This window comes from Paenibacillus tritici (assembly GCF_013204885.1).
Classification (GTDB): domain Bacteria; phylum Bacillota; class Bacilli; order Paenibacillales; family Paenibacillaceae; genus Paenibacillus_AQ; species Paenibacillus_AQ tritici.
This window is the reverse complement of record NZ_JABMKX010000009.1, coordinates 230,685-346,027: the sequence shown is the minus strand read 5'-3', so window position 1 is coordinate 346,027 and position 115,343 is coordinate 230,685. Positions and strand designations below refer to the sequence as shown.

The window sequence follows — 115,343 nt, the reverse complement described above, 5'->3', positions numbered from 1 at the left end:
GCCATATTAAGCATATTCAAATGTAAAGATGGCAATAACATTAGGAAAAATAATGGAGATTTCGCCAATTATGAAGATAAAGAGAATTCAGAAATACAGTCGGCTTCTTCTTTTTTGCAAGCAAAAGAATAATAAAGTGGGGGAGGATTTCATTTACATTCTTTCAAAATAAAAAAGCCGTCTATACTAGACGACTTTTCTACATTATGATCTATCTTACCTTCAAAGTATTAATAATTTAATATCAATTTTAAGATAACTCATTAAGCTACAATTTGTGATTTTAGATAACTGTAATATTTTTTTAGATATCTCCCACTAATCGGGATTATTAATGGTGAAACCAAGGAGATTACAAAAACACAGATGAAATAAATTGGTTTATAATTCAAACTAATATCCGATAGCACTTTAGATTTTTTACAAATATCAAGAAACATATAGTGGTATAAAAAAATATATAGCGAGTTTTGTCCTAAATAATTTATAAATCCAATAATTCTCTTAAGTATCATATTCTTCAAACTTATTAAATTACTCAATGAAAAAATCAGGCCTAAAACAACAAGCATATAAACAATAGTAAACTTATTAGGAGGGTTAGCCCAAGATCTGTCAATTAAACCGAACCACTCAACAACAAAAAGCAATAAAAGAGAGATCGCTAATATACTAAAATTAGCACGCCTCGAATTCAATTTCTCCAAGTGAGTATAAATAATTATCCCCATACAAAAAACAAAAAAGTAACTTCCACCGAATAAATAAATTGCTCCTCCATAAAAATCACCTATTAGTGTATTGTGCAAAAATAAGAGAGAAAGAATGTATGCTAGAAATAAAAACACTGCTTGTAAATAGATATTATTTTGTTGCTTTTTAAAAATAATAAATAGAAATGGGGCAACAACTACTAATTGAATAAAAAACACGATAAAATAAAATTGTCCAGATGCTGAGAAATATAATAGTCTATTATAAAATATTCTATAATCAAAAACAAAATTATTATAATAAGTAATTATAATAGCTGTAGCAAAGAAGTATGGGACCAAGATTCTGCTCAGTCTTTTCATAATGATTTGTTTGTTGATTTTTGGATTTCTGTTGATCGCAATGCTCGAAGTGATGCCTGACAATAAAACGAACAAGGTTACAGAAAATACAGTGTGTAATTGAAATGTTTGGCTTGTGTACAATAACCCAAATGAATGGTCCAAAATCACAGCCATAATAGCTATCGCTTTTGCAAAGTCAATCCAACCATAACGGTGATGACTCAGCATCTTTATATCCCCCATAAAAGACCCCTTCTAGTCTAACGTAATTTCACAAAATAACTAAAACATACGCAATACTATTGTATATTATAAAAAACAGCAATAAATCAAATGGTTCACAGCACCTAATTGTAGTGTTTCAGATTTGATATATTATTAAATATTGAGCATTTAATTTTGCCGTTAAACAAAAAACAATACCCCAACTATAAAACGCTCATGCTTATTCAATTCTCAACTTTTTAACAATACTTTCTAAAAAAGCTTTAGAATTTACTTAAGGATCACATTATTTCCTGGTAAAACCCAACCAAGCACTCCTCTTCATGCCATTTTAAAATCCTCATTAATCTTCCTCCAAAGATTAATGAGGATTCACAGATCTACATAGACCACCCACTGACAGTTTAGATCGGCTAGCACTTTAACTCAATTCCAATAGAAAGTCTCTCAGTCCTTCACGCCATGGACGGATATCCTGGAATCCGTTGGTACGGATCGCCAGATGCTCCATCACAGAGTTGCGCGGTCGCGGCGCCGGACGGGGAAATTGCTCCGTAGCACAAGGCTCAAGCTTCGCCGTAAATTTTAGACCTAGTAATTCTTCAGCTTCAGCGAAGATCGCCTGAGTGAATTCATACCATGTGCAGGAATCACTGTTTGAAGCATGGTATACTCCATACTTTTCCGTCTGGATCAGCTCCAGCAGGAATCTGGCTAAGTCCACAGTATAGGTGGGCGAGCCTTTTTGGTCGTCAACAACCTGTAGCAGCGGCTTTTCCTGCCCCAGCTTCAGCATGGTTTTGACAAAATTATTGCCGTATTTGCCGTAGACCCATGAGGTGCGTACGATGAAATACTTGGAGGATAACGACTGAACTAATACCTCTCCAGCACGCTTGGACTTCCCATAGATACTCTTGGGATCGGTATTATCATATTCATGGTAAGGCTGTTCACCCATACCACCGAACACATAATCCGTGCTGATATAGACCAGCTTAGCCCCTACCTTCTCAGCAGCGAGCGCCACATTCCGGCTTCCTGTAGCATTAATCAGGTACGCTGCATCCACATCAGTCTCAGCTGCATCCACTGCCGTATGAGCCGCACAATGAATGACCGCATCGGGAGCAAACGCACCAATAGTCTGTTGGCACTGGCCCAGATCGGTAATATCCATCTCCTGACGGTCACAACCCAGCACCTCATACCCCTGCCCTTGAAGCAAAAGCATAAGATCCTGCCCCAGTTGCCCGCCAGAGCCTGTGACAAACACCTTCATCTTCGCCATTACAGGGAGTCTCCCAGGCGGGTACCGTACTGGAGTGCGGCATATTTCTGGTATTCGCCAGACTGAATGCGGGTCCACCATTCCTTGTTATTCAGATACCACTGAATAGTTTCTTTAATGCCGGTTTCGAACGTGTGCTTAGGCTTCCAGCCCAGTTCATTCGTAATCTTCGTTGGATCAATGCCATAACGGCGGTCATGCCCGGGACGGTCCTGAACATACGTAATCAGCGAATCCGGTTTGCCGAGCTCCTGAAGCACAGTATTCACGATATGCACATTCGTCCGCTCATTGTTGCCGCCGATGTTGTACACTTCACCATTCACACCTTCATGAATAACCAGATCAATTGCGCTGCAATGATCCTCAACATACAACCAATCACGTATATTCATTCCGTCTCCATACACAGGCAAAGCCTGATCTGCCAGCGCACGCGAGATCATCAGAGGAATCAGCTTCTCCGGGAACTGATAAGGACCATAGTTATTCGAGCAACGGGTAATGTTCACTGGCAACCCAAAGGTTTCATGATAAGCACGCACCAGCAAGTCGCCGCCTGCTTTACTTGCAGAATACGGGCTGTTCGGCGTCAGCGGAGTCTCTTCCGTGAACAGACCTGTAGCACCAAGCGATCCATAGACCTCATCCGTGGACACTTGAACGAACTTAGTCACACTATATTTCTTAGCCGCATCCAGCAGCACTTGAGTACCCAGCACATTAGTCTTCACAAACACTTCCGGCTCCAAAATACTCCGGTCCACGTGCGACTCAGCAGCGAAGTTAACCACCACGTCTACACCGTCACTAATCAGTGCATCCATCGCCGCTACATCGGTAATATCCGCCTTCACAAACGTATAGTTCGGATGATTCTCAACAGATTTCAAGTTCTCCAGATTACCTGCATACGTCAACGCATCCACATTGACGATCTGATAACCAGGGTGTTGCTGCAGCATGTAGATTACGAAGTTGCTGCCGATGAAGCCGGCTCCGCCGGTGATGAGGAGTTTCATTTGTTGACCACCTTTATAATCATTGGATATTTTTAACCTTACCTACTTTTATAATATGCTGAAAGCTCAAATAAAGGAATATTATAAATCCAACTTGCTGAAATCTAATAAATCAAGTGCAAGTTCATTCTTATATTTCATTTATCAAATGCTACATAATTATATTAGATATTATATTATTAACAAGTAACTTTTTTTGCAATTTTTCCTTACCACTTTACCTCTTTACTTGATTTCCCTCAATAAAACAAGCTATAATTTTCATTTAATTCTTTAAGCACTCAAATTAATTACTCGTCTGAGTAAAACTTACATGTTATAATTACTTTCGTTTAGAGTAAAATCGTTGTAAATTTCAAAGAAACTTTGTAAAACCTTTAGTTGATAATAGCGTGGTTGAGTTTGCAATTTCAGGGGGAGAAAAACAGATGAGCAAAAAATCTTTTGCAAGTTTAAGGTTGTGGGGCTTTTTAATTGGAGGAATGATAATATTATATTGTGGATTATCTTATATAATATCCGGTCGGATTGTAGTTGAGGCACCGTCATTGAGTAATCAAATTAGTATATCTAAGAATCAACTATATTCCGGATTAAAAGACTTTGAGCGCCACGGGGACATTCTCACTTCTAAATCATCAGACCCATGGATAACAGTTGAACTTACAAGAATGAAAACCATAAAAGAAGTAAAAATCGAATTAACAAGCTTGAGTAAGGAAAATACAAACGCACAAATATATTATGCTACTGGGAAAGATAACTTCTCTGGAGAACAGCATTATAATATGACACTCAAAAATGGAGAGAACTCAGTTGTTTTCACAAAAGAGTTAAGACTTAAATCTTTAAGGTTGGATTTAACTGACGCCCCAGGAGTATCAGCCGTAATAGCAAATGTAAAGATTGTATTCCATAACGATGTGTTATGGTTTTGGATTACATTCTTTTTTGTTGCAGTTGTGTATCTCATAACCGTTTTCCGATCATATTTTCTTAATAATGAAATGAATAGAGAGACCGTCAAGAATAGTTCAGGATTGTATGAGAAAACAATCGCTTTTTTCGACCGAAAAGAACTTATACTCTTAATAAGTAGTTTCTTAATTGCAATATTATATTACTTACCTTATATAACAAATACTTTATATTCCATTGATGACTACTATCTAAATCAACTTTATAGTATCAATATAGATACCCTTGGTTATAACTTCCATTCTACTGGAAGATATTTAGAAGCTGTTTTAGCACAGATTTTTTATTATATGAATATCCAACCATTAACTAAACCATTAGGACCGATAATATTCATTGGTTCGATGTCAATACTGGGTGTTTTTTTCACCCGTATGCTCAAAATAGAGTCATTTATAGTTTCACTATCTTTTGTATTAATATTCACAACTAACCCATTCATTTCTGAAATTTTCCATTACAGTATTATACCAGCATACAGCGCCTTTGCAATAATTGCATTAACACTAGGTGTGATTTTCGGAGAAAAATATGTTAGACAACCAAATCCATATTTCCTCATACTTTCTATAATTGGTTATGTGTGTTCTTTGACTATTTATCAAATTTTTTTCCCAATTGTTTTTTTGGTATTTATCTATAAATTGTTAGTACCAGTAGATCCCGATAAAAATATTTTGGGGAATTCCAAACGTAATTTTTTCAAACTTTGCCCCCTTATAATTTACTTTTTATCTTTTATTGTGTATACGGTAGGATTGAAAATCAGTTTCTATATTTGGCCACCAACACTTGCCTATAGCGGAAATAACATCGGAGAACTTATACAAAATATTTTCACTTCCGAATACTGGAATAAGATTTTCAATAATCTTAGTATTTATATATTTAATGATAACCCCTTTAATTCCGGCAAAATTAATATTGTACTTTTAATCATTTTCCTAAGTACACTTATACTGTATGTTGTAAAAAAAGGGGCATCTAATCAAGTTCCAGCAAAAGAGCTAATACTAGTTTTTTTCAGTTTTATTTTGATACCTTTTCTAGGATTATTCGCAAATTTGGGTTTCTCTTTACTTCGCCCAGTTGAGATCTCCTCACGGTCCTTTACCTCTTTTGGAATATTTCAAGGCATCTTAGTATTACTAAGTTTTGATATACTAAAAAAAACAACAAAACAATTAACTTTCAGAAGAATAGTAATATCTTTTTTAGTTTCACTTGTACTATTTAGTAATATGGGACGTATTGGACGTGTAGCATTGGATCAGTACCGATTAAATACTCTCGAAAGGAGTCTTGTTACCAGAATAGTATCTCGTATAGAAATTAATAAAAACTTTTCTCAAACTGCAAAATTAATTATTGTAGGAAGCCCAGCGATTGGGAATTTGGAAAACACCACTTGGGCAGATTATAATATTCCTGCAATCCGCCAGTTCTCAAAAATTTTCTTATTTAATGAAGTAACAGGTTATAATTTCCAAATTCCTTCTACTGAAGATGTAGAAAAAGCCTCTTCTTACCTAGAAAGTATGGAAGCTTGGCCCAGCTACAATTCAATTAAATTCATTGATGGGAGTTTCGTCATCAAATTGCCTTAAACACTTAATACATTATAAAAGGAATAAATATGAAAACAGATATGAATACAAAAATACTTATACAATTTTTAAAGTTTGGAATTGTTGGAGGAATTAACACCATTTTCTCACTACTGATCTATTATTTATTACTTTACTTTAAATGGAATTATATGTTTGCCAACATCATTGGATATTTTATAAGTTCCATTTTAGGATATGTACTCAATAAATTTTGGGTTTTTAAATTTAAAGAAGCTAAGGCCGGAAGTTCGATTTTGAAGTATTATGTTATATACGGATCTTCTTTTTCACTAAATGTTATTGCGATGTATCTTTGGGTAAGTTTTTTTAATGTCTCAGAAACTTTAGCGCCTATTTTAACCGTCCTCATCACTCTTCCTTACAATTTCGTTCTTAATAAAGTGTGGACTTTTAAAGAAATAAAAAAATAAGATTTATTATTTGAAAGGATGCTGACATGAAAATCTTACCGAATCGACTTGATAGAGGTTTCTTGGCGTATCAAAAAGAATTCGAAGAAAAGGCATTAGAAGTGTTGCGTTCTGGATGGTACGTCCTAGGTCATGAAGTTAAATCATTTGAAGAAGAGTTTGCGCAATACACAGGTGGGGACTACTGTGTAGGACTTGCTAATGGTTTAGATGCACTATGGATTGCTTTTCGAGTTTTAAATATAGGAAAAGGTGATGAAGTAATCGTACAGGGCAATACTTATATCGCAAGTGTTATGGGGATTACAATAAATGGTGCAACTCCTATCTTTGTTGAGCCAGATCTCTATAATAATATAGACGCTTCAAAGATTGAGGAAAAGATCAATTCTAAAACTAAAGCCATTTTAGTTGTTCATTTATATGGGCAAGCATCCAATATGGATAAGATCATGGGAATTGCAAAGAAGCATAATCTTCGTGTTGTTGAGGATTGTGCCCAATCACATGGAGCTTACTTTAATCAAAAAATGACAGGCACTTTTGGAGATATAGGTTGTTTCTCATTTTATCCGTCAAAGAACCTTGGGGCTTTTGGTGATGGTGGAGCTATCGTAACTAATAACAATAAAATTGCGGAAGATTTTAGAACTTTCAGAAACTATGGAAGTGAAAAACGGTATTTCAATAAGGTAGTAGGAACCAATTCTAGACTTGATGAAATTCAGGCCGGGTTATTAAGAGTACGTCTATCCCACATACAGGAATTGAATGATGAGAGAAAAAAGATATGTGAAAGATATTTAAACGAAATTAATGTTCCAAATATTGAACTTCCACGAATAAGAAACAATGCAACAACTGTATGGCACCAATTCGCTATACGGGTAAAATGTCGTGCAGAACTAATCGAGTATCTAGAGAAAAATGGCATTGGCACGATTATCCACTATCCAATTCCTCCGCATTTATCAGAAGCTTATAACTATTTGAATGTAAAAAGAGGAGATTTACCTATTACAGAACAATATGCAAATGAGATTTTATCTCTTCCTCTCTTTAATGGAATGACCAACGAAGAACAATCTTATATAATAAATATAATAAATAAATACAGGGAATGCATATGAAAATTAGATCTCTTCAATCAAAGGATGCCGCCTTCATTTTAGAATGGATGAGGGACCCATCAGTCAATATTTTTTTTCGGATGAATCCAAATACAGCCAATATTAATTCAATTCATTCTTTCATTGAGAAAAGTAATAAGGATAAAGTTAATAAACACTTAGCTATAGTTGATGAATCCGATGAATACTTGGGCACAGTAAGTCTTAAAAATATCGATGTAGAAGCTGGAACCGGAGAATATGCTATAGTATTACGCTCAAGTAGTCAAGGAATAGGCGCTGGGAGATTTGGTACCGAGAGTATTCTTAGTATCGGTTTTAAAGAGCTTAAACTCAACAGAATTTATTTAAATGTATTATCTGAAAATCATAATGCCATAGGTTTTTATGATCGAATTGGGTTTGTCTTCGAAGGTGAATTTATAAACCATATTAAAGTTAATGGGAATTTGAAAAATCTAAAATGGTATAGGATGATGAGGTGTGAGTATGATAACAGAAAATTACAAAATGATCACATTTAAAGAAAATGGAGATGATAGAGGAAAGCTTGTCATTGTTGAGGGTAATAACGATATCCCTTTTGATATAAAACGTGTTTTTTATATTTATGGCTCTGATCCTAATGTAATAAGAGGACAACATGCAAATAGAGAAACTGAATTTGTATTAATAAATGTATGTGGCTCTTCAAAAATCAAAATATCTGACGGTAGAAATGAAGCTATCTTTGTTTTGGACAAGCCTCATACAGGAGTTTATCTCCCAAAGATGATTTGGAAAGATATGTACGATTTTTCCTCTGATTCTATTCTATTAGTATTAGCAAGTGAACATTATAATGGTTCGGAGTATATAAGAGATTTCAATGATTTTGTAAAGGAAACAAAGAGAAATGTATAAATTATCAATCATAATTCCTGTATATTACAATGAGGACAGTTTAGAGTTGCTTTATAGTGATTTGAAAGAAAAAGTCCTCACTAAAATAGATGCTTATGAGATCGTAATGGTGGATGACGGATCTGGTGATAACTCATGGGAAATAATGAACAAACTTGCTAAATTGGATAATCACATAAAAATACTTAAGCTTTCGCGAAATTTCGGCTCACACGCAGCTTGTCTTGCTGGTTTTTCCTTATGTACAGGTGATTGTGCCACCATTAAGGCAGCCGATTTACAAGAACCATCTGAGCTCATCCTGGAAATGTTTGAAAGTTGGAAAAATGGTAATAAAGTTGTCCTTGCCGTGCGCTCAGATAGAGAAGAGAGTTTTTCTCAAAAGCTATTTGCTAACACCTATTATATGCTAATAAGAAAATTAGCTATGATGTCAATGCCTAAAGGGGGATTTGATTGTTATTTAATTGACCGTAAGGTAATTGAAGTATTAAAGTTGCTTGATGAAAAGAATTCCGCATTAACACTTCAAGTTCTTTGGGCAGGTTTTAAAACTGATATGATTTATTACACTCGCAAAAAACGTGAAATAGGTAAATCTAGGTGGACCTTAGCTAAAAAGATTAAACTAATTGTTGATTCGCTTGTAAGTTTTTCATTTGTTCCTATAAGATTTATGTCAACTGTTGGAGCTTTGTTCTTTGGATTCTCTTTTATATGGGGCATTTTAGTATTTATATTGAAAATATTTGGTGGCATAAATGTAGAAGGTTGGACAACATTGATGATCATCACATTATTCTCATTTGGGCTTATTATGCTAACCTTTGGAATACTTGGAGAATATATTTGGCGTACAATGGATGCTGCAAGAAAAAGACCAGTATATATTATTGATGAGACAAATGAGAAGAGCAAAACTATTAATTAATTCTAAAACAATAACTATACAAAAGGGGCTGTCCCAAAAGTGGATTTTCTACGGCGGAAGACCGTTCTCTTCATTCTTAATGCCACAAAAGTGAGCAGAGCAGCGATTCTCCCGTTATTGGAGGATCGCTGCTCTGCGTTTTTGGTCATTGGCGGCTTGCTTCAGCAAATTATGAGCAAGGGAAAGCCATCCGACCTCAAGCGTCACTTTCTCCATGCCGCGAAGCAGAAATCGCCGGAAGCCCCGGTTATTCTTCAGTTGTCCAAATACACTTTCCGGTTCCGTCATTCGGCGTACGGCCAAGGTGTAACCTTCTTCACTCTGTAGAATTTCACGCGCCTGTTTCTGGTATCGCAGCCGTTCCAGGTTGACGACCACTTCCCGATTTCCTGCCGCTTTCGTGCAACGCTCCTTTAGGGGGCAGCCTTCACAGGAGCTCTTCGGTAATGCCGTCTGCGAATTTCATAGCCACTCTCTAGGGTCTCCTTGCTTTCCCTGTGGAAATGCAGCCTGTTCCCAGCTGGGCACGTCCAATGATCCTCGGCTGTATCGTATGTCCAGTTTTCGATTTTACCCACATTCGCTTTCCAGACTTTAGTCTTTTCCTTGTGGTAGCTGCCGTACTTCACCACCGCCTGTATCTCTTTCTTTTCCAGATAGGCGTAGTTTTCTTCACTGCCATAACCTGCGTCTGCAATGACTGTCTTTGGCCATTTCCCGAGGATTTGTTGGGCTTTTTCCAGATGCGGCTCTAAACAGCGGGTGTCGGTCGGTCTTTGATGTATACTGTAGGTTAAAATAAATTGGTTTTCGGTCCCGATTTGCACATTGTATCCCGGTTTCAGTTGGCCATTTCGCATGTGATCTTCTTTCATCCGCATAAACGTTGCCTCTGGATCGGTCTTGCTAAAACTGTTCCGGTCCCCAAGCAGCTTTTGATATTGTTCGTACTTCTGCAGTCGAGGGAGCAAATCCTTACGCAACTTCCGAACCGTCTTTTTTTGGGGCTTGTCTTTCGGTTTTTCGGCAAGCTGAGCTTCAAGCTTTTGCACGGCTTGTTCGAGTTTCTCACTGTTCATTTCCGAACCCGTGCTGAGTTCAGCCAGATCTTTGCCCGGGTTCTCTTGTTCTTCCTGCTCTTCCGCTGCCTCAATGTCAGCGAATAGGGCCTGTACCTTATCTTGCAGTTTCGCTTTGTGTTTGCTGACCGCTTTGCTCCAGACAAAGGTGTAGCGATTGGCATTCGCTTCGATCTTAGTTCCGTCCACAAAATAATGCTCCAGAGAAACGTATTTTTCGTCCGCCAAAAACTGAAGCACGGCGGTAAATACCGTTTCAAGGACATCCTTCATCCGCTGGGAACGGAAGCGATTCAGCGTGCGGAAGTCGGGTCGCTGCCGTCCGGCCAGCCACATGAAGGGAATGTTCTCCCGGACCGCTTTGGCGATTTGGCGAGATGAATAGATTCGCTGAGTGTAAGCGTAGATGATGACTTTGGTGAGCATTTTAGGATGGTAGCTGTCACGGCCGCCGCCGGGATAGGCCGCGTCAAAAATGGCGTTGTCCAGCCGATTGGCGGCGGCATTCACGACGCGAACGAGGTGATTTTCCGGGATATCTTCCTCCAGATCCATTGGCAAGCAAAGTTGGTCCATGGTATATTGAATGTACAAAGAAACCTCTCCTTTGAAATGGTTGTGTGGTAACTCCATTTTAACAAAAGAGAGGTTTCTTTTTTTGCGTTTTTATAAATATTGTCGTCCATTTTCCGCTTAAACAGCGGAGAGAACGGAACGATTGTGTAAAAGCGATAGCGGTCGCCTTGGTCTCCGGATTTTCACCGCTAAGGGGAATGAAAAAAATCTGGAGAGCACAGCGATTTGAACAACGGTCCGTTCGCGCAGCGTCCACCCAATTGCTCACGTTGATTCTACTTCAAAACAAAGGGCTGTCTCAAGCAGCCATTTCATGGCTTTTGGGACAGCCCCTTTTAATTCTGCTTATTATGTCTTTCTGATTTATTTGTTATTGATAATAACAGTTCATATATGTTTTATAAAGGATCCTCTTCAGTTAAATAGAAACATCCGCAAGTTTAGTTCTACCGTATAATACTAAAATTCTTGTACTATGATAAAATAAAATTTTTAGCATAAGCAGTGATTTTATCTGTTAACTTCACAATTTACAAGTAAAGGAGTTACTAGCATTAGAACAAAGCAATTAATAATAAATAAGCAGTAGGTCTCAGTTTGAGTAATCATCTTCCCTATAAACCTAATCAATAACTGTTCAGTAATCACATGATGAACTAAAAATATTACATAGTGATTACCTACTTATTATTTTGAAAAACTTCTGACCGACAAACAAAGCTGAAAAAGTATAACATTTACTTAGGAGTGAAAAGATCAAGTAAAATATAATATTGCAGCACAAGAACCATTCCCCAATTAAATAATAATTAGGACCAGATTAATTAAAATAGCCATCCATTCCTATGACACTTAAAAAACGTCCTTATAGGCGCAGGGTTTAAAGAATAATATATATTACTTTAGCAAACGCAATCCAAAACATAGACTCCGATCCTTCCAATACTTTGCAATTCATTTTCGCCTTCCATAATCACTTCTAAATATATCCACTTAATATCAAGAATTTCAATATAGCATTTTCGAGAAATGAGTGCCTATACAGTCCACTCTTTTTCATATACCTGATTCGAGAGATATATGTTATTCTCGGTGAACAGAAACATAATATTTTATTATATTCCTCAGCTGACATACTATCTCCAAAACAAGTCATAAATTCCTTTGCTTGATAGTAGAGATGGCGGCTACTTCTGTTAGTTGAATAACTTCGCCACTTTCTCCGAAAGAAATCCAACCAGCCTCTGTCCCCACCTACTAAATTATTTTGATGCTGGCGATATAATACAGAAGGTTCCTTATCATAAAGAACCTTTCCAAAAACTGATATACACAAATAAGCCCACCAATCATGCATAATTACATATTGATAATCTGGATTTCTGGATAACAGCACATCCCTTGCCTTATTATTAAAAGCAGCAGTTGTTCCTACTACTACATTATCTACAAGAGCATTATTAAAAGATGGGCGTAAATTTGAATACCGTGGCCAAATCTTATGTGGTTCTAAATTAAAATCGGTTAGCATCGTAGATGTAAAATATAACAGTGGAAGATTATCATCTTCATTTTCCATAGCCGATACTGCCCTTAATATTTTGTGTTCCAACCAAACATCATCTTGATCACAGAACGAGTAGTATAAGCACATAGGATCAGAATGTCGCAGAAGTTCAAAAAAACTTGCTTTTGCACCAATATTTCTCCCGGTAAAAAAAATAATTTTCCCAGGATACTTTTCCAAGCATTTTTCAATATAGGGAACTGTATTGTCTTCTGACCCATCGTCTCGAATCAGCAATTTAAAATCACTAAAAGACTGGCTCATTATACTATCGATCTGCTCTTCTATGTATTGCTCTCCATTGTACGTCGATAGAAGAATCTGCATATCCACCTTCCATCGCCTCCTGATATGGTCTAGAAATGCTTTAAAGTCAAACTCACTTAACTAATACACATATAGTTTATAGTGTACCTCATAATACTTGGGGTCACAATCCTTAGATAATACTTAAACTTCCCAAAATTATATAATTGTTAAATGATACAGTTGCTTGCGAGAATAATATCTTAGTGATACCATTGATCTAGTTTCGCTTAATGGGTTAATTTTTGCTTTTCTAATACAAAAACCCAAAAACAAGCGGCTTTTATTATAAGATTTCAGGAGGTTTAAAGAATATAATGGAATATACAGGTGAAAGATTTATTCCTGAAAATGATGGTGTAGAAATTGAAGCTGAACATGTTCATCGTTACAAATCAATTACTAATGGCTTGAAGAATTTAAAAGTTTTAGATGCGGGTTGTGGCACTGGTTATGGATCTTTCTTCATGTCTCAGTTTGCTAAAGAAGTTACCGGTATTGACATCTCTGAAGAGACTATTGAGTGGTGTAAAGAACACTATACAGATCAAGGAAATTTAAATTTTAAACAAGCATCCCTTGAATCATTACCATTCGAAGATGCTGAATTTGATTGTATAGTTAATTTTGAAGTTATTGAGCATGTTGATGCCAATATTCAGAACTTATTCTTGAAAGAAGCCAAACGTGTACTGAAATCAGATGGGATATTAATCATGTCAACTCCTAATAAATTGATTTATACAGATAAAAGCGGATATCGTAACCCTTTTCATTTATCCGAATTCTATCCTGAAGACTTTAAACTATTCTTGAAACAAGAGTTCGAAAATGTAAAAATATTCAACCAATCTTTACATGTAGTTTCCAATATCCGAGATGAGTCACAAAACGAAAAAAGAGTAAGAGTTATTCAGAATGAAAGCATCGATAATGAAGGAAAGTACATGATAGCGTTATGTTCCAATGAACGTGGAGTAAGTTCTCCTTTTGATTTAAGTTCCGTTTATAAGTATGACTCTGTTGCAGGAATAAATCTAGCCTCTTTGTACGTCAGTGACATTGATAATTTTTATTCACAGGAACATAAGCAAAGTGCAGCACTCATCACTGATACAGGAAATAATTTCTCTCTTTCCTTTGATATTTCTCAAATTCAAAATAAAAATAAATTCAGATTTGATCCTGTGGAAAATTGCTTTTGCGTCTGCAATATTGAAGCTATACTAACGGATGGTACTATTGATTCTATCATTCCGCTTAATGCACTTAAGTATTATAAAAAGGGGTTCTTATTCATGAATATTGACCCTCAATTCGAGATAAAAGGGGATTTTGATAGTGCAACATACTTTACGATTAAAGGATACTTTAAAATCTTGACTCAAATTGAAATTAGTGAGGTTGTTGACGATCTCTATAAGCAATTGATGGAAGCTGTTAACAAGTAAGGTTTGTTTAAAATATACGTAATTAATCTTATACTCTTAATGGTGGTGCAAAATGCAGATTAGTATAATTATAGCAGTATTTAACAGAGCGGCTTTATTACCCGATCTACTAAATCATTGGAGAAACGTAGACGAACATACTAAGTATGAGTACGAACTCATATTTTCAGATGACGAATCTCATGATAACTCTGTAGACATTCTCATGGATTGTGAAGATCTCCCAATAAGAGTTCTTAAGAATAGGCATGGCGGAGCTGCGCAAGCGCGAAACCATGCTTACCAGTATGCCAATGGAGAAATCATTATTTTTACAGGTGATGATATCTTTCCAACTCCAAATTTTATCAATGAGCATTACGAATCTTACCTTAAACTTGGAAATGATTATGCAACACTTGGCTGTATTGAATGGCGTGAGGGAATAAAAATGAATCATCTTATGAAGCATATTACCGATATTGGGTGTGAGCAATTTGGCTTTGTGGGTATGAAACCATTTGAGGTTATAGACTTTAGACACTTCTATACTTCAAATATAAGCGTTTCACGCGAACAACTTCTGAAATTGGATAATTTGTTTGACCATTCCTTTAAGAAATATGGTTTTGAAGACGTTGATCTCGGTTATCGGTTGCATAAACTTGGTGTTCAAATTGTATATAATCCAAATGCTTTGGGTTATCATGATCATATTTATGATAGTGTGGAGAAATTTTGTAGGAGACAGAAATCCGCTGGTGAAGAGTTAAATACTTTTAAAAGTTTACACCCTGACTTAAGCGCAGATGAAATCAAAGTAGACATTAATGAATTCCATACTAAATTCTACTCTTATGCTTCAAGAAATAGCCACGTAGATTTCGTTGGAGATATCGGACGAATTTTAATTTCATTCATGATGAGTTGTACAAAAATCTTTGAAAAAATATTAACAAAACGAGATTCAAGCAAATTAAAACAATTGTGTTCAAAATTTTATGCTGCTATCTTTAGTTATTATATGTATTTAGGACTTGCTGAAGGTTATATTGATTTCAAGCCAAAAAAAAGCAACGCTGCTAAAAGGTTTGTTTTTCGTTATTTGTTTTTTGGAAGATCACAGATATTTTATGATTTAGACAATAATTTTTCCGAAAATAACTCGTATACCTTTAGAACAGCAGGTGAAAAATACAATTATATTAATGTGATAATCCCAAGCGAATTTTTGGGGAGATTGCGCTTTGACCCATTGGATCAATACTGCAAGTTAAAATTGATGGATGCACATGTGTGTTTAGAAGATGGTACTAAAACACCTTTAAATTTTTGCTTTAATAATGCAAAGGTTGTGCACGGGAATTTTTATGATTTCTCCAACCAAACAGACCCTATACTTATAAGTGACCCACTGCCTAGTACCACAGCATCAGTAGAAATAAGGTTTGCGATTAATTATCTGTTACGGAAAAAGATATCATATTATATCAAACAAACTTTACGTGCATTAAAAAAAGGTTCCAAAAAAGCTATTAAATTATATAAAACTAAAGGCAAAAACCAGAACATACCCTCAGTACATCAATTACAAATTAACAAGCAGGTTAGCGATAAAAAGAAACTTTGGATTACCATTAAAGGTCCTGCAGAAAAGGATGTTGCCTCCTTGGTGGAATCTTACCAAAAAGCTTGTTTATTTTTAAGAAATGTTCACTTTGACTCCTCCTCATGTTCATCAGAGGATTCTTTAGAATATATTTATGAATTCACCAATATTGATCATTCTATGGAAGCTAGCCAAATGCTCAATAGTCTTTTTTGTTTAGTTCAATATCACTATGATTTTGTTATTGTATCAGACAGCCTAAAGGAATTCCCCATAATTAACGGATTTTCTCTAAAAGACTCAACAATTTTGGCAAAAAGTCTAGCTCCTTATGACACTTTTATAAAGGAATCACCTTCTTCTACTGGTAGACATTTAAGGATTCCTGGAAGCAAACAAATCAGTAATGAAATAAATTTAACTTTGCCCATTCCTAATATAAAACTATTAGGAGACTCAGAACTGTATGTAAATCAAGCGCAGGAATTATTATGGAATGATCATTTTGTTATAAGTGAAATGAAAAAGACTAAACCCCTTGTTCTTGTTTTGCCAGTGTTTATGGCTGTTGGGGGAGTTGAACGAAATACAATTGATATTATGGAACGTTTGAAAGCAACATATGATTTCATAGTAGTGACTTTTGAACGCCATCGAACAGAACAAGGAAGCCTTTTTTATCAGGTTGCTGACATGGGAATAGATTACTATGATTTAGCGGAGATTTCATCCTTTAATCACTATCTTAAACTACTTGAAATATTAAAGTCATCATACAAACCAGATCTTCTTTGGATTTGTAACAGTTCACCTTGGATGATGGAAAATAATAATAAAATTAGAAGGATTTTTAATGATGCAGGAATTATTGTCCAAGATGTTTATGACTATGAATATGGCTGGATTCAGTACTACAATCAACCGGCAATTCATTCATATGACCGATTCATAGCCATCAATCAAAAAATTCGCAATAAATTTATCAATACTTACGGCATCAGTGACAAAGATATTGACTTGGTCTATCCTGCTGTAGATAATTATAAAATTCTCCAAATGTCCAGGGGATCCTATTCTCGAGAAGACGAATTGATCAAATTCAATCTTGATCCTAATAGACACTATTTTACTTTTATAGGTCGATTTACTGAGCAAAAACAACCACTAAAAGTCCTAGCCCTGGCAAAACATATAGTTGAGACTTACGAGAATGTAGATTTTATAATGGTTGGAGATGGGGAATTATCATCAAAAGTTTCAGAAGCTATCAGTAAATCACAAAATTTAAAAAAACGCATCCATCGTATCAGTTATATCTCTGACGTTCCAGGCTTTATAAGAGCAACTGACGGGCTAATTATTGCGTCAATTTATGAGGGGCTACCTATTGTTACGATTGAAGCCATGTGCGTCGGAACACCCGTATTTTCTACTGATGTAGGAGATATATCTTTATTCGTTAAAGATCAGCAAATTGGTTTAGTTTCGGAAAGTCAAGAAATCAATATGCTAGTAAACTCTTTTGATGAATTTTATAATAACTTGGATTTTTATAAAAATAATTTAGCAACGAAATCTGCTGATCTTATTGATTTCTTTTCTTCTGAAAGAGCAGCTGAATTAATGAATCAGTCTTTTCAAAAAGCTTTAGATAAATATATCTCAAAGATATAAAAATAAAGGAGAGATTCACATTTTTAATTCAGTTCGTGGCATTTGGAGAAGCAGACAATTACTTTACAATATGTCCAAAAGCGATTTTAAAAGTAGATTTTCCGGATCTTATTTCGGTGTTGTCTGGGCTGTAATTCAGCCCTTAATGACAATATTAATTTTTTGGTTTGTTTTTCAAGTTGGCTTTCGGGCGCAGCCTGTTTCAAATGTCCCTTTTATATTATGGTTAATTGCAGCAATGATTCCTTGGAATTTCTTTGCTGACGCGATTATCAATTCAACCAGTGCATTTACAAGCTATTCTTTTGTTGTTAAAAAGATGGTTTTCAAAATTGGTTTATTACCTCTTGTAAAAGTAACAGCTTCATTTTTTTTGAATATTGCTTTTAATGTCTTACTTATTTTGATTTATACCGCTTATGGTCATTTCCCAGGAGTTCAGCTAATTAGTATTTTGTATTTCAATATTTGTCTTTTTGCCTTTGTTACTGTGATTGCATATTTAATTTCGACAGTCAACGTATTTTTTAGAGACACCACTCAAATTGTAGGTATATTACTGCAGTTTGGAATATGGCTCACTCCTATAATGTGGCAGGAGTCTACAATTCCTGAAAAGTTTAGATGGCTAATAAAACTCAATCCTATTTATTATATTATCAATGGATACCGTGAAGCTTTAATTAATCACACTTGGTTTTTTGCTCATCCAAGACAGACACTTTATTTCTGGACCTTAATTATTGTCATCGGAATCATTGGAATTAGTTTTTATAAACGAATGAAATCTCATTTTGCAGATGTACTTTGATAAAACAAATATTAATCCGGTTAATGCAAGGAGTTGAATATTTTGGACCGTCTTATTAATGTAGAGAATATATCAAAAGTATATAAACTTTATAATCAGCCCATAGATCGCATAAAAGAAGTTTTAAATCCAACTAAAAAAAAATATCACCAAAAATTTCATGCAGTAAATCAGGTGTCTTTTAGTGTTAATCGTGGAGAAACCGTTGGGATTATTGGAAAAAATGGATCTGGTAAGTCTACTCTTTTAAAAATGATAACTGGAGTACTCACACCTTCTTCAGGACAAATTGAAGTAAACGGTAATATATCTGCACTCCTTGAACTAGGAGCTGGCTTCAATGGAGATTTATCTGGATTTGAGAACATCTATTTAAACGCTACATTACTGGGATATAGCAAGGAATACGTTAATGACAGCCTGGCGAATATACTCGAATTCGCTGATATCGGTGAGTTTATCCACCAACCTGTTAAAACCTACTCAAGCGGGATGTTTGTTCGCCTCGCATTCGCAGTGGCTATAAATATTAATCCAGAAATATTAATTGTTGATGAAGCTTTAAGTGTTGGCGATATGAGATTTCAGCAAAAATGTTATCGCAAAATTAGAGAAATTAAAAAGACAGGAACGGTCTTGATGGTTAGCCATGATACAGGGGCTCTAGCCAGTTTCTGTGATCGTATCATTTGGATGGACGGGGGGCGTATCTTTAAAGAAGGGAGACCAGATAAAATACTAGATGAATACCAGGCTTTCATGAGTTATGACATTAAAGAGATGCAGTCAGTCACTTCATATAATGTGAAGAGTGAGGAAACAGTAGAAGTTAATCAAACAAACGCTCAGGCCTTTGGCAATGGTGACGGTTTCTTTGAGACTCTTCAACTTATTAATCTTGATACTGGTAGAGAGTCTGTTACTGTTAAAGGCGGAGATGTAGTAGGTATTGACTTCACGATAAAAATCAAAAATGAAATTGATATGCCCATTCTGGGCTTCACTCTTAAAGATGCCCTTGGAAATTCAGTGATTGTAACCAACACTCATTTTGAAAAAGTATTACTTGAACCTTTAAAAAAAGGCCAAACCTATCATTATCAATTCATAATGGAATTTCCCCACTTGCGTAATGGTAAATATTCGCTTGATATTGCATTAGCAAACGGAACTTATCAAGCTCATGAACAAATTCAATGGATTAATGATGCGTTAATCATTGTTGTTAGAGACGAACGACCTTATCAAGAAGGACGCGGATATTTGGTCCCAACTGGAATTGAACTTAAGAAAATCTAACTGGGGGAATTTTTTATGTTCTTCAAAAAAAAATCAAGTATTAGTGAGGAATTAAAAATTTCAGTAGTCATTCCTCTTTATAACCATGAGAAATTTATAAAAGAAGCTATTCAAAGTGTCTTGAATCAGACTTATAAAAACTTAGAATTAATTATTATTGACGATGGCTCCCACGACAATTCCTTTAATATCGCTCAAAACTTTAACGATGAACGTTTAAAAGTGATTTCACAAGAGAATAGAGGCGCGCATAATACTATTAATCGTGGACTTGACCTCGCCACAGGAGAATTTTTAACAATTCTAAATTCAGATGATGTGTATGAGAAAGATCGACTAAAACAATGTATTGCTTATCTTCTTCAAAATTCTAATACCCACTTAGTAAGCACGTATATCAAAGTTATAAATGAAACAGGGAAACATCAAGGTACAAAAAAAGGTTGGAAAAACATGGAACCTTGGAGTGTCCCAAATAAAGCAAAATCTTTTGCTAAAGACAATAATTTTGTAAAAAATCTACTTATGTCTAATTTCATTTCTACAACAAGTAATATGGTATTTACCAGGGAGCTTTATAACGCGATTGGCGGAATGAGAAATCTACGTTTTGCACATGACTGGGATTTCGCACTTAGAGCTGCAGAATATGGGAAATGCGCTCTTATTGAGAAAGCCTTAATGGGCTATCGCATCCATGGGAACAATACAATTAGCTCTAATAGAAAACATATGCTTTTTGAAATATGCTGGATTTATGCAGCTAATCTTCACCGTTTTGAATCTACTCATATCTTCAAAGGGAATTCTATACTGGAATTAGAAGAACTCAGTGAATCAATTAATTTACAAGGAAATGATAAGTTACTTTGGATTTTACGTTCATATTTTGAAGCGGGTAAGAAGCGCGGAGAGGAGAATCCAGAGTTAGAAATTTTAGATAATACAGAACTTCGGGAGTCCTTGTTTAAATATATTATTGAATAATAACGATAGTGAGACAACAGTGTCCCCATAAACATCTTTAAGAGATGCAGGAGCAGCAAATCACCACGCAGCTTCCACATCTCTTTTTTAGAGTTTATATTTAAGTTTTAGTTAGCTAAGCTTAAAGCATTAGTCCGGCTTTATGTCTGCAGACCGATTTGCACCACACAATCTAGAGTACAATAGCATTGGGTGAGATAACCTGTAAGTAATACATCAATTAAGAAGTCAATATTCATTTTGCAATACGCGAGTAACACAAATTATCAAGTAAGTCCGTATCGTATATTAAAATTCGAAGCTACTATCGACGCTTAACAGGTGGTCTGATAATTATGGATATGTTAAAATATCCAAGTACCTAAAGAAAAAGGAGCTCATAACGTGTCGAAACCAGTATACGGTAAAAATGCGGTTCAGTCGAGAAATGTTGAAAAGATATCCAGTTACATATGGGCTTTGGTGATTGGGTTCATTGTTTTTTTAGTCTGGACCCCGTTTCAAGTGGGATTATTTAATGGGCAGCAGATTGACTTTGAGAAGCCAATTTATATGTCCTCGCTGCTTAGCAGCCTGTTGTTGCTGTTGTGGATAGGCCTATACTTCACCAAGTTCAGGCTAGAGGGACAGCGTGATGCGCTGGCTGTGACCTCGCTGCTGTTGCCTGCAACCTACGCGTTGTCGCTTATTGGCGCTGCTTCGCATTATATGGCGATGAACCTGCTGTTTGTTCAGAGCATGTATGTCGCAATATTCATTATAGCGTTATATTTGCTCCAGCAAAAGCAACTAAATGTTGTCATTCAAAATGCTATTCTGGCGATTGCTTATTTCATCGTCGGTTTCGGTCTGTTAAACTGGCTTGGCAGTTGGAAATTCGCGGGTGGGCTGGTAGGCTGGTTCTCGAATACGGTGCGTGGTGATAAATATTTGGATGCTGTCATGACGGACTCTAACGGGCTGCGTCTGACCTCTATTTTCCAGTATGCCAATACTTATGCCGCCTTCCTCATGGCCTTCCTGTTCGTGGCGGTGTATGCCTTGGTCCGCTCCAAAAAGTGGTACGGCATGCTGACCCACAGCTTCATGCTGGTTCCGATTATTGTATCTCTGCTGCTGACCTTGTCCCGTGGGGGACTTGTTATGCTGCCGGTAGTGTTCATCCTGCTCCTGCTGTTCTTGAAGCCTGCACAGCAGATTCTCTGGATTATTCATCTGGCGATATCCGGCCTTGCGGCTCTGCTGGTTACCAACCCGCTAACTACACTTGGCACAGAGTTAAATACGGCTTATACCTCATCAGCTGCACTTAAGGCCTGGGCCTATCTGATTGGCGCCTCGGCAGTTGTTGCCGTACTAGGATGGTTGATTCAACGTTATATTGCACCATGGCTGTATGGGAAGCTGGGGAGCTCAGAATCCCGCAAATTCACCGGAATGTGGATTCCGCTCGGCTCAGTCGTAGCTGTGGCTATCGTTGCTTTCCTGCTTATCGGAACAGGCTTGAAAAGTGTTTTACCGGATAATATCGAGACACGGCTGGAGAACATTAACTTTAAACAGCATAGTGTACTCGAACGGTTCACTTTCTACAAAGATGCCATGAAGGTTGTGAAGGATTATCCGATTCTCGGATCAGGCGGCGGCGGTTGGGCTTCCTTATATGAAGAGTACCAGAACAACCCTTATATAAGCCGTCAGGTTCATAACTTCTTCCTACAGTATTTGATCGAAGTCGGGATTGTCGGGTTCATTGTTTTTATGGGCTTTATCGGATATATTTTCTACAAATACATTCGTGCCTACCTGAAACGTGACAAAGATGAGTTCAATAACGGATTCTTCTTCTACATTATTGCGCTGTCTATCCTTGTACACAGTCTGCTGGACTTTAATATGAGTTACGCATTCATGGGTATTCTGGTCTTCATCGGTTTGGCTGGTATGGGCGCTGTAATGGATAACAAACCGTTCCGCCAGAGCTGGAACAAAACAGGGATTCGGATGGGTTACATGGCTGTCCTGACCATCGGGACGGTATTTCTGCTGTTCCTGTCGATCAGTTATATTGGGTCCAGCAATGCGGCGCTGAAAGGCAAAAATTTAGTTTCGGTTAGTACTTCCTACGAGGAGATCAAGACACCTCTGGTTAAAGCATTAGATGCCCGTCCATACCATCCGGAAGCAGCATTATACCTATCTACTCTTGACATGCAGGTATTCAAGCAAACCCAAGACGAACAATATCTGGCTGAAGCGTCCAATGTATTGACTCGCGCTTTGAAAGATGAGCCTTACAACAAAAATCTGTTGGCTCAATTGGCCAGCTATTACGATCTAAAGGGCCAGCCTGATATGGCATTGGCAGTATATAGTGACAATGCCTACAAGTTCAACTGGGATATTACATGGTATGAGTCATTGATTAACCGTGCTCAGACGCTTGCTGCGGCAGCTAATGAGCAGAAGGATGAGGCCAAGAAACAGGAATACCTCGCCGCTGGACTGGATGCGTACAAGCATGTTTTGGATGGCATAGAGCATTTGAAAACATTGCCGCCTGAGCAGTTGCAGGGCCGTCCGTTCTCGGTTACACCTACGATGGCATTGAACGCTGGCAGACTCCAGTTACTAGCAGGCGATGATGAGGCTGCAGCCGCTGCCTTGAAAATGGGCTTCAATGATCAGTATTCTGATGTCATTAATAGCGCAAGTCTCTGGGATACAAACTGGTATAGCCTGCTAATTACGCGCACATACGACCTGGCTCAACAGGCGTACACTCAGAAGAACGATGCCGATAAGACACTACATTTGGAGATCGGACAGATAGCCTACAGACAAATATACACAGATCTTCATGCGAAAAATATTCCACCTGCTATTACGCTCAATGCTGGAAAAATTCAAGTTATGTCTGCACAAGAGCAGCCTCCAGCACTACAGACGGCCATATCCACCTTAAAGTCTGGATTGAGTGAGGATTACAGTGATCCAACTAACCGTGAGATTGCACGTTGGTACTTAGCAGCACTTGCAAAATCAGGAAGCGACCAAGATCAGGTGGTCTACGGAAAACTGATTGCAGCAGATCCTGCCGAAGCTGATCGGGTGAATGAAATTGTTAGCACTAGCTTTAAGAACCTTCAATAACAAAAAAAGCGAGCTACTGTCTGAGTACAGTAGTTCGCTTTTTTAATACTATTTGGTGAACAGCCGTTCTTCCTGCTCAATAACTTCCTTCAGATACTCTAACAGCCCTTCCTTAAGCTCCTCATGCTGAAGTGCGTAGTGAATGCTGGTCTGGATAAAACCCATCTTCTCGCCGACGTCATGCCTTCTGCCTTCGAAATCATAAGCAATAATCCGCTCTACTTCACTTAAACGGGAAATCGCATCTGTAAGCTGAATCTCTCCGCCTACACCTACCTGCTGTTCACCCAACATATCGAAGATACGTGGAGTCAGGATATAACGTCCCAGAATCGCCAGGTTGGATGGAGCATCCTCACGCTTCGGCTTTTCTACAAGGCGGTTGGCTTTATATACACGTTCCGCTAGTTCAGATCCGTCCACTACCCCGTAACGGGAAACCTCTTCCCAAGGCACCTGCTGGACACCCACAATGGAGGATCTATATTGATCGTATACTTCGATCATCTGCTTCAGGCAAGGCTTGTTCGACTCCACAATATCGTCTCCTAGCAAGACTGCAAATGGCTCGTTACCGATAAATTTCCGGGCGCACCAGATGGCATGTCCGAGACCGCGCGGTTCTTTTTGACGGATGTAGTGAATGTCAGCCATCTCGGAGGATTTGCGCACCGATTCCAGCAGCTCCCACTTCTGCTTCTCTGCCAGATTGAATTCCAGTTCGAATGAATTATCGAAATGGTCTTCGATTGCTCGCTTGCCTTTACCTGTCACAATAATAATATCTTCAATCCCGGAAGCAACCGCCTCCTCAACAATATATTGAATCGTGGGTTTGTCTACGATGGGCAGCATTTCTTTGGGCATCGCTTTGGTCGCAGGCAGGAAGCGGGTTCCCAGACCGGCAGCAGGAATAATCGCTTTACGGATCTTCATCTCATGGCTCCTTTAACAGATATACTCATAATCTCAATTATAACAGTTCCTGCTGATTTTGGGCAGTATACTGAGGCAGGGACAAACAGGGACGGAGCGCTCTGGGTGAACACCTGACGTTGACGGTCTCATTGGATGTTGATATAACAGCACTATAACAAGTACTTTGTAGAGGAGGATAGCCATGTTAGACCTATCCAGTCCGATATGGCAACAGCTTCACGGCCCTTTTGGTTCGGCTGAAGCGGTCCCTGGCTTGTTGCAACAGTCGCAGAAAGACTATACCGCAGAGATTAAAGATGAGCTCTACTGGGAGCATCTGTACCATCAAGACACAATCTACAGTAGCACCTACACCGCGCTGCCATATTTGTCGGAGCTCGCCAGGCAGTCGAATGATCCCGAAGTAAAATTGGATATCTACGTGACTTGCGGAATCTTCGTGGCAAATCAGCAGACCGCTTCCTGCTGAATTTGCACACCAGAACCCGCCGCTTGCTGAGGAACTTGTACGGGAGATTTATACAGCCTACCTCATCGCTGTTGAACATCTGGGCAAGCTATCAGAAGAAATCTTCCGCTCTGCAGAAGCGGCTCAAAAGGATGACCAGGAGAAGCGATACATCCTCGCCGCAAATGCTGCTTACCGGGGAGATCGGGCAGTTGCAGGTATATTACTTACCTATTCGGAAGGCGACGAGTATATGGTCGGATGCCCGAGCTGTTATGAGGAAATGTATATTTGGCCGAATGAGAACAGCCCCGGGATGACCGCCTATTCTGACGACCCGGTATTCAACGGCAAGGAGAATGGTCAAGGCGTTACGCCTTCCGCGCTTGGCAGCGTCAGGCCGGAAGACAGCCCGTTAGCACGCCTATGGCAAGCAGCTCATGCCATCAAGAACGGTCAGCTGATGGAGCAACTGCCCTATCTCTGCGGTCTTGTGTCCTGTCCGGCCTGTGGTAAAGCTTTGAACATCTGGCCGGAGCTGTTGCCGCTCTAAGGGAGAACTGGTGGAAAAAAGAATTGGCGGGATATAGTTAGGGATACAAAAACAAGCCCGGAAGAATCGGGAGCCATCTGGTTGGATGGCCCCGGTTTCTGCCGGGCCTGTTATTATGGCCTTAGCTGATTGAGTGCATGAAACGTGCGAAAACAAGTCCACCCTCAGGGGAATGGGTCTTATACACTTACTTCGCATTAACCAACTGCCCGCGTGTAACCCCAAGCTGGTTGGTAGCCTTCAGGCTTTTCCATACCTGCGTACCGGAAATTTCACCACGTAAAGCGCGGCTGTAGAGGCTAATGACCTCTGCTACCTGCTCGGGTGTCTCCTCCAGGAACTCTACGCGGTAAGAAGATACTCCAAGCTCACGGAAGTGATTCAGGTATTCTGCACCGGACTGCTCGACAGCGTTATAGACGGTATTGCGGCAGCCTTCGTCTACACGAACGGGATGGGACATGCCGATCCGGTCCTGTAGTGAAGCACGCTGCTCCTCGCATGGACGGCCACAGTTAGTGTAGTCAGTGCCTTCACTCATGAAGGTACAGTAGACACAGTGTTCCGTATGGAACATCGGCAGATGCTGGTGGATGACAATCTCCATACGGGAGGTGTCGCTGTGCCCCAGCAGATCGACCATCTGCTGAATGTTCAGGTCATACGACGGTGTGACTTTGTCGCAGCCGGCATCCAGGAACAGATCTACCGCTTTGTGATTGGCGATATTCAGCGAGAAATCGCCAATCAGCCGGGGATGCACAGCATCCGGGTGCTCCATCCGGTGGCGCAGGTAATAATACAGCGCACCGGTGTTGCGGACCAGCACAGCATCCGGCTTAAGCCGCAGGATGTTGGCATGGTAGCCGTTCTCGTTCGGCATATGGATGCGCGGTGTCGCCAGCGTGATGCTGGCTCCTGCCGCCCGCACAGCGTCTACTGCCGCCGGGAACTGCTTGATGAACTCGAAATCGGCGTAAATACTGGTTACGCCGGCTTCGAGCGCAGCCTGCACCTGCGGCAGGCTGCGGCACAGCGCGGTGAGCTCCGCTTCACCGCTGAGCCCGACCGCGCCATCTCCTGCAGCGATGGCGCTCTCCGCGGCGCCCCTGCGGGTAGCACCGCCGTAAACCTCGACCTCCCGTTTCACATACACGGGAGGCTTCGGGCGCTCGCCCGCAAGCAGCTCAACCGCCTGGCGGCGGATGCTGTTCAGCTCGCGCATGGGCACGATCACGTCCCCTTGCAGATGCGACTCCAGCGCTTCAAGCTGGAACAGGGTTCCGCCCAGGCGGCCGAATTGTTCTTCCAGCAGCGCGGTATCCATCGGACGCTTCTGCGCGGTCTCCAGCGCCAGCTCCGAATCCACACGGACGGTAACGTTCTTCTGAACGTCCGTCCACCAGGTCGTCAGCTTCTCGCCTACGCAGCCCTGCACTCTCACATGAACCGGGAATACCCGGTACGGCTTCTCGGTCTCGAACGACTGGCGCAGCGCCTTGTCGAGCGCCGGATCATTCGTCTTCCAGATACGGTCGCCCACATGCAGGCGGCGCAGATCGACGTCATTACGGCCAGGCACGATGTCGATAATCCAGCCTTCCCCGGCTTCACCTTCCAGCTTGACGCCCTTGCGGCGCAGATCGTAGACACGGCCGCCTTCTTCCTTCTTCGTCGGATCTCCGGCATCGAACACAATTCCATCCCCGCGCTTAAGCGGAGCATGAATCCGGCAGACCACACCATCCCGCAGGATTTGCTCAACCGTGCCCATGAATACCCCACGGCTTTTCGGGAAGGTGCCATCGACTAACTTCTTATTATTGGTGCCATCCAGGAAACCATGAGTGAAGCCCCGCGAGAAGCTCTGCTGCAGCTCACGCATGTCCTCCTTCGAAGTCGGCACCCAGTTGCCGTCAAAATACTTATCAATCGCCTTACGGTACTTACTAACCACATTGGCAACGTACTCCGGGGTTTTGAGCCGGCCTTCGATTTTGAACGAGGTCACTCCCGCTTCAATCAGTTCAGGCATCAGATCAATGGCGGCAAGATCCTTCGGAGACAGCAGGTAAGTCACATCGCCCATCGGCTTCACTTCCCCGTCTACCATCAGATCATACGGCAGACGGCAAGCCTGGGCGCATTCCCCGCGGTTCGCCGAGCGTCCGCCCCACATTTCAGAGGTTAGACACTGACCCGAGTAAGATACACAGAGCGCACCATGCACGAAGACCTCCATCGGCAGGCGGGCTTGTTCGCCAATCGTGCGGATTTGCTTCAGATTATTTTCACGGCCGAGTACTACACGTTCCAGCCCCCACGGCTTCGTGAATTCCACCGCTTCCGGCGAGGTAATCGTCATCTGTGTAGAACCATGAATCGGGAAGTCCGGAGAGATCTCACGGATCATCTTCACCAGTCCCAAGTCCTGCACGATTACGGCATCCACACCGGCGTCCACGCAGGCATCAATCAGTTCCTTGGCATCCGGCAGCTCATTCTCGAACACCAGTATATTAAAGGTCAGGAACCCCTTCACTCCATAGCTGTGCAGAAACGCCATAATCTCCGGCAGCTCGTCCATACGGAAGTTGTTCGCTCTGGCCCGTGCATTGAATTTCTCTACGCCAAAAAAGACAGCATCCGCCCCGTTCGCCACCGCTGCACGCATGCAGTCCCAGTCTCCCGCCGGAGCGAGTAGCTCCACATCTTCTCTGCGTATTTCTTGCTCTTTCATTTATATCCTCCCAAACCGCCTGATCGGCGGGTCATTTACAGCTTTTTAACTTATTAATTGTATCAAATATCACAGTTCTCTGCCAGTAAAATAGAAACACTTGGATTTTCTAATCATCTCTGAGCCATCATAATGCAAGCCTGTCTTCTTGCTTTAATAGACAAACCAAGAACAACCAGCGTAAAATATGAATGGATAAGCATAAATAACGCAAAAGATCTCACGGTTCCCAAAATTTATATGTGGCAAAAGGAGAGTTGAAACATTTATGAAAGGCATTATTCTTGCGGGAGGAAGCGGCACCCGTCTGTACCCCCTCACAATGGTGACCAGTAAACAATTACTGCCGGTCTATGATAAACCCATGATTTATTATCCTCTGTCTACACTGATGCTGGCAGGCATCAAAGAGATTCTTATAATTTCTACCGCTGAGGATACACCCCGTTTCGAGAATTTACTCGGTGACGGCTCCCAGTTCGGCATCTCGCTGCAGTACATTGTCCAGCCAAGTCCGGACGGGTTGGCACAGGCATTTATTTTGGGCGAATCATTCATCGGTGAAGACTCTGTGGCTATGATTCTCGGAGATAATATATACTACGGAAACGGCATGACCAACATCCTGAAAAAAGCCGCGGGGAAAACAAATGGAGCAACCGTGTTCGGTTACCATGTGCCCGATCCTGAACGTTTTGGTGTGGTGGAATTCGATGGAGACGGCAAGGTCCTCAGCATTGAAGAGAAACCGGAGCATCCAAAATCCAATTATGCGGTTACAGGTCTGTACTTTTATGATAACCGTGTGGTTTCTATCGCTAAGGAAGTTAAGCCTTCTCACCGTGGCGAGCTGGAGATCACCTCGATCAATGAAGCCTACCTGAAGCTGGATGAGCTGGATGTCGCCCTGCTTGGACGCGGATTCACCTGGCTGGATACCGGAACACATCAGAGTCTGGTTGACGCCACCAATTTCGTTAGAACCATTGAAGATCATCAGGGTATTAAAATCTCTGCACCTGAAGAGATTGCTTATATTAACGGCTGGATTACACAGGAACATTTGCTGGAATGCGGACATAAACTGAGTAAGACCGGCTATGGCCAATATCTAATTAAGGTGGCTACAGGAAAAATCCAATTTTAAACCATAGAAAGAGTGGATAAGATGAAGTTTATCAAAACCAATCTGGAAGATGTTCTCGTTGTCGAACCGGCGGTCTTTGGAGACCACCGCGGCTGGTTCATGGAGACCTACAGCGAGGCGAAATTTCATGAACAAAACATTAATTATCAGTTTGTTCAGGACAATCAATCCTATTCAGCTGTAAAAGGGACTCTGCGGGGGCTACATTTCCAATTAAACCCTAAGGCACAAACTAAGCTTGTCCGCTGCACAAGGGGGGCCATTTTTGATGTAGCTGTTGATATTCGTCAAGGCAGTCCATCTTACGGCAAATGGTTCGGAATTGAGCTGACCGCCGAGAACAAAAAACAGCTTCTCATTCCAAAAGGGTTCGCCCACGGCTTCATGACACTAACCGAGGATGTTGAGGTACAGTACAAATGCGATGAGCTGTACGCGCCTGAATGCGATGGCGGCATTCTGTGGAATGATCCTGCCATCGCCATTGAATGGCCGATTGATGTTACCCCCGTGCTATCTGCCAAAGATGAAAAAGCTCCGCTTTTAAAGGATGTTACGCATAATTTTGTGTATTAACCAAATAAAATTCTTTAGTTTCATTCAGCAAAAAAAACGTCCCGGCTCTTAGTAGCCTGGGACGTTTTTTCTGTTTTCATCACTTGTTTAAGATACTAATTATCCCCCTACTCTCCAGCCCACCCAAACGACCCCAGCACCCTCTCCAGCGTCGCCTGTTGGCTGGCTGTGGCGTTGGCAGCGTTAAGCGTGACAGTGAGCGTATAGACCACATCGTTTTTGCTGAAAATAATAATCTTCGTGGCCACGGGGATACTGTTCTTGATCTGCTCAATAGTAAGTATCGTGGCTGGCACACCGGCAAAGGCGGTTTCTGCTACGCTTTTCACCTGCGGACCTTTGGGGTCCTTCTTGGTGTTCAGATAATAGCTCTGCAGCTGGCTGAGCGCATACTCCGGCGTAACCTCGGGGCTGGCATAGAGCTGGAAGCGGCCGCCGGTGAAGCGGTATTCGACGGTCTGGCTCTCGAACAGATCCTGAACCGGTGTCCACAGCCGCGGAATATCGATCTTGTAGCCGTAGGCCTTGGAGGTTTTGGTGATTAATTTCGTGCTGAGCAGCGGGTAGTCTTCAACCTCCAGACGTCCGAAATTCTCCTGGGTCTGTGCAAAATCAATATCAATCGAATTCAGCACATCCGTGAACCGCTCTTTGTCGCCTGGCTGACTGGAAGCCGCAACATATTCAAAATAATAACGGTACCCGTTCTTCAGCAGCAGAATCTGATATTCGGTATTCCAGCCGTTGCCCGGATTAAGCCCAAGCTCATTAATCAGTACCGGCTCACCGGAGACCTTGCCTGCTACGCTATCCTTCAAGGTATAGGCTTCGCTCACATAGGTGTCCTGGAGCTGTGACTGCAGCTCCTGATTCCAGCTTGCCAGCGTGGAGCCTGCCGGGGCTGAGCTTACTTTTACCCGCAGATAACTCCCCTGTTTGCCCGTATAATAGAGCTGCTGATCATCTGCACTCCAGTCTGCGGGAACCTTAAGCGCAATGCCGTAGTCGTCGTTGTAAGCCTCGCGCAGGCCGTTGTGGATGGTGGACAGGTCACGGATACTGGAATCGGAAGTGTTAAAAGAGGGCTGAAAAGAGTTCAGCAGCGCCGCATACTTCCCCAGATCTTTATAATTCGCTGCCTTATCATCGGTCAGATAAATCTCATACAGCCTTCCATTCGCATAATATTGCCTGCCTTCCCACAGCGCCCCGCTGGAATCCTTGCTGACCGTCCTGGCGTATGGAGTTGTGGCCTCAGGAACCGTCTCCCGGTCCAGCACAATCTCCCCGCCTTCCTGCGATGACCCCACCAGATTCTCCAGGAGCCCTTCGGGATCTAACGGAACCGCAAGCGGCGAAGCATGCACCTCCAGATAATAATCATTCTCTGCACTCGTAAAAGTCGCTACGCCCTCATCCCCGCCGCTGTCGCCAACAACGAGCCCGGGCGGGTAGTTCATGCTCCATGTCAGGTAACTGTTGCCAATCCGGGTTTTGCCGATATCGCTGTCAATCCCGCCCTGCGTGTCAACGGCTGTTACAGCCAGTGAAGGAGCCAGTGTAACCCGTATGCCCCCGCCGCCTGCCGGAGTAACCCGTGCACCCAGTACCCCGGCAACGAACCTAAGCGGCACCATCAGCACACCGGATACCATCCGCGGAGACGCAGCCAGCTTGATTTTGACGCCATCCTTCCAGGCAGTAGTCCCCCCTATCGTCATTGCACCGGTATGCGGGCCATACATGACCTTCACCACATCTTCTCCTTCCAGGGAGACGGTGCTGCCGAAGGCTTTTTTGAAGATACCCAGCGGTACCATCAGCGTTCCATTCTCGGAAAAAGGCTGCTGAATCGTGACTGGTTCCCCGTTAACAGTTGCCGAGGTACTGCCTGCTTGTATACTTAGCTCCAGCAAAGACCCTTCTGCCGCATAGGCATTCCGTGCCGGAAATAGAGCGAGCAGCACTAATACAGCCAGCATGGCAGACAATAGACGCCGCATCCCCCCCGCTCCCATCCCTGATCCGGCAGCCTTTGCTGCATGTTTACTTTTTGGGCTGATCATCGGCATCCTCCTCCGTATCCACGGCACTCACCAGAGGGTCACCCTGTCCAAGTACAAGGCTTCTGGCAACGATATCGCCCTCGCTCTGCATGAGCAGCTTGACCACCGCCCCTGGCTTGTACCGTTTGAATAATTCATTGACATCCACAAGCGAGGTTACCCGGTGCCCGTCAATCGCATACAGCGCATCTCCGGCGGCAATTCCTGCCTTGCGTGCTTCCGCTGTGACCACCTTCGTAACTGTTAGCGGCTCCTGCCCGGGCAGTCCGACAATCACAGGCCAGCTCTCCTCCAGCTCTACCCCGAGGCTCGGACGCCGTACCTCTCCGTACTGGAGCAGTTGATTCATGATGTACTTCACCGTCTCTGCCGGAATGGCGAAGCCCATGTTCTCCACCCCCACGGCTGCGAACTTCAAGCTGTTGACTCCCAGGATCTCACCCTTCATGCTCACGAGCGGCCCTCCGCTGTTGCCGGGATTGATGGCCGTGTCGCTCTGGATCAGCCGGTAGGCCGCATCCACCGAACGATTAAGACCGCTAATTACGCCCACCGTAGCTGAATTTCTCAGCGTGAACGAGATGGGCGTCCCGATCGCTATGACCTTTTCTCCTACCTGCAGGCTGGCTGAACTACCCGCGAAGGTGGCGGGCTTCAGGGATTTGGCTTTGATTTTGATAAGAGCAAGATCACTGAACTCATCCAGGTATGTATCTGTGATGTTATAGCTTGTCCCATCCGAAGTGACCGCTACCGCATTCTGCAGCCCTTCCATCACATGCGCATTGGTAATGATCCACCCGTCCGCCTTGACGATAATGCCGGAGCCGTGTGTCAGATTGTAACGGTCATCCGGGCCGCTGGCTTCCCCGCCGGCTTTGCCGATAATGCCTACCACAGACGGCGATACCGCGCGGATGATGGACGGAACCGGGTCCGTGGCTGGTTTGCCCCCTTGCTCTTTACTCCTGGGGTTGCCCCCACCTGCTTGTCCAACCTGTATTACATTCACAGATGTCTCTCTGTCTGCCGCTAGTGGCGCTGGCTCCCCGTAGACCGCCCCATGTACAGCACCGGGCACACTTATGAACCCCGACAATGCCAGCAGCAGAACACCCGGCAGAAGCGTACTGCTTCGGGCAATCCCTTTTCTCCTCATCTCCATCGCCCTCTCCCCTTCATCCATGTGAAACCTGTAACTTATATTCTAAAAAAAGACGCCTTTAGGATCGCCGCCGGCGGGTAAAGGTGTCTTTAGTAAGCTGGTGCATCTGAAGTTATGTGTGCCTTACTTAGCTGAACCAATTCATAATCATTGCATAATCGGAGACCACAAAAACCAGCAGGCTCACTACTCCGAAGCCGATCGCAAACTTGTTCTTCTGCGGAGCTTTCAATAGACGGACCACACCGATAAGAATCAGGATGGTGAATACAATCATAAACGCGTCGAAGGTATGAAATTTAGACGGCTCTTGCGCGGCAGCTTCTGCAAGCAGCATGGGCAATCCCTCCCTGAAAGTGTTGTCAAGCAAGTTCCTCTAATCCATATCACCTTCTATGTTATCGTTACCATTTCAGTCACGCAATAGAAATATTTTAAAAACGTTAGTTTTGTCACAAAAAATTTTCAAATGGCCGAATTCAGCTGTGATTCAGGGATATTTCACATTGACGGCTGCTTGTTATCCGGTTATCAAGGAGCTATTCCGCGCAATCTTCACATCACCCGCTGCTATTCATTCAACACAAAATCTTCTCATTGAATCTTACGGGTGACATGCTCTAAATATGCCAGTCTTGCTTGCCTGACGCCAGATTAATTTTTGTCTATATAGATTGCACTTGTGAGTTTTCCGTTCTGGGATTGCCGTGACTCCAGAGAATGTTTGGCCCTCCGGCCGCTGTTGTCCCCAGACTTCTTGATTTGGGACCGCTAATCGCGGTAGAAGTCCGGTGACAAAGGCGGACGCTAACGCTCCTACAGTTCCAAAATTCTCCTCCGTCACTTTTCCCTGTCTGTATATTCTCAAGTACAATCTATATAGGATAATGGTACAATTAATCCTATTCACTACCGGAATGCCTTTTGGAATCAAGAGAACAGGCTACAGGAAGATAGGTGACACTCGCTTGAAATACATCGAATTCGGAATCGGAAATACGTGGTTTGTGCGAACAGAGATGGAACAGCCGGATGGTACAGAGACCGAGGCCAAAGGAATAATCAGACCGGTTAAATTCCGCTCCGTATACCTGAGAGTCTGGATCAGAAGAACGGTATGGATTGCGGATTCCCGGGAAGGCTTCAAAAGAATGCAAAAAACCAGCAGCCGTTTCAAATTCATCCTCGGTATCCGCAGTGAGTTGTAGCAGGTAGCCGATAACAGAAAAAGATGACCAAGTAACCTTTACTGTGGCGTGTGTTTACGCACGGTTCGGATTGCGGAGCGGCGGGTGACAATAAGTGGAATTAGCACATCTAATTTGACGTCACTAGAATATTGATAGGAAGCAGTTGGAAAAACAACACTTAATCGGCTCGATTTCTGCTGAATCGGTAGAGTTCCGTGGATTACATGGACTTTTTCCACCTGCTGACTCGTAACACTCGGTTTCGGCAGTATTAAGTGCCTTATTTCCAACTGCGTCCGCTATCCCCGGTGGCCGGCCACTACTAATCAGGGTTAAGCTTCGTTTCCCCAGCGCATATATGCTTATATTATAAAATAACCCAGGCCCCCTACGAGGGGTCATGGGTTATTTGGGTTATTGAGGTTATTGAGGTTATTTGGGTTACTCGGGTTCTATCTGCTCTTCCTACAGTTACACCGTCTCAGAGGTCTGCAGCTCCAGCTCCATCGCCTGCGTACGTTCTGTATCACGGATCAGGATGGGCTTCAGATACCGGCCCGTGTAGGATTCGCCGACAGTAATCAGCTTCTCCGGCGTTCCGGTGGCAAGGACGGTACCGCCGCCGCTGCCGCCTTCCGGCCCCATGTCAATAATGTAATCGGCTGTCTTGATAACGTCCAGGTTATGCTCAATGACCAGGACGGATTCACCGGAATCCACCAGGCGGTGCAGCACCTCAAGCAGACGGCCAATGTCGTCCACATGCAGGCCGGTTGTTGGCTCATCCAGGATATAAAGGGTCTTACCGGTACTGCGGCGGTACAGCTCGGAAGCCAGCTTCACGCGCTGGGCTTCGCCGCCGGATAAGGTGGTTCCCGGCTGGCCGATGTTGATGTAACCCAGACCCACATCGAGCAAGGTTTGCATTTTGCGGTGAATGCGCGGGATATTCTTGAAGAACTCCGTGGCATCCTCAACGGTCATCTCCAGCACATCGGAGATATTCTTGCCTTTATATTTCACTTCCAGCGTCTCGCGGTTATAACGTTTGCCCTTGCAGACTTCGCAAGGTACGTATACATCCGGCAGGAAGTGCATCTCAATCTTGATGATCCCGTCTCCACGGCAAGCCTCGCAGCGGCCGCCCTTCACATTGAAGCTGAAGCGCCCCTTCTGGAAGCCGCGCACCTTGGCCTCATTGGTCTTGGAGAACAGATCGCGGATATCATCGAATACGCCTGTATACGTAGCCGGATTAGAGCGCGGGGTACGACCGATGGGGGACTGGTCAATTTCGATGACCTTATCCAGATTCTCCAGACCGCGGATTTCTTTGTGCAAGCCCGGACGGACCTTGACCGCCTTATTGAGCTGGCGTGCCAGACTCTTGTATAGAATCTCATTAATGAGCGAAGATTTGCCGGAGCCGGACACTCCGGTTACCGCTGTGAAGACACCAAGCGGAATCTTCACATTCACATTCTTCAGATTATTCTCTTTGGCTCCGCGAATCTCGATCCAGCGTTCATTATCGGTAGGCCGCCGCTTGGCAGTCACCGGAATGAACTTGCGTCCGCTTAGATATTCACCGGTCAGGGAGTTCGCATCCTGCATAATTTCCTGCGGTGTCCCCTGGGCAATCACCTGACCGCCATGTTTACCGGCACCCGGCCCGATATCAATAATGTAATCAGCCGCCATCATCGTATCCTCATCATGCTCAACGACAATCAGCGTATTGCCCAGATCGCGCATATGTCCGAGCGTGGCAATCAGCCGGTCGTTGTCCCGCTGATGCAGACCGATACTCGGCTCGTCCAGAATATAGAGGACACCCATCAGACTAGAGCCGATCTGGGTAGCCAGCCTGATCCGCTGGGCTTCCCCGCCGGATAGCGACCCCGCTGCACGGCTAAGAGTCAGGTAATTCAAGCCCACATTCACCAGGAAGCCGAGCCGGCTGCTGATCTCCTTGAGGATCAGATTGGCGATAGCTGTTTCTTTCTCACTAAGCTTGAGATCTCCGAAGAAGTCCAGACAATCACCAATCGAAAGATCCGTAACATCGGAAACATTCTGCCCGTTAATGGTCACAGCCAGAATTTCCTTTTTGAGCCGTTTGCCTTTACACGAATGGCATGGCTTGGCGCTCATGAAGCCTTCTATGAACTCACGGATGCCTTCAGAGGCCGTATCGCGGTAACGGCGTTCCAGATTCGGAATAATCCCCTCAAAGGCAACGAGGGCGTCTTTGCGCTGGCCGAAGTCATTCTCATACCGGAAGCGGATCTTCTCGCTGCCCGTTCCGTGCAGCAGCTTGGCCATATGCTCCGGCGACAGGCTGCTGACAGGCACATTCTGCGGTATTTTGAAATGCTCACACACTGATTTCAGAAACTGCGGATAGTAGTTGGACGTACTGCCTGTCCAGGCCAGGAACGCCCCTTCCTCAATCGACTTCTCCGTATCCGGGATTAGCAGATCAGGGTCAACGACCATGTTCATCCCGAGCCCGTCACATTCAGGGCAGGCCCCAAATGGGCTGTTGAAGGAGAACATGCGCGGCGCCAGTTCTTCTATGCTGAATCCGCAGACCGGACAAGCGAAGCTTGCACTGAACAAAAGCTCCTCCTGGCCCATCACATCCACCAGAATCTGACCGCCCGACAGCTTCAGTGCGGTCTCCAGGGAATCGGTTAGGCGGGTCGCGATATCTTCCTTAATCACAATCCGGTCCACGACCACTTCGATCGTATGCTTCTTATTCTTCTCCAGGACAATATCTTCCGTTACTTCACGCAGTTCACCGTCCACACGTACACGGACGAAACCTTGCTTCGAGATATCCGTGAACAGACCCTTATGCTCACCCTTGCGGCCGGAAATGACCGGAGCCAGGATCTGCAGGCGGGTCTTCTCCGGGTACTGCATGATCCGGTCAACCATCTGCTCAACGGTCTGTGAGGTGATCTCAATTCCATGATCCGGGCAGTGGGGATGACCGACCCGGGCAAAAAGCAGCCGCAGATAGTCATAGATTTCGGTAACCGTACCTACTGTCGAACGCGGGTTACGGCTCGTAGTCTTCTGGTCAATTGATATCGCCGGGGAGAGTCCTTCAATGGAATCTACATCCGGCTTCTCCATCTGGCCCAGGAACTGGCGGGCATACGCAGACAATGACTCCACATACCGGCGCTGACCTTCCGCATAGATGGTATCGAAGGCCAGGGACGATTTGCCCGAGCCGCTCAGTCCCGTCAGCACGACGAAGCGGTCACGCGGAATCGTTACGTCGATGTTTTTGAGGTTATGGGCCCTTGCGCCCTTAATTACTATACTTTCATGTGCCAACGGTACCTCTCCTTTAAGGGGAATTTAAAATGCAAAAACATTTTGGGAAAATATTTTCGATCCCTCCCAAACCCTCCCTTCCAAGGGAGGGCCCCAAGGGTTGCACCCTCTGGACACCTGCAAACTTGGCGGAAAGAGTTGGGCTGGGTGGATGGACGACTACTGTGGGAATAGGCTCGCTTGCCCCTACGGGACCGCTACACTACCAGTGCAGGATACGGCTCGCTGCCGCTTGCCGATAACGCTGTCCCTGCGGGATACGCGCTAAAAGCTTAACTGCACTCTCTTCCTGCGGGATACGCGCTAAAGGCTTAACTGCACGCTCTCCCTGTGGGATTCGCGCTAAAAGCTTAACTGCACGCTCTCCCTGCGGGATACGTGCTAAAGGCTTAACTGCACGCTGTCCCTACGGGATACGCGCTAAGATCTTAACGGCACGCTGTCCCTGCGGGATACGCGCTAAGGGCTTGAGTGCACGCTGTCCCTTCGGGATACGCAAGTACGTGGCCCTTTATCTTCAAAAAGAACGGCCTAAGAGCGCCGTTCTGTGAATCATTACATTCATCGCCGCCTTACTCTGCCCGCAGCTCAAGCAAGGCATCGCGCAGCTCGGCGGCGCGCTCGAATTGCAGGTTCTTGGCGGCGTCCTTCATCTCCGCCTCCAGACGCTGCATCAGGCTCTGCTTGTCTTTCTTGTTCAGCTTGCCGCCAACGCCGGTAAGGTAATCGGCCTTGGACTCAGCCACCTTCGTCGCCTCGATGATGTCGCGTACCTTCTTGTTAATGGTCGTCGGGGTAATGCCGTGCTGCTCATTATGAGCAATTTGGATCTCACGGCGGCGCTGGGTTTCGCTCATCGCCTTCTCCATGGAATCTGTAATGCGGTCGCCATACAGGATGACACGGCCGTCCGAGTTACGGGCTGCACGGCCAATCGTCTGAATCAGCGAACGCTCGGAGCGGAGGAACCCTTCCTTGTCGGCATCCAGGATAGCGACAAGCGAGACCTCCGGCAGGTCGAGCCCTTCTCTGAGCAGGTTAATCCCGACCAATACATGGAATGTACCCAGCCGCAGATCACGCAGGATTGCCATACGCTCCAGCGTTTTGATGTCCGAGTGCATATAACGCACTTTAATCCCGATTTCCTTAAAGTAATCGGTCAGGTCCTCAGACATCTTCTTCGTAAGCGTTGTAACCAGTACACGCTCATCCCGTTCCACCCGGTCACGGATCTCACTGATCAGATCATCAATCTGCCCCTCGGTAGGGCGCACTTCAATGATCGGGTCAAGCAGACCAGTAGGACGGATAATCTGCTGCACCATAGTATCGCAGTGTTCCATCTCATAAGGTCCCGGTGTAGCGGACACATATATAATCTGGCTCACCTTGTCTTCGAATTCCTCAAATTGCAGCGGCCGGTTATCCAGCGCAGACGGCAGGCGGAACCCGTGCTCCACGAGCACTGTCTTACGCGCACGGTCACCATTATACATCGCCCGGATCTGCGGCAGCGTAGCGTGGGACTCATCAATCACAATCAGCATATCATCCGGGAAATAGTCCATGAGGGTATAGGGAGTGGCGCCCGGCTCACGGAAGGTAAGCGGACCGGAATAGTTCTCGATGCCGGAGCAGAAGCCAACTTCCTTCATCATCTCGATATCATAACGGGTCCGCTGCTCCAGCCGCTGGGCCTCCAGCAGCTTGCCTGCTTCACGCAGTACGGCCAGGCGCTCCTCAAGCTCACGCTCAATATTAACAAGGGCTACACGCATCGTCTCTTCCTGGGTGACAAAGTGGGACGCCGGGAAGATCGCGATATGATCGCGTTCGCCGATCAGTTCACCTGTCAGCACATCTATCTCCGTAATACGTTCTATCTCATCTCCGAACAACTCTACCCGGATCGCATGTTCTCCCTGGGAAGCCGGGAAGATCTCAACCACATCCCCCCGCACACGGAACGTCCCCCGCACGAAGTTGATATCATTACGCTGATACTGGATATCTACGAGCCGGCTCAGAATCTGATTGCGCGGCTTCTCCATCCCTACCCGCAGGGAGAGCAGCAAGCTTCCGTATTCCTTAGGTGAACCGAGGCCATAAATACACGACACACTCGCCACAATAATGACGTCACGGCGTTCGAACAAGGAGCTGGTCGCCGAGTGGCGGAGCTTGTCGATTTCTTCATTTATACTGGAATCTTTCTCAATGTAGGTATCGGAGGAAGGAATGTACGCCTCGGGCTGGTAGTAATCGTAGTAACTGACGAAGTAATCAACCGAATTGCTTGGAAAAAACTCTTTGAACTCACTCGCGAGCTGCGCAGCAAGCGTCTTGTTGTGCGCGATGACCAGCGTCGGGCGGTTCAACTTGGAAATTACTTGTGCGATGGTAAAGGTCTTGCCTGTACCTGTCGCTCCCAGCAGCGTCTGGTGCTTCTTGCCCTGCCGGATGCCGTCCACTAACTCTTCTATGGCATGAGGCTGATCGCCCTGGGGTGTATACTCGGACTCCAGTTCAAAAGTCTTCGTACTGACGACAATATCATTCATTTGCCCGTCTCCCCTCTATCGTCTAGAATATATGAATATATTATAATTTTAACCCTAATGAGCCTTCATCCATACCAAGCTGAAAAATATGGAAGATAGGAATGCACGTTCCCGTTTATTATACAGCGTTGCCCAGACTGTTGCAAACCATAATATATAGAAATTTAAGGAGCCTGAATTTATGGATATCACTTCAATAATCGGCCTGGTGGCCGGGATTGCCGCAATGATCGGCGGTTTTCTGTGGGAAGGCGGAAGCCTGTCCGGCCTGCTGCAGCCGAATGCTGCGCTTATTGTCTTCGGCGGCACCCTGGCCGCTATACTTATCGGCTTCCCGGCCTCCAAGCTCCGCAGTGTACCGGCGGCTCTGCGCCTGGCTTTTGGCAGACAGCCGGACACCAGTCAGGAACAAGCGGAAGAGCTGATCTCCATGGCTACAGTCACGCGGCGCGGCGGGGTACTCGCCCTGGAGAAAAGAGCTGAAGAACATCCCGACACCTTCACCAGAGAAGGGCTGTTTCTGATTGTCGATGGTAATGACCCGGATCAGGTCCGGCAAATCCTGGAGCTTGAAATGGATGCCAAGGAGCTGAAATATGAAGGTTACGCCAAAATTTTTGAAGCGGCCGGCGGCTATGCTCCCACAATGGGGATTATCGGCACCGTTATGGGGCTGATCCGTGTATTAGGCCATTTAACGGACCCTTCCCAGCTGGGTGCCTCCATTGCTGTAGCTTTTACAGCCACGCTCTATGGCGTAGCCAGTGCTAATTTAATCTTTTTACCCATTGCCTCCAAAATTAAATCCCGAAGCCAAAGTGAACTGGGCACCATGGAGATGCTGCTCGTTGGCATCCTGTCCCTGCAGAATGGGGATCACCCGCATCTGGTCCGCAAAAAACTGGCTCCCTTCATTTCAGATACCGCCCCCAAACGCAGCAGCAATAGCCCGGAGGAACCGCTATGAGACAAAGAAACCGCAGACAGCCCCGCGCCGCAGGCAAGGAGAGTCGGGACCGCTGGATGATTACCTATGCGGATCTGATTACGCTTCTGCTCATTTTCTTCGTGATTCTGTATGCCATGAGCAGTCTGGATTCGCAAAAGTATGCGCTTGTCTCCGGTTCCTTATCGGATACATTCAAGAGTGGCGGTTCTGTGCTGGAGGGCGGTAATGGAGTTCTGGACGGCAATAAGGGGAACAGCGGCCAGGCCGTCCCGAACGGACAGGAAGATAACGGCGGAACGCAAGGAGCGGTTTCCGGGGGCGATGGGGGCGGAAGCACCACAGACTCCGGGGGCAGCCCCGGCAATGGCACCAGCACCGGTACATCCGGGCAAAACAGTGACACTGCCGGACACCAGCCGTCTGCGCGTGAGCTGGCTTTTCGTGAACAGGAAGCGAAGCTGGCGGCTCTAATGGGAGTCATCACCGAATATGTGGAGGAGAATAACCTCGGGGAACAGATCTTTGTGGCAGACAAGCCGCAGGGCATTGCGATCACGCTTAGTGACCGGTTCCTCTTCGATGCGGGCCAAGCCGAGCTGAAATCGCCTGCCTTCCCTGCACTGCGTCAGCTCTCCGGCCTGTTCCGGGGCATCGGCGCCACGGTCAGCATCGAAGGACATACCGATAATGTTCCGGTAACCCTTGGATCGGTCTACACCGACAATTGGGATCTATCCGGCGCCCGCGCACTGTCTGTGCTGCGCTTCTTCCTGGACAACGAGGGGCTTAGCCCCGATACGTTCCAGTACGCCGGTTACGCCGATACCAGACCTGCCTACGATAATACAACCGCCGAAGGACGGCAGAAGAACCGCCGGGTTGAACTGATTGTTCTGCGGCAGCTTCAGGAGGAAGAATAGCACGTAACTGCGCGCGAATCAGCTCAAATACCGGCAGGCGACAGGAGCATATATCCATTTGCTAATATAAGGAGATAGACCGCTATGCAGGATACAAACGGAGCGGCACCGGAGGCCGCAGGTTTTTTCAGGTTTTTGCGGCTGGCAGTTTCTCTGATCACGATCATTATTGCCCAGGGGATGCTTACCCTCTTTGTCGGATTTTTTGCCGCCTTCATGCAGTTCTTCTCCTCCGGTTACTTCTGGGGAGACCTGGCCCGCGTCTATCCGCTGGACAAGCTGATTGCAATTGGCGCTGATTACCTTATTGCCGGAGCTATCTTCGCCCTGGCCTGGTTTGGGGTCTGGTGGATGCTCTACGGCCTGTCCGGGAATGGGCGTATCCGCTGTTTCCCCCTGCTTCTGCTGAGCGCGTATTCGACGTTTCTTCTCCTCTTTTTACAGGTCAATCCGGTTTATAACCCCGACGCCATGATCCCCAGCTCTGCCGGGGAAGCAACATTTATCGTTTGTATGGGGATGTCTGCCGCCGTGCTTTTTCCGTTTTATTCAGCCGGAGTGTATTATTTCGTGCTCAAGCCCGCCACCCGTCCGCAAAAAAGTTACCGTTTCCTGCTGCTGTGCTCTGTATTTTCCGTTGCGGGCCTGGCTCTTCTGCCCTTCCTGTGGCATCTGGCTCCAAACATTTATCCGGGGCTGCTTGGCTTTCCAGAATGATATAAAGACGCAAAAAGACAGACCTCTCACATTAGTGACATCTAATGTAATAAGAGAAGCCTGTCGTATCCAGCCGTTCAGCAACTAAGCTGAACCTTATTCCCCAACCAATTCCTTATAAGCAGCCGCGTCCAGCAGACCGGAAGCCGCCTCGGCGAACTCACCGTCAAGCTCCAGCTCAAAAATCCATCCGCCGCCGTATGGCTGGTCGTTGATCAGCTCCGGGCTGGTCTCCAGGGCGTCATTGATCTTGGTGACCGTCCCCGATACCGGTGAATACAGCTCCGATACTGTCTTCACGGATTCAATGCTGCCTACACTATCGCCTGCGGAGATCGCTGCCCCGACTTCCGGAAATTCTACAAACACGATGTCGCCGAGCAGATGCTGCGCATGATCCGTAATGCCTACACGTACTACGCGTCCCTCACCCTGCTGTGCCCATTCATGCTCTTCGCTGTATACCAGGTTGTCCAGCACTTCACTCATTTACAAGCCGCCTCTTTTCCACATTTGGAGTTCTAAATTTAGTTATAGCCTAATTTATTGACTTGCCTAATGTCAATATAACTGACAGTAAAATTTAATTTGTCAACTTTTTGACGTTTTTTGATTGACAGTATGGAGGGTTACCCGGTTTAATGGAGTCAGTAGAATATCATATCGTTTGCGAATGATGGCATAGGGAGAGACTGTCTCACAGGAAGACAGCGCCGAAGGAGTAAGCCCGGGATGGGTGAATCTCTCAGGCAAAAGGACCTTTGCCGGACGCATCTCTGGAGAGCATCCAGGCCTGCCGCGCAGGTCTCACGGATCACCAACGGGGAAACCTGCGCGTTACTGCAGGGTAACTCTCAGGTACAAAGGACAGAGCGAAAGTTCATTTATGCGTGTATGCATAATGGCTTTCGCCTGTCCTTTTTTGTATATAAACAGACCAAGGGAGTGACGAGATGGAGTCTTTGAGAAGAACGCCTTTTTATGACCTCTATTCCGCCTATGCGGAGTCCAGATGCATTGATTTCGGCGGCTGGGAGCTGCCGGTGCAGTTCACAGGAATCGTTAAGGAGCATGAAGCCGTCCGTGAACGCGCCGGATTGTTCGATGTATCCCACATGGGAGAATTCATGGTTACCGGCAGCGGCTCCGAGGCCTTCCTGCAGCTCATGACCACCAATGATGTCAGCCGCCTGGAGGACGGCGCAGCGCAGTATACGCTTATGCTCTATCCGGGCGGCGGAGTGGTTGACGATCTGCTCGTGTACCGGCTGGGCGAGGAGCGTTACATGCTTGTTGTCAATGCCTCCAATATCGACAAGGACTTCCAGTGGCTGCAGGAGCATCTCACACCTGAGTTCAGCGGTGTCAGCCTGAAAAACGTCTCTGACGAGACCCTGCTGCTCGCGCTGCAAGGACCGCTGGCGGAGACTATTCTTGCCCAGGTCACGCAGGTCCCGCTCCCGGAGCTTAAGCCCTTCCACTTCATCGAGCAAGCTGAGGTCTGCGGTGTAACTGTCCTGCTCTCCCGCACCGGGTATACCGGCGAAGACGGCTTCGAGCTGTACGCTCCCGCAGATACAGCGGCTGCTCTCTGGAACGGCCTGCTCGAGGCAGGCGCTCCGCATGGCCTGACTCCTGCCGGACTCGGCGCACGCGACACGCTGCGTTTCGAGGCCAAGCTGCCGCTGTACGGCCAGGAGCTGTCAGCGGATATCACTCCGCTCGAAGCCGGTGTCCAGTTCTTCGTGAAGCTGGACAAAGCTGATTTTATCGGCCGCGATGCCCTGCTGAAGCAGAAGGAAGCCGGCCTGCCGCGCCGCCTGGTAGGTCTTGAGATGATCGACCGCGGTATCCCCCGCTCCCACTATCCCGTGTATGCGGACGGAGTGAAGATCGGTGAAGTCACAACCGGCACCCAATCCCCGACACTGAAACGGAATCTCGGACTCGCCCTGCTGGATGCTGCCTATACGGAGACCGGCACAGAGGTGTATGTGGAGATCCGCGGCAAGCAGCTTAAGGCTGTTGTCATCAAAGCCCCGTTCTACAAAAAGAGCCAAGGAGTGAAGCCCCAATGAAGCACCGCTATCTGCCCATGACGGAGCAAGACCGTGCAGAAATGATGGAAACCGTAGGCATTCAGTCCATCGACGAGCTGTTCGCCGATATTCCGCAGTCTGTCCGCTACCAGGGAACAATGCCGATGTCCGGCGCTCTGGACGAATACGCACTGCTTCGCCATATGAAGGGCCTGGCTGACAAGAATGCCGACTTCGACACCCACACCAGCTTCCTGGGCGCCGGATTGTACGACCACCACGTTCCGGTCGTCATCAACCATGTAATTTCCCGTTCGGAATTCTATACTGCCTACACTCCTTACCAGCCGGAGATCAGCCAGGGCGAACTTCAGGCGATCTTTGAATTCCAGTCCTATATCTGTGAGCTGACCGGCATGAAGGTTGCCAATGCCAGTATGTATGACGGCGCAACCGCCTTCTCCGAAGCAGCAGTGCTGGCCGCCGGAGCTACCAAACGCAAGAAGCTGATTGTCTCCCGCACGGTGCATCCTGAAGCACGGCAGGTGCTGCGCACCTCCGCCAATGCCTGGGGCCTGCAAATTGTAGAGATCGACTATGCAGATGGTGTGACGGACCTCGCACAGCTGGCCGCCGCAATCGACGGTGATACCGCCGCCGTTCTGGTTCAGTCCCCCAACTTCTTCGGCGGCATTGAGGATCTGCGCGGGATCGAACCGCTGATCCATGCGGTCAAGGGACTGCTTGTCGTCAGCGCGAATCCGATTGCGCTGGGCGTACTGGAATCGCCCGGACGGCTTGGCGCCGACATCGTCGTCGGCGACGCGCAGCCGCTCGGTATTGCCGCTTCGCTCGGCGGTCCGACCTGCGGATTCTTCGCCGTTGCCGAGCCGTTAATGCGCCGGATGCCGGGCCGTATCGTCGGCCAGACCGTTGACCGTAACGGTAAGCGCGGCTTCGTCTTGACCCTTCAGGCGCGGGAGCAGCATATCCGCCGCGAGAAGGCGACCTCGAATATCTGCTCCAACCAGGCGCTGCTGGCGCTGTGCGCCTCTGTCTACTTATCCGTGATGGGCAAAGAGGGGATGCGTGAGGTTGGCGAGCTGAACATCCGCAAGAGTCATTACGCCGCCGGCAGGCTGGCTGCCATTGCCGGGGCAGAGCGCGTCTTCAGCGCCCCGTTCTTCAATGAATTTGTACTGAAGCTGCCGGAAGGCAGCAGTGTGAGTGCGGTGAACTCCAAGCTGCTGAAGGAAGGCTATCTCGGCGGATATGACTTAAGCCGGGATTACCCCGAGCTGGCCGGACATATGCTGGTTGCCGTAACGGAGAAACGAAGCAAGACCGAAATTGACGAATTCGCAAGCGCACTGGAGGGCTGTCTATGAAACCGGAACAAAGTCTGATCTTCGAATTAAGCCGTCCCGGCCGTTCGGCCTACTCTTTGCCGCTGTGTGATGTGCCGCAGGACGAGGGCCTTGGCTCACTCATTCCTGAAGGGCTGCTGCGCAGCGAACCTGTACTGCTGCCGGAGGTCTCTGAAGTGGATGTCATCCGCCACTATACCTCCCTGTCGCGCCGCAACTTCGGCGTCGATAACGGCTTCTATCCGCTCGGCTCCTGCACGATGAAGTATAACCCGAAAATTAACGAAGATGTCGCCCGCTTCCCCGGCCTGTCCAAGATCCACCCGTACCAGCCGGAAGAGAGCATTCAGGGTGCGCTTGAATTGATGTACACGCTGCAAAAGGATCTCGCCGGACTGACCGGCATGGATGCCGTATCCCTTCAGCCTGCTGCCGGAGCCCATGGCGAATGGACCGGCCTGATGATGATCCGCGCCTATCACGAGAGCCGCGGCGAAGTCCGCTCCAAGGTGATCGTGCCGGATTCCTCACACGGGACTAACCCCGCCAGCGCCGCAGCGGCCGGACTCGACACCGTGACCATCCCCTCTAACGACAAGGGAATGGTCGATCTTGAAGCGCTGAAGGCCGCTGTCGGCAGCGACACCGCTGCGCTGATGCTGACGAACCCGAGCACGCTCGGACTCTTCGAGACGCAGATCGTAGAAATCGCGGCCATTGTGCATGAAGCAGGCGGTCTGCTCTATTACGATGGAGCGAACTCCAACGCGATTATGGGCATTACCCGCCCGGGCGATATGGGCTTCGATGTGGTCCATCTCAACCTGCACAAGACGATGAGTACGCCGCACGGCGGCGGGGGTCCGGGAGCCGGACCGGTTGGCGTGAAGGCGAAGCTGATTCCGTTCCTGCCGCAGCCAACCGTGGCGCAGAACGAAGACGGCAGCTTCTCGCTCGACTGCGGCGGGCCGGAATCCATCGGCCGCGTCAAAGCCTTTTACGGCAACTTCGGCATTCTCGTCCGTGCTTATGCCTATATCCGCACCTACGGGCCGGACGGCCTGCGCGAGGTCTCCGAGAATGCGGTGCTGAACGCCAACTATATGATGCACCGGCTGGCCCCTTACTTCGAGATTCCCTTCCCGGGGGTCTGCAAGCATGAATTCGTCATGTCCGGCAGACGCCTTAAGCAATACGGCGTGCGCACCCTGGATGTAGCCAAACGGCTGCTCGACTTCGGTTATCATCCGCCGACGGTCTACTTCCCGCTGACCGTAGAGGAATGTATGATGATTGAGCCGACCGAGACCGAGAGCAAGGAGACGCTCGACGGCTTCATTGAGACGATGATCCGGATTGTCAAGGAAGCCGAGGAGACACCAGAGATCGTGATCAATGCACCGCACACCACAGAGATCAGCCGGCTGGATGAGACGCAGGCTGCGCGTAAGCCGGTACTGAACTGCTCCTGCGGATAAACCTTCAATAATAGACATACACCGCTGCACCACCCTTATTTTAAAATAGCCGGGCAAGTGATACGTCAGTATCGCTGCCCGGCTATTCTGTATGTACCGCGGATATGGAGAGGCGGCGTCTACGGCGTAAGCCGTTTGACGAACTGAAAGCGGTCATTCACCCGCATTTTACTGTAAATGCTCTTCAGCATATTGCGCACCGTGCCTTCACTGATCCCCAGGTCGCTCCCGATGTGCAGCGCGCTTTTCTCAAGCAGCCATAGCCGTGCCACCTCCTGCTCCCGTGCGGTCAGCTTATATGCCTGTAAAGTGGCTTCGAGCCGGTACTGCTGCATCTCCGGGTTCTTCTCCATCCACTTCCCCATCACATTCTCGGCAATCTGCTGCACGAAGGGTATGGCGAATTCAATCGGCTCTACTCTATTAAACGAAATATCGACATACCCGTAGACAGTATTATGATCCTGCAGCGGTGCGCATACGCAGTTCCAGTTCCGGAAGGCCTGATCCGAATGCTCCGCTCCCCGCACGACCCCGATGCACTTCATCTCCATGGCCAGCGATACGGCATTCATTCCCGCCCGCTCTCTGCATAAGCTGACCCCCGGCCGCAGTTCCGCCTGCTCCATCTCCGTCCGGGTATCCGGGGAAGAGTAGACCAGCTCCAGAATAGTGCCTGCCTTGTCCGTCAAAAACACGACATAAGGAATCGAGAGCAGCTGGCTTAACTTATTCATTTCACTTCGGATCGAAGCAATCATAGCCCGATGATAGATATGCTCTTTGGATTCTGCAGAAGAACCCGCCCCGGACACCGTGCCATGCACATCTGCTTGAGCTGCCTCCAGCGGCCGGAAGGCTTCAAGCTCGCTTGCTTCCAAATCTCCAGGCATACTCCATGCTCTCGGTCGATCAAAGACTCTCACGTCGATCCCCTCCATATTTACCATTTCCTATATATCCGATTTTAAAAGAAAGCATTATAACATACAATCACGGAATAATGAACATTCACTGTTGGACCTGTAAAAGCCCGCGTAAGCGCTGTAAAATGTAGAAATCTGTAACCCATTCAACCAAAATTCCGGGAGGTTCGACATGCTTCGCATCGGTTATCTATCGGCTGCTCTGAATCTGGCCACCGCCATCGTATCTTTCCTGCGCTTCGGCAGCAATGAGGCCCTGCTGATCATGGCCGGCTATACCCTTCTCATTCTTGCGGGATACCGGCTGCTGCGGAACCAAGGGGTGCTTACCCTAATCCCTCTGCTCACCTTCAGCTGTTTCTTCCTCATATACAACGTGATCTATGTATTTTTGAAGCAGCTGCACCTCATTGATCTGTATGCAGTTGACTGGAGACTTGAGGTTCAGCTCGCCTTGCCCCTGCTGCTGGGGTTCGCCGTTAAGTCCTTCCTTAAGCGAAGCGGCAAATCCCGGTTCGTGTAGGCCGCCGGGGGATGCCGTTTTTTCACATTCGACCTAAAACGATAGTATTCGACATTCCCATAGTGATATATTTATTCCTACGTCTTTTACCTTTTACATAGGAGGGTTAGCCTTGAGTATGATTGAAGCCAGAGGGCTGAGCAAGTCCTTCATGCAGGCTGTGAAGGAACCGGGCCTCAAGGGGGCGGTGAAGCATCTGTTCGTGCCCCGGCATATCGAGAAAGTAGCGGTGAAGCCGCTGGATCTGAGGATCGAAGCAGGCGAGACGGTTGCCTATGTGGGTCCGAATGGCGCCGGTAAATCGACCACCATCAAGATGCTGACCGGCATTCTGATGCCTTCCTCCGGCAGCGTTTCTGTAAACGGTATCAATCCGTACAAAAGAAGAATGGAGAATGCCGCCCAGATCGGCGCAGTATTCGGGCAGCGTACCCAGCTGTGGTGGGATATTCCGATTGCCGAGTCTTTCTCGCTGCTGAAGGATATCTATCAGATTCCCGATGCCCTCTATAAGAAGAATATGGACCTGTTCACAGACATGCTGGGGATGGGTGAGTTCATTCACCTGTCGGCGCGGAAGCTCTCCCTGGGTCAGCGGATGCGTGCCGATCTGGCCGCAGCCCTGCTGCACAACCCGCCGATTCTGTATCTCGATGAGCCGACGATTGGCCTCGACGTATCCGTGAAGCAGAAGATCCGCGGATTCATTAGACAGATCAATCAGGAGCAGAAGACTACTGTGATGCTGACGACTCATGATTTGGGCGACATTGAGGACCTGTGCAAACGGCTGGTGATCATTGATCACGGGGCAATTATTTATGACGGCACCCTGAGCGAAGTCAAAGCCCGTTTTGCCAAAAACCGCGTCATCTTCTTCCAGGCCGGATCGCCTATGCCGGAATTACTTGCGCAGCTCGCCCTGACGCCCGGCATGAAGCTTGAAGAGCAGAGCGCGCTGGAGTTCTCCGTCTCTTTTGACAGATATGAATATACCGCCAGTGAGGTAGTTAGCCGGGTGATGAGACATGGTGAAGTGATCGACTTCCGCATGGAGGACACCCATATTGAGCAGGTCATCAAGGCTGTCTATGACGGCCATCTGGACCTGAACGGAACCGGGGAATAAGGAGGAATGCACACCGTGATGACAGCAGCCCCGCTTAAAAAATACCGCAGCATCGCCAATCGCTCCCTGCAAAATGTGATGGCCTACCGGAACTCTTATATCATTAATGTGCTGGCGAATTCTATCAATCTGGTCGCTATCTTTTTTCTCTGGCAGGGGATCTACGGCGGGCGCGGGGTGGTTGGCGGCTACTCCTGGGATCAGATGAAAACCTATCTGCTGGTGACCTTCCTGGCCAATTCCGTATTGTCCTGGTATTCCGAGACCGCCATCTCCATCAAAATCCTTGACGGCAGCGTCGCGATGGACCTGCTGAAGCCGGTTGATTTCCAGACCGCCAGATTCGCAGAGACCTTGGGCGCAAGCCTGCTGGAAGGCGCAATGAGTACGGTCCTGCTGATCCTGTTCGCCACGTTCCTTACCGGAGTCACCTTTCCCCATTCGTTGATCGTCTACCTGCTGTTCGCGGTCAGTTTGCTCTGCGCAGTGGTGGTCAAATTCGGCGTCGTCTATCTGGCGGCTCTATTATGCTTCTGGTCTACCGGATCACTGGGTATTGTCTGGACCCGGATTGCGCTCACCAACCTCCTGTCCGGCGCTCTGGTGCCGCTGGCTTTCTTCCCGGACTGGCTGGAGAAGCTGGCCCTGCTGCTGCCCTTCCAGGCTATTATTCACACACCGACGATGATCTTTCTGCAGCAGGCAGATACCGGGGAGAGTCTGCGGCTGATCGGCCTTCAGCTCCTGTGGGGAGCGGCGCTCTGGATCGCCGGCAAAGCCATGTGGAACTGGGCGGTCCGGCAGGTGACCATTCATGGAGGCTAAGGCAGAGGGAGGACGCAGAATGAAAACTTCACAAATGCTGTATCTCTATAGAAGGCTGTATGTGCAGCAGCTCAAAGCTATTCTGGAATATAATAAGGATTTTTATATTTTGATGTGCTCGGCCGCGTTGACGCAGGTGCTGGGGTTTGTTTTCCTGTGGGTCATCTATGACCGGATTCCGGATATTCACGGCTGGCAGTTCTGGGAAGTTACTTTTATGTACGCCATGATCTTCCTGACGGAGGGAGCGGGGTCGCTGTTCTTTGAAGGCACCTGGCGCCTCGGAAGGCTGGTGAACACGGGTGAGCTGGACCGGTATCTGCTGCGGCCGGTGCCGGTTGTCCTTCAGGTATTCTGCACCGGGATCGGCATCAACGGGCTTGGCAATCTGCTCATCGGCGGCGTCATCATCTGGCAGTCGCTTGCGCACAGCCCTATCCACTGGACCGTAGGCAAAGCCGCCATTCTATTCCTGCTGTTCCTAACTGCGGTCATCATCCGGGTATCTATCAATCTCGCGGGCAATTCTGCGGCCTTCTGGATTCGCAATGCGGGCAATGCCTTTCCGCTTATGGTGCATAATCTGTCCGATCTGGCCAAATACCCCATCACACTGTTCCCACAGGCGATCCGCATCTTTATTTCTACGGTGCTGCCCTATGCGTTCATCAGCTTTTATCCGGCGACCTATATCTTCGGCAAAAGCGGCTGGTCCGGCTGGTGGCTGCTCGCCCCTGTCGCGGCCATAGGGAGCGCGGCTGCGGCTTATGGGATCTTCCGGTACGGGTTGTCGAGGTATGAGAGTACGGGGAATTGAACGGAAAGCGAGTTAGTCTCCCATTTAGGAGCTGGATCGGCGTTGGCACACGGGTGGACGCTCCGTGAACGGACCGTTGTTCCGATCGCTGTTGTGTCCAGATTTTATTATCATTTTTACCTTAGCGGTGAAAATCCGGACACAAAGGCGAACGCTGCCGCTTCTCCACAATCGTTCCGTCCCCTCCGCTGCTTAAGCGGGTATTACAACCGGTAGAACGATCAACCTTTAAACCACTGAGGAGAACTAAGAACAGAATCACCCTGCGGGTGGATAATCTAAGAACCTCTGCGGTCCAGTCAACTCGTATGGCTACCTCCCTTATCCCTCTGCCCATTGCAGAGAATCCTGATCACGCACCTTCGCACCAGCACATTGTATTCGGTTTTCCGCATACATTTGGCTCACGCGGCGCGTCCAGCCCAAATGTGTTCGGTTTTTCGATTACATTCAGCCCACGCGTACTCGCATCAGCACATTGTATTCGGTTTTCCGCATACATTCGGCCTACGTGACGCGTTCAGCCCAATTGTGTTCGGTTTTCCGCATACATTCGGCCCACGCCTCTTATCCACAACAGACGGATAATATAATTTCCTATACAATAAGACAACGCCGGCTTCATTCCTACCGGCAGCGTTGTCCCCCATTTAGAGTCTGATGCTTCACTTAGGGGATCTTTGTACATTCAATAGTCTTCTACTTCTACTTCTACCGTGCAATAAATTGCCGCTTGTCGAGATCCAGATCGTATACCCGCGGCTTTAGCTCCGGGTCCCCACCGGCACCCTCAGGCGAGTGCACAACTAACTGTTCATTCAGGTTAGCAGGTGCGGGCTGAATTTCGGAGTAGACAAGCATATCTTGTACAAGTTCACCCTGTACGAAGGATAGGGGAAACACTTCTCCGCTTATTTTATTGACCGCAAAGGCATAAGCAACCAATCCATGCCCTGATTTATATTGGGGAGCAAGCAGGTATACCTCTGCATCCTTGAAGCTGACTTTATCGAACTTCAGGACCTGATCTGATTGACGTACGAACAAGAGTGCCGGAAACTTCAATAACTCCTGATCCTGACCATCCTCACGGTACACTATGGAGTAATCGGCCTGATAGGTCTGATCCCCTTCGAGACCATAATTGCTGGACACATTCAGATGTCCCCGCTCCTCCGGACCGCTGGAGATCATCAGCAGCTCGCCCCGCTCCGTAGCGGCTCTCGCCCGGACGGTTCCAGCCTCATTAACGGAATTGATAATGACGGAATCGGCCAGACCCTCGGGCAGGAACTGGCTGGCAATACCTGACGGAGTTGCCGGAATCGCTGGTGAAGCAGTTGGAGTAGATGAAGCCATAAGAGCAGGTGTAGCTGATATAGCTGGGGTAGACGTTGCAGTATTAGACGGAGTGGCTTCTGCCGATTCTCCCGCCGGAGTAACCGGGTTGGATGCTTCTTGATTGCTGCATCCCAGCAGCAGGCTGAATGACAGGATCGCGCCCGCTGCCAGCGTTGTACCTATAGATCGGATTGGACTCATTCCCCTCTGTGCATTTTTATGAGCACAACCCATTATATAGTGATACAACTCCTCACAAATTTAAATAATGTCTTCTCTTGTTTAAAAAATAGTAACTAAATATATAGATTAAACCGAAATTCCCCCATCCCCACTTCTATTGTACTTTCTACAGCAGATGCCCCCGTAATCAGTCATTGAAAAGGAATCTGTTGCACTTTGTACATTAGGAATCAAGTAAAAGTGGGGTTTGGGGCAGAATTGCAGAAATCTATTGTATAGAATACATCAGAATGGGTTTTTACTCCTAATATTGAGAAATCTATTGCACATAGTACATTCACCCAAGCAGAATTTGCTCAATTAGCTAGCAGAAGACTAGTCTCCATCTTGTAAAGGACTGCCTAGTTGAGCAGCTACGGTTATTATGCAGCTCATTTTCGCATCAGCTAATCTACCGGAACATCCCCTTCAGCAGCGGCGGAGTGACGAGTGTCGTTACCATCACAGCCGGTCCGAAGAGGATACCGACAAGCAGCTTGCCCAGCACCGCAGGCTGACCAGCCTTGCAAACAGGTGTCCGGCCAGCGTGGTGAATAACAGAATCAGCAGTAATTACTTCAGATAGAAGACTTCACGCAGCGGCACCATCGGAACCGCATCATTGAAATCAAAGGAGCCCTCTACCATCTTTGAGGTGATCGCATTCCAGCGGTTGCAAGCTTCACTCCCCGCGATATAAGCAAAGGCCGCTTCCGTATCCTCACATTCAAAGCAATAGAAAAACTGGTTACCGTTCTGAAAAATGGAGTAATTGCGGATGCCCGCCTTGCTGTGCTCCTCCAGAATTTCCGGCCATGGCTCCAGATGCATCTGCACGTATTCCTCCAAGCATTCCTCTTTCACCTTCCAGGTCCAAGCCAACTTGTTGCTTCCCATCTTCTCACCCTCCTAGAATTCCTTTGGTCTGATCATATCACGAATTAATGAGTTTTGAACATGTCTGATTAGGACATCCCGTCCGGAGAACGGTACCGCCCAAGCTCATGCGCTGATCCCTGCCTCATTCGGACGGAGAATGGCAGAGCCTACCGCCAGCAGAATTGCAGCCATCAGGCCCAGAATGGCAAACGGCAGCCACAGCTCATTCCAGCCTCCGCCGGTAGCGGCAATGTCCACTGCCTGTATGGCCCATTTTTGCGGCGTGAAATTGGCCAGCTTCTGCATATAATCCGGCATGATGGAGATTGGCCAAAAGCAGCCCCCGAGCATACAAGTCGGTGTAAGGATCAGCGAGTTCAGCATACCGGCATTGCGCGGATTGCGGATCAGGCCGGCAACGGTGCTGGCGATGCCCATAGATACCAGCATGAAAGCAGCGAGAACCAGGAAGTAGAGCGCCATCGGCATCCCGTAATCGTAGCGGAGTACCCATCTGCCCAGTGACAGGACCACAAGGATCTGAATCATCCCGACAAGGAAGCTCCCCAGGAAATTACCGAGCGCGATTTCATAAGACCGGACCGGAGCGCTGAACATACGTATCATCGTACGCCCACTGCGGTCGTCGGTAATCAGGGAGACAGAGCTCGTTACCAGTGCCATCAGGAACATCAGCGTCAGACCGGTAACGACGCTCAGCGTCTGCCGCGGATACAAATTATAATCTGTACGTGTGCTTCCGACGTTATGCTGCTCTGCCTGCCTCAGCACAGCAGCCAGCTGCGCCTGCACATCACCCGTGCCGCTGCTGCCAGCCGCAACTGCTTGTGCAGCTTCAGCCATATTTGCGGTGATGGCCGTGAGCTTCATTCTCAGCACCATCGAGCTTTCGCTTGCCCGCAGCTCATAGACGCTAACCTGCGGCTGCTGCCCCGCCATCAAAGACGCCGAATAGCCCGCAGGAATCCATAACCCGGCCGTCCCCTCCTGCTCGATGGTCGCCTCCTTCAATGCAGCTTCATCCCTGCGCTCTTCAAGCTTGTAATCTCCGGTCTTGGCAAGCTCCGCAAGCAGATGCTTACCGGCTGCCCCCGTATCCGAGTTGGCATACAAGACTGTGGCCTGCTCCTCCCCGGCACCTCCGGTAAAGGATATAATCGCAGCGACCACTACGCTTGGAAGCAGGATGAAGATCATCACACCTTTGACGGTGCCTATGCTTCGTCTGACCATATTCCAGGCAATGGTTATTATTTTATGCATGGTAGCCCACCTTCCGGTATGAGACAATGACGGCTCCGAACAGAACCGCACTGATGAGGCACATGACCCACAGATTCGGCAGAAGCTGCTCCAGGCCGGAATGCAGCATCATACGGATGATCGCCTGCTGCGCCCAGTGGTTAAGCGTGAATGCACCTACGCTGTTCACCCAGGAATCGGGGAGCGGCGCCATCCCGCCACTGATGAAGGTCATCCCTACAGTCAGAACACTAATCATATTCGCAGCGGTTGCCGATGTCCGGCTGAACAGGCAGACCAGCACGGAAAGTGTCATCGAAGCGATGATCATCAGCAGGCAGAAGAGCAGCAGCAGTCCGGGGCGGTTGCCCCAGTAGACACCGAACAGCCAATCAGACAGCAGGATGATCGCCAGACACTGGAGAATACTGACAAGGCCCACGCCCAGCATTTTGCCGACGAACACCTGCCAGTCTTTGACCGGCATAGAATTAATTCGGAGCAGCGTACGGTTCTCTCTGTCGCCAAAAAGTGAGCCTGTTACAGTCAACCCGCTGTACAGCAGAAACATCAGCAGCATGGAAGCCGCATAGAACTGGGCAGCCGTATACGTCTTCCCGCCATTATTCAGTTCTCCCAGCACCACTCCAGTATTCTTGGCAGATGCCGAAGAAGCTGTAAGGGCCTGCGGCCCGAGTGTAACCGCTACGGCCTGTTTATAATTGAGCTCCCGCAGGAAATTGTCAAAAGCCGTACCCGCCACCAGGTTACCGGTATGATCCTTGCCGAGAATGAACTCCAGCTCCGCCTGCCCTCCGCGCTGCACCCCCTGATCAAAGCCCGGGGGGACAATAACGGCATAAGCGTATTTGCCTGTACGTAGCCCGCTCTCTGCCGCCTCCCGGCTGCCTGTCTCCACAGGGATAAGGATATCCTTAACTTCCGGCGTCTCCAGAAAAGCCTTAGTCATAACAGAAGCCTCTGCTCCCCCGTCTCCGGTATTCACAACAGCTACACGTACCGGCTCTATCTTAGCGGCCTCCTTAGCCCCCACCACCCCGGAGAGTGAAGCCCCCAGCAGAAAGATCAGCACCAGCGGCAGCAGAAGCATATTGAGCAGCATCGTCCGTGACCGGAACAGCCTGCGCAGCTCATGCATCATAATGATCCAGGTATTCACACCTTATTCCCCTCTCTAATCCCGCAATGTCCGGCCGGTCAGACTGAGGAACAAGGTCTCCAGATCCGGCTCCTCGATGTTAAGGGAGGCAATCACCCCTTCGTGCTTGGCGAAAATGAACAAAATATCCTGCAGCGCACTTTGTGAGGAGGGCAGATATAGCGCTATAGCATCCTGCACCGCTTCTACCCGGCTGACCCGGGGATGCTGCTCCAGCTCCTTCACTAAGGCGGGGGTGATGTTCGCTGCCTTCACAATGATTTTCTCCTCATGGGCCACCCGTTCCCGCAGCTCGCTCTCCGTACCGCAGGCAATGATATGCCCTTGGTCCATAATGGCAACCCGGTCACAGATCGCAGCAACTTCCTCCATATAATGGCTTGTATAGATCACCGCCGAGCCCATCTGGTTCAGCAACTTCACGGATTCCAGAATATGATTACGCGACTGCGGATCAATCCCGACGGTCGGCTCATCCATAATAATCAGGCGCGGTCTGTGCATGATAGCGCAGGCGATATTCAGCCGTCTTTTCATTCCTCCCGAGAAGGTGGACGGCTTATCCCTGGCCCGGTCGCTAAGGCCGGTGAAGGCCAGCGCCTCCCGGGTCCGTTCCTTCAGCAGCTTGCCGCGCAGACCATAGAGCTTGCCGAAGAAGCTTACATTGTCCGCCGCCGACATATTCTCATATAACGCCAGCTCCTGGGGCACAAGTCCGATACGCTTTTTGACCTCAAGCGGCTTCTCCCGGACAGACACTCCGTCGATGATAATCTCCCCGTTGTCCGCCTTAAGCAGACCGCAGATCATGCTGATGGTTGTGCTCTTCCCGGCACCGTTCGGGCCCAGCAAGCCGAAGATCTCACCCTCCTGTATATTGAAATTCACGTGGTCCACAATCAGCTTGCCGTCATATCTCTTCACCACATCACTTAATACTGCAAGTGCCATTGCGCGACTCCTCCTGTTCCCTTCGTTCTCGTAAGCTTATTGTACCGCAGGTCGGGTGCAGCCGAAGGTACTAAAGGTCATCCCTCAGAGGTGACCAAAGTCATCTCCTGAACAGCCGCGCTGATATGCTAAGATGAAGACCTGAGAAGAATTTGATGTACCATTGATATTTTCATAAAAGGATGAGCTTATTTGACCAGAGAACTGAATCTGCTGCGTTACGGTCTCATTATGATTCCGGCAATCCTGTCCATTCAACTCTATGAATATGCCGACTATGACAGGTTCACACTGCATTTCCTGCTGTACCTGCTGCTGGCTACACTGGGTGGAAGGCTGCCGCGTTCACTCTCTGCGCTGACCGGAAGCCTGGAGCTGATCTTCACCGCCTGGCTGTGTTACCAGTATAGTCCGCTGATGGTTTTTCCGGCTGTGTCTGCGGTGTTGTCCTATACCCGGTCACAGCAGAAGAACACAGCCATTGCCTTCTTCTGCATTCACCTGGCACTGCTGAATGCCGCTATCCTTACCGCAGACCCGGCCGTGCGGGTGTCCACCAACCTCACCTTTGTGCTGGCTGCCGGCTTGAATGTGCTGCTGCTCCGGGCAGGGCGCGGCCGTGCCGATACTTTGTTTCTGTATGATGAGCTGCGCAAAAAACACTTCGAGCTGGAAGAGGCCCGCTCAAGGCTGCTTCAGTTCACCTCCCAGGTCGAGCTTGCGGCACAGGCGGAGGAACGGGTGAGGATCGCACGCCAGCTGCATGATGATATCGGCCATCGGCTGATCCGGGTCAAGATGATGACCGAAGCCGCTATCCATACCCTGCCTGCGGCTCCCGACACAGGACTGCAAATGATGAACCAGATCCGGGACCAGCTCTCCGGCAGTATGGACGACATGCGGGTTGCGCTGAAGCGGATTAACCATACCCCGCAGCTGGAAGGTGCCTATGCGCTGGACCGCCTGCTGGAAGAAGTGGGCCGGGATACCGGCATCGCTACCTCTTTTACCGTTCAAGGAATTCCCTATCCGCTCTACCCGAGTCTTCAGGTGGTGCTGTATACCAATGCCCGGGAAGCCATCACCAATGCGCTGCGGCACGGCAAGGCCGACTCGGTCTGGATCAATATGTCGTATACGGACCACGAAGTGAGAATGGAGACCGGGAATAACGGGAAGCTGCCTGACGATCCCTCTCTGCATAGACTGCACAATGCCAGCGGAATGGGCCTAAAAGGCATGAAGGAACGCAGCGCTCTGATGGGAGGCACGCTGGAGCTGCGGCTGCAGCCGCAGTTCACGGTCATCACCCGGCTGCCGGTGTACCGGCAGCCGGAGGGCTATCCGATGTAAACATCTATGCTGCGGGAAGGCTATCAGCTACAAACCCCTATTCTATGGGGGAGCTACAAGCAATAAACATCCATTCTGTGGGGAAGCTACCCGCTATAACGAGTATTCAACAGGAAGGCTATCAGCTGTAAACGCCTATTCTACGGGGAAGTTACCTGCTATAACAACTATTGAACAGGAAAGCTATTAGCTATAAACGCCTATTCCACGGGGGGAGCTACCTGCAATAGGCGAAAGTTGGCGATAAGTGGATTATTTTAGAATAAAGGGGGTTCTGTGATTATGATTAAGGTACTGATTGTTGACGATGATTCTTTTATCCGCGAGAGCCTGAAGGTACTGATCGGCCTGGATGCTGATATTGAAGTGGCCGGGACGGCAGGGGACGGCCTGGAGGCCCTCACCTTGCTGAAGACGCTGCCCGGCTGCGCAGATGTGGTACTCATGGACATCCGGATGCCGGGCTGCGGCGGGGTTGAGGGCACACGCCTGATCAAAGAAGCCTACCCGTCCGTAGCTGTCCTGATGCTGACTACCTTCGATGATGACGAATACATTATAGAAGCTCTGCGGGGCGGAGCCAGCGGATATTTGCTTAAGAACATTCCGCCGGACCGGATCATTCAAGGCATCAAGACAGTACATGAGGGCAATATGCTCATTCATCCCGAGATCGCCCGTAAGCTGGCCGGCTTCCTTCAGCCGTCCGCAAGTCAGGAAGCCCCCCAGACTCAGCCGCTTGCTTCCTATGGTCTGACCAAGTCCGAGCAGGCCGTAGTCACCTCCATCGCGGAGGGACTCACCAATAAAGAGATTGCCGCCAAGCTGTTCCTGAGCGAAGGCACGGTCAAAAACTATATTACAGACATCCTCAGCAAGCTCGGCGTACGCGACCGGACCCAAATCGCCATCCTGTATCTGAAGAATGAGCAGGGGAACCGGTAGGGGCGGGAGGAATGGGGACAGGGCAATAAAGTAATGGGATTCGGGAGTAGGGGAGGATACAGCGGGAACAAAAAATTAGTAGTTACAATCACCGTCTAAACCACTCTTCATCGCTTCTGTTCCCGGATTGGTGGGTTACAGAGGTTATATTGTTGTACTTTAAGCAGGAATTGGTTTGAAGCGATGGGTACAGAGCACGAGTTGTTGTATCTTTTGCAGGATTTCCCGCGTTTAGGCAGGCAATGGCTCTACATTGTTGTATTTCATGCAGGATTTCCATCTGCTCGGCAGATCACAGTACACTTTGTTGCATTTAGTGCAGGATTTCTGCCCGATTCGGAGTCCGTTGGTTGGAATGGCTTCTTAACGAGGGGTAGCGGCTGGTGGACTCAGGTGCACTTTTGCTCCTCATTCACGCCTACCGCCCACTTCCTGCGGATTCAAGTGCACTATTGCTCCTCTTCCACGCTCGCCGCCCACTCCCTGCCAATTCAGGTGCACTTTTGCTCCTCTTTCACGCTCACCGCCCACTTCCTACGGATTCAGGTGCACTTTTGCTCCTCTTTCACGCCTGCCGCTCACTCCTGCGGATTCAGGTGCACTTTTGCTCCTCTTTCACGCTCACCGCCCACTTCCTACGGAATCAGGTGCACTTTTGCTCCTCTTTCACGCCTGCCGCTCACTTCCTGCGTATTCAGGTGCACTATTGCTCCTCATTCACGCTCGCCGCCCACTTCCTTCCAATTCAGGTGCACTTCTAAAGCTACCTCCGATTTCAAGAATATTCTAACCGCACCAGACGAATATCATATTTCCTCACACATGCAAAAGGCCCGTACCCCCGAAGTGAATTCAGGGGGTACGAGCCTTTCGCCTTCCACGCCAGCATCAGCTGGCTGGGACAAGTACATTGGGTATGCTTCCGTCAGACTCCGGCTGAGTCCTGCTTGGCCTCTGCGGGCGGGGTCTTCTTCTTCGCCCGGCCCAGCCGCTCCGGCCGCACGCCCCGCTGCCGGGTGCCTGTCCGCATCCTGATGATGCTGAAGATGCTGGAAGGCTTGGCCTCAGCCGTTAGGCTTCCATCCGGGTCCGGCACCAGAATGATGCCGAGCTGATGATGGTCCCCGGCATAGATCGCGCGCTGCAGATACTTGCTCTCGCCTTCGCGGTTCAGCACCTCCAGCTTGCAGAACGCGGGATTCATGCGCAGGGCCTGATGTAGCTGCGCCGCACTGGTCAACAGGACCCCGTTGACCTTCAGCACGATCTCGCCGGGCAGGATGCCCAGCTCCTGCGCGGGGCTGCCCTGCAGCACGGCCAGCACCTTGCGGCCGGCCGGGGGATGCACGAAGATGGGGCTAAGGCTGCGCTCCTCCAGAGCGCTGTACCAGCTTAACCCTTCGTGCAGCAGAAGTGCCGCGAGCGCCGCGACGACAGTCAGCGGGCTCCATAGGTCTGCAAGCAGGCTTAAGCCGAGCAGGACGGCGCTGTATAACAGCAGCCGTCCGAACGTACGGGCCGCCTTGCGTCCGGGCAGCATGCCCTGGGTCATCTCGCTGAAGCCGATGAGGACCGGCAGCGAGACCAGCCCGAGGCCTCCGCCCAGCAGCGGATGCCACGGCAGTTCACCGATTCCCGCTCCAGGGGGAATCAGCAGGAACAGCGGCAGCGGCCAGAAGGCCTGCAGCTGATAGCCGCCCACGACCTTGCCGCGCTTGCCGGCAAGGAACAGCGGCGTCGCCAGCCGGGGCCCCTGCCAGCGCGCCAGCAGCGCTTCGGCCAGGTGGAGCAGCGCGGCGAGCGTCAGCAGCGCCGGGATGTCCATCTCCCGCACGGCGCCGGCAACCGTTCCAGCGGTTCCATGGGTCAGCGCGCCGGGGAAGAAGGATAGTACAAACTGAACAACACCCAGCACCCCTATAGCATACGCGAAGCATAAATAGCGCACCCGAAAGAGCATTAAGACAAGGCTGACCACCCATATACAGGCTACAGCCGTATAAGTTACGGAAATACCCAGTGCCACAGCAGCCAAGGAAACCACCAGTCCCGCAACCGCGCCGGTCCATACTGTCCGCCAGGTTTCTTGCCCCCAGCTATGCAGCTTCACATGAATCAGCTTCCGCTCCAGTGCAACCTGTCTGCGGTAATATAGTGCAATAAATATAAGAGCGATATAGTAATAAGGCTGAATCAGCAGATGAATGACCGCTGTACCCCAGCTAGTAAGCAGTTCCGGCATCACATTCAAACCGTTCGTCACACTCCTTTTCGTCCGGACAGGTGGAAATGTATGAAGCTCATTCAACTATCCGTATCAGCGGGAAATAGAAGGATGAGTTATTAAGTAAAACATTAAATGCCTGTATTTAAAAAAGAAGGCTAGAATCAGCCTTCTTACTTTTTCGACGCTGCCGCCTTAATTTCCTTCTGAATTTCTTCGATCCCTTTATTCCGCTGATTGTCGTTCACCGGATCTTGAATGACCTTGATCAGCGCCAGCTCCAGTGCTTCTGCGGTCTTGGTGTCAATCGAGCCTGTCGTCTTCAGCTTCGCTGCGCTCTGGAATTTCTTGACCGCCTCTTTGGTACCGGCATCGAAGTAGCCGTCCTTGCGGCCTGGCTTGTAGCCCAGTCCATCCAGCATGGTCTGCGCGCTTTTGACATCTGCATTGTTCATATTGTATTGCAGCGTCACGCTCTTATTGATCGGTGCCACCGAGAAATAATCCGGCTGGGCAACCGCGATATCCGGCTTAATGCCCTTGCCGTGAATCCAGGTACCGTCAGGGGTAAGCCATTTGGCTATCGTAATCTTCAGCAGGCTTCCGTCCCCGAGCTGCTCTTCGAAGCTGGTCTGGACAGTCCCTTTGCCGAACGAGTTCTCTCCGATCAGCTTAGCTCCTGCGGATTGCTGCAAGGCTCCTGCCATGATCTCCGAAGCACTCGCACTGCCCTTGTTCATCAGCACCACTACCGGGTATTTCTTGCTTGATCCCTTGGAGGTGCTGACTTCACGCCGCTTGTTCTTGTCTTCCACCTGCACGATGGCTTTGCCGGACGGCACGAACTGCTCTACCATCTCAATCACAACCGGCAGCACACCGCCCGGGTCATTCCGGACATCAATGACGAGTCCCTTCATGCCTTGCTTCTCCAGCTTGGTCAGCTCTTCCTTGAACCGCTCAGAGGTGTTCTGCGAGAATTGCGTAACCTCGATAACGCCGACTTTGTCCTTCTCCATCGTGGAGTAGACTGTCTCCAGTCTGACATCATCACGGGTAATAACAAATTGCAGCGGCTCCGCTGTGCCGGTACGCTGGATCTTCAGGGTTGCCTTGCTTCCCTTCGGACCGCGGATTTTGGCAACAGCCGCATTCAGCTCCAGCCCTTCAAGCGATTCATCGTTAACGGAGAGGATAACATCCTTGGCCTGAATACCGGCCTTCTCTGCCGGTGAGCCTTTGATCGGTGAGACCACAACGACCTTGCCGTTGTCCGAAGAGACTTCAGCGCCGATCCCCGAGAAGGAGCCTTCGATGCTCTCCTCAAATCGCTCTGCGGTCTCCTTGCCCATATAGTTGGAGTACGGGTCACCGAGTGCTTCCATCATTCCGTTGACCGCACCGTCAATCAGCTTCTCCCGGTCCACCTTCTCATAATAATTGCTCTCGATCAGGCTGAGGGCGGTACCAAGCTTCTTCGATTCCTTCTCCTGTAGCCCGGCAGTCTGCAGGACTGTGGCCAGCCCTTGGCCTGCCGCTTGTCCGAAGACCTGCACATAACCGGTTACGCCCAGGGTCAGCAGGCTGCCGCACAGCAGTGCCGCGACGATCATAAAGGCCGCAGTGCTTTTCTTTAACATGATGTTCCCACCGTCCCTTCTTGTCCATCTTATCACCAGCATGGGCCCGTTTCTTAAGAAACGGCATCTCTTCCAGTATATGCCGCAGAATGAAATTATATTTATTATATAGAATGTACTTGTAAGTTTTTCTGTTATGGGATTGCCGTGACTCCAGAGAATGTTTGGCCCTCCGGCCGCTGTTGTCCCCAGATTTCTTGATTATAGACCGCTATTAGCGGTAGAAATCCGGTGACAAAGGCGGACGCTATCGCTCCTACAGTGCCAAAATTCTCCTCCGCCACTTTTCCCTGTCTGTATATTTTCAAGTTCAATCTATATAGAGCTTAAATTTACAGATAAGGCATTGGATTCACCGGTTTACCGTTAATCCGCACTTCAAAATGCAGATGCGGGCCGGTTGAGCGTCCGGTTGAGCCGGATTCGGCAATCGTCTGTCCGCGCTCCACCCGTTCTCCCTGTTTCACTCGGATGCCGCCTTGACGGATATGTCCGTACAGCGTCCATACCCCGCCGCCATGATCAATAATGACACAATAACCATAACCGCTATACCATTGCGCCATCACAACAGTACCGGAATCCGCCGCATGGATATTCGTTCCCTGCGGCACTGCAAAGTCTACACCGGTGTGCAGCTTGCCGACTTCATGCGTCACCGGATGTGTCCGGTAACCGAAAGGCGAGGAGATACGTGCGAAGCCAACCGGCCGCAGGTATGGGCCGTCCCCGCCGGAATATTCCTCTGCGCTGGCGATGGAGGATCTGTCACTGCCGCCCGCAGACTTGGCAGCCTTGGCGGCAGCCGATGCCCGCGCTGCAGCTGCTGCCGCCCGGCGGGCCGCCTCAGCTTTGGCTGCGGCTGCTTTGCGTGCGGCTTCCTCTGCCTTGATCTTATCCTTCTTCGCTTCCAGGGCAGAGCGGTTGGTGGCGAGCTGCACCAGCTTGGCATCCTGCTCTGCGGATATAATCTCCGACTCTTGAATCTCTTCATCGTAATAAGCGATGAGCTGCTGCTTCTCCGCTTCCTTCTCCTTCAGCAGACTGCGCTGGGATTCCAAATCGGTATACAGCTGCTTCGCCGTGGCATACCGGCCTTCCAGCTCCTGCTTCTTGGCAATGACCGTCTGCTTGTCCAGCTTATGCTGCACCAGCAGATCCTGATCCTGATCCACGATCATCTTCAGGGAATCGGCCCGGTCCAGGAAATCCGAGAAGCTGGTCGAAGACAGCAGCACATCCAGATAAGAGACTGCGCCATCCGTGTACATAAGGCGGACACGGGATTCCAGCAGCTTTTCGCGGGAGGCCACGCGTGCCTCTGCCTCGTCAAGCTCCGTTGCCGTCACGGTAAGCGACTGCTCCGTGCTGGCAATTTTGCCGGAAATCGTGGTCATTTCGCCCTTCACCTGTTCAATCTGCCCCAGCACATAATCCAGATTCAGCGTGGTCTTATTCTTATAGTGCTGCGCTTCCTGATTGCGGGAATCCGCCTTTTCCTGCGCGGCTTTGGCCGCCTTGACCTCCTGCTGCAGCTGCTTCAGCTGCTTGTCAATCTCGGCAACACTTGTTTTCTTCGCATATCCGTCAGAGGGCCCGAACATTGTGGCAGCCAGCAAGATTACGGCTATTCCGGCGACAATCTTCTTCAACTCGCACTCCCCGTCCTTTGTTCAAATGTGAATTATATTAGGCTATACCTTCAAAAATTTGCGGATCGATACGGTACTTCCCCACACCCCGATCAATACGCCGAGACCCACCAGCAGTCCGCACAGCAGCAGCCAGATATCTCCAAACGGAATCAGCTGCAGCCCCAGCATCGGATCTCCCTTTACGGAAGACACGAGACTGCTATAGCCAATGTACAGCGCAACCGAAGTAACCAGCGAGCCGATCAGCCCGATCAGTGCCCCTTCAATAAAAAACGGCCAGCGGATAAAATAATTCGTCGCGCCCACGAGCTTCATAATGCCGATTTCCTTACGGCGGGCAAGAATCGTTACCCGGATGGTATTCGAGATCAGGAACATGGACATCAGCGCCAGACCTGCTACAAAAATAAACCCGATATTGCGCACAGCCTTCGTCACCTTAAACAACGTCTCCACGGAGCCTTTGCCATAATTCACCTTGTAGATCGGCTGCTCTGTATGGGTCTTGTTCAGTGCTTCTATCTTCTCTGCTACGAACGGAACGGTGGTCGGCTCGATCACCTCTACGAGCAGCTTGTCCGGCAGCGGATTATTGTCTTCGTCGAATCCTTCCAGAAGCTCGGCCGCATCCGGCCCCATATCTTCACGGAATTCCTTCAAGCCCTGTTCCTTGGAGACGAACTCCACCTTGCTGACTTCCGGCATACCGCCGATTTCGTTTTCCAGCTTCTCCCGCATCTTCTGATCCGTATTCAGCGTCAGATGCACATTGATCTGCACCTGGCTGTCTGCTTTGTCCGCTACCTGATTGACGTTGAGCACCAGTAGGATGAACACTCCGAGTACGAAAAGAGAGACAACGATGGACGTGATGGAGGCCACCGACATCCAGCCGTTGCGGAATACGTTTTTGAAGCCTTCCCGCACATGCCGCAAGAAGGTTTTAAAACTCATAACCGTATTCCCCTCTCACTTGGTCTCTGACGATCGTTCCATCCTCAATGGCAAGCACCCGTTTGCGCATTTTGTTGACAATATCCCTGTTATGGGTCGCCATAACGATTGTGGTTCCGCGGAAATTAATCTCATCCAGCAGCTGCATAATGCCCCACGAGGTCTCCGGGTCCAGATTGCCGGTAGGCTCGTCCGCAATAATAACGGAAGGATTGTTAACGATGGCTCTGGCAATAGCGATCCGCTGCTGCTCTCCCCCTGAGAGCTGTGAGGGCTCACGCCCCGCCTTGCTGCGCAGTCCCACCAGATCGAGCACTTCATTCACACGTTTCTTGATAACCTTCTTCGGCGCCTCGATAACCTCCATGGCAAAAGCGACATTCTCATAAGCCGTCATCTTCGGCAGCAGGCGGAAATCCTGAAACACCACGCCGATATTACGCCGCACATACGGAATCTTGCGGGGCTTCAGCTTACCGATATTGAACCCCCCTACAGAGATTTGTCCTTTGGTCGGCGTCTCTTCTCTATAAATTAATTTCATGAACGTTGATTTACCTGCGCCGGACGGTCCGACAATGTAGACGAACTCATTTCGGTCGATTTTGACGGATATTCCTTGTAATGCATGGGTTCCGTTAGGATAGGTCTTCCATACATCCTGCATCTCGATCATCTTATCACTTCCCGATTCTGACATCTTCCGCCGGGCTACCCGAGCGCGGAGCTTCCATAAACTGCATTATTACCGCAGGCGTCTCTATTGTAACAAATCCATAACCCCTTGAGTACCCGAAAGTTTTACCGATTCCTTACATATACATAAAAACATCAGTCCTCGTCCCAGCTTCTACCCTTATCTATCGGCATTTCTATTTGTCCCTTAAGCGTTATTGTCCGTGGCCTGCGCCAGCAAGCTCCAGCGCAAATCCGTCCCACAGAAGGAGAGATTGCCTATGAAAAAAGCACACGCCGCCCTCATCGCGGGATTCGGACTGATTCTCGCCGGCTCGCTCGCAGCCGGAGGCCTTCATCTATACGGCACCCAGCGCACCTTGCCTGCAAGCACCGTGATCGCTGGCTGGGAGGTTGGCGGACTGAACATTGCCGACGTACAAGCCGGATTGGACACAAAGCTGCAGGCGCTGGAGGCTATTCCTCTTGACCTGAAGGCAGGGGAGAATACGAAGCTGCACCTTACGCTTAAGCAGGCAGGCGTGACGTACGATGCCCGGGATTTCCTGCGCGCTGCCAAGACGTTGACCGACGGCACGCTGCTGGAGCGGGTACAAGCCCGGCGCCACTGGCCCGGCAGCTGGAATATGGAGATTCATCTGGACACCGCACCGCTGAAGAGCCTGCTGAATCCGGCATGGGAACAAGAGACCTTCGGTGTTCCCGTCGATGCTGTGCGGCGGATCACCGGAGATGACCGTGTAGTGTATACACCGGGCACCTCCTCGTATGCGGTGGACTGGCAGGCGATGGAGCTTGCGCTACAGGCAGCCGTGCCCACCCGGCTGGCCGGTACAGGCTCACTTCAGGAGCAACGCATTCTGTTGGAGGTCCCTTTAACCGTCAAGCAACCGAAGATTACCCTGCAATTCCTGAAGGATCAGGGCATCGAACGCAAAATCGCCCAGTTCAGCACCTCACTCGGAGCCAGCGGCCCCGGGCGCAGCTTCAATGTGGAGGCGGCGGCCAAAGCGGTGAACGGTACGGTGCTGCCGCCGAATGCGGTTTTTGATTACGGCAAAGCCATTCAGAAGGCCCAGACCGAATACGGCTTCCGCGAAGCCCCGGTCATTGTCAACGGCAAACTCCAGCCCGGCACGGGCGGGGGGATCTGCCAGGTCTCCAGCACCCTGTATAACGTGGCGCTCCGCTCCGGGCTGGAGATCGTAGAACGGCGCAATCATTCTCTCCCGGTGAGCTATCTGCCCAAGGGGCAGGATGCCACTTTTGCCGAGGGGTATATCAATTTCCGCTTCCGTAACAACACCGGCAAAACCCTGATCATCAAATCCGAAGTCAAAGGGCGCACACTGACCATCAAGCTGTTTGGAACGTTTCCGAAGAATGTCTCGTATTCCGTTGAATCCCGGACTGTTGAGGTCCTTCCTCCTACGGACAAATATGTGAGCGATGCCTCGCTCCCCAAGGGTGGAACCAGGGTCCTGCTTGCCGGCAAAACCGGCTATGTAGTTGAAACTTATATTACCCGTTATGTTGACGGCAAAGCGGCGGAGCGAAAAAAACTCTCCCGTGATGTCTACTACGCCCAGAAACGCGTCATCGCTGTCAACCGCGGCGGGATGAGCAAATCTACTCTGCCTGAATCCCCGCGCAGACAGCTGGTCGAGGATGGAGTAAAAGGCCAGTGAAACCCTGACAAATAGAAACGGCTGTGCCATCCTTGTAACAAGGGAGGCACAGCCGTTGATGTGAGATGCTGGATCGAACCTGAATCGGCTCCTCTAGAAAAGAGTATCCGGCGACATATCAATTCTCCAATAGCCGCTTACCTTCTTCAGCTTCACCGTTACGACTTCCGAAGCCCCATTCGCTCCTTCGGCAGGTACAGTCAGCTCGAATACTGCTGTTTGTGCGTTTTTGGAGACCATGCGGGCAGTAGCCTGGCTGTAATCCAGTGAATTGCCCAGATCCGCATTCACCTGTGCCATTCTGCCGTTATGCTCCAGGAACTGCGTCTGTGCATAGAAGACTGCCGCGTTATGTGTGTACGCTTTCTTGATATAGCTCATCAGCTGCTGCTTCGTGCCAAGGTCACTGGACAGATAGCGGTACTCCTGTGCTTTATAAGTGAACAGCTCAGGGCTGAATACGTTGCCGCCCCGGCTTGCATACGTATATAGCTTCTTGGCATGAACCACCAGCGGAACCACACTCCGGACGGTAAGGTTGTTAATGGTAGCCGGCCCTTCCTTGCCCGGTACAGATGCTGCAACCGTTCTTACTCCCTCAATGCTTGCCACCGGTGAAGCCGCCAGCGCTCCGCCCCCTGCAGAGACAAGACCCAGTGATAATGCCAGTGAACCGATCAGCCATTTTTTGTTCAAATTGAACGCCTCCTCATATTCCTGTTTGCTAGTTAGAGGGATGCTTCTCCCCACACTGCTGCGATAAGTACTATATAACTTACGATAGCCCGTAAGCTAAAATACCCAAACCACCCCGGGGTGTAAACGGAAAATGGGGGAAATGCGTAAAAAAACTCCGATTCCCGGGGAAATGGGGAGCGGAGTTGAATTTTAATCCACGTTTACATCTTCAAAGTAGGCTGTAAATGAGACATTCGCTGTTATAATACTTGAAGTGCTACCTGTGGCCCCGCCGTCCGATGACCGCTGGAATGTTAATGAATCCACATTTACAATCCGGGGCAATTGTTGAAGCGCATGTAGCCAACTACAAATACCGGCATAATCGCCCTCCACTACAGCCGTCATAGTGAGCTGCTTCACAGTAGGGTAAGCTACCGTACTCGAACCTGTCATTTGCTGGATGGGATTCTCCTCGCCTACACTGAAGCTGACATCCTTCAGCTTCGCACCGGTCACAGAACCGATAGAGCGCAGATCAAGAATCATCTGTTCACTATGATCCCCTTTCGGAAGCTGCGCGAGCAGTGCCGCTTCTTCAGCCTCCTGTGCAGTATCATTCTTACGTTCTTCAATTTTGCTCTCAAGCAGACTGTTCTGTTCGTTCAACTGGCTGAGCTGGGATTCCTGATCCTTGATTTCTCGACTGCCCGGCTGTAGACCCAGCATAAAAAAAGCGAACAACAGCAAGAATAAAATCAGCACACCCAATGTAATAGGAGACCTGTACTTATTGATTGGTTCCACTGCCATCCCCCTCCCCTGTCCCTTCCTGCCTATCCGTTCCAGTAACCGTATCGTCTGTCTTCGCTTTTATTAAACTCACATGATAAACAGCAGTATATGCACCATATGCCGAGACAGCACCGGACTCTAACGTGGTATCCCCAACTGTAAGCCTCTGAATCTCGGCGCTTTCAGAAAAGGACATTTTACGCAGATTGGCCAGATATATAGAAGAAGCTTCCATGCTTGGAACTCTAACGGTGAGATCAATGGAATTATGATACGTATAGTTGAGACTGCGCAGCAGACTGTCTCGCGGCAAGCTGGAGGACAACTCGTTCAGTACAGGCACAATATTCACCTTATAGGTGCGAAGCTCATCTACAGCAGTTCTCCTATCCAGAACCCCGGATAAACCATTTAGCTTGGCGAGTTCAGTCTGAAGCATCAACGAGCGGTCCTGGGCTCCCTGGATTTGCTGTTTGTTATCAGAGATTTGCCCTCTATTTGTTACAAAAATAATACCGGTCCCTATCACACCAAGCAGCCATATTCCAACAAGCGCGACAGCAATATAAGGGAACAGCACTGCCTCACGATCTTCCTGGGGCAGCAGGTTTATGGTAAGAAAATGACTATCTTGTAGCGCAGCGCCAGCAGCCACGCGATAATCATTCAGCTCCAGATCAGAGGCACCGCCACCCGCAAGATCTTCCAGTCCGGTCGTTGATACTTCCAGATCGGTCAAAGACTGCTGCAATTCCTCATACAACTGGTTACGGATATGCTGTGGACCTGCAATTAATACATTTCGAACTCTCGTGCTTCCGTCATGAAGACTGTATTGATAGAAGTTCAGCATCCGCGAAATTTCAGCGGTAATCTCCAGCATCTGTCCAGGAGCAAGCAAGCTGCTAGTGAAACTGGACGCTGCTGCGGCTTCCCTGATATAGTCCATACTAGCTTGAATAGCAGGCTGTACCCCGCTATTCAAATCCATCTGATTAATGGTCCGAATGAACACCGGATTACCGCTGCGGAACATATACACATCGAGAATGTTCTGCTCGATATTGATCAGCATGGTTTCTTCAAACCCGGCATTCTGGCCGATAGCCAGGCTGCGGGCAAGTGCCGTTGCAGCAATCTCTACGCTACTCACGCGCAGGCCAGCGCCTTCCAGAACATCAATATAGTCCTGTATCGGCTTACGGGGTGCAGCGAACACCAACAGATGGCTGCTGTCCTCATCCATACTAGTGACAACATAATCATAGACCGGGTTCTCAAAAGGTAAATGCAATCCCGTTTCCACTTCCAGCTTGACAAGCTGCTCAACTTGTTTCGGGTTAGTGCTTGGGATACTCATTTTACGGATGATAATCTGAGCGGGGGGAATCGACAGTGAGACCCGGTTGCCGCGCAGCCCCTCTGCCTTCACCCACTGCTTGACCGTTACCAAGAGGGCTTCAACATCTGCTACCTGGTTCTCTACAATCAATCCTGGCCGAAGAGGAAGGTAACGCTTCTTGCGTACTTCCCATGACTTTTTGTTTTTGAAGCTGATATAGCGGATTCCCGTCTGCTCAATCGCAAGACCGGCCGCCGGATTCTGAAGTCCAAACATAAGCCATAAGCCTCCTAATGAATAAGCGAGAGATACCCGCCGATAATCTCTGAACCGTAACCATAAGCAAGCAGTGCTCCTACAGCGAGCCAGGGGCCGAAGGGAACAGGCTGTCCGCGCTTAACGATACCCGTCAATTGCAGCGTGCCGCCAACCAGCGTTCCCATCAGACAAGCGGCGAAGAAGGCCAGCAGCACATCAGGGAACCCAACGACCAGTCCCAGCAATGCGAACAGCTTGGCATCGCCCATGCCCATCCCGCCAAACCAGGCAAAAGGTAAAATGATCCCTCCACCCACAGCAGCACCCAGCAGGCATAACCATATCGGTCCTTCAGCACTCAACAGGGTGAGCGCAAGCAAGACCGGTGTGAAAAAAAGCAATATCTTGTCCGGAATCAGCATATATTTGAGATCCGCCACGGTTACAATAACAGCCAAACTCGACAATAGGATCGCCGTTATACCTTTGAATGTTATGCCGAACTCCAGGTAGGACCATAGGAACAGCAGTCCTGTTGCAAGCTCGCCTAGCGGATACAGCATGGACACCTTGTTCCCGCAATATCTGCAACTTCCCCTGCTGGTCAGCCAACTGAGTACCGGTATCAGGTCCTGCGGTTTCAGGCGAATTCCACATCCGGTGCAGCGCGAGGGTGGATGATTGAGCGATTCTCCGGCTGGCACACGCAATGCAACAACATTATAGAAAGAGCCCAATGTTAACCCGAGCAGGGTGACATATACAGCGATAACGATAGTCATAGTAGATTCCTTTTGGGTATGGGATGTTGTAAAAAAGGAACCGGAATGATCCGATTCCTTGAAATTAAATATGATTACGCTGATTATTCAGATAACCATTAAGGCTTTATTGTGGGAGCAGGTGTAGCTGGGCTTGACTTTAAAACCTCCGAGGCTGTAAAGCTGCCTCCAGCTTCCGAATTCGTGCCCGTAGTCGGAACAGTTGCTACATCTTTAGAACCAAGCGGTTTGGGGGTTAATGCCACAGACTCTAATTGACCTTTTAAAGTGAAAACTACAACACCGCCCTTAATGGCAGTTTTTGAACTTGGAAGACTTAAATCAGTATCCAAATACCCTTTGCCCTGCATTTCTGCAATAGTAACACTTACAGCTGAAGTATCAATGAACTTACCATCTCTCTCACCAGCGATATATAACCTCGCCGCATCGTAAATTTGGCGGGCAGTAGCTACGTCAGAATCTTTTTTTGCATCCGAAATAATATTCCCGATCAACGGAATCGCAATAACCGCGATAATCCCCAGGATAACAATAACCGCCAATAACTCAATCAGGGTGAAGCCCTTCTGACCTTCTTCTTTACTCAATCTCTTCTTGATTGCATTTGCCAACATTTGATTTCCTCCTAGAATATAATTTATATGACTGGAATTACTCGTCAGTACGAAGGATACCTTCCCCCGCCCGGCGTCACCCCTTTCAAAGGCTTTTCATCACATATTGCTATAGATACTGAACATTGGCAGCATAATGGCTGCCACAATTATACCGACTACTCCCGCCAGAAAAGCTATCAGCAGCGGCTCAAGTAAAGACTTCAGCCGGTCAACCGTATTTTCGACATCCATTTCATAGAAGTCAGCTATTTTGGACAACATCTGGTCAAGCGCACCTGTCTCTTCACCTATGGCAATCATTTGGGTAACCAGCGGCGGAAAGACCCAGGCTTTCTTCAAGGGTTCGGACAGCGGTTTACCCTGTCTAAGTGAATCACCCGCGCTGCGAATGTACTTTCCGATCACCTTGTTGCCCGCAATTTCTTCAACAATCGCAAGTGACTGTAGAATCGGCACCGAGCTGGCATACAGTGAGGAAAAGGTTCGAGTGAACTGGGCAATAGAACCCTTCTGGTTCAGCTTCCCGAACACCGGCACCTTCAGCTTGGCGTAATCCAAAGCATAAGCTCCCTTCTCTGTACGCTTCGTTATCTGAAAGGCCACAAAGATCAGGATGAGACCCAGCATCCAGAAATACCACTGTCCCTGAATACTTTTGCTTAGCGTGAGTACAATCTTGGTGATAGCTGGAAGCTCCGCATTCATTGATTCGAACATCGTTACGAACTGCGGAACGATAGCCCACAGCAGATAGATAACGGCCGCCACAGCCATAACACCAACGGTGATCGGGTACATCAGCGCAGATTTAATTTTCTCGGTAGTAGTATGCTGTTTCTCAAAATACATCGCCAGCCGTTCGAGTGTCCCCTCCAGGTCACCGGTTTCTTCGCCTGCCCGCACCATACTTACGAACAAATGCGGAAATATCTTTTTGTGATCCTGTATCGCTTGTGAGAATGCTATCCCCCGCAGAAGGCTCGAACTGACGTCCTGCAGAGCTTTGGCCAGCGGCTTGCTGTCTGTCTGGTCGGCCAGAATCCGGGTCGCATCAACGATGGACACCCCTGCCCGGATTAGCGTTGCGAACTGGCGGCAGTAAATAATGAAATGAATCGTTTTTACCGGATTGCCAATATAAATCTCCATCGACAGGATAGAGTTTTTCTGTTCACTCAGCGAGAATACAGTAAGTCCCCGCTTACGGAGCTCCTCCATCGCTATCGACTTGTCCTGTGCGGTCAGCTTCCCTTTGAGTTGCTTGCCGGCAGGGGTCTTAACCTGATACTCAAATTGTGGCATCAGAATTCACCCCCGCAAGATAGGTTTTGGCTGCTGCCGGTTCGATAAGTCCCATGGCCAGATATTCACGGATGTTCATATCCAGCGTGTGCATTCCCTGGGCTCTGCCAGTCTGCATTATATTCTTAATCTGATGCGTCTTCTCGCTCCGGATCATGTTGCCGACTGCAGGAGTATTCATCATAATTTCAGTTGCGCATAGTCGTCCTTGACCTTGAGCGCGCGGGAACAAACGCTGGGAGACAACCGCGAGCAGCACAGAAGCCAACTGTAAGCGAATTTGATTCTGCTGATGTCCGGGAAAAGCATCAATGATCCGGTCAATTGTCTGCGGTGCATCTGAGGTATGTAGGGTCGCCATGACCAGGTGGCCTGTTTCTGCGGCGGTAACCGCTGCCGATATCGTCTCGAGGTCGCGCAATTCTCCAAGGAGAATCACATCGGGATCTTGCCGAAGCGCTGCCCTTAAGCCGTTGGGGAAACTGGCCGTGTCGCTTCCAATCTCTCTCTGATCAATGATGCAGGTCCCGTGGCTGTGCAAAAATTCAATCGGATCTTCCAGTGTGACAATGTGTTTCCGTTCGCTCCTGTTAATATGATGTATCATCGCCGCGAGCGTGGATGACTTGCCACTCCCTGTCGGTCCGGTTACCAGAATCAGCCCCTGCGGTTTCAAGGCCAAGGACGAGAGTATTGGCGGAAGCGCCAGCTTCTCCAAGGTAGGAATATCCGCCGGGATACTGCGGGCTGCGATACTGATACCTCCCCGCTGGCGGTATACGTTCACCCGGAACCGGACTCCGCCCTCCAGCGGGTGAGAGAAGTCATATTCGCCCTTCTCCCGAAACTCCGGTTCTCTCTCAGGTCCCAGCAGGTCAAGGGCCATCTGTTCAGCTTCGCCGGGACCCACGAATGTCCCCTCCACGTTCTCAAGCCTGCCGTCAATCCGTAGCACAGGAGGCGAACCTACGGAGATATGCAAATCTGATGCGCGGGAGGAGTACGCCAAGTGCAAAAGCTGTGTAATCGTTCTGGCTGTAACCGGCAATAGGTCTCCTCCTCATCGTTAATGGGTTACTGTCTCCCGCAGCACTTCCTGCAGAGTCGTCATTCCTTGGGATACTTTAAGCAACCCGTCCTCCATCAATTGGACCAGACCACGTACCTTTGCAGCGGAGCGTAGCTCTTCCACAGAAGCGGAGTCCGTAATCAATTGACGCATGTAATCATCAATGGTCAATACTTCATGAATGGCAATCCTGCCTCGATAGCCGGTAGAGTTGCAGCTTCCACAACCGCTTCCCCTGTGAAGTGTATCCGTGCGGAGTCCGTAACGTTCAAGCATAATTGCTTCCTGCTGAGACGGCTTATAGGTCTCCTTGCAGTCTGTGCAAATTTTGCGCACCAGACGCTGGGCAACGACACCGATCAACGATGAAGCAATCAGATAGGGCTCGACGCCCATATCCCGAAGCCGGGATATACTGCTTACAGCATCGTTAGTATGTAGGGTTGAGAGTACCAAGTGCCCGGTGAGAGAAGCGCGGACTGCAATCTCAGCAGTTTCGGTATCACGGATCTCCCCTACCATGACAATATTGGGGTCTTGACGGAGTATAGATCGTAACCCTGCTGCGAACGTGAGACCGATGGCCGGATTAACATGTACCTGATTGATTCCTTCGAGCTGATACTCAACAGGATCTTCAACCGTAATAATATTGACATTCTCCTGGTTCAGCTCGCTCAGCGCAGAATATAATGTTGTCGTCTTTCCGCTGCCGGTAGGCCCTGTAATTAGCATAATGCCATACGGACGTCCAATCATTTCCTTGAACACCATCGCATTACCTTCACTGAATCCCAGCGTATCCACTGCTTTGATACCGGTACTGAGATCCAGCAGCCGCAGGACTATTTTCTCCCCGTGCATCGTCGGCAATGACGATACACGAATGTCGATCATCTTGTAGTCGAGCTGCATCTTGATCCGGCCGTCCTGGGGAAGGCGGCGCTCAGCTATATTCAGCCGTGCCATAATTTTGAGTCTCGCCGTAATAAATCCCTGCATCTGCTTGGGAATCAGCCGCTCAGTGCGAAGCGTTCCGTCAATGCGGTAGCGGATGAGCAGATTATTCTCACCCGGGTCCACATGAATATCCGATGCCCGCAGCTGAACTGCTTGCTGAATCATCTGGTTGACGAGCCGAACGATGGGCGATTCCTCATCTGTAATTTCCGTCTCCGTAATCTCTTCCTGGGTTGGCAATTCAATCAACATCTGGTTCATAGAGTCACGCATACCATAATGCCGCGCAATAGCGCGCTGCAATTCGTCTCTGGTTGAGATGGCCGGCTCAATCCGGAACCCCGTACTCATCCGCAGATCTTCAATTGCGAAATAATCCAGCGGGTCTGCCATAGCCACCATCAGCTTCCCCCCCTCCTTCATGAATGGAAGCACCTGGTATCGCTTGGCCATACTTTCCGGAATAATCTGTGTTATCGCCGGATCAATATGATATTTATGCAGACTGACATGGGGGATGCCCAACTGGAACTCCAATACCTCGATTAACTGCTGCTCCGTAATGTACCCTTGTGAGATTAACAGGTCGCCCAGTTTGCGCTTGGTTTTGCGCTGATCTACCAGTGCCTCCTGGAGCTGTTCCTCTGATATAATCCCGTTCTCTACGAGTAAATCTCCCAGTCTTTTTTTTATGATTGCCAAGTGCAGCTCATCTCCATGCCGTGTGGAATATGGAAAATATTAAAAAGTTAAATATCAATATTTTGATAGTTTATTTTGAAAATATAATTCTAAAGTCTTAAATTATAGGGTATATTTACACATTCCATCATTGCCTATATGTGTAATTTATCCTAGAATGATATATAGCATATTATAGGTGATCTTACAATAATTTTGGGCAAGAAATACTATTTTGTGAGACAAAACGACTATTCAATCTATTTTTTCGATAAACGGAGGAATTGATGATGAAGGAAATGTTCGCGATGAGAACACTGGTTCTTTTCGCTGGAGTCGCAGCATTAATCGTGATGCTAGTTTTACTAGTTCAGATGTTCAGCCCGGATGTGGCGGCATCCAATAACGACTATCCAATGCGCATTCTGGAGATCACCGACCCCACCAGCAGCAGTCTAAGTTCGGGCGGCAGTGAGCTGGAAGAGCTTAAGAGACTGTCCAATGTTACAGTGGATACAATGACGATGAAAAGATTCGTATCGCTGCGCGAAGACTGGGACGGCAAATACGATGCAATATACATAGGCCAAGGAAGTTTTAATAAGTCGCTGGTCTTCAGTTCTGCTAATACTAAAGATACCGACCGGGACAAAGCTCATAATACGCTCGCTGTCCAGAACGATATCACCAGCCTGAAGGCCAAAGAGATAATTGATTTCTATATTAACAAGGGGCTTTATGTCTACTTCCAAGAGGACACCTTTGCCATTCAGGATAAAGATAAGAATCTTCAAGGGAAACTGTATGCCTCTTTTAATGTTTATCGCACAGCTGCCGGTGCAAAGAGCAACGTAATGTTTCTCACCAGTACTACCCGGAGTAACCTGATAACCGGAATCAAGACCCGTACGGTTCCTACTATTACCGGGCTCGTCCGGCGTCCGTTACTTACGATTTCCAATAAGTCAGAGCTTAAGAGTTACTTGACCAATTCTACTGAGTCATATGGACCAGGCGATACCATGGCATTCGGGATCAAGCTTGATAATGTGCCTAATATTGCTACTACCCCTGTCAGGGTAAGGTTGTATATGAATATGGATTCTTCGATTCCTATGACTGAGGATCATGTGGTCGCTTCACTAGAATTGAACTCAAATGAAGGAATACTCCGCTACACGCTACCCGACACTTATACTGGACTGCTCTATTGGAAGCTGGAGGTAACTGATACCTCAACGAACCTCAAAGCCTTTGACAGGGACGTAATCCGTTTTACCGGTGTTAAGCCTATTATTAAGGTGCTTCAGGTCATGCCTTCAGGCCGTTCTGACAGTTCGCTCCAGAACAATCTCAATATGAATCAGAATTACCTGAATACCAGCAATTATCAGCTTTCCGTATCTACAATGAACATGAACACTTTCAATACATATATTGCCGATAATTCTAAAGATCCTCAGCATGGTCTTAACGGTGTGTATGACATGATTGTCTTCGGATTTCAGGATATGTATGACCGGGTAACTAACCCCATGCTTTCAAAAGAAGCCGCCCAGGCAGTCTATGATTTCGCCAATACTACCAAACAAAGCATCATGCTCACTCATGATACGATTTATGTTGATGATCCATCCGATTCCAACTTCTGGGGCGATTATTTCCGTGTGCTTGTCGGCCAGACTTCAAGAACTTACCTTGGGGGGAATGCAGTTAATACTTCCTCCAAGGTGGTTCCAGTGAACAACGGTCTGCTGACACAATATCCGTTTAACCTTAACAGTGCCGGCAGCGTCTACTATCCTGTAGCCGAAACGCATGACCAGTTCTTCATGCTTGATCTGGAGCGGGCGGATGTAGTGCCTTGGTATAATATTAAGAGTGAATCTGGCAAAACCAAGCGTGATGTCGATGATAGCTACAACCACTTCTACACCTACTCTGTTGGTAGCATTACCTTCTCTGGAACCGGACACAGCAAAAAAGGAGATATTAATAGTAATATCAAATTCCCGGAATGGGAACAGAAGCTGTTCGTCAATACCATGTACAGGGCTTTTGCCGGAGCTAATCACGCTCCCGAGATCACGGTGAACTCCCCTGCCGAAGGCAGCGTCATCCCGTCATATGCCAATGAGATCTTGGTGGATTACAGTGCAAGAGATTTTGATCTAAATGACCGCAACCTGAAGACCTCCATACGCTTTAAAACCGGGGGGAATTATCTAAATAGTATTGGTGTAAATGATGCCAGTCTTCAGTCTGGTCAGACAATCAGCCGTTCCTTCACTAATCCGCTTCCGAACGGCGGAGATCTACAAATTGAGATTAAGGCCTGGGACAGCCATGGTGCGCTGGCAACCAAAACGATTAACGTAACAATCAAACCAGCCACCTCCAGCCTGACAGCTACACAATCCTTGCCTGCAGATATCATTGACGGCCAGATTGTGCGGGGAAAGAATGTGGCTGTAACCTACACGATTACTCCAAAACCGATTCCTTTCGCCCAAGCAAAAATCACAGCAAATGTCGGAGACAGTCAGGTTATTTCCAATATCATCTTTTCAGCGAACCTTCCAGCCGGGCTGGAAATTGTCGAGTCGTCCTCACCCATTAATACAACCGGGACAGTGGAATCCGGTTACAGCATACTTAAGAAATTAGATGATATTTGTTATACCCTGCAGACCGGAACTAACGGCATTAAGACATTCATTCCTGACCCAGGTCAGGAAGTTTCATTCTCGATTACTGTATCCCCGCAAAAAGGCGGAGATTTCACATTAAACACAGCTTCTCTGCAGTATGATGAGCTTCATGCTATAGCTAACGGTTCTCAACTGGGAGTCGGTCTTGATTACAACCTGGTGGTTGTAAACAATCAAACAGCTGCTACTATCAACAATCTTTCGATTAAAGGGCGGGTAGCTGTAAGTGGGGACGTCGATTTTCGCAATATCAGCGGTGGAGCAACCATTAACGAGAACGCAAACGGTGACTATTCTCAGAATGCTCTAGTAGTCGGAGGAAATCTCTACTACAACAACAATATCACTATCAACGGCAACGCCGTATACGGGGGGAATTACTACTACAGCGGTGCTGCTACTACGCAATCTATCCGGGGAAAGGTCGTTAAGGGATCACCTATCGACTTCACCTCGCTGCGTGACAGAATGATGATTCTGACAGCAAGACTCGGCGCGCTGACCAGCAATGGTTCAGTAGAATCAGCCTATGGCACAATTAAACTTACAGGCACGGGTGAAGCCAAGCTATATGTATTCACTGTTCCGGCTGATATGGTTGCTTCCGCAACCAGCTTAAATATATCCGTGCCTCAGGGTTCAACTGTGCTCGTCAATATTGGAGCAGGCAGCAGCAGTGTCAAAATGGCACTCAACACCAATCTCAGTGGAGTCGACCCGGGTCATGTGATGTACAACTTTCCAAGTACTGAGTTATTAGAGCTGCACTACACCCTTAGAGGTACGTTTTTAGCTCCACATGCAACGGTTAGTTTTGACAACGGAGAACTAACTGGTCAGGTTATCGCTGGTTCAGTTACCAAGATGACAACTTTATTCTACTCACCGTTTAGTGGAACAATTCCGCTTAATGAAGTGTTAGTACCTGGTAATGCAGTATTTTCTCCAGAGTTACAACTGCATGTGGCAATCTGGGTTGAGCAAATCACACTGCCTGATACAGATATCCTACTGAATGATAAACCCTTGCGTATAGTTGCTACAGAAATTTCACCTGCGGATGCGACTAATAAAATATTAAGTTGGAGCTCGGCTGATCCGTCAATCGTGTCTATTGATCCTATAAGCGGAGATATTACCGGTAAAAGAACTGGTTCCGTTGAGATAACGGCTACCGCTACAGACGGAAGCGGAGTCACAGGAAGAGCTACCATCACCGTCAAAGATCGCAGCCTGAGGATTGAAGGTGGAGATACTCCGGTTAGACCTGATACAAATGTTGGCCTTGTGGCCATTTATAATACGATTCTGGAGAAGAACATTTCGTATAGCTGGAAGGTTTTTGATGCAAACCATAAAGAGGTAAGCAGTTATATCCAGGCTACCGCTGAGAACGCAGTATTCAATGCACCTGCATCCGGTAAATACACCGTTCAGGTTTCTGTCTCCAGCGACAAGGCTAACGTTACTGCCGACAAAATCATAACCGTAAGCACTCCACTTGAAGCATTGACGATTTCGGGCAATGGAAACTCGCTGCCAACGAGGGGGACTCTTAATCTCACGGCAATCCTTACACCGGTAAATGCGGATGATACCTCCTTGGAGTGGAGCTTCTTCAATCCGAACGATAGCCAATTTGCCGAGCTCAAGCCTATTCCCGGAACGAACCAATGTCAACTGGTTGCAAAAGAGGTCCCCGGCAAAACAATTCAGGTTGTTGTACAAGACAAAATCAGCAAAATCACCAGTCCGCCTTATGCTGTAAATATTACCGGTCTTTCTGGTTTGGAGTTCAGCCAGTTCAGCCACACTATATATGTAGGCGATCCTCCCTTTAACCTGGCGGATCTGCTATGGACAATACCCCGCACCGTTTCCCTTGTATCCATTCTGAATGACTTGACCTGGACCAGTAATAACCCGGCCATTGCTTGTTTCTCCAACGAGGGAATAGGTGCAATTACAGGAAATAAAAAGGGTTCGGTGATGGTGACGGTCACCTATTCGGCTCCAGGATTGAGACCGGTAACGGCAACTATCGAAGTCATAGTCAAGAACCGCGAGACCAGCCTCAATGAGGGAGATCTCTATTAGTCCCTTGAGGTGAACCTTTATACCAAATAAAAAGACTTTCCGAAATTCCGTTCTAAACGGAACTACAGGGAAAGTCTTTTTTTGTCCAACAAAACAGGTTAACTTTTCAAATTAATTTGCACTAACAAGTCTCATCGGGCTTACAGCTATATTTACCTTACGGACCCGAGGCAGACTGGCTTGCTGATCAGTGTAAACTTTGTAATTGTAGATTACCCGGAAACGCTCCCGTGCTCTCGGTTCCGTAACTTGCGGTTCCGAGAAGATCAATTTGCTGGGATTTACTTCTCCAAGCGGTTCAGACGTATTGCCCAGCACCGCATTTACTGTTAAATCTCCTTTTGAGAAAAAACCGCCCTTCAGCCAGAATATCGAACCTACTCCATAAAGCTTAGCTTCATCATCCGTATAAAAAAATGCGTTCATTTCATCTGGATCTGCATTGGAAAACGCATCAATTCGGTTTACCAGCACTGGCCCCTTGGAGATCAGTACCAGTTCTTTTTTATCAGTACCCGTCCCCAAGCCGCTAATTACAGCATCTTCCACAGTAGTGTGACCCAGCACAAACATCGTTGAATCGAAAGACACATTGCCCTTAATCGTTACATTACCGGTGACCAGAATGTTTGCTTTTATGGAGATGAAATCGGCTTTATTGTTCATGATATTCAAGTTACCGTCCACTACAATCCATTTGGGTCTGCTGCCTCTTTTAGCCGCTTCAGTGAAAGTTATTCCGAAGAAGTCGTTACCATCAATGGTGAGATTGCCGTCAACCCGGCAGGATTGATTCATATCCATGAAGAAACGGTGGTAAGCTTCAAGCTCATTGTCATACTGGTCAAGCCTTGACTGATAATCCAGGTCGCTCTCCCCCTCGCTCTGTGCGGGTTTTTCCGGAGGGAGAGCTATCGTCTTGACATCAATAAGACTCCCGGCCTTCAGCCATTGGGTCAGCTCGCTCGGGCTTTTATCTCCAAGCCAATCCCTCAGTGCTTCCGCTGCATTGTCATTCGAGGGGGAAGTAGCTTCAACCAGCTTATCAACAAAAGATTCCTCAACATTGATCTGTACAAACTTTTTCTGCTCCTTGATTTTGACCTTGTCCAGACTGATCCCCATGATATCCTTAACGGTTTGCTTCATATCAGGGCTGTCGGCCAATATCTTGGATTCTCCACCATTCCCGGATGGTTCAAAGACATGGTATTCAATATTGTTAAGGGACTGCACATACACCTCTCCCAAATTCGCAGGATCTATTCCATTCGGCTGTATTTGCGGAAACATCGTTGGTTTTTTCAACCCGGAATCCCCAAGATACTTATATTCTGCCCTATTAGAAACAATCAGTTTGTCACCTGCGTATATATTTCCTTTTAGCAGCGGAGCTCCATTCAGATAGACATTCTGTTCGGAACCGAAGGCATATTTCAGAAAGTCAGGGTAGGTATCAATTGTGATTCGCTGTTGCAGTGTACGTTGCACTCCATTTACCAGTGCTGAAGCCTCTACATCAATATAATATTGTCTTGTCTGCTCACCAATGCTCTTATCTTTGTATTCAATGTAATCAATCATGCCGCTACTGCCCATACCAAGTTCAGTCGATACATTAAGTCCCTTCTTATCAAGCCCGCTCAGGACATCCTCTAGCTTGTCCGGATTAATATCGGTTATTTTTGCTAACCTGGCTTGTATATAAGCAGTGGACTCATCCAGACCTTTTTGCGCCAAGTGTAGACTTTGGACATCATTCTCCCTGGTCTCTGTCCGAACGGCTCCACCGACAGTCGCACTGAGTACCCCCATCCCAAGAATCGTAAGCAGCAGAACGATAAACATAACCAGGACTAAGGCAGAGCCCCTCTCTGAACGAAACCGCTGTCTCCAGCCTCTGTTTTTAGAACCCAAATTGACTATCCACATTCAACTCATCCCCCTCTGATGCTCCACCTTTGTAGTTTAATTTAAGCTGGATTCGCACCAGACCGGATTCATACAATGCGTTCGGATTCGATATATTCTCGTCCACTTTGGTTACAGCTATGGTCGACCCCGCTAATGCAGAGTCCAAATGAAGTGCTGCTGTGCTCCCCGGGCCAATTCGTGAGTCACCGATTTCAATATCATTGCCGTCTACCTGAATACGCAACGGATCACTGTCTGATCTTAGTAGCATAATTCCTGAGTTTGTACTCTGAATTTCCTCAGGCCCATAGGTATACAGTTGTGTAATAATTGACGACATTACAAGATCAGCTTCATCACGTAATTTATTTTCTACCGTAATTTTATGGTAGCTTCGGAAACCGAACATAGTCACGGAGCCAATAATTCCGGCCACAATGGCAAATAGACTGATGGCAGCGATCAGTTCAATCAGAGTAAAACCGCCCTCATACTCTGCTGTATTAGCGTATCTCTTCATTGCTGATATATCCCTCCACCTCTACTGGTGCCGATGGGCCCCTCCCGGAATCACGGGTAACCACGACCTTAACTGGAAGCAAGTAGTTTCGGAAATCCAATTCATCTAACCCCTTTTGATACATGACATTAATGCTGTAATCCATTCCGTTAACTTTGGGATGTAGTACATGAGACAGAGTCTCCGTGTTAAACGCCTTCCTGTAGGCCGCTCCTTCGTCGCTGAGGGTATCACCGCAGCTCCCAATCTTACACACATCCGCTGAAAGTTTATCTGACTTCTCCCTGAAGAATTCCACCGTTTTTCCAAAATCCTGCTTCTCCATATAAAACAGCGCGTTCCGTGCCAGATTGACCATGATCGTCTTGTTCTGGTTGGATTTCGAATAGGAGAGGGCGTTGGTGAAGTAGGAGGTCAGGACCAGGGATACTATGGATAAAATAACGATGGCGGCCAGCACCTCAATCAAGGTGAAGCCTGCTTCTGGGCCCCGCTCCCGGCTTCGGTTCCCTTGGTCTTTCCAGGACATTGTGTTCGCTCCCCATACTCTATTAGATTCCATCATTGATCAGTCCCATGCAGTAGAATACAGGCATCGCTCCCCTGTTGCCTGGATCGCATCCATGCCTATAGTCCTGCTCATTCTCTGTTTCTCTGAATCTTTCTACCTACTCCCATTATATTCTTTCCTCTTGGGGACCAGCAATGCTTGTTGATAATAAAACTAGAGAAATCTACAATTTATCTCCGGTTGGGGCTGTGCTATCATTTGGGCAGAAAGGGGATATGTACAATGGCTTTGATTGAATGCAAGTTCTATTCGGAGGTGCTGGGACTCAGTACTTCGATGACTGTAATTCTGCCGCAGCAGACTACCACGCAGATTGGAATGAGCAACGTATCCAGGGGCAAGCTTCACCCCACGTTGTACTTGCTGCACGGCTTGTCTGATGATGATTCGATCTGGCTCCGCCGGACTTCGATTGAGCGTTATGTGGCGGAGATGGGGATCGCCGTGGTTATGCCGCAGGTACACCGCAGCTTCTACACCGATATGGCGGCAGGCGGACAATATTGGACGTTTATCAGTGAGGAATTACCGGCGCTGGCCCGTTCCTTCTTCCCCCTGTCTCCAAAACGTGAGGATAACTTCGTAGCAGGGCTGTCGATGGGCGGTTATGGGGCGATGAAGCTGGGGCTGCGCAAGCCTGAGAACTGGGCTGCAGCTGCGAGTCTGTCGGGAGCACTTGATATGGCGCATAATTACTTGAACTTTGAAGATTCAGCGCAGAAATCCAAGGATTATCTGCAGGTTTTTGGAGACAAGGACATTACTGGCACTCCAGAAGACCTGCTGTGGCTGCTTCAGGAGGTTAACCGCTCCAAGGGGCCGAAGCCGCTTCTCTATCAGTGCTGTGGCACCGAGGATTTCCTCTATGAGGACAACCAGGTCTTCCGTAAGGCCTGCGCCAAGACCAAGCTGTCTCTAACCTATGAGGAGGGGCCGGGCCAGCATGAGTGGGGGTATTGGGACACCAAGATCCAGGATGTGCTGAAATGGCTGCCGCTAAGCAAGTAGAGTGCTCCTGATTGTAAGCGGATACGGGTAATTCAAGTAACCCTTTTATCTATTAAGTGAAGTATATAATCCTATGGTTTGGAAAAAAAAAGACTGTCCTACCGCATCTAACCGATGCAAGTGGACAGTCTTTGATTTATCTTCTATATCCGCTGCCAGCATTGGCGGCTCTTACTCTGTATTACTCCGCAGCATTCCCATGCTGCTTCACCCATTCACCAGCGGCCAGCAGGGCGGCCTCGGCCCGTTCAATGGCGGACTGTACCTGGACTGTAGCTGTGCCTCCGTATACATTACGGGCGTTCACAACAGCCTCGGGCTGGAGAACCGCATAGATCTGATCGTCGAACAGCGGCGAGAACTGCTTGAATTCCTCCAGCGTCAGATCCAGCAGGAATTTACCTTCGTTGATACAGTACAATACAGTCTTGCCGATCACTTCATGCGCCTGGCGGAACGGCAAGCCCTTGCCCACCAGGAAGTCTGCGATATCGGTCGCGTTGGAGAAGTCGGTGTTCACCGCTTCGCGCATCCGCGCCTTGTTCACCTTCATGGTGGAGATCATCGGCGCGAACAGCTGCAGCGCTCCGGTAAGCGTAGCTACTGTATCGAACATGCCTTCCTTATCTTCCTGCATATCCTTGTTATAGGCCAGCGGCAGCGACTTCAGTACGGTCAGGAGTCCGATCAGGTTGCCGTAGACACGGCCTGTTTTGCCGCGTACCAGCTCCGGCACATCCGGGTTCTTCTTCTGCGGCATGATGCTGCTGCCGGTGCAGAAGGCATCGTCCAGCTCCACGAAGCTGAATTCTGTGCTGCTCCACAGCACCAGCTCCTCGCTGAGCCGGGACAGGTGAGTCATCACCAGCGCTGCATTCGCCAGGAACTCCACGATAAAGTCCCGGTCGCTGACCGCATCCAGGCTGTTCTCATAGACCCCGTCGAAGCCAAGCTGCTCGGCCACGAAGTGGCGGTCAATCGGGAACGTCGTTCCCGCCAGCGCCCCTGCACCGAGCGGCAGCACATTAATCCGCTTGTAGCTGTCGGTCAGACGCTCCGCATCGCGGCGGAACATGGACACATACGCGAGCAGATGATGCGCGAACAGGATCGGCTGTGCCCGCTGAAGGTGGGTATAACCCGGCACAATGGTCTCTATATTGTCTTTGGCCTGCTGGATCAGCGCATCCTGCAGATCATGCAGCAGCGCTACGAGTTCCACCACACGGTTACGCAAGTACAGGTGCATATCTGTAGCCACCTGATCATTACGGCTGCGGCCCGTGTGCAGCTTGCCGCCGACCGGGCCGATCTCTTCGATCAGGTTCTTTTCAATATTCATGTGGATATCTTCATCGGCTACGGAGAACACAATCTCACCCGCCCGCACCTTCTCCAGCACCTTGGTCAGTCCGTTCTTGATCGTCTCCACATCATCCTGCGGCAGAATGCCGCATTTGCCCAGCATCGTGACATGCGCCAGACTGCCCTGCACATCCTCTTCCGCCAGCACTTTATCGAATTCGATGGAAGCCGTATACTCCTCCACCAGCTTGTTGGTCCCTTTGGTAAAACGTCCGCCCCACAGCTTGCTCACCTGTTGTTCCTCCTCGGTTGACGTTAGAAGGGCCGCTCCTGTCCGTATGGGAGGAACGGCCTGCTTCTATCCGCTTCTATTGTGTCTGATTCTATAAAATGCCGCCGAGCGGCCACCTTCTGCTACTTGTTAGACTCTGCTACGCCAGCGGATACCTTCAGACGGAGCGCATTCAGGCGGATGAAGCCAGTTGCATCGCCCTGATCATAGGCTTGGGTAGGGTCTGCCTCCATGGTGGCGATATCCGGATTGTACAGGCTGACCGGACTCTTCACTCCGGCGCCAATGATGTTGCCTTTGTACAGCTTCACGCGTACGGTACCGGTTACGTTTTTCTGGCTCTCCTTCACCAGAGCCTGCATCGCAATGCGTTCAGGTGCGAACCAGAAGCCGTTATACACAAGCGTGCTGTAACGGGTGATCAGACTGTCGCGCAGATTCATCACTTCACGGTCCATGGTGATGGACTCCATTTTGCGGTGAGCAGTGAACAGAATCGTGCCGCCCGGTGTTTCATACACGCCGCGGCTCTTCATGCCGACAAAACGGTTCTCCACCATATCCACACGTCCGATCCCGTGCTTGCCGCCAAGCTCATTCAGCTTCTCCATGACCTGCAGCGGGGATAACGGCTCGCCGTTCAGCGCCACGCAGTCTCCCTTCAGGAAGTCCAGCTCCAGATACTCGGCTTCGTCCGGCGCATCCTCCGGGGCATTCGACAGCAGGAACATTTCTTTGTTCTCCGGTGCGCTTGGATCGAACCATGGATCTTCCAGCACGCCGCTCTCATAGCTGATGTGCAGCAGGTTGCGGTCCATCGAATACGGCTTGGCTGCGGAAGCCTGCACGGGGATACCGTTGGCTTCAGCATAAGCGATCATCTCGGCCCGGCCCGGGAACTGGTTGCGGAACTCTTCCAGACGCCAAGGTGCGATGACCTTAATGCTTGGCGACAACGCAGCGGCATTCAGTTCAAAGCGCACCTGGTCGTTACCTTTGCCGGTAGCTCCGTGGGCAATGGCTGTAGCGCCTTCAGCGATGGCGATATCCACCATACGCTTGGCGATCAGCGGACGGGCAATGCTTGTTCCGAGCAGATATTGTCCCTCGTAGAGAGCGCCTGACTGGAACATCGGATAGATGAAGTCATTCGCGAATTCGTCGCGCAGGTCATCAATGTAGACTTTGGACGCGCCGGTGGCGAGAGCTTTCTCCTCCAGGCCGTCCAGCTCTTCCTTTTGACCGATATCGGCTGTAAAAGCAATAATCTCCGCATCATATGTTTCTTTCAGCCATTTCAGAATGACTGAGGTATCCAGCCCGCCGGAATAGGCGAGTACTATTTTTTCTTTTGCCATGGGGGTTTAGCTTCCTTTCGGTGTGGGAGGTTATAAGATAAACTGCAACATCATAAACGGGTTTTGGGCGTCACTACAGAGAATATTTGGACTTCCGGCCGCTGTTGTCTACAGATTTCTTGATTTATAGCCGCTGATCGCGGTTGAAATCCGCAGACAAAGGCGGACGCTGACGCTCCTACAGTTCCAAAATTCCCCTTCGTTCCTTCTAAACCCTCTTACTTAAGTTCCCGTTGATCTTATATATGTGTTTTGTATATACAATTAAATTACTTTAACCCATCGCTTCCTGAGGGTTAGGCGTGCCCCGATTAAGGTGCAGGTGGTAGGCATAATTGTACTCTGTACAACTAAATCGTCTGATATAACGCAGAATGTGCGTTTAGCTGTATTTCGTGCAATTAAAATGCCCCTATACCTGGATTCTCGCCCCTTCGGGCAGATATAGTTGTACAGAATACAGTTAGAAGAGGACAACCTTTCGTTTCACTGTTTTTAGTTGCACAGAATACACTTATCTCTAAATGTCCGCTTACAACGTAACTTCACTACCTTACCGCATTCATGGAATGAACTCATTTCTGTGCTCCTGATGCTCTGCAAGGCTCCACCTACATCTAGCCCATCAAAGCCGCCATAAGCGCCTTCTGCGCATGAAGACGGTTCTCTGCCTGATCGAAAATCACAGAGTTCGGGCCGTCGATCACGCCGGTGCTGACCTCTTCCTCACGGTGGGCCGGCAGGCAGTGCAGGAACAGATAATCGCTCTTCGCACCCTTCACGAGCTCCTCGTTGACCTGATAGTCCTTGAACGCCGCTTCACGCGCCAGCTGCTCGGCCTCGAAGCCCATGCTTGCCCATACATCCGTATAGATCACATCAGCGTCCTGGACCGCCTCCTGCGGGCTGCGGGTAATCGTGATGATCGAGCCTGTCTCTTTGGCGATCTCGCGTGCCTCGGCCACTACAGCCTCGTCCGGCCCATAGCCCTCCGGTCCGGCAATAGAGACATGTACACCCAGCTTGGCGCCGCCGATCAGCAGAGAATGTGCCATATTGTTGCCGTCGCCGATATAAGCCAGCTTCAGGCCCTTCAGCTTGCCCTTGTGCTCGTAGACGGTCTGGTAATCCGCCAGCACCTGGCAGGGATGCGCCAGATCGCTAAGGCCGTTGATTACAGGAATCGAGGCATAACGGGCCAAATCTTCCACTTTATCATGACCGAACGTACGGATCATGATACCGTCCAGGTAACGCGACATGACCTGGGCCGTATCACCAACCGTCTCGCCGCGTCCGAGCTGGATGTCATTTTTGCTGAGGAACAGCGCATGACCGCCAAGCTGATACATGCCTACTTCAAATGACACCCGTGTACGGGTAGAGGATTTCTCAAAAATAAGGCCGATCGTCTTGCCCAGCAGCGGCTGGTAGACCTCACCGTTCTTCTGCTTGCGCTTCAGCTCAATCGCCAGGTCAATCAAATACGTGATTTCCTCCGGGCTGTAATCGTTCAGCTCGAGCAGATCACGGCCTTTGAGCTGTGCGGCAATCGTCTCTGTAACGCCTGTTGTCCCCTGACTCATGAACTTACCTCCCCGTTTGCTGTATTAGCATAAGTATGAATTAGTTCCGAAAGGATGTCCACCGCCTGATCAATTTCAGCGGTAGTTACATATAGATTAGGCAGCAGCCGGATGACATTCGGTCCGGCCTGAACGAACAGCAGTCCGCGCTTCTGTCCGGCGAGCACAATCTCAGCCACCGGCTCCTTACATTCGATGCCGATCAGCAGGCCTTTGCCGCGAATCTCCTTCACGAATGGGGTATCCGCCAGCTTCTCTCTGAGCAATCCGCTTAAGTAGTCCCCCATCTCCGCAGCCCGCTCCGGCAGCTTATCTTCCAGCATCGTCTCAATCGTCGCTTCCATCACCGCTGCGGACAGCGGTGTGCCGCCGAAGGTGCTGGCATGGCTGCCCGGGCTGAACGCCTCGCGCAGGTAACCCTTGCCCAGCATGACGCCTGCCGGGAACCCGCTGGCTACGCCTTTAGCCAAAGTGAAGATATCCGGCTCAATGCCGTAATGCTGATGGGCGAACAGCTTGCCCGTCCGGCCCATCCCCGTCTGGACTTCGTCCACGATGAGCAGTAATCCGTGTTCCTTGCACAGTGCCACTACTGCATCCAGGAATTCCTGCTGCACCTCAAGGACGCCGCCTTCAGCCAGCACCATCTCCAGCATGATCGCTGCTGTATGCTCCGTAATCGCTGCCTTCAGCGCCTCCAGATCATGGAGAGGAACGGTCTTGAAGCCTGCCGGAAGCGGCAGGAAGCCTTCTTTTACCTTCGCCTGTCCGGTTGCTGTCAGCGTAGCCAATGTGCGACCGTGGAAGGACTGCTCGAACGTGATGACTTCATAACAGTCCGCCCCCTTCACCTTCTGGTGATACCGGCGTGCCAGCTTGATGGCCGCTTCATTCGCTTCCGCTCCGCTGTTGCAGAAGAAGACCTGATCCGCACAGCTATTCCCGGTGAGCAGCGCAGCCACCCGCTCCTGACCCGGAATGTGGAACAGGTTCGAGACATGCCACAGCGTATCAATCTGCGCCTTCAGCTTCTCGCCCACCTTCTCCGGGGCATGACCCAGACTGGTTACGGCCAGCCCGCACATGAAGTCCAGGTACTTGTTGCCTTGGTCATCCCATACCCAGCTGCCCTTGCCCTTGACCAGACTGAGATCATATCTGGCGTAAGACGGGAATATCGCACTCAGCCTGGCCGGAGCTGGAGCAGCCCCCTGTTCCTGCGTTTCCGCTGAACGTCCCTGCGGCGCCCCTGTCAAAGAATCTTGTTCTGTCTGCGTAAGCTCACTCATTCTTAGTCACTCTCCCACCATGCTGCTGCCGGATTCCCGCCAGCGCGTCTAATTTGCTTGTCACTCTGCTACGGAACTACGAATACCTGTCAAAATGTCTTTCCGCCCTGTCTGCTGCATTTCCTATCGGACAATCCGCGTCCCCAGCGCTTCGCCGCCCAGCACCCGGCTGAGTACACGCGGCTCCTTGCCGTCTACAATGATAACCTCTGACACCTTGCCCTGAATGCAGTCCATGGCTGCGCGCACTTTGGGAATCATCCCGCCGTAGATTTCGCCGCCTGCAATCAGCTCTTCGATCTGCGCCACGGTCACGGACGGAAGCACTACCTTCTCCCCGTCCACCGTGTGCATAATTCCCGGCACATCCGTAACTACGATCATACTCGGTGAGCCTATATAGGAAGCCACCGCTCCGGCAGCGGTATCCGCATTGATATTGTACCGCTGGCCTTCGCTATCCACTCCGACCGGTGCAATGACCGGAATATAGCCCATCGCGAGGATACCCGTCACAATCTCCGCCTGGACCCCGGTCACTTCACCTACCAGACCGACTTCGTTATGATTGGCTACAGGACGCGCCATGATCAGGTTGCCGTCTACGCCCGACAAGCCGAGCGCCTGTCCTCCGCTGGCCTGAATCCGGCGGACAATCGCCTTGTTGATGCTGCCGGACAAGGTCATCTCGACTACATCAAGCACCTCTTCCGTCGTCACCCGCAGGCCGTTCACGAAGCTGCTCTCAATGCCGAGCTTCTCCAGATTGCCGGAGATCGCCGGGCCGCCGCCATGGACAATGACAGGCTGGTTCCCGCTGAGCTGCAGCTCCCGCAGATCCTCGAAGAACGAATCCGGCAGCGCAGCCAGCGTACTCCCGCCGCATTTCATCACGAACAGGCCACCACCCGGCTGCTTCTCTATAGAATCCAACGACATCTCACTTACCTCCCTGTATATGCTGAACCTTAGAACTTAACGCAAAGCTCAGTCGTCACTACGGTGGATATTTGGACTTCCGGCCGCTGTTGTCCCCAGATTTCATGAATTAACCCGCTCTTCGCGGTGGAAATCCGGTGACAAAGGCGGTCGCTACCGCTCCTGCAGTTCCAAAATCCCCCTCCGATCCTTCTCGCTTTTTGCTAATCTCCATCCCTTACAACTACGTACGGTAAGCCGCATTAATCCGCACATAATCATAGGTGAGGTCGCAGCCCCAGGCAGTAGCGCTCCCGCTTCCGTCTGCTAGCGTTACTGTAATCAGCACCGTGTCGCTCTTTTGCAAATAGTGCAGAGCCTTCTCCTCATCAAAAGCCACCGGACGCGACCCGCGCAGCACCTCGATCTCACCCAGCTGAATATCTACCCGTTCCGGCGAGACCGGAACTCCTGCGCGCCCTACGGCAGCGATAATCCGCCCCCAGTTGGCATCCGCACCGAAGATCGCCGATTTCACCAGACTGGAGCCGACCACGGTCTTGGCAATGGCTGCCGCTGCATCCTCATGCACTGCGCCGCTAACCTGAACCTCAATCAGCTTCGTCGCGCCTTCCCCGTCCCGGGCAATCGCCATCGCCAGACTCCGGCACACATGCGTGAACGCTGCGGCAAAAGCCTCCCAGTCCGGATGCAGCCGCGTCAGCTTCTCATTCCCGGCCAGCCCGCTCGCCATAGCAATCAGCATATCATTCGTGCTGGTATCGCCGTCCACGGTAATCATATTAAAAGTAGTGTTGGTAGCGCTGCGCAGCAGGTTAAGCAGATCTTCGCCATCAATGACCACATCCGTAGTCATGAACCCCAGCATCGTCGCCATATTCGGGTGGATCATCCCGGAACCTTTGGCTGCACCGGCAATGATAACCTCAGTCCCGCCTACTGATACTTTAACGCAGCTTTCTTTTTTGACCAGATCCGTTGTCAGAATTGCCTGGCTGAATTCCTCCGCACCGGAAGCACCGCCCTCCAGCTTCTCCGGCAATGCCGCAATCCCGCTGCGCACACAGTCCATCTTCAGCAGCTCGCCGATTACTCCGGTTGAAGCCACCGCCACATCCAGCTCATTCACGCCCAACTGGCGGGCAGTGGCAGCGCGCATCTCGTACGCATCCGCCTCCCCCCGATCACCGGTACAGGCATTGGCATTGCCGCTGTTCACGATTACCGCCTGCAGCGTTCCGTCCGCCAGACTCTCCCGCGTCACCTTCAGCGGAGCCGCCTGAAAAACATTCGTCGTATACACCGCAGCAGCCGTCGCCGGCACCTCGCAGAGAATCGCGGCAAGGTCATTGCGCTCTGTTTTTTTGAGACCGCAGTGCAGGCCTCCGGAAGTGAAGCCCTTGGGTGCAGTAATGCTGCCGCCCTCAACAATGGTATATAATTGTTTCTCGCTCATGTGTGTGTTTGACCGCAGCTTGTTATGGATACACTGGTGTGTAACCAAGACCACGGGTTTCCTCCCATCCCATCATCAAATTCAGGTTCTGAATCGCCTGCCCTGCCGCGCCTTTTACGATATTGTCGATAACCGACACAATGGTGACCCGTCCGGTACGTGCGTCTGTCGCGAAGCCGATATCGCAGTAGTTCGATCCGCTGACTTCCTTCGTCGCCGGAATTACTCCGGGCTCGCGCACCCGCACATAAGGTCTGCCTGCATAATACTTACGGTATAAGTCTACGAGTTCCTGTTCGCTGTGTTCCCCAATCAGCCCGGCATACATCGTCGTCATAATCCCCCGGTTCATCGGCACCAGATGGGTAGTGAAGGTTACGGTGACCTTCTCCCCGGCAACATCGGTCAGCACCTGCTCAATTTCCGGAATATGCTGATGTTTGTTGATTTTGTAGGCTTTGAGGTTCTCGTTGATCTCGGCAAAATGCACCATCAGGCTCGTTCCCCGCCCGGCCCCGGACACCCCGGATTTCGCATCAATAATGATGCTGTCCGGCTTGATCCAGCCTGCCTCAAGCGCCGGAATCAGTCCCAGCAGCGTAGCTGTCGGATAACAACCCGGGTTCGAGATGAAGTCCACTCCCGCCGCATGTTCGCCGTACACCTCACATAAGCCGTATACCGCCTGCTGCAGATACGCTTCCGGAGGAGCCGGATGCTTATACCACTGCTCATACTCTGCGCCATCCTTCAGCCGGAAATCCCCGGACAGATCGACAACCTTGAGTCCTGCATCCAGCAGCCCGGGCACCAGCTTCGCGCTCACTCCCGAAGGGGTAGCAGTGAATACGACATCCGCCCTACTGGCAATCTCCGCTGCATCCACGCCATCCAGCTTACGCTGCACGATCCCCGTCAAATGCGGAAAACCTTCCTCAATCAGCGCACCAGCACTCGAAGAGGAGATGACCGAAGTTATCTCTATATCAGGGTGGCCCTGCAAGAGCCTGATCAGCTCCACGCCCCCATATCCCGTTGATCCGACAATCGCCGCTCTCAGCTTGCCTGTCATTGTCATCCCTGCTTCCCGTTTCTCATTTCTACCATTATCGCCCATGAATAACCGTCCTGCAAATATGTATTATTATACGACCGAATTAATATAAATACAACATGTTACGTTAACTTTATTCAGTCCTTCTCCCGCAAAAAGAAAAAGCGCAGAACCCCCGGCTGGGAGTCTACGCTTCTCTTTTGAACCCTTCGCCCAGCACTTCATGGGCCTCCGTTATAATCACAAAGGCACCCGGGTCTACCGAGCGGACAATCGCCTTCAGCCTCGTAATTTCATTCTGGCCGACTACGACCATCAGCACCGTACGGTTGTCACCGGTATAACCGCCTTGCGCATTCAGCTTGGTCAGCCCGCGGTCCAGATCATTCAGAATCGCCTGTGAGATCTCCTCTGTATCATCAGAGATGATATACGCCACCTTCGTGGTGCTGAAGCCTACCTCCAGCGCGTTAATCACCCTGCCGGTGACGAACAGCCCGATCAGTGCATACATCGCCTGCTCCATCCCCAGCACGAAGGCCGCCAGCGTGATCACCGTACCATCCAGCAGCACGACGGACAGCGAGAAGCTGAAGCCGGTGAGCTTTTGAATAATCTGCGCTGCTATGGTCAGTCCGCCTGTGGAGCCGCGCCCCCGGAAGACGAGGCCCAGGCCGAGCCCTACCCCGATTCCCCCATAGATCGAAGCCAGCAGCGGATTCTCTGTCGGCACAGGTCCATCCTTCGTCAGGAAGATGAACAGCGGCAGCACAAAGCTCCCTAAGAGAGAGCGGATGCCATACTGTTTGCCGAGGAACACGACGCCCAGAATGAAGAGCGGAATATTAAGCGCCCACTGGGTAAAAGCCGGCTCCGCCCCAAACCACTCCTCCGCCAGTACCGACAACCCCGACACCCCGCCGGAAGCAATCTGATTCGGGAGGAAGAACAGGTTGAACGCCAGCCCTGTGATCAGCGAGCCGATCAGTATAAGCGCAATATCCACCGTATGCCGCAGCGGCCCGTTCAAGGGAATGAGCGGTGGTTTGTTGCGTGAATTGATTTTTTGCATGGTTGGCCGGACTCCTTTATGTTCAGACAAAAATTCCTACACCTCCGAAGACGCGTAGGAATAGGATTACGTTTATTCAGTTTCCGTCTTAATCTGGCTGCGCAGATACCCGTCAATGAACCCGTCCAGATCGCCGTCCATCACCGCTCCAACGTTCCCTGTCTCCACAGCGGTGCGGTGATCCTTCACCATGCTGTAGGGATGGAATACATAAGAACGAATCTGGCTGCCCCAGGCAATCTCCGATTGCTCGCCGCGGATCTCGTCGAGATGGGCCTGCTGCTCCTGGATTTTGCGCTCGTAGAGCTTGGAACGCAGCATCTTCATCGCCTGTTCCCGGTTCTTGATCTGTGAACGCTCATTCTGACACGTTACCACGACTCCGGTTGGCATATGCGTAATCCGCACCGCCGAGTCTGTAGTATTGATGTGCTGACCGCCCGCGCCGCTGGCCCGGTACGTATCAATCTTCAGATCCTCTGTTCGGATATCCACCTCAACGTCATCCGCTATCTCCGGTACTACATCGCAGGATACGAAGGAGGTATGCCGTCTGCCTGAGGAGTCAAAAGGTGAAATCCGCACCAGCCGGTGAACCCCCTTCTCCGCCTTCAGGTATCCATACACATTGTACCCTTTAATCAGCAGCGTTACACTCTTGATCCCTGCCTCGTCGCCCGGCAAATAATCAAGCACATCTACCTTGAAGCCCCGCTTCTCCGCCCAGCGTGTATACATACGCAGCAGCATCTGGCCCCAGTCCTGGGATTCCGTGCCGCCTGCACCGGGATGCAGCTCCAGGATCGCATTCAGCTTATCGTATGGTTGATTGAGCAGCAGTTGCAGCTCGAACTCATCTACCCTGCCGCTGATGCTGCGGATCGTTCCGGCAATCTCAGCGGCCAGCGCGTCATCGCCTTCTTCATCCGCCAGCTCCGCCATCATGGAGGCATCGTCGTAATCCTGCTGCAGCTTCTCGTATTGGTCGACCACCGACTTCACGGCATTCATCTCGCCGATCACGCTCTGCGCTTGCTCGGAATCATCCCAGAACCCGGGAGCCGCCATCTTCTCTTCGAAGTTCGCTATAATCTCCAGCTTCAGGTCTAAGTCAAAGTGACCCCCTAAGATTGGTTAGTTTCTTGCCTATTTCACGCAGGTCCTGCTTCACATTAGGATCGATCACTTGGATCACATCACCTTTCATAATTGAATATTGCGCCGGGCTGCCGGGTTGGGCTTGCCGGCATGGACAGGTACTTACGCGGCTGACTCTTCGCTTCATCCGCTCCATGGCCCGGTGTACGCCGTAACTGCGGGGAATGTTTGGACTTTCGGCCGCTGTTGTGCCCAGATTTATTTAATTATACCGCATAGCGGATTAAATCCGGGCACAAAGGCGGACGCTACCGCTCCTACAGTTCCAAACTTCCCCTCCGTCACTTCCACCTTGGCCATAACCATCTGAACTCTCCCGTCTGCCGCACATAGATGCGTCAAAGGGCCTTCAAGCCCAAAAAAGCAGCCGGGCCGCAAACGGGGAGTCCCCCGGGCCCAGCCGCTTTGTATTGTCATTATAACCTAAGTGCCGGTGAACCTAACCGGAAGTGCGGTATGGTGAAAAGCATTCGCAGCTTCATGCCTGCTCATTATTTCACCGTGCACTAACAGAACCGGTCTTGAACCCCTAGATCGCGCTATTCCAGCGGGTTACTTAACCTCTCAGACTCAGCCGTAACTTTGTTTCTCTTACACCTGGCCGTGGCAGTTCTTATATTTCTTGCCGCTGCCGCATGGGCATGGATCGTTACGGCCGACAGTAGATTCCACATGCACCGGACGTTTCTCCGCAGGCTCTGCATTGGTAGAGATCTTATCTTCCTCCACTACCGATTGCCGTTCCTGATTCGTCTCGATGTGCGCCTTCATAATGTAGGTCGCTACTTCTTCCTGAATGTTCGCCGTCATAGCGTTGAACATCTCGAAGCCCTCGAATTGGTATTCGCGCAGCGGATCAGTACCGCCGTATGCACGGAGGTGAATCCCTTGACGAAGCTGATCCATAGCATCAATATGATCCATCCATTTGCTGTCTACGGAACGAAGTACAATGACCTTCTCGAATTCACGTACCAGCTCGGAGCCAAGACGCTCTTCACGTGCGGCATACTTCTCAAGTACACGGGCGAAGATGAATTCGATCATTTCATCTACTTCTTTGCCCCACAGATCATCGCGGGTCAGCTCATTCTCTTCCAAAAGCTTGCTGTTCACATAATCCGCAACCTCTTGCAGCTCCCAGTTCTCAGGGATATCGTCACTGCAGTGGGCATTAACAATACGGTCGATGACCGGCTTGATCATTTCCACTACGATGTCTTTGATATTGTCAGACTCCAGAATCTCGCGGCGCTGCTTGTAGATAATCTCACGCTGCTGGTTCATGACGTCATCATATTGCAATACGACTTTGCGGATATCGAAGTTGTTGCCTTCTACCCGCTTCTGGGCAGATTCAACCGCTTTGGTAATCATGCGGCTCTCAATCGGCTGATCTTCCTCAAATCCAAGACGGTCCATCATGTTCAGCACGTTGTCCGCGCCGAAACGCTTCATCAGCTCATCCCCGAGGGACAGATAGAACTGTGTTGAACCCGGGTCGCCCTGGCGTCCGGCGCGTCCGCGAAGCTGGTTATCAATACGGCGCGATTCATGGCGTTCCGTACCAATAATATGCAGACCGCCAACATCAGTTACACCCTCACCCAGTACGATATCCGTACCACGTCCGGCCATATTCGTGGCGATCGTTACTGTTCCCGGCTGACCGGCAAAAGAGATAATTTCGGCTTCTGCCGCATGATGCTTCGCATTCAGCACCTGGTGTCTTACACCCTTGCGCTTCAGCATTTCCGATACCCGTTCGGAATTCTCAATGGATACCGTACCTACAAGCACCGGCTGATTCTTTTTGTGGCGTTCCACAATTTCCTCAACTACAGCGTTGAACTTGCCGTTTTCGCTTTTGTAGACCACATCCGGCATGTCAATACGTTGATTCGGCTTATTCGTAGGAACCTGAAGAACCTCAAGACCATAAATCTTCTTGAATTCCTCTTCTTCGGTCTTCGCAGTACCCGTCATCCCGCCAAGCTTACGGTACATCCGGAAGTAGTTCTGGAAGGTGATTGTAGCCAGCGTCATGCTCTCATTCTGAACTTCAATCTCTTCCTTCGCTTCAATAGCCTGGTGCAGCCCGTCACTGTAACGGCGGCCCTGCATCAGACGACCGGTGAACTCATCGACGATCATAACCTCGTCTTCGTTAACCACATAATCGACATCCCGGCGCATAATAGCGTTCGCCTTCAAAGCCTGTACAATATGATGGTTCAGTGTTACGTGGCTGTGGTCATACAGATTCTCTATTCCAAAAGCACGCTCAGCCGTAGCCACGCCCTTCTCGGTCAACGCAACCGACTTCACCTTAATATCGACGGTGTAGTCTTCTTCGGCCGTCAGCTTCTTCACGAAACGGTCTGCTGCGTAATACAGCTCTGTCGATTTCTCAGCCTGGCCGGAGATGATCAGAGGTGTACGCGCTTCATCTATAAGGATGGAATCGACTTCGTCAATAATACAGAAATACAGCGGGCGCTGTACCATCTGTTCCTTATAGAGAACCATGTTGTCACGCAGATAGTCAAAACCAAATTCATTGTTCGTTCCATACGTAATATCGCAGGCATACGCCGCTTGTTTATCATTATGGTCCATACCGTTGAGGTTGACGCCAACGGTCATGCCCAGAAAGTTATAGATTTGTCCCATTTGCGCACTGTCGCGCTGAGCCAGATAATCATTTACGGTTACGACATGCACGCCTTTACCCAAGAGTGCATTCAGATACACCGGCAAAGTACCCACCAGTGTCTTGCCTTCCCCGGTCTTCATCTCGGAGATCCGGCCTTCATGCAGCGCCATACCCCCAACTAACTGAACGTCAAAATGCCGCATGCCCAGCGTCCGTTTGGATGCTTCGCGTACGGTTGCAAATGCCTCAGGAAGAATCTCTTCCAGGGTTTCGCCCTTCTCAAGACGGGCACGGAACTCTACTGTCTTAGCCTGCAGCTCTTCATCCGTAAGCGATACGAAATCCGGCTCCAGACCATTGATTACTTCGACCGTCTTCATAAGACGTTTAACATCCCGTTCATTAACGTCGCCAAATATTTTCTTCACAAGTCCTAGCATGGTTAACCCCTTTCATGCAACACAGATGGTGGAACCGAGCCCATGCTCAACAATTTGAAAGGGCCATATATGATTTCGATTCCGCTGCTTCATAAATTGTAACAGTTTGTAAGAGATGCCGCAATACAAGCTGCCCTAACCTTATTCTGTATAATCCTCTTATATAAGGAGAGAAGATGACATTTTAACGAAACTTCTATATATACGCACAAGAGCCCTATTCGCTTCAGGCGAATAGGGACTCGTCTAATTGTCCACGTTAGGCTGAACCGAAGCCCTTCCTTATTCCAGCAATTCCCGGTCCGCTAGAGTTAATCTTGTTCGATCAGACCATACTTGCCGTCATCACGTTTGTAAACAACGCTTACTTCAGAAGTATCAATGTTGGAGAACACGAAGAACGTATGACCAATCATGTTCATTTGCAGAATCGCTTCTTCCACATCCATAGGCTTCAAGGTGAACCGTTTGTTCCGCACAACCTCAAGATCATCGTAATCCTGTTCCTGATCTTCAACAGCAACGGCACTAGCCGAACCTTCTACGAACAAGGTCTTCAGACTGCCTTCCTGACGGAACTTGCGATTAAGCTTAGTCTTGTGCTTGCGGATCTGACGTTCCAGCTTGTCCACTACGGCATCGATGGATGCATACATATCATCGCTGCGGTCTTCGGCACGAAGCGTCACACCGGCCAGAGGGATTGTAACTTCCACCGTATGAAGGCCGCGAACGACGCCAAGCGTCACATATCCTTCAGAGGTAGGGGGTGCATCGAAATACTTCTCAAGTCTGCTGAGCTTCTTATCAACATAGTCTCTCAAAGCGTCGGTCACTTCAATTTGTTGACCTCGAATGCTGAATTGCATGGGGCACTCCTCCTTTGTTTACCTTTTCATTATAGCAAATTGTCAGAGCTAAGTAAAAAACAAATCATGACAGCCTTTACATTTAGCTAACAAAAGATGTCATAGACCTCGCCTTACAATAAACAGGTCCGGCTAGAGCATGATGTCGCCCTAGCCGGACCCGTGTACGGCTGCTGTATTATCTCACGTTGCAGCCAGAATTATGAATGATTGCAATCCTGCAGCAGGAATGATGTCCTGTATTCATATATCCTGGTTATTTAGCAGTATGAATACGCAGAATCTCTACAGGCGACAAGCTGCCGCCAGTACCAGAAACGAAGAAGACTTTGTACGCTGTATCGGCACTCAGTCCGTTCAGCATAAAGTTGTGTTTTGCCATAGGAGCCAGTGTAGAAGTTGATCCAGCCCAAGTTCCTGTTAACGGAGCGCCAGCACTATTCTGCCCGTTAGCAATCTGCAGTGCGGTTGGGTCAGCTTCAGTTGCTTTGACTACCACATATTTCAGCGCTGTTACTGGTGCGGCCATCTGCCCGTAAGCTGCATAGACTTCTGCTGATACCGTTCCTATGCTAGTTACTCCAACCTGTGAAAGCGAAGTGGTAGTGCCTGCTGCTGTCTTCAAGCGAAGCGGTGTTACGCCCGACCAATTGCCTGAATTATCAGCCAGAGCAACATATACAGTATACTCAGTGCCTGCACTCAGACCATATACAGAGAAAGCAACGGTTGTATTGGCTGTTGTTGCCATTGTGCCGGAATGAACGACTGTTGTTCCTGCCGCAGCCATTCCGTCTTTCACTTGTGCTGCAGTTGGTGCCATTACGTTCATGCTGTAAGGAGCAACTACATAATACACAGCTCCCGTTACAGAAGGCGTAACATATACATCTGCGGTAACCGAACCCACATGACCGTAGGTTACATTGCTAACGGAAGGCAAGGTCACGCTGCCGCCTCCGCCGCCACCACCGCCTCCGCCGCCAGTACCGCCACCACCACTACCGCCAGGAACAGGAGTAGCTGTTGGACTAGTAGTTGGCACTGGAGTTGCTGTAGGAGCAGGGGTTGTTGTAGGTGTTGGCATTGGGGTTACTCCACCACCGGTACCCGGCTTATGCATAACCGAATTGCTGATAATGCCGACTGCTTCAGCACGGGTAAGCGATTTCTTCGGCCCGAACGTTCCGTCAGGATAACCGTTGATGATCTTCTTGCCAGCCGCTGATGCTACTGCAGCTTTGGCCCATGCTGAGATCTGGGCATTGTCCTTGAACTTAAGTGGAGTAGAGCTTGTACTCAGCTTAAGCACCTTGGCAGCAATAACTGCTGCTTCCTGCCGGGTGAGCGGATTATTGGCCCGGAAGGTATTATTCTCATACCCGCCAATGTAACCAGCCTTCACAGCCTTGGAAACTTCGCTATATACCCAGTTTGATTTCTTCACATCGGTGAAGCTAATGGAAGCCGTGTCGGTGAACCCGAACAGGCGATTGATCAATGCCACATATTCACCACGGGTAATCGCCTTATTCGGCTTCACCGTTCCGTCAGGATAACCGCCCAGGTATCCTTTATCCAGCCAGCTCTGCAGTTGCTTCTGCGCCCAGTGTCCTTGAATATCCTTGGGGGCAGGCGCTGCGGATACACTTCCCAGTGATCCCAGCAGCATTGAAATACCCAGTACTCCGGCCGTAAGGCCACGCCACAATTTCTTCATTCTTTTGTTCATCCTCCTGTGATTTTGATGGGCATAGGCTTCACTGCATGTCTTCTTACAAAAGCTCTTTCGGAAGCATACGCCTAAGCTAATAATGAGAGTGCAAACTAGGCAAGAAAAAAGCCCAACGGTTCTCATTACCCATATTTTGGAGATGATAAACACTTTTCCAAACTAAATTTTACAAAATGTCCAAATAAGCTCTCTTTTATTCCAAATTTTAAGAATATTTATGAATATAATGTAGAATAATCTCGCAAAATGCGGTTCTCATTAGATGCTCTCGAGGGTTGCTTATTGCGATTTCTGTGCTCCCTCAAGCATATAAAAAAGACCCCAGGGAATGTCCCCAGGGTCTACCGCTAGCGTTGTCTCAATTGCTAACCATCTACCATATATGTAGGTCGGCTTCGCCGGATGATTATAATTTGATGACGTTAGCTGCTTGTGGTCCGCGTGCGCCTTCAACGATATCGAACTCTACGGATTGACCTTCATCCAATGTCTTGAAACCGTCAGTTTGAATCGCGGAGAAGTGTACGAATACGTCGCCACCATCGGCAGTTTCGATGAAACCATAACCTTTTTCTGCGTTAAACCATTTAACTTTACCTTCCATTGACTAAACATTCCCTTCGTCATCAGATGAACGTGAGTCTTGCTCACAATTCGACTATACCACCGCTGCTTCTCTATTGTCAATTGGAATAGTAAATGGTTACATGCAATATTTTACCAGACCCTAATTGAGCTCAGAAAAAGCCAGATTCGGTGAGATAAGATACAAAAAAAGGAGCAGACGCTTTAAAAATACCCGCCTGCTCCCCGGCTGAAACAGGGAGAATCTATTATTTTTTCTATTATTTTTTCCGGTCCATCAGGAAGCTGTCTGGAGTATACGCCGTCTCGTATGCGTTGCGTTGGATTTTGGCTTGATTGCGTTTTTGGAGCCAGTCTTTGGCTTCGAGGCGATGGGCATTCATTCGTGCCATGATGGCCGGATCATGCTCCAGAATTCGACGCAATAGATCTTTTTGTGCAGGGGTCATCTGACAATTCTCGACTTCTTCCCCAATGGCTTCGACAATTTTCTGGCGTTGTTCTACGAAGGTTTCGAGTTCTTCGTAGGTGGTATCTTCCAACTGATAGTTCATGGCCCGGGTCAGTTCTTCAAGCTCCTGCAACAGATTATCCATGCTGCTGATCTTGTGTAATATTCATTTTAGAAGCCTGAGCAAAGGTCTGACGAAGCTCCAGAAGATAACCAATTGCTTCCTCCGCCTGTTCCTTTGACTTCTTAATGTTGGATTCAATAAAGAGATAATTAATATATTCATACATTGAAGCAAGCCCCTTAGAAACCTCGTACGTGTTATCCAATGTAGTGATAAGCTCATTGACAATAGTTTGCGCCTTGCCCAGGTTGGTGCTAACTTTATTAAAGTCGGACGAATCAATCCCTTCTAACGCCGCCTTACCAAAACGAATCGCTCCGTCAAACATCATAAGCAGCAGTTGTGCCGGACTTGAAGTCTGCACCGAGGATTGCCGATATTTATCGTAAGGAGATGTTATCATTTATATTCACCCTTTTTTCAAAAAATTTATGAGAAATAGCTTGATAGGCTGCTTGACTGGCTGTTATATTTGTTCATTGCTGTTTCCATGGCAGTGAACTTCTTATAATAGTTGTTTTCCATATTTTCTAGCCGATCCTGCAAGGCTCTGATACGAGTATTATAATCACTTAGTCTCTTTCCCATGGTACTGTCTGATTTAAAAGCAGTAGTTAAATCTACACTATACTTAGATGTCCCTGCTTTAGTAGATAATTTTTCGATAGCAGTACTAACACTTGATGTTAATTTATCATAAAGCCCATCCGTTCCACTGTTAGACCCCTGGAATATAGAAGTTACCCTCTGGGGCTCATTTTGAAGAGCTTCCTTCAATTTCTCCTGATTAATATACAATTTTCCGTTTTCGTGATACTCTCCGCTAGTAATACCAATCGCACTCAAGTCACCAAGTTTTTTTGTTATCTCAGATCGCATAGAAAGCAAAGTGGATTTCAGAATCTCATCATTCTTTAGCATCCCACTTTTCGCTTTGGTTTCCCAAGCTTCAATTTCGCTTTCCTTCATTTCTTTCTTCTGCTCATCACTGAGCGGTGTGAAGTCAGGGTAACGTTCTTCATTGACTCTAGCATTAAAATTAGCAATAAGTTCATTGTAGCTATCTACAAAACTCGTGATGGTCGAAAGTGTTGTTGTGTAATCCGTTTCTGTAGTTACTGTGGCAGAAGTAGTAGACTCAGCTAGCAGAGTAAACTGTACTCCGTTTAATTTCAAAATATTACTTGGGAACTCCAAGTCTGTTCCGGTTGTACTTCCGTTAGCTTTTACATTTATTTTTGCTACTTGATAAGGTGTAGACGTAACTGCTCCTGAGCCAAAAAGCTGAAGAAAGTTATCTCCGCTACCTAATTCCACCTTACTTACTGAACTAAAAACCGTGGAAGTAATACTGAACTTACCTGTTACTTCATCAAACTTAGCTTTAACATTTGCTCCATCAATTTTATTAATAGAAGTTATTGCATCAGCAATTGAAGTAGTACTATCCAATTTAATCGTTGTCTTACCATTTATAGTTATTGAATATTTCCCATCAGGTGATGCTGTGACGTTATTAAATACTCTTAGATCTTCTAACGTTGAGTTTGAGGTGATACGCTTACCATCCTTAGAAACTACCATTCCCGCGGTTTCTTTAGCTGCTGCTTTTGCTAATTGAGTTACTGTAACCTCCATACTCGTACCGTTCGCATCTGCAGTTGCCTCAGCCTTAAGCGCTGTAGTATTACCAGATACTGTAGCCTTTTGTGAATTCATCTGAGCTGAATTATCAAATTTGGCTAGTTTATTATTTTTGTAATCAACTAACTTACTGTTGACCTCACGATAATTATTTCTTTGCCACTGTAAAATTTCCTTCTGTTGATTCAGCTTATCCAAAGGAACTCGCTTGGCTGTCATCATCTGCTTTACGATGCTATCGACATCAATCCCGGAAGCAAGTCCACTAATCCTCAAAGTCATAGATAGTTCTCCTTTTCAATTAAACTCTCTCATCAATGATTATACCTGCAATCTGCATCATATTAGCTACTAAGTCCAGTGTTTTCTCTGGAGGAATCTCCCGAATAAGTTCACCAGTTTCTTTATTTAAGATCTTGACCATAATCGTATTTGTTTGTTTATGCATACTTACTTCCAGAGTAGTAGAAGGTCCTTCCAGTGCTTTCAGTGCCCGGTCAAGTGCTTTAACGACCTGCTCTTCCCCTAATGAAATAGGAATACCTTGGTTCTCCATCTTTTTTAAATCTTCATTACTGCTGGCTTGATTGATTACTGGAAGACTAGTATTTATGTCATTTTTTTTCTCGATCTTATTTCCCTTTTCCGTAGGCTTAGCACCATAATTCCCTGCTCCTGCTAATCGAACATCCATCGCAGAACCCTCCGTCACTGATCAATGTATATACTATGTATCGGAATTTGTTGTCAACCATATTATAGGTAATGCAAAAAATAAAGCTTAAAACAAAAAAAGAACCCTGGAATAATCCAGGATTCTCACTACTAAAACCCTTGTGAAAATTAACGAAGCAATTGAAGAACACCTTGTGGCTGTTGGTTAGCTTGAGCCAGCATAGCTTGGGAAGCCTGTGCCAGAATGGAGTTTTTAGTCTGCTCCATCATTTCTTTCGCCATATCAACATCTCGGATACGGGATTCTGCAGCAGTCAAGTTCTCGGAAGAAGTATTCAGGTTGTTAATTGTGTGTTCCAAACGGTTTTGGTAAGCACCCAGTTTAGAACGTTCCGAAGATACTGTTGTGATAGCTTTATCGATATTAGTAATTGCGCTATTTGCTGCCCCCTGCGAGGAGACATCGATACCCTTCTGAACTGTAGCCTGGCCTGAAACATTTCCGTTAGCATCAATTGTTGCAGAAGTAGAAGCTTGTTTAGTTTGTGTCAGAGCAGGAGTACCTGTAGCCAATGCAGAAAAAGTAAAGTCAACATTCGCTGTACGTCCAGTTGAAGCGTCACCAATAGTTACACCGGTTTGATTGCTGCGAACAGTTACAGAAGGACCAATACTACCTGCTGTATTACCCAAAGTAAGAACCGCAGTTGCAGCTTTTACTGCTACTGAACCTTGGTTACCAACACCGTTTGTAGGAGCATTAGCGATTTGAACACTTACACCTTCTCCAAGATCAAAAGCGCCAGCTGCTACTGAAGCAGTTGCCCATGTTGTGCCTCCATCTTTTGAGTAGCTCAACGAAGTAACGTCACCAGTGGCTGGAGTACCAATGCTGGCAATTTTAAATTGAACTGTAAAGTCTGAAGAGCCAGTGTAAGCAGAACCAGTAGTAGTAATAGCGCCTGCAATGTTACCAGCTGCTGCTGTGTAACTAGCCGCAGTAACACCTGAAACTGTAACATTAGCACCTGCTCCAAGATCAGATGTTACACCTGTAACACCTGTTACTCCAGAACCAGCAGTCAAAGTAGTGCTGATTACATCACCGGAAACTCCTAGTGACTTGGCATCCATAGCACTAACGCTCAGAGAAAGATTCTGGTTTGCATTTGCACCGATTTGATAAGTGTTCTTCAAACCGCCAGCAAGCAAGTTCTGAGTATTGAACTCAGTTGTATTAGAGATACGAGTGATTTCTTTAGCCAACTCGTCAACTTCTTGTTGAATCTTTTTGCGGTCATCAGCAGTATTTGTATCAGTACCAGATTGAACAGCCAGTTCACGAACACGTTGGAGAATTGAATGCGTTTCGTTCAAGGCGCCTTCTGCTGTTTGAATCAATGAAATTGCGTCTTGTCCGTTACGACTGGCTTGATCCAAACCGCGGATTTGTCCGCGCATTTTTTCGGAAATCGCCAAACCTGCTGCATCATCGCCTGCACGGTTGATACGGAGACCGGAAGACAGTTTCTCGATGTTCTTGCTCTGGTTAGCTGTGTTAGTGCTCAATTGACGGTGAGTATTTAATGCTGTTACGTTGTGGTTGATAATCATTTTGTATTTCCTCCCTGAAATTGAGTTGTTCCACATCCATGTGGTAAACGCTGCCGTTAAGGTCGGCCGCCCCTCCGGATTCAGCGTCTAATATATATATCGACTTGTCCGGTAATTTGTTTATAGCTATTTACATGAATTCGCAAATTTATTTTTGTGTGCGTAACCGTTCCATTAGAGCATTAAGATTGCCTTGGGTTGGCGAAGCAGATTCCTTATTGGCTTCTTTTATTGATAGATACACTTCTTCCCGGAAGATATCGACATGCTTCGGAGCGTTAATACCTACCTTCACAATATCTCCTTCAACACTCAGAATAGTAATCTCAATATTATCCTGTATAATAATCGACTCGCCTTTTTTGCGGGTAAGAACGAGCATATTATTCACCACCCTTTTCAAAATGATCATGGGGAGCATTCCATAAACTATGTCTTGTTTGATAGTTCGAGTTGTGAAGTACAACCTGCTTCCCTGAACGTGTATTCGGATTTAGTACAATAGGGGCAAGTAAATTAACAGTTGAGTGCTCCAACTCTTCTTTAATTGTAACCATACAACGAATATTCACATCATCTATAATCCCTAATTCTTCTTTATCCGCTTGTGGAAGCTCAAATTCATAGGTCGGATAGAAAACGAAAGGGTCACTCAATAAAAATGATATACTTTTATTTTGAAGAGATTGTAAATAGCAAAACGGTCCGTCTTCTACCGTAATCAAAGCAAAATCAATATCTTCTTCAAAACCAGGAACACCTTTGGGGAAATGATATATTTGTTCTTCCGTAATATCCAGCGTTCCCCAAGTCAATGTTTCTATAATCATTCTACGAACACTCCCTATTCTTATTATCTAATAAAAAAGCCATAGATATTTGGTTATATCAACCGTATCTATAGCCTGTACTAATATTTACATTTGAATATCAATCTCCGGTGGAATAAAGCTTATGGAAGGCTTTTGCCTTAGATAAATATCTACGCTTGACGGTGTGTAGTTAATTTCCGGATAATGGGTCTCCACTTGAATGTTGACTTCTGCCCTACGATACTCTATTTGAGGGGGAACTACCCTAACATCTATTCGCACGTTATCTACGGATGCCGGTCCACGGATTTCAGGGTAAGACACCGGTTGCCAATCCTCACCGTAAACCTCCGCTATACTATTTCCCGGTTTGTGAAAGTTAGCCACCCGCTCGCCTTGCTCCATACGTTTAGCAATGCCTTGAAGCCATAACTGCTCGACACCCGAATAGATACGTTGGCTCATTTCGCGGTAGGTTCCACCTGTATATGCAGCCCTAGCTTGAGACTGATCAATTGTCATCTCAGCAGGAGACTGACGAATCTCTAATTGCCCCGGAGTAGTAGTAATTTGCATATCCGATTTGGGCTGAACAATTGACAGGCTGCCAGCAGTAGTCTCGATCCCGATTAAGGCAATTGTTTGCCGTATTTGAACTATCGGTATCATCTGAGTCACCCCCTATCTTATAAAATCTACAAGGGTAGACTGAATGATTTTAGAGCCCACAGAAAGAGAAGCATTATAAATGTTCTCTTGAATTTTGGACTGCATCAACATCTCTGCATAATCGCCGTCCTCAGTCTTCGACTGTAAGTCTGTCAAGTTAACTTCCATATCGCTTAATCTATTCTTCATTAGCTCAATTCGATTGGTCTTTGCTCCAACATCCGCTTGAACGGTTAACATTTTGTTGATGCGACTATCTATATTTCCTAATTGGCTAGAAACTTCAGCGGTATCTCCGATAGCTAGGGCAGCCGAAATCTTATCGATAACAGCAAAGATATTATCTGCTTCGTCTCCACCAAATACATCATTGCCTGTAATATTGATCGGAAGTTGAACACTTTCACCTACTGTATAATTCAATACGCCTTTATCAGTAATTATGGAAGCAGCCCCTGAAGTATCTGGCGTTCCATCAGCTCCAGTAGCGAATTGATAAGGTTGTACATCGTATTGCTGTCCATTAAAAATGTACTTCCCCTTGAACTGGCTGTTGGAAATATCAATAAGCTGTTCCTTAAGCTGCTTCACTTCTGCATTAATGCTATCTAGTGCCTCTTGTGGATTAGCACCATTCGCTCCTTTTACAGACAGCTCACGAAGTCGTTGAATAACATCTCCTGACTGAGTCAGTACTGTATCATTAAACTCCAGCCAAGATGTAGCATCATCTACGTTCTCCTGATATTGCTCATTAGCTGACAAGTCCGCACGGTATCGAAGAGAATAAGTAATACCTACCGGATCATCAGAAGGTTTGTTAATCTTACGCCCCGTTGCTAGCTGCAACTGTGTATCGTTCATCGTGCGGGCGTTGCGGTTAAGGTTAAGCAAGAGCTGTGAATTCATCATATTAGAGGTTACCCGTAACATCGCTTAAATCCCCCTTTCTTATCTGCCTACGGTGCCGGTAGAGTTAATCAATTTATCGAGCATTTCGTCATAAGTCGTCATAAAACGCGCAGCAGCGCTATAAGCATGTTGGAATACCAGCATATTGGACATTTCTTCATCAAGAGATACTCCACTAACTGATTGGCGGCGTGCATTGACTTGCTCGACAAGATAGTTGGAATTCTCTGTCTGGCGTGTGGCCTCTTGGGATTGAATCCCGAGTTGCCCAACCATCGATTTATAGAAGGAACCTGCCGTCGCTTTGATTCCTGTAGTTGGAGATGTAAAAGAACCCGATTGTTGATTGGCTAACAATAGCGCCAGAGTATTGTTACCTTTGACAACTGATTCAGAAGTACCTGTTCCAGTAGTTCGGAGTGATGTAGCTAATAAATTGGTATCTATAGCGATTTCTGTATTAAACGTAATATTCCCAGCTGTAATTGCATTTCCGTCACCAGTGATTGTAAAGAGCGGCTTACCGGGATTGAGCGTGCCATCCATGGTATAACCGAGCTGATGAAGACCGTTCAAGCCTTTGACTGTTGTCTTCACATCAGCGCTCAGGGTGGCTCCTTTAGGTAGTGCAGACCCTGCTGCAATAGTAGCAGTTGTTCCGTCTGCTTGAGTAATCGTGGCATCACTTGTAAGAATTGTATCTTCAGGAAGAATTGAACCTTTCGGAAGAGTGATGTCCATTGCTCCTGTAGCAATAGTATTCGCAATGTTATCAAGCTGTTTCTTATAATCCGCAACATACTTCTGACTGGAAGTGATCATACCATGTACTTCTCCAGTTTTTAGATCGCCCGAAGCAAAAGCAGTGTTAAGGAATGCACTGTCCACAGTCGCAGAGACAACGGGTCCTTGTACAAGCTGTTGGCTGCCAAGCGAAATGTTATAGCCGTATTCGGTATCTACTACACTGACATTGGCAATCTTGGAGAGCTTGTCCGTCAGCAGGTCCCGTTGATCCCGCAGGTCGTTTGCTTTGTCGCCCATGCTCTCAATTTTGAAAATAGATGAGTTCAAGTCTGCAATGGAAGTTAAATATCCCTGTATCTCGGTACCTTTGACTGCCACATTGGAGGCCAAATCCGTATCAAGGTTACTCAGCTGTCTACTCATATAATTAAGTGCATCGGTCATAGCCTGAGCAGTCTGAACCACAATCTTACGGGAAGTGCTGTCTTCCGGGTTCTTACTGAGATCCGACCATGATTTCCAGAAGTTATCGAGCACTGTACTTATACCTGTATCTGATGGTTCTTTAAAGATCGACTCCAGCTTGTCTAGTGTATCTGATTGGATCGTCCAGCTCCCCAAGGCTGAATTCTCGCCCCGGTATTGGGTATCCAGAAAAGTCTCACGAATCCGGTCAATAGAGCCAAACTCAACGCCTGTACCCAACTGTCCGGGAACTGTAGACTTATTAAGTCCATAGGCTTCAATAGGGATTGAAGCTGTCATATTCACCCGCTGGCGGGTGTACCCTTCCGTGTTGGCATTGGCAATGTTGTGGCCGGTGGTATTGAGCGCAGCCGTCTGGGTAAACAGGCTTCGTCTTGCGGTCTCGATGGAGTGGAATGTGGATGTCATGCTACTTGTTCCTCCCTTGTGATTGCTGCGGTGAACAGGGCTGTGCGGATAAGCTAGTTATCCACGGGCATCAAAAAGCCCCGGCCGAGTCACACTACTGCCCTTGTCGGACGGATGATGGTATGTCATTTCCTGATTTGGTCTTCCGACAAGCAAATCCAGGGAATAATCTATAAAGGTAAGCGACTGCTCAATCAGCTTCTGGTTCAGCTCATTGGCCTTTTTTAATTGCTGCAATGTGCCGGAAAGCTTCTGCTGAATATGCAGCAGGCGCGATTTGTCATCGGGATCAAATACAAGGCGGGACAGCTCGGTTAGATTCAGATTCAGATTGGAACGGATTCCAACCCCCTGCAGAAACACGAATGCCGCCTCTGCACGCTGCTCTTCGAGCTGTCCGATCACCTTCATCAGCTTGGACTCACGGTTCAGGATGTCAATGAGACCCTCCACCTTGTTGTCCATAATAGTCTGTTTCTTCACAGCGGCCAGATCCAGCATCTGTATATGCGCTTCGTCCAGCCGCTCCAGCAATTCTAATAATGTTGTAAGTGCCATGGGTGTGTTCACCTAATTCTCGGAGGATTGCTTAAAGTAGGGGGCGAGTGTCTCAGCGAGCTTGGCTGCGTCAACCTGGTAGGTACCTGCGGATACTTGCTGTTTCAGGCTCTCGATCTTGTTCGCACGTTCGGTGTCAATCTTGCCGCTGTTCTGTGCCTGGAGGAGCTTGATGGCTTCATCCGAAATCGATACCTCATCCTTGCGCGTACTTTTCTTCATCTGTTCCTGCCTTTGCGATTCCGTACTTCGTTGGTAGGGATTCATCGCATTAATTCGTCCGGTCTCGTTAATTTTCATAACTTCACCTTCCTTCTGATCAAGTGGAGACGGCTCTGCCGGCCTTAAGCTGGACGGCATCCGTATCAGCGAGAAAGATAAGGAATCTGTATTGCGCGAAGCAATACATTCTTATCTTTTATAAAAAAGCCGATAATCTTTACTAAGTTTATCGGCCTTTGTTGAAACATACTTTATAGCTGCAAGCGTTTTTTTTGCAGAATAGTTTAGTTGCGGAACTTGTCCACAGCGCGGTAAGCGGCATCCGTGGTCTTCTTGGGCGCGCTTTTGTCCACACTATCCTTGGCTGCATCGGCCAGTTCTTTGGTCAGACGGCTGCGGCAGTTGTCGCACATATGCCCATCCCGGATCAGGGTTCCGCATACTTCGCAAGGGTACATCATATTCGGTGCGTTGGCTATGGAAATCCGTCCCTCCCGAATAAAACGGGTAATTTCCTTAATGGAAATATCGGTGGCATCGGACAGTTCCTGGATGTTGGTGCCTCTATTTTTGCGCAGGTATTCTACACAGATTTCATATTCGCGCTCTAAATCTTTGATACAGGGCTGGCACAGGTTCATCAGGTTCTTCACGTATAACCGGCCGCATCTTGGACAATTATCTACATTCATTTCTACCGCGGCTCCCTTCCCTTCATTCTCTACAGCTCATAAATAACTTATGCTAATAAGATACATGATAGCTGAATATCCGTCTATGCTTAGTATCGGTTGGGGAGGGGCTTTTATTGAATTCTGGAGCTGCGGCAGTCGCTAGGAACGCGCCCAGGTCAACGAGTAGATCTCCGCAGTGCAGCCCATACTCTCGCAGAGGCTATGAAGGGCGTCGGCGCAGGCGCGGATCGTACTTCCCGTAGTATAGATATCGTCGATAATGATGATTCGCAGTGGACGCTGCTGACCCCGAAATGCTGTAGCATCCAGTTGTTCGCGAAGTCTGTGCAGAACCGCCGCATCCATATTTCCGGTAAAAGCGTGCTTCATATCGGCCAGCCGTTCGCTTCTGCTTTTGAAGCTCTGCTTGGCGGTATGGCGGGTACGGACCAGCAGGGGGAGCTGAAGCAGGTCTCTGCGCCGGCATAATACCTCAGCCAGTTGCTCTGCCTGATTGAACCCTCTCTCCAGCAGACGGACCGTACTCACAGGCACAGGGACCAGCAGATCGGCTTGCCACAGATTGGAGCGGCTAAGATTGGACTTCAATGCCATTATCGGTTTGCAGAAAAAATGGGTTTGCAGAGTGCCTCCGGTACGTTGCCGGTCACTCTGTTCTTTTTGCAGCAGGGCATACGCCTTGTCCAGCATCTGGCCCAGCAGGGGCGTAAGACGCTCATTCCCTCTAT

The 115,343-nt window shown here is 48.5% G+C and carries 93 protein-coding genes, 1 pseudogene and 2 riboswitches (1 of these 96 only partly in view); of the genes and pseudogenes, 32 read left to right on the top strand and 62 right to left on the bottom strand.

Going from position 1 to position 115,343, the window contains the following annotated elements:
- Window positions 1-263: 263 nt before the first annotated feature.
- The 3 genes from HQN87_RS18250 to rfbB form a co-directional block, all read right to left on the bottom strand.
- Window positions 264-1,301, bottom strand: a complete 1,038-nt coding sequence (locus HQN87_RS18250; protein WP_173136316.1) for an acyltransferase family protein — start codon at window positions 1,299-1,301, stop codon at window positions 264-266.
- A 403-nt stretch (window positions 1,302-1,704) separates the two neighbouring features.
- A complete protein-coding gene (rfbD, locus tag HQN87_RS18245) occupies window positions 1,705-2,565 on the bottom strand; it encodes a dTDP-4-dehydrorhamnose reductase (protein ID WP_173136398.1) in 861 nt (286 codons plus the stop codon).
- Between the two features lie 8 nt (window positions 2,566-2,573).
- On the bottom strand, window positions 2,574-3,596 hold the full coding sequence (gene rfbB, locus HQN87_RS18240) for a dTDP-glucose 4,6-dehydratase (protein WP_173136314.1): 1,023 nt from the start codon (window positions 3,594-3,596) through the stop codon (window positions 2,574-2,576).
- A 428-nt stretch (window positions 3,597-4,024) separates the two neighbouring features.
- Between rfbB and HQN87_RS18235 the strand changes: the two genes are divergently transcribed.
- Genes HQN87_RS18235 through HQN87_RS18210 form a run of 6 tightly spaced genes read left to right on the top strand, consistent with a single transcriptional unit; the run spans window position 4,025 to window position 9,579 of the window.
- Window positions 4,025-6,181: a glucosyltransferase domain-containing protein gene (locus HQN87_RS18235; protein WP_173136312.1), complete on the top strand. Its 2,157-nt coding sequence runs from the start codon at window positions 4,025-4,027 to the stop codon at window positions 6,179-6,181.
- A 29-nt stretch (window positions 6,182-6,210) separates the two neighbouring features.
- Window positions 6,211-6,615 carry a GtrA family protein gene (locus tag HQN87_RS18230; RefSeq protein ID WP_173136310.1) on the top strand — a complete coding sequence of 135 codons (405 nt, stop codon included), beginning with the start codon at window positions 6,211-6,213 and terminating at the stop codon, window positions 6,613-6,615.
- A gap of 26 nt (window positions 6,616-6,641) precedes the next feature.
- Complete coding sequence (locus HQN87_RS18225; RefSeq protein ID WP_173136308.1) at window positions 6,642-7,745, top strand: DegT/DnrJ/EryC1/StrS family aminotransferase; 1,104 nt, start codon at window positions 6,642-6,644, stop codon at window positions 7,743-7,745.
- On the top strand, window positions 7,736-8,269 hold the full coding sequence (locus HQN87_RS18220) for a GNAT family N-acetyltransferase (protein WP_367272747.1): 534 nt from the start codon (window positions 7,736-7,738) through the stop codon (window positions 8,267-8,269). The genes HQN87_RS18225 and HQN87_RS18220 overlap by 10 nt, the downstream gene beginning before the upstream one ends.
- Window positions 8,256-8,648 (top strand): sugar 3,4-ketoisomerase, encoded by a 393-nt coding sequence (locus HQN87_RS18215; protein WP_216857351.1) that lies wholly within the window; start codon window positions 8,256-8,258, stop codon window positions 8,646-8,648. Before HQN87_RS18220 ends, HQN87_RS18215 begins: the two co-directional genes overlap by 14 nt.
- Window positions 8,641-9,579 (top strand): glycosyltransferase family 2 protein, encoded by a 939-nt coding sequence (locus tag HQN87_RS18210; RefSeq protein ID WP_173136302.1) that lies wholly within the window; start codon window positions 8,641-8,643, stop codon window positions 9,577-9,579. Before HQN87_RS18215 ends, HQN87_RS18210 begins: the two co-directional genes overlap by 8 nt.
- Window positions 9,580-9,693: 114 nt before the next feature.
- On the opposite strand, the pseudogene HQN87_RS18205 reads toward HQN87_RS18210, so the two are convergent.
- Window positions 9,694-11,252 (bottom strand): annotated as a pseudogene (locus HQN87_RS18205) (IS1182 family transposase).
- Window positions 11,253-12,213: 961 nt separating this feature from the next.
- The gene (locus HQN87_RS18200; protein ID WP_254075555.1) at window positions 12,214-13,128 is read right to left on the bottom strand and encodes a glycosyltransferase family 2 protein; all 915 of its coding nucleotides are present in this window, start codon (window positions 13,126-13,128) and stop codon (window positions 12,214-12,216) included.
- Window positions 13,129-13,424: 296 nt separating this feature from the next.
- Here HQN87_RS18200 and HQN87_RS18195 point away from each other — a divergent pair, with 296 nt between their 5' ends.
- The 6 genes from HQN87_RS18195 (at window position 13,425) to HQN87_RS18170 (ending at window position 24,070) form a co-directional block, all read left to right on the top strand.
- Complete coding sequence (locus HQN87_RS18195) at window positions 13,425-14,558, top strand: class I SAM-dependent methyltransferase (protein WP_173136298.1); 1,134 nt, start codon at window positions 13,425-13,427, stop codon at window positions 14,556-14,558.
- A 52-nt stretch (window positions 14,559-14,610) separates the two neighbouring features.
- The gene (locus HQN87_RS18190) at window positions 14,611-17,820 is read left to right on the top strand and encodes a glycosyltransferase (protein ID WP_173136296.1); all 3,210 of its coding nucleotides are present in this window, start codon (window positions 14,611-14,613) and stop codon (window positions 17,818-17,820) included.
- A gap of 70 nt (window positions 17,821-17,890) precedes the next feature.
- Complete coding sequence (locus HQN87_RS18185) at window positions 17,891-18,631, top strand: ABC transporter permease (RefSeq protein WP_173136294.1); 741 nt, start codon at window positions 17,891-17,893, stop codon at window positions 18,629-18,631.
- A gap of 42 nt (window positions 18,632-18,673) precedes the next feature.
- Entirely contained in the window at window positions 18,674-19,930 is a 1,257-nt protein-coding gene (locus tag HQN87_RS18180; protein ID WP_254075540.1) for an ABC transporter ATP-binding protein, read from the top strand.
- Window positions 19,931-19,945: 15 nt separating this feature from the next.
- Window positions 19,946-20,917, top strand: a complete 972-nt coding sequence (locus tag HQN87_RS18175; RefSeq protein ID WP_173136292.1) for a glycosyltransferase — start codon at window positions 19,946-19,948, stop codon at window positions 20,915-20,917.
- A gap of 384 nt (window positions 20,918-21,301) precedes the next feature.
- Complete coding sequence (locus HQN87_RS18170; protein ID WP_173136290.1) at window positions 21,302-24,070, top strand: O-antigen ligase family protein; 2,769 nt, start codon at window positions 21,302-21,304, stop codon at window positions 24,068-24,070.
- Window positions 24,071-24,118: 48 nt separating this feature from the next.
- Here HQN87_RS18170 and galU read toward each other — a convergent pair whose 3' ends face one another.
- Window positions 24,119-25,006, bottom strand: coding sequence for a UTP--glucose-1-phosphate uridylyltransferase GalU (gene galU / locus HQN87_RS18165; RefSeq protein WP_173136288.1), 888 nt, complete (start codon window positions 25,004-25,006; stop codon window positions 24,119-24,121).
- Window positions 25,007-25,190: 184 nt separating this feature from the next.
- On the opposite strand from galU, the gene HQN87_RS18160 reads away from it, so the two are divergent.
- On the top strand, window positions 25,191-25,478 hold the full coding sequence (locus tag HQN87_RS18160; RefSeq protein WP_173136286.1) for a hypothetical protein: 288 nt from the start codon (window positions 25,191-25,193) through the stop codon (window positions 25,476-25,478).
- A gap of 262 nt (window positions 25,479-25,740) precedes the next feature.
- Window positions 25,741-26,010 carry a hypothetical protein gene (locus tag HQN87_RS18155; RefSeq protein ID WP_173136284.1) on the top strand — a complete coding sequence of 90 codons (270 nt, stop codon included), beginning with the start codon at window positions 25,741-25,743 and terminating at the stop codon, window positions 26,008-26,010.
- Window positions 26,011-26,197: 187 nt separating this feature from the next.
- Here the strand turns inward: HQN87_RS18155 and HQN87_RS18150 are convergent, their stop codons facing one another.
- A complete protein-coding gene (locus tag HQN87_RS18150; RefSeq protein ID WP_173136282.1) occupies window positions 26,198-28,750 on the bottom strand; it encodes a U32 family peptidase in 2,553 nt (850 codons plus the stop codon).
- Between the two features lie 268 nt (window positions 28,751-29,018).
- Here HQN87_RS18150 and rfbA point away from each other — a divergent pair, with 268 nt between their 5' ends.
- Together rfbA and rfbC are read left to right on the top strand one after the other, a co-directional pair.
- A complete protein-coding gene (rfbA, locus tag HQN87_RS18145; protein WP_173136280.1) occupies window positions 29,019-29,897 on the top strand; it encodes a glucose-1-phosphate thymidylyltransferase RfbA in 879 nt (292 codons plus the stop codon).
- 21 nt (window positions 29,898-29,918) lie between these two features.
- A complete protein-coding gene (rfbC, locus tag HQN87_RS18140) occupies window positions 29,919-30,473 on the top strand; it encodes a dTDP-4-dehydrorhamnose 3,5-epimerase (protein WP_173136278.1) in 555 nt (184 codons plus the stop codon).
- A 107-nt stretch (window positions 30,474-30,580) separates the two neighbouring features.
- Here rfbC and HQN87_RS18135 read toward each other — a convergent pair whose 3' ends face one another.
- From HQN87_RS18135 to HQN87_RS18125, 3 genes are all read right to left on the bottom strand, one after another.
- A complete protein-coding gene (locus tag HQN87_RS18135; RefSeq protein WP_173136276.1) occupies window positions 30,581-32,539 on the bottom strand; it encodes a copper amine oxidase N-terminal domain-containing protein in 1,959 nt (652 codons plus the stop codon).
- Window positions 32,520-33,698, bottom strand: a complete 1,179-nt coding sequence (locus HQN87_RS18130; RefSeq protein WP_173136396.1) for a S1C family serine protease — start codon at window positions 33,696-33,698, stop codon at window positions 32,520-32,522. Before HQN87_RS18130 ends, HQN87_RS18135 begins: the two co-directional genes overlap by 20 nt.
- 133 nt (window positions 33,699-33,831) lie before the next feature.
- Window positions 33,832-34,041, bottom strand: coding sequence for a DUF2759 family protein (locus tag HQN87_RS18125; RefSeq protein WP_173136273.1), 210 nt, complete (start codon window positions 34,039-34,041; stop codon window positions 33,832-33,834).
- A 631-nt stretch (window positions 34,042-34,672) separates the two neighbouring features.
- Here HQN87_RS18125 and HQN87_RS18120 point away from each other — a divergent pair.
- Complete coding sequence (locus HQN87_RS18120) at window positions 34,673-34,912, top strand: DUF3977 family protein (protein ID WP_173136271.1); 240 nt, start codon at window positions 34,673-34,675, stop codon at window positions 34,910-34,912.
- A gap of 453 nt (window positions 34,913-35,365) precedes the next feature.
- Here HQN87_RS18120 and uvrA read toward each other — a convergent pair whose 3' ends face one another.
- Window positions 35,366-38,248, bottom strand: a complete 2,883-nt coding sequence (uvrA, locus tag HQN87_RS18115; protein ID WP_173136269.1) for an excinuclease ABC subunit UvrA — start codon at window positions 38,246-38,248, stop codon at window positions 35,366-35,368.
- Window positions 38,249-38,820: 572 nt separating this feature from the next.
- Window positions 38,821-40,812 carry an excinuclease ABC subunit UvrB gene (uvrB, locus tag HQN87_RS18110; RefSeq protein WP_173136267.1) on the bottom strand — a complete coding sequence of 664 codons (1,992 nt, stop codon included), beginning with the start codon at window positions 40,810-40,812 and terminating at the stop codon, window positions 38,821-38,823.
- A 181-nt stretch (window positions 40,813-40,993) separates the two neighbouring features.
- On the opposite strand from uvrB, the gene HQN87_RS18105 reads away from it, so the two are divergent.
- From HQN87_RS18105 to HQN87_RS18095, 3 genes are all read left to right on the top strand, one after another.
- The gene (locus tag HQN87_RS18105) at window positions 40,994-41,779 is read left to right on the top strand and encodes a flagellar motor protein (RefSeq protein ID WP_173136265.1); all 786 of its coding nucleotides are present in this window, start codon (window positions 40,994-40,996) and stop codon (window positions 41,777-41,779) included.
- The gene (locus HQN87_RS18100) at window positions 41,776-42,681 is read left to right on the top strand and encodes a flagellar motor protein MotB (RefSeq protein ID WP_173136263.1); all 906 of its coding nucleotides are present in this window, start codon (window positions 41,776-41,778) and stop codon (window positions 42,679-42,681) included. The genes HQN87_RS18105 and HQN87_RS18100 overlap by 4 nt, the downstream gene beginning before the upstream one ends.
- Window positions 42,682-42,765: 84 nt before the next feature.
- Window positions 42,766-43,398 carry a hypothetical protein gene (locus HQN87_RS18095; RefSeq protein WP_173136261.1) on the top strand — a complete coding sequence of 211 codons (633 nt, stop codon included), beginning with the start codon at window positions 42,766-42,768 and terminating at the stop codon, window positions 43,396-43,398.
- A 96-nt stretch (window positions 43,399-43,494) separates the two neighbouring features.
- Here the strand turns inward: HQN87_RS18095 and gcvH are convergent, their stop codons facing one another.
- Window positions 43,495-43,887, bottom strand: coding sequence for a glycine cleavage system protein GcvH (gcvH, locus tag HQN87_RS18090; RefSeq protein WP_173136259.1), 393 nt, complete (start codon window positions 43,885-43,887; stop codon window positions 43,495-43,497).
- Window positions 43,888-44,071: 184 nt separating this feature from the next.
- Window positions 44,072-44,169, top strand: a riboswitch (glycine riboswitch).
- A 3-nt stretch (window positions 44,170-44,172) separates the two neighbouring features.
- Window positions 44,173-44,271: riboswitch (glycine riboswitch) on the top strand.
- A gap of 80 nt (window positions 44,272-44,351) precedes the next feature.
- Here gcvH and gcvT point away from each other — a divergent pair.
- Genes gcvT through gcvPB form a run of 3 tightly spaced genes read left to right on the top strand, consistent with a single transcriptional unit; the run spans window position 44,352 to window position 48,282 of the window.
- On the top strand, window positions 44,352-45,476 hold the full coding sequence (gene gcvT, locus HQN87_RS18085) for a glycine cleavage system aminomethyltransferase GcvT (protein ID WP_173136257.1): 1,125 nt from the start codon (window positions 44,352-44,354) through the stop codon (window positions 45,474-45,476).
- Window positions 45,473-46,825 (top strand): aminomethyl-transferring glycine dehydrogenase subunit GcvPA, encoded by a 1,353-nt coding sequence (gene gcvPA / locus HQN87_RS18080; protein ID WP_173136255.1) that lies wholly within the window; start codon window positions 45,473-45,475, stop codon window positions 46,823-46,825. Before gcvT ends, gcvPA begins: the two co-directional genes overlap by 4 nt.
- Entirely contained in the window at window positions 46,822-48,282 is a 1,461-nt protein-coding gene (gcvPB, locus tag HQN87_RS18075) for an aminomethyl-transferring glycine dehydrogenase subunit GcvPB (protein WP_173136253.1), read from the top strand. The genes gcvPA and gcvPB overlap by 4 nt, the downstream gene beginning before the upstream one ends.
- Before the next feature lie 119 nt (window positions 48,283-48,401).
- Here the strand turns inward: gcvPB and HQN87_RS33035 are convergent, their stop codons facing one another.
- Complete coding sequence (locus tag HQN87_RS33035; protein WP_173136251.1) at window positions 48,402-49,208, bottom strand: helix-turn-helix transcriptional regulator; 807 nt, start codon at window positions 49,206-49,208, stop codon at window positions 48,402-48,404.
- A gap of 172 nt (window positions 49,209-49,380) precedes the next feature.
- On the opposite strand from HQN87_RS33035, the gene HQN87_RS18065 reads away from it, so the two are divergent.
- The 4 genes from HQN87_RS18065 to HQN87_RS18050 all read left to right on the top strand — a co-directional run bounded on the left by HQN87_RS18065 (window position 49,381) and on the right by HQN87_RS18050 (window position 52,502).
- Entirely contained in the window at window positions 49,381-49,731 is a 351-nt protein-coding gene (locus HQN87_RS18065; protein ID WP_173136249.1) for a hypothetical protein, read from the top strand.
- A 118-nt stretch (window positions 49,732-49,849) separates the two neighbouring features.
- Complete coding sequence (locus HQN87_RS18060) at window positions 49,850-50,860, top strand: ABC transporter ATP-binding protein (RefSeq protein WP_367272749.1); 1,011 nt, start codon at window positions 49,850-49,852, stop codon at window positions 50,858-50,860.
- Between the two features lie 18 nt (window positions 50,861-50,878).
- A complete protein-coding gene (locus HQN87_RS18055; RefSeq protein WP_173136395.1) occupies window positions 50,879-51,685 on the top strand; it encodes an ABC transporter permease in 807 nt (268 codons plus the stop codon).
- Between the two features lie 19 nt (window positions 51,686-51,704).
- Window positions 51,705-52,502, top strand: coding sequence for an ABC transporter permease (locus HQN87_RS18050; RefSeq protein WP_173136244.1), 798 nt, complete (start codon window positions 51,705-51,707; stop codon window positions 52,500-52,502).
- Between the two features lie 711 nt (window positions 52,503-53,213).
- On the opposite strand, the gene HQN87_RS18045 is transcribed toward HQN87_RS18050, so the two are convergent.
- The 5 genes from HQN87_RS18045 to HQN87_RS18025 form a co-directional block, all read right to left on the bottom strand.
- Window positions 53,214-54,044, bottom strand: coding sequence for a hypothetical protein (locus HQN87_RS18045; protein WP_173136242.1), 831 nt, complete (start codon window positions 54,042-54,044; stop codon window positions 53,214-53,216).
- Between the two features lie 594 nt (window positions 54,045-54,638).
- Window positions 54,639-54,962, bottom strand: a complete 324-nt coding sequence (locus HQN87_RS18040; protein ID WP_173136240.1) for an L-rhamnose mutarotase — start codon at window positions 54,960-54,962, stop codon at window positions 54,639-54,641.
- A gap of 105 nt (window positions 54,963-55,067) precedes the next feature.
- Entirely contained in the window at window positions 55,068-56,228 is a 1,161-nt protein-coding gene (locus HQN87_RS18035) for an ABC transporter permease (protein ID WP_173136238.1), read from the bottom strand.
- Window positions 56,221-57,387, bottom strand: coding sequence for an ABC transporter permease (locus tag HQN87_RS18030; RefSeq protein ID WP_173136236.1), 1,167 nt, complete (start codon window positions 57,385-57,387; stop codon window positions 56,221-56,223). Before HQN87_RS18030 ends, HQN87_RS18035 begins: the two co-directional genes overlap by 8 nt.
- Before the next feature lie 15 nt (window positions 57,388-57,402).
- Window positions 57,403-58,338, bottom strand: coding sequence for an ABC transporter ATP-binding protein (locus HQN87_RS18025; protein WP_173136234.1), 936 nt, complete (start codon window positions 58,336-58,338; stop codon window positions 57,403-57,405).
- Window positions 58,339-58,530: 192 nt separating this feature from the next.
- Here HQN87_RS18025 and HQN87_RS18020 point away from each other — a divergent pair, with 192 nt between their 5' ends.
- Both HQN87_RS18020 and HQN87_RS18015 read left to right on the top strand, forming a co-directional pair.
- Complete coding sequence (locus HQN87_RS18020; protein ID WP_173136231.1) at window positions 58,531-59,694, top strand: sensor histidine kinase; 1,164 nt, start codon at window positions 58,531-58,533, stop codon at window positions 59,692-59,694.
- Window positions 59,695-59,976: 282 nt separating this feature from the next.
- Window positions 59,977-60,639 carry a response regulator transcription factor gene (locus HQN87_RS18015; RefSeq protein ID WP_173136229.1) on the top strand — a complete coding sequence of 221 codons (663 nt, stop codon included), beginning with the start codon at window positions 59,977-59,979 and terminating at the stop codon, window positions 60,637-60,639.
- Window positions 60,640-61,564: 925 nt separating this feature from the next.
- On the opposite strand, the gene HQN87_RS18010 is transcribed toward HQN87_RS18015, so the two are convergent.
- From HQN87_RS18010 to ftsE, 5 genes are all read right to left on the bottom strand, one after another.
- Window positions 61,565-62,881 carry a PDZ domain-containing protein gene (locus HQN87_RS18010; RefSeq protein WP_173136227.1) on the bottom strand — a complete coding sequence of 439 codons (1,317 nt, stop codon included), beginning with the start codon at window positions 62,879-62,881 and terminating at the stop codon, window positions 61,565-61,567.
- Window positions 62,882-63,036: 155 nt separating this feature from the next.
- Entirely contained in the window at window positions 63,037-64,503 is a 1,467-nt protein-coding gene (locus tag HQN87_RS18005; RefSeq protein ID WP_173136225.1) for a S41 family peptidase, read from the bottom strand.
- Window positions 64,504-64,835: 332 nt separating this feature from the next.
- The gene (locus HQN87_RS18000) at window positions 64,836-66,155 is read right to left on the bottom strand and encodes a murein hydrolase activator EnvC family protein (protein ID WP_173136223.1); all 1,320 of its coding nucleotides are present in this window, start codon (window positions 66,153-66,155) and stop codon (window positions 64,836-64,838) included.
- A gap of 42 nt (window positions 66,156-66,197) precedes the next feature.
- Window positions 66,198-67,112 (bottom strand): permease-like cell division protein FtsX, encoded by a 915-nt coding sequence (ftsX, locus tag HQN87_RS17995; protein ID WP_173136221.1) that lies wholly within the window; start codon window positions 67,110-67,112, stop codon window positions 66,198-66,200.
- Complete coding sequence (gene ftsE / locus HQN87_RS17990) at window positions 67,102-67,788, bottom strand: cell division ATP-binding protein FtsE (protein ID WP_173136219.1); 687 nt, start codon at window positions 67,786-67,788, stop codon at window positions 67,102-67,104. Before ftsE ends, ftsX begins: the two co-directional genes overlap by 11 nt.
- A gap of 280 nt (window positions 67,789-68,068) precedes the next feature.
- Between ftsE and HQN87_RS17985 the strand changes: the two genes are divergently transcribed.
- The gene (locus HQN87_RS17985) at window positions 68,069-69,496 is read left to right on the top strand and encodes a VanW family protein (protein ID WP_173136217.1); all 1,428 of its coding nucleotides are present in this window, start codon (window positions 68,069-68,071) and stop codon (window positions 69,494-69,496) included.
- Window positions 69,497-69,589: 93 nt separating this feature from the next.
- Here the strand turns inward: HQN87_RS17985 and HQN87_RS17980 are convergent, their stop codons facing one another.
- The 8 genes from HQN87_RS17980 to HQN87_RS17945 all read right to left on the bottom strand — a co-directional run bounded on the left by HQN87_RS17980 (window position 69,590) and on the right by HQN87_RS17945 (window position 78,004).
- Window positions 69,590-70,192, bottom strand: a complete 603-nt coding sequence (locus HQN87_RS17980) for a DL-endopeptidase inhibitor IseA family protein (protein ID WP_173136215.1) — start codon at window positions 70,190-70,192, stop codon at window positions 69,590-69,592.
- A 192-nt stretch (window positions 70,193-70,384) separates the two neighbouring features.
- Window positions 70,385-70,981: a type 4a pilus biogenesis protein PilO gene (locus tag HQN87_RS17975; protein WP_173136213.1), complete on the bottom strand. Its 597-nt coding sequence runs from the start codon at window positions 70,979-70,981 to the stop codon at window positions 70,385-70,387.
- On the bottom strand, window positions 70,965-72,587 hold the full coding sequence (gene pilM, locus HQN87_RS17970; protein ID WP_173136212.1) for a pilus assembly protein PilM: 1,623 nt from the start codon (window positions 72,585-72,587) through the stop codon (window positions 70,965-70,967). The genes HQN87_RS17975 and pilM overlap by 17 nt, the downstream gene beginning before the upstream one ends.
- Before the next feature lie 14 nt (window positions 72,588-72,601).
- Window positions 72,602-73,351: a prepilin peptidase gene (locus HQN87_RS17965; protein WP_173136210.1), complete on the bottom strand. Its 750-nt coding sequence runs from the start codon at window positions 73,349-73,351 to the stop codon at window positions 72,602-72,604.
- A 98-nt stretch (window positions 73,352-73,449) separates the two neighbouring features.
- On the bottom strand, window positions 73,450-73,968 hold the full coding sequence (locus tag HQN87_RS17960; RefSeq protein WP_216857349.1) for a type II secretion system protein: 519 nt from the start codon (window positions 73,966-73,968) through the stop codon (window positions 73,450-73,452).
- Window positions 73,969-74,067: 99 nt separating this feature from the next.
- A complete protein-coding gene (locus HQN87_RS17955; RefSeq protein ID WP_173136208.1) occupies window positions 74,068-75,273 on the bottom strand; it encodes a type II secretion system F family protein in 1,206 nt (401 codons plus the stop codon).
- Window positions 75,260-76,321 (bottom strand): type IV pilus twitching motility protein PilT, encoded by a 1,062-nt coding sequence (locus tag HQN87_RS17950; protein WP_173136206.1) that lies wholly within the window; start codon window positions 76,319-76,321, stop codon window positions 75,260-75,262. The genes HQN87_RS17955 and HQN87_RS17950 overlap by 14 nt, the downstream gene beginning before the upstream one ends.
- An 18-nt stretch (window positions 76,322-76,339) precedes the next feature.
- Window positions 76,340-78,004 (bottom strand): GspE/PulE family protein, encoded by a 1,665-nt coding sequence (locus HQN87_RS17945; RefSeq protein ID WP_173136204.1) that lies wholly within the window; start codon window positions 78,002-78,004, stop codon window positions 76,340-76,342.
- 287 nt (window positions 78,005-78,291) lie between these two features.
- Between HQN87_RS17945 and HQN87_RS17940 the strand changes: the two genes are divergently transcribed.
- Entirely contained in the window at window positions 78,292-82,791 is a 4,500-nt protein-coding gene (locus tag HQN87_RS17940) for a collagen-binding domain-containing protein (protein WP_216857348.1), read from the top strand.
- Between the two features lie 111 nt (window positions 82,792-82,902).
- Here the strand turns inward: HQN87_RS17940 and HQN87_RS17935 are convergent, their stop codons facing one another.
- The 3 genes from HQN87_RS17935 to HQN87_RS17925 are packed head-to-tail and all read right to left on the bottom strand — an operon-like array spanning window position 82,903 to window position 85,754.
- The gene (locus tag HQN87_RS17935) at window positions 82,903-84,639 is read right to left on the bottom strand and encodes a hypothetical protein (RefSeq protein ID WP_173136200.1); all 1,737 of its coding nucleotides are present in this window, start codon (window positions 84,637-84,639) and stop codon (window positions 82,903-82,905) included.
- A gap of 58 nt (window positions 84,640-84,697) precedes the next feature.
- Window positions 84,698-85,225 carry a PulJ/GspJ family protein gene (locus HQN87_RS17930; protein WP_173136198.1) on the bottom strand — a complete coding sequence of 176 codons (528 nt, stop codon included), beginning with the start codon at window positions 85,223-85,225 and terminating at the stop codon, window positions 84,698-84,700.
- A complete protein-coding gene (locus HQN87_RS17925) occupies window positions 85,209-85,754 on the bottom strand; it encodes a type IV pilus modification PilV family protein (protein WP_173136196.1) in 546 nt (181 codons plus the stop codon). Before HQN87_RS17925 ends, HQN87_RS17930 begins: the two co-directional genes overlap by 17 nt.
- Window positions 85,755-86,018: 264 nt before the next feature.
- Here HQN87_RS17925 and HQN87_RS17920 point away from each other — a divergent pair, with 264 nt between their 5' ends.
- Window positions 86,019-86,804, top strand: a complete 786-nt coding sequence (locus tag HQN87_RS17920) for an alpha/beta hydrolase (RefSeq protein ID WP_173136194.1) — start codon at window positions 86,019-86,021, stop codon at window positions 86,802-86,804.
- A gap of 181 nt (window positions 86,805-86,985) precedes the next feature.
- On the opposite strand, the gene argH is transcribed toward HQN87_RS17920, so the two are convergent.
- The 27 genes from argH to HQN87_RS17785 form a co-directional block, all read right to left on the bottom strand.
- Window positions 86,986-88,401, bottom strand: coding sequence for an argininosuccinate lyase (argH, locus tag HQN87_RS17915; protein ID WP_173136192.1), 1,416 nt, complete (start codon window positions 88,399-88,401; stop codon window positions 86,986-86,988).
- Between the two features lie 122 nt (window positions 88,402-88,523).
- Window positions 88,524-89,759 (bottom strand): argininosuccinate synthase, encoded by a 1,236-nt coding sequence (locus HQN87_RS17910; protein WP_173136190.1) that lies wholly within the window; start codon window positions 89,757-89,759, stop codon window positions 88,524-88,526.
- A gap of 617 nt (window positions 89,760-90,376) precedes the next feature.
- Window positions 90,377-91,345: an ornithine carbamoyltransferase gene (gene argF / locus HQN87_RS17905; RefSeq protein WP_173136188.1), complete on the bottom strand. Its 969-nt coding sequence runs from the start codon at window positions 91,343-91,345 to the stop codon at window positions 90,377-90,379.
- Entirely contained in the window at window positions 91,342-92,634 is a 1,293-nt protein-coding gene (locus HQN87_RS17900; RefSeq protein WP_173136186.1) for an aspartate aminotransferase family protein, read from the bottom strand. The genes argF and HQN87_RS17900 overlap by 4 nt, the downstream gene beginning before the upstream one ends.
- A gap of 123 nt (window positions 92,635-92,757) precedes the next feature.
- A complete protein-coding gene (gene argB / locus HQN87_RS17895) occupies window positions 92,758-93,573 on the bottom strand; it encodes an acetylglutamate kinase (protein WP_173136184.1) in 816 nt (271 codons plus the stop codon).
- A gap of 223 nt (window positions 93,574-93,796) precedes the next feature.
- Entirely contained in the window at window positions 93,797-95,029 is a 1,233-nt protein-coding gene (gene argJ / locus HQN87_RS17890) for a bifunctional ornithine acetyltransferase/N-acetylglutamate synthase (RefSeq protein ID WP_173136183.1), read from the bottom strand.
- 22 nt (window positions 95,030-95,051) lie between these two features.
- Window positions 95,052-96,101 carry an N-acetyl-gamma-glutamyl-phosphate reductase gene (gene argC, locus HQN87_RS17885; protein WP_173136393.1) on the bottom strand — a complete coding sequence of 350 codons (1,050 nt, stop codon included), beginning with the start codon at window positions 96,099-96,101 and terminating at the stop codon, window positions 95,052-95,054.
- 169 nt (window positions 96,102-96,270) lie between these two features.
- Window positions 96,271-97,155 carry a YitT family protein gene (locus HQN87_RS17880; protein ID WP_173136181.1) on the bottom strand — a complete coding sequence of 295 codons (885 nt, stop codon included), beginning with the start codon at window positions 97,153-97,155 and terminating at the stop codon, window positions 96,271-96,273.
- Between the two features lie 72 nt (window positions 97,156-97,227).
- Window positions 97,228-98,362 (bottom strand): peptide chain release factor 2 gene (gene prfB / locus HQN87_RS17875; protein ID WP_216857347.1). Its coding sequence is split into 2 segments (ribosomal slippage): window positions 97,228-98,268 and window positions 98,270-98,362, totalling 1,134 coding nucleotides; the frame shifts between segments, so codons are not numbered across the junction.
- A gap of 542 nt (window positions 98,363-98,904) precedes the next feature.
- Window positions 98,905-101,409 (bottom strand): preprotein translocase subunit SecA, encoded by a 2,505-nt coding sequence (gene secA, locus HQN87_RS17870; protein WP_173136179.1) that lies wholly within the window; start codon window positions 101,407-101,409, stop codon window positions 98,905-98,907.
- A 311-nt stretch (window positions 101,410-101,720) separates the two neighbouring features.
- On the bottom strand, window positions 101,721-102,278 hold the full coding sequence (hpf, locus tag HQN87_RS17865) for a ribosome hibernation-promoting factor, HPF/YfiA family (RefSeq protein ID WP_173136177.1): 558 nt from the start codon (window positions 102,276-102,278) through the stop codon (window positions 101,721-101,723).
- Between the two features lie 256 nt (window positions 102,279-102,534).
- Window positions 102,535-103,998, bottom strand: a complete 1,464-nt coding sequence (locus HQN87_RS32760; protein ID WP_173136175.1) for an S-layer homology domain-containing protein — start codon at window positions 103,996-103,998, stop codon at window positions 102,535-102,537.
- 421 nt (window positions 103,999-104,419) lie between these two features.
- Complete coding sequence (locus HQN87_RS17855; RefSeq protein ID WP_019915069.1) at window positions 104,420-104,617, bottom strand: cold shock domain-containing protein; 198 nt, start codon at window positions 104,615-104,617, stop codon at window positions 104,420-104,422.
- A gap of 241 nt (window positions 104,618-104,858) precedes the next feature.
- Window positions 104,859-105,194, bottom strand: a complete 336-nt coding sequence (locus HQN87_RS17850; protein WP_173136173.1) for a flagellar protein FliT — start codon at window positions 105,192-105,194, stop codon at window positions 104,859-104,861.
- Entirely contained in the window at window positions 105,187-105,576 is a 390-nt protein-coding gene (gene fliS / locus HQN87_RS17845) for a flagellar export chaperone FliS (RefSeq protein WP_173136171.1), read from the bottom strand. The genes HQN87_RS17850 and fliS overlap by 8 nt, the downstream gene beginning before the upstream one ends.
- Before the next feature lie 26 nt (window positions 105,577-105,602).
- The gene (gene fliD, locus HQN87_RS17840) at window positions 105,603-107,099 is read right to left on the bottom strand and encodes a flagellar filament capping protein FliD (RefSeq protein ID WP_173136169.1); all 1,497 of its coding nucleotides are present in this window, start codon (window positions 107,097-107,099) and stop codon (window positions 105,603-105,605) included.
- Window positions 107,100-107,118: 19 nt separating this feature from the next.
- The gene (locus tag HQN87_RS17835; protein ID WP_173136167.1) at window positions 107,119-107,511 is read right to left on the bottom strand and encodes a flagellar protein FlaG; all 393 of its coding nucleotides are present in this window, start codon (window positions 107,509-107,511) and stop codon (window positions 107,119-107,121) included.
- A 149-nt stretch (window positions 107,512-107,660) separates the two neighbouring features.
- Window positions 107,661-109,106 (bottom strand): flagellin N-terminal helical domain-containing protein, encoded by a 1,446-nt coding sequence (locus HQN87_RS17830; protein WP_173136391.1) that lies wholly within the window; start codon window positions 109,104-109,106, stop codon window positions 107,661-107,663.
- Between the two features lie 148 nt (window positions 109,107-109,254).
- The gene (csrA, locus tag HQN87_RS17825) at window positions 109,255-109,488 is read right to left on the bottom strand and encodes a carbon storage regulator CsrA (protein ID WP_173136165.1); all 234 of its coding nucleotides are present in this window, start codon (window positions 109,486-109,488) and stop codon (window positions 109,255-109,257) included.
- 1 nt (window position 109,489) lies between these two features.
- Window positions 109,490-109,936 carry a flagellar assembly protein FliW gene (gene fliW / locus HQN87_RS17820; RefSeq protein ID WP_173136163.1) on the bottom strand — a complete coding sequence of 149 codons (447 nt, stop codon included), beginning with the start codon at window positions 109,934-109,936 and terminating at the stop codon, window positions 109,490-109,492.
- An 87-nt stretch (window positions 109,937-110,023) separates the two neighbouring features.
- Window positions 110,024-110,587, bottom strand: a complete 564-nt coding sequence (locus HQN87_RS17815; RefSeq protein WP_216857346.1) for a DUF6470 family protein — start codon at window positions 110,585-110,587, stop codon at window positions 110,024-110,026.
- Window positions 110,588-110,599: 12 nt separating this feature from the next.
- Window positions 110,600-111,520, bottom strand: a complete 921-nt coding sequence (gene flgL, locus HQN87_RS17810; protein ID WP_173136159.1) for a flagellar hook-associated protein FlgL — start codon at window positions 111,518-111,520, stop codon at window positions 110,600-110,602.
- Between the two features lie 18 nt (window positions 111,521-111,538).
- Window positions 111,539-113,140 carry a flagellar hook-associated protein FlgK gene (gene flgK / locus HQN87_RS17805; protein WP_173136157.1) on the bottom strand — a complete coding sequence of 534 codons (1,602 nt, stop codon included), beginning with the start codon at window positions 113,138-113,140 and terminating at the stop codon, window positions 111,539-111,541.
- Between the two features lie 57 nt (window positions 113,141-113,197).
- Window positions 113,198-113,698 carry a flagellar protein FlgN gene (locus HQN87_RS17800; protein WP_173136155.1) on the bottom strand — a complete coding sequence of 167 codons (501 nt, stop codon included), beginning with the start codon at window positions 113,696-113,698 and terminating at the stop codon, window positions 113,198-113,200.
- A 12-nt stretch (window positions 113,699-113,710) separates the two neighbouring features.
- The gene (gene flgM, locus HQN87_RS17795; protein ID WP_173136153.1) at window positions 113,711-113,998 is read right to left on the bottom strand and encodes a flagellar biosynthesis anti-sigma factor FlgM; all 288 of its coding nucleotides are present in this window, start codon (window positions 113,996-113,998) and stop codon (window positions 113,711-113,713) included.
- A gap of 206 nt (window positions 113,999-114,204) precedes the next feature.
- Window positions 114,205-114,612: a TIGR03826 family flagellar region protein gene (locus HQN87_RS17790; RefSeq protein WP_173136151.1), complete on the bottom strand. Its 408-nt coding sequence runs from the start codon at window positions 114,610-114,612 to the stop codon at window positions 114,205-114,207.
- Between the two features lie 141 nt (window positions 114,613-114,753).
- Window positions 114,754-115,343, bottom strand: partial view of a ComF family protein gene (locus HQN87_RS17785; protein ID WP_254075538.1) — the 3' portion only. It continues 73 nt past the right edge of the window; the window shows 590 of its 663 coding nt (coding positions 74-663); its start codon lies off the right edge, out of view; its stop codon occupies window positions 114,754-114,756.

What these genes read in the sequence shown, in the direction of transcription:
- flgM (WP_173136153.1), bottom strand. Translation starts at nt 113,998, where the DNA reads ATGAAAATTAACGAGACCGGACGAATTAATGCGATGAATCCCTACCAA.
- HQN87_RS18035 (WP_173136238.1), bottom strand. Translation starts at nt 56,228, where the DNA reads ATGCATAAAATAATAACCATTGCCTGGAATATGGTCAGACGAAGCATA.
- galU (WP_173136288.1), bottom strand. Translation starts at nt 25,006, where the DNA reads ATGAAGATCCGTAAAGCGATTATTCCTGCTGCCGGTCTGGGAACCCGC.
- HQN87_RS18195 (WP_173136298.1), top strand. Translation starts at nt 13,425, where the DNA reads ATGGAATATACAGGTGAAAGATTTATTCCTGAAAATGATGGTGTAGAA.
- HQN87_RS17790 (WP_173136151.1), bottom strand. Translation starts at nt 114,612, where the DNA reads ATGAATGTAGATAATTGTCCAAGATGCGGCCGGTTATACGTGAAGAAC.
- HQN87_RS18185 (WP_173136294.1), top strand. Translation starts at nt 17,891, where the DNA reads ATGTCCAAAAGCGATTTTAAAAGTAGATTTTCCGGATCTTATTTCGGT.
- HQN87_RS17835 (WP_173136167.1), bottom strand. Translation starts at nt 107,511, where the DNA reads ATGGATGTTCGATTAGCAGGAGCAGGGAATTATGGTGCTAAGCCTACG.
- argJ (WP_173136183.1), bottom strand. Translation starts at nt 95,029, where the DNA reads ATGAGCGAGAAACAATTATATACCATTGTTGAGGGCGGCAGCATTACT.
- HQN87_RS18015 (WP_173136229.1), top strand. Translation starts at nt 59,977, where the DNA reads ATGATTAAGGTACTGATTGTTGACGATGATTCTTTTATCCGCGAGAGC.
- HQN87_RS17800 (WP_173136155.1), bottom strand. Translation starts at nt 113,698, where the DNA reads ATGGCACTTACAACATTATTAGAATTGCTGGAGCGGCTGGACGAAGCG.
- gcvH (WP_173136259.1), bottom strand. Translation starts at nt 43,887, where the DNA reads ATGAGTGAAGTGCTGGACAACCTGGTATACAGCGAAGAGCATGAATGG.
- HQN87_RS17955 (WP_173136208.1), bottom strand. Translation starts at nt 75,273, where the DNA reads ATGCCACAATTTGAGTATCAGGTTAAGACCCCTGCCGGCAAGCAACTC.
- HQN87_RS18155 (WP_173136284.1), top strand. Translation starts at nt 25,741, where the DNA reads ATGTATATTTGGCCGAATGAGAACAGCCCCGGGATGACCGCCTATTCT.
- HQN87_RS18220 (WP_367272747.1), top strand. Translation starts at nt 7,736, where the DNA reads ATGCATATGAAAATTAGATCTCTTCAATCAAAGGATGCCGCCTTCATT.
- rfbA (WP_173136280.1), top strand. Translation starts at nt 29,019, where the DNA reads ATGAAAGGCATTATTCTTGCGGGAGGAAGCGGCACCCGTCTGTACCCC.
- fliD (WP_173136169.1), bottom strand. Translation starts at nt 107,099, where the DNA reads ATGACTTTGAGGATTAGTGGACTTGCTTCCGGGATTGATGTCGATAGC.
- hpf (WP_173136177.1), bottom strand. Translation starts at nt 102,278, where the DNA reads ATGCAATTCAGCATTCGAGGTCAACAAATTGAAGTGACCGACGCTTTG.
- HQN87_RS17815 (WP_216857346.1), bottom strand. Translation starts at nt 110,587, where the DNA reads ATGATACCGATAGTTCAAATACGGCAAACAATTGCCTTAATCGGGATC.
- HQN87_RS18050 (WP_173136244.1), top strand. Translation starts at nt 51,705, where the DNA reads ATGAAAACTTCACAAATGCTGTATCTCTATAGAAGGCTGTATGTGCAG.
- csrA (WP_173136165.1), bottom strand. Translation starts at nt 109,488, where the DNA reads ATGCTCGTTCTTACCCGCAAAAAAGGCGAGTCGATTATTATACAGGAT.
- HQN87_RS18130 (WP_173136396.1), bottom strand. Translation starts at nt 33,698, where the DNA reads ATGAGGAGAAAAGGGATTGCCCGAAGCAGTACGCTTCTGCCGGGTGTT.
- HQN87_RS17855 (WP_019915069.1), bottom strand. Translation starts at nt 104,617, where the DNA reads ATGGAAGGTAAAGTTAAATGGTTTAACGCAGAAAAAGGTTATGGTTTC.
- HQN87_RS17880 (WP_173136181.1), bottom strand. Translation starts at nt 97,155, where the DNA reads ATGCAAAAAATCAATTCACGCAACAAACCACCGCTCATTCCCTTGAAC.
- HQN87_RS17830 (WP_173136391.1), bottom strand. Translation starts at nt 109,106, where the DNA reads ATGATTATCAACCACAACGTAACAGCATTAAATACTCACCGTCAATTG.
- rfbD (WP_173136398.1), bottom strand. Translation starts at nt 2,565, where the DNA reads ATGAAGGTGTTTGTCACAGGCTCTGGCGGGCAACTGGGGCAGGATCTT.
- HQN87_RS32760 (WP_173136175.1), bottom strand. Translation starts at nt 103,998, where the DNA reads ATGAAGAAATTGTGGCGTGGCCTTACGGCCGGAGTACTGGGTATTTCA.
- HQN87_RS18025 (WP_173136234.1), bottom strand. Translation starts at nt 58,338, where the DNA reads ATGGCACTTGCAGTATTAAGTGATGTGGTGAAGAGATATGACGGCAAG.
- HQN87_RS17920 (WP_173136194.1), top strand. Translation starts at nt 86,019, where the DNA reads ATGGCTTTGATTGAATGCAAGTTCTATTCGGAGGTGCTGGGACTCAGT.
- HQN87_RS18160 (WP_173136286.1), top strand. Translation starts at nt 25,191, where the DNA reads ATGTTAGACCTATCCAGTCCGATATGGCAACAGCTTCACGGCCCTTTT.
- HQN87_RS18060 (WP_367272749.1), top strand. Translation starts at nt 49,850, where the DNA reads ATGATTGAAGCCAGAGGGCTGAGCAAGTCCTTCATGCAGGCTGTGAAG.
- HQN87_RS18230 (WP_173136310.1), top strand. Translation starts at nt 6,211, where the DNA reads ATGAAAACAGATATGAATACAAAAATACTTATACAATTTTTAAAGTTT.
- HQN87_RS18040 (WP_173136240.1), bottom strand. Translation starts at nt 54,962, where the DNA reads ATGGGAAGCAACAAGTTGGCTTGGACCTGGAAGGTGAAAGAGGAATGC.
- HQN87_RS18065 (WP_173136249.1), top strand. Translation starts at nt 49,381, where the DNA reads ATGCTTCGCATCGGTTATCTATCGGCTGCTCTGAATCTGGCCACCGCC.
- uvrB (WP_173136267.1), bottom strand. Translation starts at nt 40,812, where the DNA reads ATGAATGATATTGTCGTCAGTACGAAGACTTTTGAACTGGAGTCCGAG.
- flgL (WP_173136159.1), bottom strand. Translation starts at nt 111,520, where the DNA reads ATGTTACGGGTAACCTCTAATATGATGAATTCACAGCTCTTGCTTAAC.
- argC (WP_173136393.1), bottom strand. Translation starts at nt 96,101, where the DNA reads ATGACAGGCAAGCTGAGAGCGGCGATTGTCGGATCAACGGGATATGGG.
- HQN87_RS18250 (WP_173136316.1), bottom strand. Translation starts at nt 1,301, where the DNA reads ATGGGGGATATAAAGATGCTGAGTCATCACCGTTATGGTTGGATTGAC.
- HQN87_RS18175 (WP_173136292.1), top strand. Translation starts at nt 19,946, where the DNA reads ATGTTCTTCAAAAAAAAATCAAGTATTAGTGAGGAATTAAAAATTTCA.
- HQN87_RS18235 (WP_173136312.1), top strand. Translation starts at nt 4,025, where the DNA reads ATGAGCAAAAAATCTTTTGCAAGTTTAAGGTTGTGGGGCTTTTTAATT.
- HQN87_RS18005 (WP_173136225.1), bottom strand. Translation starts at nt 64,503, where the DNA reads ATGTTAAAGAAAAGCACTGCGGCCTTTATGATCGTCGCGGCACTGCTG.
- HQN87_RS17850 (WP_173136173.1), bottom strand. Translation starts at nt 105,194, where the DNA reads ATGGATAATCTGTTGCAGGAGCTTGAAGAACTGACCCGGGCCATGAAC.
- HQN87_RS18095 (WP_173136261.1), top strand. Translation starts at nt 42,766, where the DNA reads ATGCAGGATACAAACGGAGCGGCACCGGAGGCCGCAGGTTTTTTCAGG.
- fliW (WP_173136163.1), bottom strand. Translation starts at nt 109,936, where the DNA reads ATGATTATAGAAACATTGACTTGGGGAACGCTGGATATTACGGAAGAA.
- fliS (WP_173136171.1), bottom strand. Translation starts at nt 105,576, where the DNA reads ATGATAACATCTCCTTACGATAAATATCGGCAATCCTCGGTGCAGACT.
- flgK (WP_173136157.1), bottom strand. Translation starts at nt 113,140, where the DNA reads ATGACATCCACATTCCACTCCATCGAGACCGCAAGACGAAGCCTGTTT.
- HQN87_RS18215 (WP_216857351.1), top strand. Translation starts at nt 8,256, where the DNA reads ATGATCACATTTAAAGAAAATGGAGATGATAGAGGAAAGCTTGTCATT.
- argF (WP_173136188.1), bottom strand. Translation starts at nt 91,345, where the DNA reads ATGAGTCAGGGGACAACAGGCGTTACAGAGACGATTGCCGCACAGCTC.
- HQN87_RS17940 (WP_216857348.1), top strand. Translation starts at nt 78,292, where the DNA reads ATGAGAACACTGGTTCTTTTCGCTGGAGTCGCAGCATTAATCGTGATG.
- ftsE (WP_173136219.1), bottom strand. Translation starts at nt 67,788, where the DNA reads ATGATCGAGATGCAGGATGTATGGAAGACCTATCCTAACGGAACCCAT.
- HQN87_RS18200 (WP_254075555.1), bottom strand. Translation starts at nt 13,128, where the DNA reads ATGCAGATTCTTCTATCGACGTACAATGGAGAGCAATACATAGAAGAG.
- HQN87_RS17930 (WP_173136198.1), bottom strand. Translation starts at nt 85,225, where the DNA reads ATGAAGAGATACGCTAATACAGCAGAGTATGAGGGCGGTTTTACTCTG.
- HQN87_RS18045 (WP_173136242.1), bottom strand. Translation starts at nt 54,044, where the DNA reads ATGAGTCCAATCCGATCTATAGGTACAACGCTGGCAGCGGGCGCGATC.
- argB (WP_173136184.1), bottom strand. Translation starts at nt 93,573, where the DNA reads ATGTCGTTGGATTCTATAGAGAAGCAGCCGGGTGGTGGCCTGTTCGTG.
- gcvPA (WP_173136255.1), top strand. Translation starts at nt 45,473, where the DNA reads ATGAAGCACCGCTATCTGCCCATGACGGAGCAAGACCGTGCAGAAATG.
- gcvPB (WP_173136253.1), top strand. Translation starts at nt 46,822, where the DNA reads ATGAAACCGGAACAAAGTCTGATCTTCGAATTAAGCCGTCCCGGCCGT.
- HQN87_RS17900 (WP_173136186.1), bottom strand. Translation starts at nt 92,634, where the DNA reads ATGAGTGAGCTTACGCAGACAGAACAAGATTCTTTGACAGGGGCGCCG.
- HQN87_RS18225 (WP_173136308.1), top strand. Translation starts at nt 6,642, where the DNA reads ATGAAAATCTTACCGAATCGACTTGATAGAGGTTTCTTGGCGTATCAA.
- HQN87_RS17910 (WP_173136190.1), bottom strand. Translation starts at nt 89,759, where the DNA reads ATGGCAAAAGAAAAAATAGTACTCGCCTATTCCGGCGGGCTGGATACC.
- rfbB (WP_173136314.1), bottom strand. Translation starts at nt 3,596, where the DNA reads ATGAAACTCCTCATCACCGGCGGAGCCGGCTTCATCGGCAGCAACTTC.
- HQN87_RS18010 (WP_173136227.1), bottom strand. Translation starts at nt 62,881, where the DNA reads ATGCCGGAACTGCTTACTAGCTGGGGTACAGCGGTCATTCATCTGCTG.
- HQN87_RS17965 (WP_173136210.1), bottom strand. Translation starts at nt 73,351, where the DNA reads ATGACTATCGTTATCGCTGTATATGTCACCCTGCTCGGGTTAACATTG.
- pilM (WP_173136212.1), bottom strand. Translation starts at nt 72,587, where the DNA reads ATGTTTGGACTTCAGAATCCGGCGGCCGGTCTTGCGATTGAGCAGACG.
- ftsX (WP_173136221.1), bottom strand. Translation starts at nt 67,112, where the DNA reads ATGAGTTTTAAAACCTTCTTGCGGCATGTGCGGGAAGGCTTCAAAAAC.
- HQN87_RS18210 (WP_173136302.1), top strand. Translation starts at nt 8,641, where the DNA reads ATGTATAAATTATCAATCATAATTCCTGTATATTACAATGAGGACAGT.
- gcvT (WP_173136257.1), top strand. Translation starts at nt 44,352, where the DNA reads ATGGAGTCTTTGAGAAGAACGCCTTTTTATGACCTCTATTCCGCCTAT.
- HQN87_RS17925 (WP_173136196.1), bottom strand. Translation starts at nt 85,754, where the DNA reads ATGTCCTGGAAAGACCAAGGGAACCGAAGCCGGGAGCGGGGCCCAGAA.
- HQN87_RS18105 (WP_173136265.1), top strand. Translation starts at nt 40,994, where the DNA reads ATGGATATCACTTCAATAATCGGCCTGGTGGCCGGGATTGCCGCAATG.
- rfbC (WP_173136278.1), top strand. Translation starts at nt 29,919, where the DNA reads ATGAAGTTTATCAAAACCAATCTGGAAGATGTTCTCGTTGTCGAACCG.
- HQN87_RS18150 (WP_173136282.1), bottom strand. Translation starts at nt 28,750, where the DNA reads ATGAAAGAGCAAGAAATACGCAGAGAAGATGTGGAGCTACTCGCTCCG.
- secA (WP_173136179.1), bottom strand. Translation starts at nt 101,409, where the DNA reads ATGCTAGGACTTGTGAAGAAAATATTTGGCGACGTTAATGAACGGGAT.
- HQN87_RS17935 (WP_173136200.1), bottom strand. Translation starts at nt 84,639, where the DNA reads ATGTTTATCGTTCTGCTGCTTACGATTCTTGGGATGGGGGTACTCAGT.
- HQN87_RS18190 (WP_173136296.1), top strand. Translation starts at nt 14,611, where the DNA reads ATGCAGATTAGTATAATTATAGCAGTATTTAACAGAGCGGCTTTATTA.
- HQN87_RS17985 (WP_173136217.1), top strand. Translation starts at nt 68,069, where the DNA reads ATGAAAAAAGCACACGCCGCCCTCATCGCGGGATTCGGACTGATTCTC.
- HQN87_RS18125 (WP_173136273.1), bottom strand. Translation starts at nt 34,041, where the DNA reads ATGCTGCTTGCAGAAGCTGCCGCGCAAGAGCCGTCTAAATTTCATACC.
- HQN87_RS18135 (WP_173136276.1), bottom strand. Translation starts at nt 32,539, where the DNA reads ATGATCAGCCCAAAAAGTAAACATGCAGCAAAGGCTGCCGGATCAGGG.
- HQN87_RS17960 (WP_216857349.1), bottom strand. Translation starts at nt 73,968, where the DNA reads ATGTTGGCAAATGCAATCAAGAAGAGATTGAGTAAAGAAGAAGGTCAG.
- HQN87_RS18055 (WP_173136395.1), top strand. Translation starts at nt 50,879, where the DNA reads ATGACAGCAGCCCCGCTTAAAAAATACCGCAGCATCGCCAATCGCTCC.
- HQN87_RS18100 (WP_173136263.1), top strand. Translation starts at nt 41,776, where the DNA reads ATGAGACAAAGAAACCGCAGACAGCCCCGCGCCGCAGGCAAGGAGAGT.